This is a genomic window from Paenibacillus ottowii, assembly GCF_050516475.1.
Taxonomy (GTDB): domain Bacteria; phylum Bacillota; class Bacilli; order Paenibacillales; family Paenibacillaceae; genus Paenibacillus; species Paenibacillus ottowii.
In genome coordinates this window covers 8,701-124,043 of the sequence record NZ_CP191577.1, presented here as the reverse complement: position 1 = coordinate 124,043, position 115,343 = coordinate 8,701, and the positions used below count along the sequence as shown (strand labels likewise).

99 protein-coding genes and 2 riboswitches (1 of these 101 running past the window's edge) are annotated in these 115,343 nt (G+C 46.1%); of the genes, 86 read left to right on the top strand and 13 right to left on the bottom strand.

The window, feature by feature from the left end; all coding sequences use genetic code 11:
- From ACQQ6X_RS00535 to crcB (ACQQ6X_RS00460), 16 genes are all read left to right on the top strand, one after another.
- Positions 1–1,037: the 3' portion of an NCS2 family permease gene (locus tag ACQQ6X_RS00535; RefSeq protein ID WP_305167609.1), read on the top strand. The gene continues 262 nt to the left of window position 1, outside the view; 1,037 of the gene's 1,299 nt are visible here — the last part of the coding sequence; the start codon falls outside the window, past its left edge; it ends in the stop codon at positions 1,035–1,037.
- 98 nt (positions 1,038–1,135) lie between these two features.
- Positions 1,136–2,971, top strand: coding sequence for an ABC transporter ATP-binding protein (locus ACQQ6X_RS00530; protein ID WP_305167608.1), 1,836 nt, complete (start codon positions 1,136–1,138; stop codon positions 2,969–2,971).
- Positions 2,972–3,415: 444 nt separating this feature from the next.
- The gene (locus tag ACQQ6X_RS00525; RefSeq protein ID WP_305167607.1) at positions 3,416–4,114 is read left to right on the top strand and encodes a response regulator transcription factor; all 699 of its coding nucleotides are present in this window, start codon (positions 3,416–3,418) and stop codon (positions 4,112–4,114) included.
- A gap of 373 nt (positions 4,115–4,487) precedes the next feature.
- Positions 4,488–5,837 carry a 2-hydroxycarboxylate transporter family protein gene (locus tag ACQQ6X_RS00520; protein WP_305167606.1) on the top strand — a complete coding sequence of 450 codons (1,350 nt, stop codon included), beginning with the start codon at positions 4,488–4,490 and terminating at the stop codon, positions 5,835–5,837.
- A gap of 189 nt (positions 5,838–6,026) precedes the next feature.
- Positions 6,027–8,270, top strand: coding sequence for a sensor histidine kinase (locus ACQQ6X_RS00515; protein WP_305167605.1), 2,244 nt, complete (start codon positions 6,027–6,029; stop codon positions 8,268–8,270).
- 45 nt (positions 8,271–8,315) lie between these two features.
- Entirely contained in the window at positions 8,316–8,609 is a 294-nt protein-coding gene (gene citD, locus ACQQ6X_RS00510) for a citrate lyase acyl carrier protein (protein WP_013311548.1), read from the top strand.
- A complete protein-coding gene (gene citE / locus ACQQ6X_RS00505; protein ID WP_305167604.1) occupies positions 8,610–9,491 on the top strand; it encodes a citrate (pro-3S)-lyase subunit beta in 882 nt (293 codons plus the stop codon).
- Positions 9,492–9,501: 10 nt separating this feature from the next.
- On the top strand, positions 9,502–11,061 hold the full coding sequence (citF, locus tag ACQQ6X_RS00500) for a citrate lyase subunit alpha (RefSeq protein WP_305167603.1): 1,560 nt from the start codon (positions 9,502–9,504) through the stop codon (positions 11,059–11,061).
- A gap of 54 nt (positions 11,062–11,115) precedes the next feature.
- On the top strand, positions 11,116–12,288 hold the full coding sequence (locus ACQQ6X_RS00495; RefSeq protein ID WP_305167602.1) for an NAD(P)-dependent malic enzyme: 1,173 nt from the start codon (positions 11,116–11,118) through the stop codon (positions 12,286–12,288).
- A gap of 24 nt (positions 12,289–12,312) precedes the next feature.
- Positions 12,313–13,359, top strand: a complete 1,047-nt coding sequence (gene citC, locus ACQQ6X_RS00490; protein ID WP_305167601.1) for a [citrate (pro-3S)-lyase] ligase — start codon at positions 12,313–12,315, stop codon at positions 13,357–13,359.
- 1 nt (position 13,360) lies between these two features.
- Positions 13,361–13,903 carry a citrate lyase holo-[acyl-carrier protein] synthase gene (gene citX, locus ACQQ6X_RS00485; protein ID WP_305167600.1) on the top strand — a complete coding sequence of 181 codons (543 nt, stop codon included), beginning with the start codon at positions 13,361–13,363 and terminating at the stop codon, positions 13,901–13,903.
- 16 nt (positions 13,904–13,919) lie between these two features.
- A complete protein-coding gene (gene citG / locus ACQQ6X_RS00480; RefSeq protein WP_305167599.1) occupies positions 13,920–14,807 on the top strand; it encodes a triphosphoribosyl-dephospho-CoA synthase CitG in 888 nt (295 codons plus the stop codon).
- A 242-nt stretch (positions 14,808–15,049) separates the two neighbouring features.
- Positions 15,050–17,191, top strand: a complete 2,142-nt coding sequence (locus ACQQ6X_RS00475) for a HelD family protein (RefSeq protein WP_305167598.1) — start codon at positions 15,050–15,052, stop codon at positions 17,189–17,191.
- A 204-nt stretch (positions 17,192–17,395) separates the two neighbouring features.
- A complete protein-coding gene (locus ACQQ6X_RS00470) occupies positions 17,396–18,706 on the top strand; it encodes a replication-associated recombination protein A (protein ID WP_305167597.1) in 1,311 nt (436 codons plus the stop codon).
- A gap of 85 nt (positions 18,707–18,791) precedes the next feature.
- The gene (gene crcB, locus ACQQ6X_RS00465) at positions 18,792–19,193 is read left to right on the top strand and encodes a fluoride efflux transporter CrcB (RefSeq protein ID WP_305167596.1); all 402 of its coding nucleotides are present in this window, start codon (positions 18,792–18,794) and stop codon (positions 19,191–19,193) included.
- Positions 19,190–19,555 (top strand): fluoride efflux transporter CrcB, encoded by a 366-nt coding sequence (crcB, locus tag ACQQ6X_RS00460; protein ID WP_305167595.1) that lies wholly within the window; start codon positions 19,190–19,192, stop codon positions 19,553–19,555. Before crcB (ACQQ6X_RS00465) ends, crcB (ACQQ6X_RS00460) begins: the two co-directional genes overlap by 4 nt.
- A gap of 106 nt (positions 19,556–19,661) precedes the next feature.
- Here crcB (ACQQ6X_RS00460) and ACQQ6X_RS00455 read toward each other — a convergent pair whose 3' ends face one another.
- Positions 19,662–20,492 (bottom strand): PPK2 family polyphosphate kinase, encoded by an 831-nt coding sequence (locus ACQQ6X_RS00455; protein WP_305167594.1) that lies wholly within the window; start codon positions 20,490–20,492, stop codon positions 19,662–19,664.
- A 206-nt stretch (positions 20,493–20,698) separates the two neighbouring features.
- On the opposite strand from ACQQ6X_RS00455, the gene ACQQ6X_RS00450 reads away from it, so the two are divergent.
- The 4 genes from ACQQ6X_RS00450 (at position 20,699) to ACQQ6X_RS00435 (ending at position 23,635) form a co-directional block, all read left to right on the top strand.
- Positions 20,699–20,977, top strand: coding sequence for a hypothetical protein (locus ACQQ6X_RS00450; protein ID WP_305167593.1), 279 nt, complete (start codon positions 20,699–20,701; stop codon positions 20,975–20,977).
- Positions 20,978–21,470: 493 nt separating this feature from the next.
- Positions 21,471–22,889, top strand: coding sequence for a helix-turn-helix domain-containing protein (locus ACQQ6X_RS00445; protein ID WP_305167592.1), 1,419 nt, complete (start codon positions 21,471–21,473; stop codon positions 22,887–22,889).
- Positions 22,890–23,077: 188 nt separating this feature from the next.
- On the top strand, positions 23,078–23,305 hold the full coding sequence (locus ACQQ6X_RS00440) for a hypothetical protein (protein ID WP_305167591.1): 228 nt from the start codon (positions 23,078–23,080) through the stop codon (positions 23,303–23,305).
- Positions 23,306–23,635: a hypothetical protein gene (locus ACQQ6X_RS00435; protein ID WP_063212735.1), complete on the top strand. Its 330-nt coding sequence runs from the start codon at positions 23,306–23,308 to the stop codon at positions 23,633–23,635.
- 158 nt (positions 23,636–23,793) lie between these two features.
- On the opposite strand, the gene ACQQ6X_RS00430 is transcribed toward ACQQ6X_RS00435, so the two are convergent.
- On the bottom strand, positions 23,794–24,675 hold the full coding sequence (locus tag ACQQ6X_RS00430; RefSeq protein ID WP_063212736.1) for a hypothetical protein: 882 nt from the start codon (positions 24,673–24,675) through the stop codon (positions 23,794–23,796).
- A gap of 660 nt (positions 24,676–25,335) precedes the next feature.
- On the opposite strand from ACQQ6X_RS00430, the gene ACQQ6X_RS00425 reads away from it, so the two are divergent.
- Positions 25,336–25,800, top strand: coding sequence for a DinB family protein (locus ACQQ6X_RS00425; RefSeq protein WP_305167590.1), 465 nt, complete (start codon positions 25,336–25,338; stop codon positions 25,798–25,800).
- 85 nt (positions 25,801–25,885) lie between these two features.
- Here the strand turns inward: ACQQ6X_RS00425 and mnmA are convergent, their stop codons facing one another.
- The gene (mnmA, locus tag ACQQ6X_RS00420) at positions 25,886–27,007 is read right to left on the bottom strand and encodes a tRNA 2-thiouridine(34) synthase MnmA (protein ID WP_187360665.1); all 1,122 of its coding nucleotides are present in this window, start codon (positions 27,005–27,007) and stop codon (positions 25,886–25,888) included.
- Between the two features lie 305 nt (positions 27,008–27,312).
- Here mnmA and cymR point away from each other — a divergent pair, with 305 nt between their 5' ends.
- The 4 genes from cymR to ACQQ6X_RS00400 all read left to right on the top strand — a co-directional run bounded on the left by cymR (position 27,313) and on the right by ACQQ6X_RS00400 (position 29,774).
- Positions 27,313–27,732 carry a cysteine metabolism transcriptional regulator CymR gene (cymR, locus tag ACQQ6X_RS00415; RefSeq protein WP_013372613.1) on the top strand — a complete coding sequence of 140 codons (420 nt, stop codon included), beginning with the start codon at positions 27,313–27,315 and terminating at the stop codon, positions 27,730–27,732.
- Between the two features lie 10 nt (positions 27,733–27,742).
- Positions 27,743–28,894 carry a cysteine desulfurase family protein gene (locus ACQQ6X_RS00410; protein ID WP_305167589.1) on the top strand — a complete coding sequence of 384 codons (1,152 nt, stop codon included), beginning with the start codon at positions 27,743–27,745 and terminating at the stop codon, positions 28,892–28,894.
- A 135-nt stretch (positions 28,895–29,029) separates the two neighbouring features.
- A complete protein-coding gene (locus tag ACQQ6X_RS00405) occupies positions 29,030–29,551 on the top strand; it encodes a PRC-barrel domain-containing protein (RefSeq protein WP_305167588.1) in 522 nt (173 codons plus the stop codon).
- Between the two features lie 10 nt (positions 29,552–29,561).
- Positions 29,562–29,774, top strand: coding sequence for a hypothetical protein (locus ACQQ6X_RS00400; protein WP_013311529.1), 213 nt, complete (start codon positions 29,562–29,564; stop codon positions 29,772–29,774).
- 177 nt (positions 29,775–29,951) lie between these two features.
- On the opposite strand, the gene ACQQ6X_RS00395 is transcribed toward ACQQ6X_RS00400, so the two are convergent.
- The gene (locus ACQQ6X_RS00395) at positions 29,952–31,925 is read right to left on the bottom strand and encodes a methyl-accepting chemotaxis protein (protein ID WP_305167586.1); all 1,974 of its coding nucleotides are present in this window, start codon (positions 31,923–31,925) and stop codon (positions 29,952–29,954) included.
- A 211-nt stretch (positions 31,926–32,136) separates the two neighbouring features.
- Between ACQQ6X_RS00395 and ACQQ6X_RS00390 the strand changes: the two genes are divergently transcribed.
- The 11 genes from ACQQ6X_RS00390 to ACQQ6X_RS00340 all read left to right on the top strand — a co-directional run bounded on the left by ACQQ6X_RS00390 (position 32,137) and on the right by ACQQ6X_RS00340 (position 45,400).
- Positions 32,137–33,204, top strand: coding sequence for an AI-2E family transporter (locus tag ACQQ6X_RS00390; protein ID WP_149033991.1), 1,068 nt, complete (start codon positions 32,137–32,139; stop codon positions 33,202–33,204).
- Between the two features lie 350 nt (positions 33,205–33,554).
- The gene (gene alaS / locus ACQQ6X_RS00385; protein WP_305167585.1) at positions 33,555–36,188 is read left to right on the top strand and encodes an alanine--tRNA ligase; all 2,634 of its coding nucleotides are present in this window, start codon (positions 33,555–33,557) and stop codon (positions 36,186–36,188) included.
- A 136-nt stretch (positions 36,189–36,324) separates the two neighbouring features.
- Positions 36,325–36,585, top strand: a complete 261-nt coding sequence (locus tag ACQQ6X_RS00380) for an IreB family regulatory phosphoprotein (RefSeq protein WP_007431624.1) — start codon at positions 36,325–36,327, stop codon at positions 36,583–36,585.
- 9 nt (positions 36,586–36,594) lie between these two features.
- Positions 36,595–37,011 (top strand): Holliday junction resolvase RuvX, encoded by a 417-nt coding sequence (gene ruvX, locus ACQQ6X_RS00375; protein WP_063212034.1) that lies wholly within the window; start codon positions 36,595–36,597, stop codon positions 37,009–37,011.
- A 13-nt stretch (positions 37,012–37,024) separates the two neighbouring features.
- Positions 37,025–37,327 (top strand): DUF1292 domain-containing protein, encoded by a 303-nt coding sequence (locus tag ACQQ6X_RS00370; RefSeq protein ID WP_013311523.1) that lies wholly within the window; start codon positions 37,025–37,027, stop codon positions 37,325–37,327.
- Positions 37,324–37,629, top strand: a complete 306-nt coding sequence (locus ACQQ6X_RS00365) for a DUF1292 domain-containing protein (RefSeq protein ID WP_149033989.1) — start codon at positions 37,324–37,326, stop codon at positions 37,627–37,629. Before ACQQ6X_RS00370 ends, ACQQ6X_RS00365 begins: the two co-directional genes overlap by 4 nt.
- Before the next feature lie 96 nt (positions 37,630–37,725).
- On the top strand, positions 37,726–38,754 hold the full coding sequence (mltG, locus tag ACQQ6X_RS00360; RefSeq protein WP_305167635.1) for an endolytic transglycosylase MltG: 1,029 nt from the start codon (positions 37,726–37,728) through the stop codon (positions 38,752–38,754).
- An 11-nt stretch (positions 38,755–38,765) separates the two neighbouring features.
- On the top strand, positions 38,766–39,695 hold the full coding sequence (locus ACQQ6X_RS00355; RefSeq protein WP_305167584.1) for a peptidase U32 family protein: 930 nt from the start codon (positions 38,766–38,768) through the stop codon (positions 39,693–39,695).
- 33 nt (positions 39,696–39,728) lie between these two features.
- On the top strand, positions 39,729–41,060 hold the full coding sequence (locus tag ACQQ6X_RS00350; protein ID WP_013372602.1) for a peptidase U32 family protein: 1,332 nt from the start codon (positions 39,729–39,731) through the stop codon (positions 41,058–41,060).
- A gap of 223 nt (positions 41,061–41,283) precedes the next feature.
- Positions 41,284–43,533: a methyl-accepting chemotaxis protein gene (locus tag ACQQ6X_RS00345; RefSeq protein ID WP_326399892.1), complete on the top strand. Its 2,250-nt coding sequence runs from the start codon at positions 41,284–41,286 to the stop codon at positions 43,531–43,533.
- Positions 43,534–43,624: 91 nt separating this feature from the next.
- Positions 43,625–45,400, top strand: coding sequence for a peptidoglycan D,D-transpeptidase FtsI family protein (locus ACQQ6X_RS00340; RefSeq protein ID WP_305167583.1), 1,776 nt, complete (start codon positions 43,625–43,627; stop codon positions 45,398–45,400).
- Here the strand turns inward: ACQQ6X_RS00340 and ACQQ6X_RS00335 are convergent.
- Positions 45,388–46,542 (bottom strand): AI-2E family transporter, encoded by a 1,155-nt coding sequence (locus ACQQ6X_RS00335; protein WP_142613275.1) that lies wholly within the window; start codon positions 46,540–46,542, stop codon positions 45,388–45,390. The genes ACQQ6X_RS00340 and ACQQ6X_RS00335 overlap by 13 nt on opposite strands.
- Positions 46,543–46,721: 179 nt before the next feature.
- Here ACQQ6X_RS00335 and ACQQ6X_RS00330 point away from each other — a divergent pair, with 179 nt between their 5' ends.
- The gene (locus ACQQ6X_RS00330) at positions 46,722–48,167 is read left to right on the top strand and encodes a polysaccharide deacetylase family protein (RefSeq protein WP_305167582.1); all 1,446 of its coding nucleotides are present in this window, start codon (positions 46,722–46,724) and stop codon (positions 48,165–48,167) included.
- A gap of 86 nt (positions 48,168–48,253) precedes the next feature.
- Here the strand turns inward: ACQQ6X_RS00330 and ilvD are convergent, their stop codons facing one another.
- From ilvD to ACQQ6X_RS00315, 3 genes are all read right to left on the bottom strand, one after another.
- Positions 48,254–49,942 (bottom strand): dihydroxy-acid dehydratase, encoded by a 1,689-nt coding sequence (gene ilvD, locus ACQQ6X_RS00325; protein ID WP_063212043.1) that lies wholly within the window; start codon positions 49,940–49,942, stop codon positions 48,254–48,256.
- A gap of 344 nt (positions 49,943–50,286) precedes the next feature.
- The gene (locus tag ACQQ6X_RS00320; protein ID WP_063212044.1) at positions 50,287–50,535 is read right to left on the bottom strand and encodes a KGG domain-containing protein; all 249 of its coding nucleotides are present in this window, start codon (positions 50,533–50,535) and stop codon (positions 50,287–50,289) included.
- Between the two features lie 176 nt (positions 50,536–50,711).
- Complete coding sequence (locus ACQQ6X_RS00315) at positions 50,712–51,746, bottom strand: acyltransferase family protein (RefSeq protein ID WP_305167581.1); 1,035 nt, start codon at positions 51,744–51,746, stop codon at positions 50,712–50,714.
- A gap of 314 nt (positions 51,747–52,060) precedes the next feature.
- On the opposite strand from ACQQ6X_RS00315, the gene ACQQ6X_RS00310 reads away from it, so the two are divergent.
- The 4 genes from ACQQ6X_RS00310 to mgrA all read left to right on the top strand — a co-directional run bounded on the left by ACQQ6X_RS00310 (position 52,061) and on the right by mgrA (position 55,493).
- Positions 52,061–52,867 (top strand): alpha/beta fold hydrolase, encoded by an 807-nt coding sequence (locus ACQQ6X_RS00310; RefSeq protein WP_305167580.1) that lies wholly within the window; start codon positions 52,061–52,063, stop codon positions 52,865–52,867.
- 14 nt (positions 52,868–52,881) lie between these two features.
- Positions 52,882–53,652, top strand: coding sequence for an HAD family hydrolase (locus ACQQ6X_RS00305; protein ID WP_305167579.1), 771 nt, complete (start codon positions 52,882–52,884; stop codon positions 53,650–53,652).
- The gene (locus ACQQ6X_RS00300; RefSeq protein WP_305167578.1) at positions 53,649–54,389 is read left to right on the top strand and encodes an NAD-dependent protein deacylase; all 741 of its coding nucleotides are present in this window, start codon (positions 53,649–53,651) and stop codon (positions 54,387–54,389) included. The genes ACQQ6X_RS00305 and ACQQ6X_RS00300 overlap by 4 nt, the downstream gene beginning before the upstream one ends.
- A gap of 84 nt (positions 54,390–54,473) precedes the next feature.
- On the top strand, positions 54,474–55,493 hold the full coding sequence (gene mgrA / locus ACQQ6X_RS00295) for an L-glyceraldehyde 3-phosphate reductase (RefSeq protein ID WP_305167577.1): 1,020 nt from the start codon (positions 54,474–54,476) through the stop codon (positions 55,491–55,493).
- Positions 55,494–55,633: 140 nt separating this feature from the next.
- Here the strand turns inward: mgrA and ACQQ6X_RS00290 are convergent, their stop codons facing one another.
- Complete coding sequence (locus ACQQ6X_RS00290) at positions 55,634–56,500, bottom strand: AraC family transcriptional regulator (RefSeq protein ID WP_149033977.1); 867 nt, start codon at positions 56,498–56,500, stop codon at positions 55,634–55,636.
- A gap of 220 nt (positions 56,501–56,720) precedes the next feature.
- On the opposite strand from ACQQ6X_RS00290, the gene ACQQ6X_RS00285 reads away from it, so the two are divergent.
- The 10 genes from ACQQ6X_RS00285 (at position 56,721) to ptsP (ending at position 69,617) form a co-directional block, all read left to right on the top strand.
- On the top strand, positions 56,721–57,899 hold the full coding sequence (locus tag ACQQ6X_RS00285) for a galactokinase (protein WP_305167633.1): 1,179 nt from the start codon (positions 56,721–56,723) through the stop codon (positions 57,897–57,899).
- Position 57,900: 1 nt separating this feature from the next.
- Entirely contained in the window at positions 57,901–58,890 is a 990-nt protein-coding gene (gene galE / locus ACQQ6X_RS00280; protein WP_305167576.1) for a UDP-glucose 4-epimerase GalE, read from the top strand.
- Between the two features lie 17 nt (positions 58,891–58,907).
- Positions 58,908–60,551 (top strand): UDP-glucose--hexose-1-phosphate uridylyltransferase, encoded by a 1,644-nt coding sequence (locus ACQQ6X_RS00275; protein WP_305167575.1) that lies wholly within the window; start codon positions 58,908–58,910, stop codon positions 60,549–60,551.
- A 183-nt stretch (positions 60,552–60,734) separates the two neighbouring features.
- Positions 60,735–61,898, top strand: coding sequence for an iron-containing alcohol dehydrogenase (locus tag ACQQ6X_RS00270; protein ID WP_305167574.1), 1,164 nt, complete (start codon positions 60,735–60,737; stop codon positions 61,896–61,898).
- A gap of 173 nt (positions 61,899–62,071) precedes the next feature.
- A complete protein-coding gene (locus tag ACQQ6X_RS00265; RefSeq protein WP_305167573.1) occupies positions 62,072–62,590 on the top strand; it encodes a protease in 519 nt (172 codons plus the stop codon).
- Between the two features lie 48 nt (positions 62,591–62,638).
- Complete coding sequence (locus tag ACQQ6X_RS00260; protein ID WP_305167632.1) at positions 62,639–64,174, top strand: flotillin family protein; 1,536 nt, start codon at positions 62,639–62,641, stop codon at positions 64,172–64,174.
- A 193-nt stretch (positions 64,175–64,367) separates the two neighbouring features.
- Positions 64,368–65,231 carry a glucose PTS transporter transcription antiterminator GlcT gene (gene glcT, locus ACQQ6X_RS00255; RefSeq protein WP_305167571.1) on the top strand — a complete coding sequence of 288 codons (864 nt, stop codon included), beginning with the start codon at positions 64,368–64,370 and terminating at the stop codon, positions 65,229–65,231.
- Positions 65,232–65,480: 249 nt separating this feature from the next.
- Positions 65,481–67,526, top strand: a complete 2,046-nt coding sequence (gene ptsG, locus ACQQ6X_RS00250) for a glucose-specific PTS transporter subunit IIBC (protein WP_305167570.1) — start codon at positions 65,481–65,483, stop codon at positions 67,524–67,526.
- A gap of 110 nt (positions 67,527–67,636) precedes the next feature.
- Positions 67,637–67,912 carry an HPr family phosphocarrier protein gene (locus tag ACQQ6X_RS00245; protein WP_013372579.1) on the top strand — a complete coding sequence of 92 codons (276 nt, stop codon included), beginning with the start codon at positions 67,637–67,639 and terminating at the stop codon, positions 67,910–67,912.
- On the top strand, positions 67,905–69,617 hold the full coding sequence (ptsP, locus tag ACQQ6X_RS00240; protein WP_063212056.1) for a phosphoenolpyruvate--protein phosphotransferase: 1,713 nt from the start codon (positions 67,905–67,907) through the stop codon (positions 69,615–69,617). Before ACQQ6X_RS00245 ends, ptsP begins: the two co-directional genes overlap by 8 nt.
- A gap of 128 nt (positions 69,618–69,745) precedes the next feature.
- Here the strand turns inward: ptsP and gcvPB are convergent, their stop codons facing one another.
- The 3 genes from gcvPB to gcvT all read right to left on the bottom strand — a co-directional run bounded on the left by gcvPB (position 69,746) and on the right by gcvT (position 73,820).
- Entirely contained in the window at positions 69,746–71,242 is a 1,497-nt protein-coding gene (gcvPB, locus tag ACQQ6X_RS00235; RefSeq protein WP_305167569.1) for an aminomethyl-transferring glycine dehydrogenase subunit GcvPB, read from the bottom strand.
- Positions 71,239–72,594 carry an aminomethyl-transferring glycine dehydrogenase subunit GcvPA gene (gcvPA, locus tag ACQQ6X_RS00230; RefSeq protein WP_305167568.1) on the bottom strand — a complete coding sequence of 452 codons (1,356 nt, stop codon included), beginning with the start codon at positions 72,592–72,594 and terminating at the stop codon, positions 71,239–71,241. Before gcvPA ends, gcvPB begins: the two co-directional genes overlap by 4 nt.
- Before the next feature lie 125 nt (positions 72,595–72,719).
- Positions 72,720–73,820 carry a glycine cleavage system aminomethyltransferase GcvT gene (gcvT, locus tag ACQQ6X_RS00225; RefSeq protein ID WP_305167567.1) on the bottom strand — a complete coding sequence of 367 codons (1,101 nt, stop codon included), beginning with the start codon at positions 73,818–73,820 and terminating at the stop codon, positions 72,720–72,722.
- Positions 73,821–73,900: 80 nt separating this feature from the next.
- Positions 73,901–73,997, bottom strand: a riboswitch (glycine riboswitch).
- 3 nt (positions 73,998–74,000) lie between these two features.
- A riboswitch (glycine riboswitch) is annotated at positions 74,001–74,098 on the bottom strand.
- Positions 74,099–74,489: 391 nt separating this feature from the next.
- On the opposite strand from gcvT, the gene gcvH reads away from it, so the two are divergent.
- From gcvH to ACQQ6X_RS00155, 14 genes are all read left to right on the top strand, one after another.
- Positions 74,490–74,888, top strand: coding sequence for a glycine cleavage system protein GcvH (gcvH, locus tag ACQQ6X_RS00220; RefSeq protein ID WP_305167566.1), 399 nt, complete (start codon positions 74,490–74,492; stop codon positions 74,886–74,888).
- 423 nt (positions 74,889–75,311) lie between these two features.
- Positions 75,312–76,790, top strand: coding sequence for a PTS mannitol transporter subunit IICB (locus tag ACQQ6X_RS00215; RefSeq protein ID WP_305167565.1), 1,479 nt, complete (start codon positions 75,312–75,314; stop codon positions 76,788–76,790).
- 82 nt (positions 76,791–76,872) lie between these two features.
- Complete coding sequence (locus tag ACQQ6X_RS00210; RefSeq protein WP_305167563.1) at positions 76,873–78,957, top strand: BglG family transcription antiterminator; 2,085 nt, start codon at positions 76,873–76,875, stop codon at positions 78,955–78,957.
- On the top strand, positions 78,954–79,388 hold the full coding sequence (locus tag ACQQ6X_RS00205) for a PTS sugar transporter subunit IIA (protein ID WP_025365592.1): 435 nt from the start codon (positions 78,954–78,956) through the stop codon (positions 79,386–79,388). Before ACQQ6X_RS00210 ends, ACQQ6X_RS00205 begins: the two co-directional genes overlap by 4 nt.
- Entirely contained in the window at positions 79,385–80,530 is a 1,146-nt protein-coding gene (locus tag ACQQ6X_RS00200) for a mannitol-1-phosphate 5-dehydrogenase (RefSeq protein ID WP_305167562.1), read from the top strand. Before ACQQ6X_RS00205 ends, ACQQ6X_RS00200 begins: the two co-directional genes overlap by 4 nt.
- A 101-nt stretch (positions 80,531–80,631) precedes the next feature.
- Entirely contained in the window at positions 80,632–80,775 is a 144-nt protein-coding gene (locus ACQQ6X_RS00195; RefSeq protein ID WP_305167561.1) for a hypothetical protein, read from the top strand.
- A gap of 439 nt (positions 80,776–81,214) precedes the next feature.
- Positions 81,215–83,743: a type I pullulanase gene (gene pulA, locus ACQQ6X_RS00190; protein WP_305167560.1), complete on the top strand. Its 2,529-nt coding sequence runs from the start codon at positions 81,215–81,217 to the stop codon at positions 83,741–83,743.
- A gap of 233 nt (positions 83,744–83,976) precedes the next feature.
- Positions 83,977–84,618 (top strand): 50S ribosomal protein L25, encoded by a 642-nt coding sequence (locus tag ACQQ6X_RS00185; RefSeq protein WP_305167559.1) that lies wholly within the window; start codon positions 83,977–83,979, stop codon positions 84,616–84,618.
- Positions 84,619–84,825: 207 nt separating this feature from the next.
- Positions 84,826–86,322 carry a methyl-accepting chemotaxis protein gene (locus ACQQ6X_RS00180; protein ID WP_305167558.1) on the top strand — a complete coding sequence of 499 codons (1,497 nt, stop codon included), beginning with the start codon at positions 84,826–84,828 and terminating at the stop codon, positions 86,320–86,322.
- Between the two features lie 179 nt (positions 86,323–86,501).
- Positions 86,502–86,666: a hypothetical protein gene (locus ACQQ6X_RS00175; protein WP_305167557.1), complete on the top strand. Its 165-nt coding sequence runs from the start codon at positions 86,502–86,504 to the stop codon at positions 86,664–86,666.
- Positions 86,663–88,324 carry a sensor histidine kinase gene (locus ACQQ6X_RS00170; protein WP_305167555.1) on the top strand — a complete coding sequence of 554 codons (1,662 nt, stop codon included), beginning with the start codon at positions 86,663–86,665 and terminating at the stop codon, positions 88,322–88,324. The genes ACQQ6X_RS00175 and ACQQ6X_RS00170 overlap by 4 nt, the downstream gene beginning before the upstream one ends.
- Positions 88,321–89,085 carry a LytR/AlgR family response regulator transcription factor gene (locus ACQQ6X_RS00165; RefSeq protein WP_305167554.1) on the top strand — a complete coding sequence of 255 codons (765 nt, stop codon included), beginning with the start codon at positions 88,321–88,323 and terminating at the stop codon, positions 89,083–89,085. Before ACQQ6X_RS00170 ends, ACQQ6X_RS00165 begins: the two co-directional genes overlap by 4 nt.
- Positions 89,086–89,220: 135 nt before the next feature.
- Positions 89,221–90,474 (top strand): L-lactate MFS transporter, encoded by a 1,254-nt coding sequence (locus tag ACQQ6X_RS00160; protein ID WP_305167552.1) that lies wholly within the window; start codon positions 89,221–89,223, stop codon positions 90,472–90,474.
- A gap of 189 nt (positions 90,475–90,663) precedes the next feature.
- Positions 90,664–91,575: a serine/threonine protein kinase gene (locus tag ACQQ6X_RS00155; RefSeq protein ID WP_305167550.1), complete on the top strand. Its 912-nt coding sequence runs from the start codon at positions 90,664–90,666 to the stop codon at positions 91,573–91,575.
- A 37-nt stretch (positions 91,576–91,612) separates the two neighbouring features.
- Here the strand turns inward: ACQQ6X_RS00155 and ACQQ6X_RS00150 are convergent, their stop codons facing one another.
- Positions 91,613–93,703 carry a vWA domain-containing protein gene (locus ACQQ6X_RS00150; RefSeq protein ID WP_305167549.1) on the bottom strand — a complete coding sequence of 697 codons (2,091 nt, stop codon included), beginning with the start codon at positions 93,701–93,703 and terminating at the stop codon, positions 91,613–91,615.
- 639 nt (positions 93,704–94,342) lie between these two features.
- Here ACQQ6X_RS00150 and ACQQ6X_RS00145 point away from each other — a divergent pair.
- From ACQQ6X_RS00145 to ACQQ6X_RS00045, 21 genes are all read left to right on the top strand, one after another.
- On the top strand, positions 94,343–96,511 hold the full coding sequence (locus ACQQ6X_RS00145) for a hypothetical protein (RefSeq protein WP_063212089.1): 2,169 nt from the start codon (positions 94,343–94,345) through the stop codon (positions 96,509–96,511).
- 119 nt (positions 96,512–96,630) lie between these two features.
- The gene (locus tag ACQQ6X_RS00140; RefSeq protein ID WP_007431573.1) at positions 96,631–97,056 is read left to right on the top strand and encodes a hypothetical protein; all 426 of its coding nucleotides are present in this window, start codon (positions 96,631–96,633) and stop codon (positions 97,054–97,056) included.
- A 132-nt stretch (positions 97,057–97,188) separates the two neighbouring features.
- Positions 97,189–97,638 (top strand): J domain-containing protein, encoded by a 450-nt coding sequence (locus ACQQ6X_RS00135; protein WP_063212072.1) that lies wholly within the window; start codon positions 97,189–97,191, stop codon positions 97,636–97,638.
- A 32-nt stretch (positions 97,639–97,670) separates the two neighbouring features.
- Positions 97,671–98,219 carry an FHA domain-containing protein gene (locus tag ACQQ6X_RS00130; protein WP_063212073.1) on the top strand — a complete coding sequence of 183 codons (549 nt, stop codon included), beginning with the start codon at positions 97,671–97,673 and terminating at the stop codon, positions 98,217–98,219.
- 67 nt (positions 98,220–98,286) lie between these two features.
- Entirely contained in the window at positions 98,287–98,814 is a 528-nt protein-coding gene (locus tag ACQQ6X_RS00125; RefSeq protein ID WP_040103097.1) for an FHA domain-containing protein, read from the top strand.
- 35 nt (positions 98,815–98,849) lie between these two features.
- Positions 98,850–99,680: a PP2C family protein-serine/threonine phosphatase gene (locus ACQQ6X_RS00120; protein WP_305167547.1), complete on the top strand. Its 831-nt coding sequence runs from the start codon at positions 98,850–98,852 to the stop codon at positions 99,678–99,680.
- Between the two features lie 22 nt (positions 99,681–99,702).
- The gene (locus ACQQ6X_RS00115; protein WP_305167546.1) at positions 99,703–101,559 is read left to right on the top strand and encodes a PP2C family protein-serine/threonine phosphatase; all 1,857 of its coding nucleotides are present in this window, start codon (positions 99,703–99,705) and stop codon (positions 101,557–101,559) included.
- Between the two features lie 48 nt (positions 101,560–101,607).
- Positions 101,608–102,927, top strand: a complete 1,320-nt coding sequence (locus ACQQ6X_RS00110) for a normocyte-binding protein (protein WP_305167545.1) — start codon at positions 101,608–101,610, stop codon at positions 102,925–102,927.
- A complete protein-coding gene (locus tag ACQQ6X_RS00105; RefSeq protein ID WP_149033953.1) occupies positions 102,924–103,613 on the top strand; it encodes an iron-dependent peroxidase in 690 nt (229 codons plus the stop codon). The genes ACQQ6X_RS00110 and ACQQ6X_RS00105 overlap by 4 nt, the downstream gene beginning before the upstream one ends.
- 31 nt (positions 103,614–103,644) lie before the next feature.
- Positions 103,645–106,296, top strand: a complete 2,652-nt coding sequence (locus tag ACQQ6X_RS00100) for a molecular chaperone (protein WP_305167544.1) — start codon at positions 103,645–103,647, stop codon at positions 106,294–106,296.
- Between the two features lie 61 nt (positions 106,297–106,357).
- Entirely contained in the window at positions 106,358–106,870 is a 513-nt protein-coding gene (locus ACQQ6X_RS00095) for an RDD family protein (protein WP_305167543.1), read from the top strand.
- A gap of 58 nt (positions 106,871–106,928) precedes the next feature.
- Positions 106,929–107,081: a hypothetical protein gene (locus tag ACQQ6X_RS00090; RefSeq protein WP_305167542.1), complete on the top strand. Its 153-nt coding sequence runs from the start codon at positions 106,929–106,931 to the stop codon at positions 107,079–107,081.
- Between the two features lie 21 nt (positions 107,082–107,102).
- Positions 107,103–107,879, top strand: a complete 777-nt coding sequence (locus ACQQ6X_RS00085) for a DNA and RNA helicase (protein WP_305167541.1) — start codon at positions 107,103–107,105, stop codon at positions 107,877–107,879.
- 25 nt (positions 107,880–107,904) lie between these two features.
- A complete protein-coding gene (locus ACQQ6X_RS00080; protein WP_305167540.1) occupies positions 107,905–108,504 on the top strand; it encodes a hypothetical protein in 600 nt (199 codons plus the stop codon).
- Positions 108,501–109,913, top strand: a complete 1,413-nt coding sequence (locus ACQQ6X_RS00075) for a contractile injection system protein, VgrG/Pvc8 family (RefSeq protein ID WP_305167539.1) — start codon at positions 108,501–108,503, stop codon at positions 109,911–109,913. The genes ACQQ6X_RS00080 and ACQQ6X_RS00075 overlap by 4 nt, the downstream gene beginning before the upstream one ends.
- Complete coding sequence (locus ACQQ6X_RS00070) at positions 109,910–110,557, top strand: hypothetical protein (protein ID WP_305167537.1); 648 nt, start codon at positions 109,910–109,912, stop codon at positions 110,555–110,557. Before ACQQ6X_RS00075 ends, ACQQ6X_RS00070 begins: the two co-directional genes overlap by 4 nt.
- Positions 110,539–111,063 (top strand): hypothetical protein, encoded by a 525-nt coding sequence (locus tag ACQQ6X_RS00065; RefSeq protein ID WP_305167536.1) that lies wholly within the window; start codon positions 110,539–110,541, stop codon positions 111,061–111,063. The genes ACQQ6X_RS00070 and ACQQ6X_RS00065 overlap by 19 nt, the downstream gene beginning before the upstream one ends.
- 14 nt (positions 111,064–111,077) lie before the next feature.
- Positions 111,078–111,470, top strand: a complete 393-nt coding sequence (locus ACQQ6X_RS00060; protein ID WP_305167535.1) for a DUF4280 domain-containing protein — start codon at positions 111,078–111,080, stop codon at positions 111,468–111,470.
- Between the two features lie 21 nt (positions 111,471–111,491).
- Entirely contained in the window at positions 111,492–114,275 is a 2,784-nt protein-coding gene (locus tag ACQQ6X_RS00055; protein ID WP_305167534.1) for a hypothetical protein, read from the top strand.
- A gap of 28 nt (positions 114,276–114,303) precedes the next feature.
- On the top strand, positions 114,304–114,750 hold the full coding sequence (locus ACQQ6X_RS00050; RefSeq protein WP_305167533.1) for an SUKH-3 domain-containing protein: 447 nt from the start codon (positions 114,304–114,306) through the stop codon (positions 114,748–114,750).
- A gap of 123 nt (positions 114,751–114,873) precedes the next feature.
- Positions 114,874–115,317, top strand: coding sequence for an SUKH-3 domain-containing protein (locus ACQQ6X_RS00045; protein ID WP_305167532.1), 444 nt, complete (start codon positions 114,874–114,876; stop codon positions 115,315–115,317).
- The last annotated feature ends 26 nt before the right edge of the window (positions 115,318–115,343 follow it).

Below are 115,343 nucleotides of genomic sequence, written 5' to 3'. Positions count from 1 at the left end.
TTACGTACACGCTCGTACATTCCATGAAGCTGAGCTGGCAGGAAGCGTTGATGGTGGTTGCTGTCACAGGGATGATATTCGCCATTGTGGCATTTACATCATTGTACAAGCTAATTAGTCAGGCGATTCCCCACAATCTGCAGCATGGAATTACGGTAGGCATTGGTCTGTTTTTAACCTTTATCGGCTTGCAAAAAAGCGGGATTGTGATTGCACATCAAACCACTTTTGTGGCTATTGGTCATTTTAATGATCCCAAGGTGATTACGGCCTGTGTAACATTGTTGCTCGCTATTGTATTATTTGTGCGCAACGTTCAGGGAGGTTTGCTTATCAGCATCCTGGTAGGAACCGGGCTTGCTTACATATTGGGAGCTGTAGAGCCCGTAAGCGCGGTGCGAACCTCTGAAACAGTAAGACAATACGGGCAATTGTTTGGGGAGCTATCCTTTTCAGGCATCGTTTCGGTAGCCTTCTGGATCGCTGTTTTTTTGCTGTTATTAATTGTGCTGTTCGAGAATGTTGGAATGATTACTGCACAAACCAACATGATTGGAAGACCGGATACTTTTAAGAACAGTTTGCGTGTATTGGCTGTGACCAATATCTTTGCTGGTATTCTAGGGAGCAGTCCCGCAGTAGCCGCTGCGGAATCGACGGCTGGTATTGCCGCAGGGGGACGCTCAGGAATGACACCGCTGGTAACTGCAATTTTATTCGGTGCGACATTTTTCTTTATCCCACTGTTGGCTTATATTCCTGACAGTGCCATTGCGCCTGTATTAATCATTATCGGGGGCTTAATGGTACAAAATGTGCGAGAGATGGATTTCAGTGATTTTACCGAATCGTTTCCTGCGTTTTTGATCATGGTGATGATGCCCTTTACTTACAGTATTGTAGATGGGATGGCATTTGGTTTTATTGCATACCCCGTAGCCAAGCTGGCAGCAGGACGGGGCAGGGAAGTGCCAGTCGCATTATATATCATTTCTGTGCTGTTTGTGGCTAACTTTGTGCTTCATTCCCTGGTGTAGTAAACTCGAAGATAGGTTGTACTGTTCATACCCGCGCTTGAGCGCGGGTGTTGTTATTTGAACAAGAATGGTCAGACAGGAAGCGAGGTTGACGGTTTATGGAAAAAGAACAGCATGTGCAGCAAGATGAGCAGAAGGACCAAATGAAGGGAAAGTCGGGTAAAAGACCGGATAAAGCTGGTATGGGTCGGTTTATCAAATTGATTGCGAGTGCGCATCCGCCCAAGGCCATTCTGATCATCGCCCTGATTCTGACCCTGATTCAGACGATCGCTGGTTTAATCGTACCGATGATGACCAAAGGGTTGATCGATGGTTTGACCTTTTCTTCTCTAAATCGTATGGTCATTATTGGTTTGATTGGCGCTTTTGTGCTTCAAGCGGTGGCTTCGGCAGTCTCCATCTATATGTTGAACTACGCCGGGCATAAAATAGTGGCTAACATGCGCAAACGCTTATGGCATAAAATTTTATCTCTACCCATTCCATACTTTGACCGGAATCGATCAGGAGATACGATGAGCCGCGTCACGAATGATACAAGCCTGATTATGAACTTAATTACCGAATATCTTGTCAATCTGATCTCTAATGTGATTGCGATTATTGGTGGGATTGCGTTGTTATTTTATCTGGATTGGGTGATGACGCTCATTATTATGACCATTGTTCCGCTAACAGCACTAATTTTATTTCCGGTAGGCAGAAAAATGTATCGTATCTCCAAAAAACAGCAGGATGAGATGGCAGATCTGACCTCAGTATTGAGTCAGGTTATCGGCGAAATCAGACTGGTTAAGGCCTACGGAACAGAAAGCAGAGAGGCACAGGCTGGAGAGGATCGCATTTACCGTATGTTCCGCTTCGGGTTGCAAGAGTCACGTATTTTGGCTCTGGTAGGTCCGATTTCTACCTTTTTGCTGACTGCAGTGCTGGTTATTATATTGGGTGTTGGCGGTGTTCGCGTCGCATCGGGTGTACTGACCGCGGGAGACTTGGTGGCTTTTATTTTACTCCTATTTCAGGTGATTACACCGATGGCCCAATTCACTACCTTGTATTCACGTCTGCAAAAGGTGGTTGGAGCCACGGAACGGATTCAGACTATTTTAGACCATGAAGAGGAACCGCTAGAGTTGAAGCAGGAAGCGGCAAAAGAGAGCAGGGATATTGTGTTTCAAGATGTTGCTTTTTCCTATACTGAAGGTGAAGAGGTTCTTCATCATGCAAACCTGGTCATCCCAGCTAATCAAACGACAGCATTCGTGGGACCGAGTGGGAGTGGGAAATCTACCTTATTTTCATTGTTGGAGCGCTTTTATGTGCCAGATACAGGTGAAATTCGTTATGGAGACGAATCGATATCATCATATACACTTTCCTCCTGGCGCTCCAAAATTGGTTATGTATCACAGGAAAGCTCAATGATGACCGGAACGGTTAGAGATAATATTACGTATGGCTTAGGACGCGAAGCCGATCTGGACGAAGTGAGACGAGCCGCCATGATGGCGTATGCGGATACATTTATTATGGATTTACCTCAAGGCTACGATACAGAGGTAGGGGAGCGGGGAATGAAGCTGTCCGGCGGCCAGCGTCAACGGATCGCCATTGCGCGTGCGCTTCTCCGCAGCCCTGACATCCTCATGCTGGATGAGGCTACCTCTAGCCTGGATAGCTCATCCGAGCATGAGGTGCAGAAGGCCCTGGCGAACTTGATGGAAGGACGTACGACGATTGTCATTGCACACCGATTGTCTACAGTGGTCCATTCTGATCAAATTATTGTGTTGGACAAGGGCAATGTGACTGGTGCAGGAACGCATACCGAGTTATTAGAGACCCATCAGGTGTACCGCGAGCTGGCTCAAAAGCAGTTTGTGGAGATGGGAGAAAAAGTGGGAGCTTTAGAGACTGCTACGCGCGAGTGATATGATCCTCCGATCGCTGTTGCCTCTGAATTCCTCTGATTGTAATGAGAACAAGGGGGATTTAGAGGTAAAGGCGAACGCTCCGCTTCGCTTCTTCGGATTCAAGCTTCCCGCTTCGTTGCTGTCTCCAAGGTTCATACTTGGGTAGAGAGCAGATGTTTCACTCACAACAATAAGTGAGATAAATTTTTTCCAAAATATTAATGAAAAGGGTTTACAAAGATACTTGACAAGAATTTAGTTTTTTTAACTTGTATGACATACAACATATAGGATTAGTTAAAATGATGCTAGACTAAAAGGTGGACATGAGAAGCGAGAATAAACTCATTTATATAGCAAATATCTGAAAAATGTTGGTTATAAATAGTAAAGCTATGTTTTTTGTGTTGATATAAAGGGTTTTCGTAGGAGGACTTTTTAGAAAGGAATGGGTCAAGAAGAATGAGCAAACCGAGAGTATTGGTCGTTGATGACGAAAGGGCTGTTAGAAAATTGATTAAAACAGTTCTTGAAGCCGATGGGATGGTTGTGCTTCAGGCTGAAAATGGCACGGAAGCGATGCGGATGATTAGCGAGGAACCATTCGATCTCGTCCTCTTGGACATTATGATGGAAGATATTGATGGCTATGATGTGCTGGGTCAATCACGTAATATGGGCATCCATACGCCAATCATTTTTCTGAGCGGGAAAAAAGAAGACACAGATCAGATTATTGGACTTGGACTTGGGGCAGATGCCTATATTACCAAGCCGTTTAGTCCTCCTGTGCTTTGTGCTCAGGTAAAGAACCAGATTAAAAGATATCGCCAGCTTCAGGAATCAAAACAACAAGCTTCGCGCATTGCGTTGGGACCATTTTTATTCAATCATCATACCTTTACGTTTCAAAAAAATAATCAGGAAATTGCGTTGTCATCAAAAGAATTACAACTCATGAAATTTTTTATGGAGCACCCCAATCAGGTTTTCTCGAAAGAACAGCTATATCAAAACATCTGGAAAGATACGGTTGTCGATAATAATACGATTATGGTTTATATCAGGCATCTGCGCACCAAAATTGAGGAAAATCCTACGAATCCGAAATATATCAAAACCGTTTGGGGAATCGGATATCGTTTTTCCGTTGAAAGATAGATTAATTACATACTTCTATCTAATTGTATACGCTCTCTTGAAGGCACGCCGATGGTTCGGGGGGCTTTTTTTTTATAGGTAATGAATTTTAACACCATCCCTATTTTAGGTTTAAAAGGGGATACATAACTTCCGGGCGTGGAATCACCATCACACAAATCATAACTTTTTATTTTGAAAGCGCTGACATATTTTTGTCACAGGGTTCTTAAAAACATTTAAGGATTACTCAGAATACTTTAAGATTTGCTTTTTACAATTTAGTTATCTCGAATCATCCAATGAGCGAAAGCGTTACTGAAAATCTTGTGAAAACCCGGGCGAGCGATTGATTCGAGGATAAAAGCAGATTGATTATCTAGGAGGCGATGAAGTGGTCACTAATAATCTACAAGAAGCCGCAGAACTTAAGCTACAGCCACGAACAGAGTCCAAATGGCAAAAGGTGTTGAATTACAAGATTGGAGGGGTCATTCCTGTAGGCCTTTACATCCCGTTTATGGCTGTTGTCTACATGCTGATGAACACCGGAAAGCTCGCTAGTGATATGCCTGGGGCTGTATCTGTCATGGTCTTATATGGCTTTATTCTGGCGGAAATCGGAAAGCGCATCCCTATTCTAAAGGATATCGGCGGCGCTGCAATAATGGCAACGTTTGTTCCTTCTTACATGGTGTATGCTCATCTTCTTCCGCAGTCAGCCATTGATTCTGTTACTGTTTTTATGGATAATACCAATTTTCTGTATGTGTACATCGCAATTGTTATCGCTGGCAGTATCCTTGGCATGAACCGGGAACTCATGATCAAAGCGGTCGTTAGATTGGCAGTCCCTTTGGCGGTCGGATCTATTGTCGGAACAGGCGTCGGATTGCTTACAGGTGTGGCTTTAGGAATCCCAGCGTATGATACCTTGTTTTACATTCTTGTTCCTATCATGGCTGGAGGCGTTGGTGAAGGTGCAATTCCACTCTCTATCGGCTATAGCCAAATTTTGGGTTCGACTCAAGGCGAGCAATTTGCCATGGTTATTCCTGCGGTCATGCTGGGTAGCTTGTGTGCTATTATTTTGTCCGGCTTGTTGAAACAACTGGGAGATAAAAGACCGGAGCTTACTGGTAACGGCACGCTACTCAAAACAGGGGATAGCGATGTATTGGGACTTGCAGAGGATAAAAACAAAAAACCGCTTGATCTTTACCAAATGGCTGCTGGAGCAATTTTAGCTTTCGGGTTCTTCATGTTAGGTACCTTAGCCGCTGAGTTTGTTGGTCTACCTGGTCCGATCGTAATGCTTTTTGCGGCATTTTTGGCCAAATATTTTGGCTGGTTGCCAAAATTCCTTGAAGATGGAGCGCAACAAATGCAACGTTTCTTTGTTATCGCTGTAACGTATCCTCTTCTGCTTGCCGTAGGTGTTGCCAAAACACCATGGGAGGCACTGATTTCTGTAATTAGCCCTGCTTATTTCATAACCATTTTAGTAACTGTACTAGCTGTGGTTGTGGGTGGATATTTTGCTGGCAAGTGGATGAAAATGTACCCGGTTGAAGCCGCGATTATAACTTCTACTCGATGCAGCCAAGGTGGAACAGGGGATGTTGCGATTCTTTCTGCAGCCGATAGAATGGTACTCATGCCATTTGCCCAGGTATCCACCCGTCTCGGGGGAGCAGCAACGGTAACACTTGCTATTTTCCTGCTGCGATACCTTGCACACTAAAATGGTGAAATCTTAAAAAAAATTAATAACTTTACAGGGTACTTTAAGATCTTGTTATTACAATGAAGTTGTCTTGAGACACCATTTAGTAGGCGAACGTGAATAACTGATATACTCGGAAGCGAACTGGCCCTAGCGCTAGGGCTAGGGACTGATGGGCTACTAGCTCGATGGAGAAGGTAAAACAGGATGAGATTTTCACGAGAGATACTGTTTCATTATCGAAGCCATTTTTCATTTCTCACTATGCTAGTGCTTCCGATTTCTTTTCTAGTTCTGCTATGGATGGCCTATGGTTCGTACATGGATGGAGAACGTACCGTAATTGAACAACAGCAGCAGCAATTGCTGACGATTGCCAAGTTAAACAGCATGTCTATTGAGTCCTTTTTCGACGAACAAATGCACTCCCTGCAAATATTAGCAGGAAACCAGCAGATGTCGCTCGCCATATCCAATAAAAATGAAACTGTGATTGACGAAAACCTATCTGCTTATTATACCGCCAAAAAAGATAGCATTTATCAGATTAGCCAGGTGAACCTGGAAGGAAGAGTAGTACACACTTTTCCGAAGCGCAATCGTACAGATGCGATTAAAGCCTATGAATTTATCAAGGATGATATTCAAAGGATGCTGCGAGAAAAAAAACCGTTCATCGCAAGGGCCAAGCTGGAGAGGCAAGGCAATTATATTGTGCATCTGTTTCAGCCTGTTTATCTTGATGGGAAATTTCAAGGTGCGCTGATCAGTGTGGTAAATCTAAACGCTGTGTATGAGAAGCTGTTGAAGCCGATTCGTGTTGGGAGCAAGGGTTATATCCATGTCAAGGATCAGCAAGGCCGCTATCTCATGCACCCAAGCGAAGAAAATATCGGGTTATCGCTATCAGCGATGAAGGCCAAACACCCGGGGCTTGATTACGGTGATCTGGAAAAACTGTTCAAAATGCAGCTTACCCAGGAACAAGGCTCAGCCTTCTACCATTCGTATTGGTGGGGGGACGAATGCTATACCAAGACGAAAAAGATTGAGGCCTTTTCCCGTGTGCATCTCGGTGACTCGTTTTGGGTGGTGGCCGCGGCCATGAACTACGAAGATGTGAGAGAACCGATTGCGCAAAACCGAACTAAAACCATTGAGATTTTTTCAATGATTGTCCTGACGTTGGCTTGTGCCGTTTATATCATCATGAAGACGAAGAAAAATAAAGAGGCTTTGGAATATGAGACAAGATATTTGCGGGAACTGAATAACAAAAACGAGCTGCTCCGAAAAAAGGATCTTCAATTGCAGCACTCGCAAAAGCTACAGTTGATCGGCACGCTATCAGGGGAAATTGCTCATGATTTCAATAATTTTTTGACTCCTATCAAAGGTTATGCAGAAATTATGCTCAGCAGTATAGAACCTACTGAAGAAATTTATGATTACGTCAGTGAGATTTATGATGCTTCCGAGAAAGCAAGATTAATAATCGAGGAAATCCTGCTATTGAGCAGGCTGGAGAGTGGGAAGGTCAAGAAAAACGCTCCGGTCAAAGTAGAAGAGCAGGTCGAAGAAGCACTGGGACTCATAAAATCCTTTCTCTCGCCAAGCGTGAAAGCTGTGTTCAAAAAACAGGTAGAGTCAGCCGTTATCTTTGCAAATAAAGTACAGATTCATCAAATCATTATGAACCTGTGCAACAATGCCTATCAAGCTATGAAAACAACCGGGGGCGAACTAAAAATCATATTGGATACCATGCCCCTGAAAGAAGTGAAAAAAATCCGGGAGAGCGTTCTGGAAGTCAGCGATTACGTTACTTTATCTGTTTCCGATACGGGCAGAGGGATGAGTGACGAAACCTTGCAGAAAATCTTTGATCCTTTTTTCACAACCAAACCGGCAGGAGAGGGTACGGGGCTTGGATTGTATATCGTTCAAAGCATTCTCGAAAAACATCAAGGATTTATTGCCGTGGATTCAGAGCTGGGCAAGGGTAGTACCTTTACGGTATATCTGCCGAAAACGGAGTTTGTAGCCAAAGATACAGAGATCGATAGGAGCCCTGTGTTTACTGAACAAAAGCGCATCCTTCTGGTCGATGATAAACAGCGTGTGTTGAAAGCGATGAGAAAAGGACTGGAATTGTATGGTTTCCAGGTTGAGACAGAAGCAGACAGCATGGCAGCATTACAGCGGTTTGAAAAGTCTCCAAACCATTACGATCTGGTCATTACGGATCAGGCTATGCCTTATCTGACGGGTACGGAATTGGCTGAACGTATCAAGGTAATCAATCCAAGTATGAAGATCATTCTGATTACCGGTTATGTCGAGGATCATGTGGTGGCATACAAGGAGAGATTGATCATTGATGAATATATGTGTAAGCCTGCAGCAGGTTCAGATATGGCACAAATGATTTATAAGGTTCTGCAATCCTGAAGATGGAGAGTATCTACCATCCCATTGGAAAAAGAGGTGTAGACATTGATTATTCAGCAAGTAGGCATGGCCGGCACACTGGAATCAAGCGATATTATGATTTCCATCGAGCCGAACGGCACGAAGGGGATTGAAATCGAATTGAAAAGTACGGTAGAGAACCAGTTTGGGAACCAGATTCGCAAAGTGATTCTCGAAACATTACAAGAAATGGGCATTGAACATGCATATGTCCAAGCGAATGATAAAGGGGCACTGGATTGTGCCATTAAAGCTAGAGTCATGACAGCCGTAAACAGAGTGGTCGAGGGTGGCTGCCGACCATGGGAGGCGGAATAGATGCAGAAACTGAGAAGGACCATGTTGTATGTACCAGGGAATAACCCGGGGATGATCCGGGACGCCCATATCTATGGGGCAGATTCGATTATGATCGACCTTGAGGATTCCGTTTCCCTATACGAAAAAGATGCAGCACGTTTGCTGGTTTACCAGGCTTTGAAAACCTTTGATTTCGGAGGCATCGAGGTGCTGGTCAGGGTCAACCCGCTCAATACGCCATACGGCAGAGACGATTTTGAAGCGATTGTACGAGCGAAGCCAACTGCTATTCGATTACCGAAAACAGAGACCGCCGATGACGTGTTGGAGGCGGATGAATTAATTACCGAAATTGAACAAAAGATCGGCATGGAGCTTGGGACGATCAAGCTTTTTGCAGCGGTTGAGAGTGGTAAGGGCGCATTGAATGCAGCGCAAATTGCGGTTGCCAGCAAGCGGCTGATTGGCATCGCCATTGGAGCGGAGGATTTTGTCACAGACTTGAAGACAACGCGCTCGCCAGAAGGCATTGAGCTATTGACAGCACGAAGCCTTATATTATTTGCGGCAAGAGCTGCTGGCATTGCTGCTGTCGATACAGTCTACTCAGATATAAATAATGAAGAGGGCTTTGCTAACGAGGTGAAGCTGATCAAACAGCTGGGCTTTGATGGCAAATCCATTATTAACCCACGTCAGATCGAGATTGTAAACCGCATCTATACGCCGACAAAAACAGAGATCCAAAAATCAAAGCGGATCATTGAGGCCAGCCTCGAAGCGGAGGCAAATGGCTCAGGTGTGATCAGTCTCGACGGTAAAATGATTGACCGTCCGATTGTAGAACGTGCACGCAGAGTACTTGATCTGGCGGAAGCGGCAAAAATAAACGTAGAGTAAGGTGAATGTTATGCTAAACGGTGCTGGGAGAGAAATTCCTTTAGCTATTGAAGGACTTGATGCGGTAACTCCCTTTGATCTCAAATCGACTTACGGGCAATTTAAAAATACAGAGCGGTTAAAAGACCGCCAGCAAAATCCTGCCAAAAACAAAATCATTGATTCGATAGAGAAGGCCATTGAAGCTACTGGCTTGCGCAGTGGGATGACGATCTCCTTCCACCACCATTTTCGCAATGGGGATTTTATCGTAAATATGGTCATGGATAAAATCGCCAAAATGGGGATTCGTGATCTTGTTCTGGCAGCCAGCTCCTTGACAGATATCCATGCCCCATTGATAGAGCACGTGCGAAACGGTGTCATCCGCAGAATCGAGACCAGTGGCCTTAGAGGCGAGCTGGCTCAGGCATACTCCTACGGATGGTTTGATATTCCGGTGACGATTAACTCTCACGGTGGTCGCGCAAGAGCGATTGCATCAGGAGAATGCCCGATTGACGTCGCCTTTTTGGGCGCTCCTTCTTGCGATGCATACGGTAATGCAAACGGAACTTGCAGCATAAACGAAGCTCCATCGGCATGCGGCTCCTTGGGATATGCCATGGTAGATGCACAGTATGCGCGTAATGTTGTGATGATTACTGACCATTTGGTCCCCTATCCGAACACTCCATTCGCCATTCCTGAAACTCTGGTGGATTATGTGGTCGTCGTGGATCACATCGGTGATCAGAAGGGGATTGTCTCAGGGGCTACCCGTTACACCAAGAATCCGAAGGAACTGTTAATTGCTAAAAACGCGGCAGATGTGATTGAAGCATCCGGATATTTCACGGATGGATTCTCATTGCAAACCGGGTCTGGGGGGGCTTCGCTTGCAACAACCAGATTTCTGCGGGAAAAAATGCTTGCCGCCAATATCAAAGCAGGCTTTGCCCTGGGTGGTATTACCCAACAAATCGTTGACCTGCATGAAGAAGGATTGATTGAAAAGCTTTTGGACGTGCAGAGCTTTGACCTGCGTGCTGTGGAATCGCTGAGAAAAAATAAATTCCATCAACAAATTTGTGCGGAATATTATGCAAGCCCTGAAAATATAGGCTGTGCTGCTCACCAACTGGATGTTGTTGTGCTGAGTGCGCTGGAGATTGATTTGAATTTTAATGTGAACGTAATTACCGGGTCTGATGGGGTCATCCGGGGAGCTTCCGGCGGACACTGTGACACTGCCGCAGGTGCTGCAGTATCGATCATCGTCGCTCCGCTGATTCGCGGAAGAATGCCTGCTATTCTTGATCGTGTCAATACCATTATCACACCAGGACATACGGTTGACGTACTTGTTACCGATCAGGGCATCGCTGTGAACCCTATTCGCCAAGATCTCCTGGCTAACTTTAAAGCAGCTAAGCTCCCTGTCTTCACGATCGAAGAGATGCAAGAGAAGGCAACACGGATTGTCGGCAAACCGGAGCCGATACAATGGGAAGATAAAATAGTAGGTGTTGTTAAATATCGTGATGGCTCTGTAATTGATGTCATTCGTCAAGTGAAACAAGGACGCTAAAATTATAAACCAAGGGGAGGAAGTATTGAGCAGCTGCTCAGTACGAAAAAACTTATGAGTATAAAAGAAGCCGCCTTACAGGCACACCGCGTCAGAAACGGTAAGCTGGAGATTACAGGGACAGTACCGGTTGTAAGTAAACAGGACTTAGCGATAGCCTATACACCTGGTGTTGCCGAACCATGCAAGGAAATCGCCAAAAATAAGAGCAAAGCCTATGAATACACGATTAAAGGGAGCAGCGTAGCGATTCTGACGAATGGGACAGCAGTGCTGGGCCTGGGGGATATTGGCCCTGAGGCAGGGCTGCCTGTCATAGAGGGCAAGGCCTTGTTGCTCAAAGAATTTGGTGGGGTGAATGCGTTCCCTATTTGTATCGACACCACTGATCCAGATGAGTTTGTGCGCACGGTTGAAGTAATTTCCCCAGGTTTTGGAGGCATTCATCTTGAAGATATCAAGGCCCCGGAATGCTTTTATATTGAAGACAAATTAAAAGAAAAACTGAACATTCCGGTTTATCATGATGATCAACATGGAACGGCAGTTGCTGTGCTTGCAGGGTTATTGAACGCCTTGAAACTTGTGGGCAAAAAAGTGGAGGATGTGCGAATTCTCATCAATGGAGCAGGGGCTTCGGGGATTGCCACCGCCAAGCTATTGCTTGCTGCAGGAGCAAAGCATATGGTTCTCTGCGATATAAATGGTGCCCTGGTCGAAGGAGACACCTCTCTCAATGAGCCTCAGCGGCAAATTGCCAAGCTGACGAATCGTGATAAAGAAACAGGCAGCCTTGCAGAAGTCATCAAGGACAAGGACATCTTTATAGGTTTATCGGTTGCAGATGTGATGACCAAAGAAATGGTGCAAACCATGAGCAATGAAAGCATCATTTTTGCCCTTGCCAATCCGATTCCAGAAATTTTGCCGGAGGAAGCATACAAAGGCGGAGCACGAATTGTTGCGACTGGCAGATCGGATTTTCACAACCAAATCAATAACCTGCTGGCATTCCCCGGTATTTTCAGAGGCGCGTTTGATGCCAAAGCTACGGACATCACGCTGGAAATGAAATTAGCGGCAGCCAGCAGCATCGCAGCTCTGGTAACAGATGAGGAACTTAACGATACCTATATCGTTCCAGATGCGATTGACAAAAGAGTAAGTGCTGCAGTTAGTAAAGCAGTAAAAATCGTCGCAGAACAAAGCGGTGTCGTAAGAAAATAAAACCATCGAGAAAAAACGGTGATCATGATGGCTATGTGGATGGAACATTTGCGTGAAGAGATTATAAATCCAGCCTCTGAAGACGCTCAAAGAAAGCTTCGCGATTTCCTTAAGCGCCAAGGTCTTAGAATAGACCATCCAATTGAATATACGATGGAAATTGTAGATGGCGGCGACATTGCCGCTACGGGTTCCTTTTCAGGCAGTGTACTGAAGTGTATTGCTGTGGATGAAGCTTATAAAAATCAGGGGCTATCTGCACAAATTGTTAGCCATTTAGTAAATGAAGAATATAGACGGGGAAGGGATCACCTGTTTATTTATACAAAGCCACTAAATAAACAAATTTTCAAGGATCTTGGCTTTTATCCAATCGTGGAGGAATCCTTCAAGGCTGTCCTGTTGGAAAACCGTTGGGATGGTGTCAGTCAGTATCAGCAAGAGCTTTTGCAGGAATCGGGCGATCTCGTGCCTTCGGCTGCGATTGTCATGAACTGTAATCCATTCACACTGGGACATTTGCACTTAGTCGAGTATGCAGCAGCGGTTTGGGAAAAGGTCCATCTGTTTGTAGTCTGGGAGGATCGATCCATTTTTCCATCAGCTGTTAGATACAGACTAGTTGAAGAAGGCGTGAGGCATTTGGACAATGTGGTCCTGCACAAAGGCAAAGACTATATCATCTCGGGCGCAACGTTTCCTTCTTACTTCTTTAAAAATGATGAAGAGGCGGCAAGCACGCATATATCACTTGATCTAAAAATTTTTATCCAGTATATAGCTCCATTGCTAAATATTCAAAAACGGTATATTGGTCAGGAGCCAAACTGTGTCTTGACCCGAAGGTACAACACGATCATGAAAAAATTACTTGCTTCCGCTGGAATCGACGTAGAGGAAATACCGCGACTGCTATGGGAAGGGGAGGCCATTAGCGCCTCTGCAGTTCGTAAATATATTCGTCTGGGTCACATGGAAAAAGTGAAGCAGCTTGTACCGGACACAACCTATCGGTTTTTATTGTCAGGGGAAGCTGGAGAAATCATCAGGCGTATTAGAAGGATGTCATAACATGTATTCGTATGAGGTTACCCTTGAGGAAATGCTACAGGCACGCGAAAACCGGGCGAACAGACAAAGACAGCTGATCAGTAGGTACGCGGTACCTTTGCTTAGCATGACGATCAATATCCCAGGACCACAGAAGTCCTCTCCAACTAGTAAATACGTTTTTCATGAAGGCTATCGTATCTTGATGTGGCAACTGGCAGTGAACCAAATGACACCGCTGCACCGTGAAGCGTATCATCTGCCGACAGGTCCAGAAGCATATATTGCCGTTCAGGCAGACACACAAATATTAAAAAAGTGGGCCATTGCGATTGAAGATGAACATCCATTAGGAAGATTACTGGATCTGGATGTGATTGGACCCCATGGAAGGGCAATCTCTAGAGATGAGCTTGGCCTGGACAAACGAAAATGCCTCATGTGCGGGCAAGCTGCGCATATATGTGGACGGAGTAGAGCACACGCCCTTCCCGAATTACTGGAAGCTATCAAAGCACTGGTGGACAGTTATATGCGAAACCGTCAAGTGGTCAAACGAGTATGAACGGCGAGGAGCAACTATGATGCCAACAAGCCTATTAAGTGAAAGCCTTGCTCAACAGGCTGTCCTTGCGCTGCTAACAGAAGTCTCCGCCAGCCCAAAACCGGGACTGGTAGACCGATTGGATCGTGGTGCCCACAAGGATATGGACTTCTTTACGTTTATGTCTAGTGCGGCCTCACTTTCCGGCTATTTTGAAAGATGTGCAAAGGCGGGAGGTTCCTTTCATGGACAGGATCTCCGTATACTATTTGAGAACCTGCGCCCCTTGGGACAGGAAGCGGAACGGGCTATGTTTGCCGCAACTGGTGGGATAAACACACATAAAGGTCTTATTTTTTCGCTAGGTATTATTTGTGCCGCCGCCGCGTATTGTTGTACGACACGAGCAACTGCTAGTAGGCTGGATGAACAAGTCATTTGTAAGACCATTGCTCAGATGACCCAAGGTTTATGTGCGAGAGAGCTTACATCCCTAAAAAAGTCAACAGGCTTAACGGTCGGCGAACGGTTGTATAAAGAGTGGGGGATGACGGGCATACGTGGCGAGGTGGAAGCAGGCTTTCCTACCGTGCGAGCGTATGCTCTGCCCGTCTATCGTGAGTTGAGGTCAACACAACGATACCATGTGAATGATATCTGTGTTCAAACACTCTTACAACTGATGGTTGTCAACGAAGATACGAATATTGTTGGCAGACACGACCGGGAGATGCTAACCTATGTCCAGCAATATGCTAAGCAGGTGCTGGAGGCGGGCGGCATCTTGTCTGAAAGAGGTGTCGCCATGATTCATCAGATGAACGATGATTTTGTGCAGCAGAATGTTAGTCCTGGTGGCTCCGCTGATTTACTGGCAGTCACAATCATGTTGGAGAGTTTAAAAGGGCTGTTTTCCCCAAAGTGATAGGTTCCCTTTACACCAGACAGGTTCATTTATAAAACCTGCTGCTGTAAGGGGGATTTTTTTATGTAAACTATTCGTTTGTGTTTTAGTTAGAGGTCTTTCATATAAGAAAACAGGCGTATGAAGAAAATAAGGTTGGATTTTTATGGCTAAATGTGTTACGCTTACTTTCCTTTTTTTGTGTCGGAGCAAGTGAATGAGATGCAGAAATCGAGACTTGATATTCTTAGGAGGTAACTGAAATGGAGAATGAGTTTCAAAGTGCCTATCAAGAAGAACAGCACAGGCTGTCGCTTGCTATGGAGGAAATTGATCGGAGATTGGAACGGCTTCGCAATACGCCAGTGTACACTGGGCATGATTTTACGGAGCAAGTACTGGAATCCGCACGGGAGGAAAAACGCCTGGCTTTGGCCAAAAGCTCGCAGGAGCCTTATTTTGGGCGTATGGATTTTGACGAACGCGGTAGAGGGCAGCGCAAACAGCTTTATATCGGTAAGGTCGGGGTAGAGCGGGAAGAGACATCAGCGTACCCACTTGTGATTGATTGGCGTGCACCGATTGCCAGCTTGTTCTACTCCTTTACTGGCGGTGAAGAAACCGCTTCGTATGAAGCCCCTGAGGGAACGATTGAGGGCTTGGTGTACCTGAAGCGCAACGTGGTTATTCGTAAAAGAATTCTGGAACGGGTTGCGGATACATACAACCGTGAAAGCGACGAGCCAGCCGTTTCCGATGAGTTCCTCGTTTATCGTTTGGGAGAGAACAAGGACAACCGTTTACGGGATATCGTATCTACCATTCAGGCGGAGCAGGATCAGATCATCCGCGCGGCTAAAAATACTGCCCTTGTTATTCAGGGGGTAGCGGGGAGTGGCAAGACGACGGTAGCGCTGCATCGGCTCGCATTTTTGCTGTATCAATACAAGGAGCAGGTTTCAGCAGACAAAATGGTTATTTTTGCACCCAACCATATGTTTCTCGATTATATCTCAGATGTGCTTCCAGAGCTGGGGGTCGGAAATATTCAGCAAAGTACATTTGCAGACTGGGCGCTGGGCTTGTTGGGGCTGGATTTAACGCTGGCAGCCCCTGCCGAAACGTTAGCTTATTGGTTTGAGAGTGGCGACTTGAGAACGGAATCCATGGATGAGGCACCGGGTCGATTTAAGGGTTCGATTCACTTTATGAAGCTGCTGCAAGCTTTCATAGAACGGCTAGAGCCTATCTCGGTGCCTGAAGGCGACTTTTCACCCTGGGATGGGGCGGTGCTGCCACGAGCTGAGATTTTGAATTGGTTCAATGAGGAATATAAGCCCTATCCGCTCGCAAAACGGAAGGAGCGTGTGCTGGCAAGAGTCCATCGCTGGATCGAAATGGAATTGAAAAAGTCACCTTCGGCGGCTGCGCTCAAGGATCGGAAGAAAAAAGCAGGAACTCGTGAAAAGGCGTATGCTAAAAAATGGCCTCAATACGACGCGTTGACGCTTTACAAGCAACTTTTTCAGGCAGCTAAAGGGTTACCTGCGGATACTGCTGCGGAGATGAAAGCTTCGCTGCCGGGGACTATTTTTAAGGCTACACAATCGGACTTACGAAATCAGATCATCCGTGAAGAGGATCTGACTGCATTGGTATATCTTCATGTGCTGGTTCATGAGGTAGATTCATCACAGCGTTTTGACCATGTGGTCATTGATGAAGCGCAAGATTTCTCACCATTTCATATCGCCTTGCTGGATTTGTTTGTAAAAGGACATTCCTTTACGATACTGGGTGATCTATCGCAGGGAATTCATGAATATCGTGGTGTACGTGCGTGGGAGGAAATGAGTTCTCTTTTTGCGCCAGAACAAACGGGGTATTTTGCACTTACACGGAGTTATAGATCTACCTTGGAAATTATAGAATTTGCAAATACGATTTTGGAGCAGGGAGTACGTGGCGGTATTACAGCAGTTCCGGTATTTCGCAGTGGTGATCCGGTGCGTACTGTGTCTTACGACTCGTCCGTACGTGAGCAGAGCTTGCTTACCGCTCTAAAAGAGCTTTCCTCCAAGGAGTATCGTACGGTTTCTGTGCTGACACGTACCTTAAAAGAAGCTGCGGAGCTGCATGAGATTTTCACAAGTGCAGGGTTGGATGTCCATTTGATTGACGGTGGTAAAAAGCAATATGAAGGCGGCTTGTCTGTACTGCCTGTATACTTGTCCAAAGGTCTGGAGTTCGATGCAGTTATTGTAGCCGATGCCGACCAGGATCATTATGGAGAACGGACATGGGATGCCAAGCTGTTGTATGTAGGATGTACACGTGCGTTGCATGAGCTGTGGCTCTTGCATGATGGTCCACTTCCAAGCTACGTACAGGCGCAAACGGAGTAAATAAAACGCTGATGTCATGCCAACCAAAGAACAGCCACGAAATTCACTTTTCGTCCCAGGCTGTTCTTTCTTTTTCGGGATGAATCACATGTAGGGTAACAGTTATACCGTGACCAGGCTATCTGCAACCTGTTAACCGATATGGTAGAATAAGAAGCGGTTTATGATCATTTTAATGGTTTAAATGATAAGGAAGTGAATGGAATGGACTTATTTTCATATTCCCAGGAGTCAACGCCCAACAATCGATTGCTTGCAGATCGTCTGCGTCCGACTTCGCTGGATGAATATATTGGACAAGAGCATGTTGTAGGTCCAGGCAAGCTGCTGCGAAGAGCTATAGAGGCAGATCAGGTCTCTTCTATATTGCTATACGGACCACCCGGGTGCGGCAAAACGACACTGGCACATATCATTTCTCAACACACACAAGGCGATTTCGTCCGCCTAAATGCAGTAGAAGCCTCTGTAAAGGATGTAAGGGAAGTGATTGACCTTGCACAGACGAATAAATCGATGTATGGCAAAAAGACCATTCTGTTTCTTGACGAGGTACATCGTTTCAACAGTTCGCGCCAGGATGCATTGCTGCCTGCGGTGGAAAAGGGAACAATCGTGTTTATTGGCGCCACGACGGAAAACCCCTTTCACTACGTCAACGGCGCTTTAATGAGTCGTTCTACGTTATTTCAGCTTGAAGCGCTAACCCAGGAGCATTCGCTGGCTGCTATGCGCCGTGCCCTGAGCGATGCGGACAAAGGTCTCGGTTATATGCAGCTTCAGGTAGACGAAGCTGCGCTGGATCACATCGCGTCGATGGCGAACGGCGATATCCGCCGTGCCTTGAACGCGCTGGAACTGGCGGCGCTCACGACACCTCCACTGGCAGACGGCACAGTTCATGTGACGCTGGAAGTGGCAGAGGAATCCATTCGCCGCCCGATCGTCAAGGCAGACGAGTCCACACAGTATGACGTACTGTCCGCCTTTCACAAAAGCATTCGCGGTTCCAGTGACGCAGCGTTGTTCTGGTTCTTGTATGCCGTCGAAAAGCTCGGCATGGACCCGATGACCTTTATTCGCCGCCTCATCGCAGCCAGCAGCGAGGACATTGGCCTGGCGAACCCGCAGGCGATGGTCCAAGCAGTGAGCGCGCTTGAAGCCTACCGTAATAACGGCTGGCCCGAGGCCAAACTGAACATTGCACAAGCCATTTTGTTCGCTGTGGAAAGTCCCAAGTCGAATGCCGTATACACGGCGATTTCACGGGCCATGTCGGCCATGAACGATATAAAATCGGCTGAGGTGCCGCTGCATCTGCGCGATGCACACTACAAAGGCTCGGAAAAACTCGGCCATGTTGGCTATCAATATCCGCATAATTTTCCGAATCACTATGTAAGGCAGCAATATTTGCCCGATTTGATAGCAGATCAGACCTTTTACCAGGCCACTGAGCAGGGAAATGAGTCTAAAATCAGGCAAAACCAGCGTTGGCGGGATTCACAGTCTTAATATCTGTGACTTTAATATAGCGAAGTGTGTACGAATTTTGTTATGTTACACTATGATCCTGTAAGAGCGAAGAAGGGATAAAAAAATGAAGGACGTATTATTCGTCGCCGCAGGTGGAGCGATCGGAACCTCTGCTCGCTACAGCCTGCAAGTACTATTGCCTGCGGCTGGGGCAGATTTTCCGCTTGGTGTGTTGCTAATCAATTGGCTCGGCTGCCTGTTTCTCGGCTGGTTCTTTACGGTAACCTTGCGATCATGGCGGATCAACCCACGCTGGCGGCTTGCCATCGGAACAGGCTTTACAGGGGGATTTACCACCTTTTCCACCTTTGCGGTGGATGCTGTACGCCTCACGGTTCATGATCGTATGTTGACGGCAGTGTTGTACCTGCTGCTGAGCGTAGGCGTAGGTTTGTTTTTCACGTGGGCAGGTATCCGTTTAGGCATACAGATGACGCAGACTGCCCCCAAGGAGGAACGCTTATGATCTGGTGGGCGGCAGCGGGCGGAATGGTAGGTACAATAGCGAGATACGGGCTTGGTATGTGGGCTGGAAGAAGGTTGGGTACCGTATTCCCCTGGGGGACCTGGATCATTAATATCAGCGGTTCATTGTTGCTCGGCTGGCTATATGGTGAGTTTATGCAACATCATCTGTCTTCTGCACTCTGGATGCTGCTAGGTACAGGTTTTTGTGGAGGCTACACCACCTTTTCCACATTCGGCTATGAATCTATTCAACTAATGGAACATAAAAAATATCGACGTATGGCTATTTATGTACTTTCTTCTGTAATAGTAGGAGTTATAGCTGCGGCCATCGGGTACAGCGTAAGTTATACCATATAAAATTTTGAATTGGCATGTGAGCACACAATAAAAGCTTCCAAAACCTCATTCAACGCGTTGTCAGCCGTGAATAGGAAGTTTGGAAGCATAGTGCTCTCCTATTGAACTATTTTTTATCTCGTTCTTTGTATAGTTCAGGTAAAAGGGCTTTGAGTTCAGGTCTTGGATCAGGGTCAGACAGCTTCATTTCTTCTAGCGTTTGAACGGCAATTCGCAGTACAGTATAATCTCTGTACCAACGATTGTCTGAAGGAACAACATACCAAGGAGCTTGCTTGGTTGCGCTCAGCTCTAGCACATCCTCATAGTATTGGGTATATTGCTTCCAAAATTTCCGTTCCTGCAAATCACTCGGGTCAAGCTTCCAGTTTTTGTGAGGTTTCTCAATCCGGTCAATCAGCTTTTCCAGCTGGAATTGCTTTGAAATATGTAAAAAGATTTTAACCACCTTTACACCACTATCCAGCAGTAACTGTTCAAAATGTTTGATGTGCTTTATATTCCGCTTGGCCTGCTTATCGGATACCTGGCCGTGAACACGTGTGATCAGCACATCCTCGTAGTAAGAACGGTTGAATGCTGCGATATATCCTCGTCCTGGAGTTTGGCTATGCGCGCGCCATAAAAAATCATGGCTTAATTCCTCAGTTGTAGGTGATTTAAAGCTGTGTACAGTCACCCCTGCAGGGTTAAGGTTGGAAAACACCTGCTTGATCACGCCATCTTTTCCGCTGCAATCCATACCCTGGAATACAAACAAAACAGCTTGTTTTTTCTCTGTAAATAATTTGCTTTGTAATTCCGCGAAGCGTTCCTTCAATTGATCTGTTTCCTGTCGGATTTCTTCTTTGTTTTTGATATTCTTCGTATCCTTGGGGTCCCATTCTTTCAAAGAAACTTTCTTACCTGGTGTCAGCATTCCTAATGAATCAGACATAAAGGCACGCTCCTTTTCAATTGAAGTAATGATCTTGTCTACATCATATACCCAAATGGGGGCGTTATCAAAAATTCTCCTGCTGATAGAATAAGGGAAATAAGAGAATATGACTTATTGACAGGCAAAGAATTCCTCTAGCATTTAAATCTAACAAGGAAATGATTCGTTTTTTTCTGACTAAATAACTTTAAGGAGTGATTATTATGATTTATTGGTTATTTCCAAAACTTAATCCTCTCCTCCCTACTTTTTTACTTTGCCCCATTCTGGCAATCTTGATCGGAGTATGTTTCGCCTATTTCAAAGGAAACATCTACTTAGGATTAATACTAGCCTTGCTACTGCCTTTTATATTTATTGCCACCAATTTAGAAACCATTGCAGTTAATATAGATGCTTGGATTCTATATGGTTTTATCTACGCATTTATTACGTTTGTGGCTTATAGGATGGCGTTTTCACAGTTAGGAAAATCGAGTTAATTTTTTCACACTATTATCAATAGTCACCACAATAAACTTTTCGCACATTAACTTAGGTATAACAGGCAACGATGCATCTCTTGTTTTCAATCCAGTTTATTTGCTAATTGGGAAGCATTCCGGAAATGATGGGTCTGGTTACCCGATTAAAATTTCTGGGAATGGTTATACAAATTAATTAATGAAGGGTGAGAGAAGAAAGTGAAGGCTAAATTAAAATTTTTAGGGTTGGCTGCCCTTACTGTTATTCATCCTAGTAACTTTAGTACAAAGAGTTAACTTGGTTTGAGGCGTGTGATAAATAATGATACTTATAATGAAAAAAAGAGTCTGCCAAAAGGAATATTGAACGAAAATATGAAAAGTCTATGATCAAGTTCCAAAAGATGGTACAATTAGGATCATTGGAGCATTTTACCTACTTGTTTCACAACTACATAATAATTTAACTATGCATCGTATTGTTAGTCTACGTTGAAAGGGTGGTTTATCGATGAACATTACACCCACGATTAGAGCAGAATTGGAACAATTTTTACAGCAAGAAGGCTTAACATTATCGCAATTTGGACAAATCGCAGGGATGAATAGGGGAATAATAAGTAGCATTGTAACAGGTAATAAATCTATGTCTATTAATCAGCTTGATCGAATTACTGAAGCTATGGGCTTACCAGAGGGTCACTTTTACGATTTATTTATAGAAAACTACATTATTGATATTCCAACAAATATGAGGCGAATCGAGCCGTTTTTGTATCGTTGTGCGGAGTTAGATAAGCTAGATGCAATCCGTCGAGTAGTGGGAGCCATCATGGACAATCTACTGTATTCGCCTAAGCTATTTGAAATTGCAGAAGGATTGTTGGCGCAGGGACGACTAGAGGCGGCATTGATACTCTATGAGGGAGTAGCTGAAGCGGAGAAATACCAACACTCTGAACGCCTAGCCATCTGTCAATATCGTATATTCAAAATTCAAATTGGAGAAGACCAAAGTCGCAATCTCAGAGCAGCTACGATATTTGAAGTTTTTGTGGAACGTCTGGACGAAATAGAGCAGCTTGACGCATTGAAGGATTTAGCAAACGTATACAGGTCTTTACGCAAATGGGACAAGGTTGATGAAATAGCTAAAAAAATGAGGGCTAAAGCGGAAATCCAATATTCGATGAAATACCAGCTAAACAGCCGAATGTATGAAGAGTCTTCCAAAGAACTAAGTCGCCCATTATTTGTTTACATTACTTATGCCGATTTGCTGTGTGCCAATGTATGTGAAGAGCTGGGTGATTATGAGGGGGCATTACACTATACATATGCCTACTCCAATTTAGATTGGGTTAGAGAGAACGACGAGGATACCCAGCACTGGATTGGTTTGTTTAAACATTGGTCACAAGCTAATATACTTGCATATAGGCTTTTATCTGGTGATGTGAGTGTGCTTCATGAATATCTAAACTATATTGATGAATCATCAGATACGATTCAAGAAGATAGGGTTACTCAACTACTTAACATAATGATAGCGGCTAACCGTTATGAGCTTGATTTAAACGATATACTTAAACGATTTGAAACAGAGATTGCGTCTTTATCTCAGCGGCCATCATCAGATGATATGTATACACAGCAAGTGATACCGGAATACTCTGCACTGTGTGGATATGAATTGGCTTATTATTATTTAAATCATGGGATGCATTATGATGGCTTTAATCATTTGTTTTGTGCAATGGTAAAAGCACATATACTAAATAATGAGACATATTTTATAAATTGTATGGGGTTGTTTGTGCGTTTCAAAGCCCATGCGGTATCTGAAACCAAAACAGAGTTTTACAATCTCATTGAAAAGGTGTGGTTAAACAATGTTGAAAAAAGTGGTAATGCTGATCGTTGCGAGTAGTTTTTTGTTTACCTTAGCTGTGCCTATTTATCTGAACAGCCATAATGAGGGATTTCAAATCTTCGCAACACATGGAGGAGCTTAAACGCAAATCAGGTTAAAAATACGTTCAAAGAATGCATTCCCAAAACAGTTATTGGAGGGAACCAGCAAGTTCAACCAATAAAAATAGGGGGTGCATTTTATATTTGAGTAATCAATATACATATGAAATTGATGAGCAAAATAATTTTAGTCACCAAAAAACACAAACCAATATTGCTGATGATTTAAACATTACGACTCAGCAACTTAGAAATTATAAATTAGATGGTGATACACCTGAATTGAGAAAAGCTGCCGAGAACAGCCTAAATCAGCTTAAAAAAGAGTTTCCAGATTATAAATTTAGTGTTCAGTTTGGAGGAGGAAAATAAATGTCAGTTAGCGTTATAATACTTGAACCACAAAATGAGTTTGAAAAAAGTTTTTTTCTTCCCGTTGCGTCAGAATCATTTTTTAATGAATGTTGGCAACCAGCTATCGAATCTTTAGGATTACAATGGATCGATTTGTTTTCAACAGGAGTTGATGTTGAGGAGGAAGACTTACCAAATATTTTATCTGAGCTTCGACAACTTCAGAATTGGGCAGAAAGAAATTTAGAGGAGGATCACAAAAATAAACTCGTTGAACGAGTAATAACACTCATAGAAAAATTGCCTAGCGCGTTTCAGCGTAAGGAAGCAGTTGTTTTTATAGGGTAGTGATAATTTGGGTTAAAGGGTGTACACAAATTGGCTACACCCTTTCTTCGGTGCAATTTTAAAATGTACCAATCTAGCTATTCATTCCATGATTGTCAAGTTGGAAGCTATTCATTCCATGATTGTTCGGGGCGATTAACGCTCCCATGTTGCTCACGCTACCGAGCAGAAACAAAGCTACTGCCATCATACATAATGCCTTTTTCATCTTTGAGCACCCTCTCCAAGATTTTATTGTTCAATACTTTGTATTCTTCCAGTTGATCTTTAGTTGCATGAACACTAAAAGATACAAATAATGCATTGAGTTTTTTATACCCTGTATCATCTTTAAGTTTATCAGACATTCCCAAAGCCTTGAGGGATATATTTAGTGCATTAGAATAATTTGCATTTTTGAGGTTATATAGAGCCATTAGATAGAGATGGTCTATATAATAACGTATATTGGCATCTGTTTCGTAGTTTCCGTCTAAGGAATCCAGAGTAGGTTGAAACTCTTTTAATGCCCAATCAACGTTATAGTCGTATTTTATAGCTGCCTCCAAAATCGTTATGATTCCCGGCAACAACTCTTCTTCTTCACTTTGATGTATAAATTGAACATATTCAGGGAGCGTATCCATCTTTCCTTCCAACAAGTCAAGGACGTATGTATTTGCTCGTGCAAGCATCCTGAAATGAGCCACATCAGCTTGTCCCTCCTTGTCCAATCCGTATATCCAGCCCAATTCAGTGTATTTTTCGATGCAATCTCTGGCTGCTGTGTAATCACCCATCTTCTGTAATGCAATACCTTTCGCTACCATTGCATGTCCAAAATAGAAGGCGACACTTCGTTTAAGTTTTTTAGTATCCATTTTTGGTTGACCTTTTGCTTGCCTAAGTTGGTTTTCATCATACAAAGTTCTAATCGACGAATAGAGCTTGTCCGCAATATGTACCATAGCATCCCAATCTTCTAGTGAAAATTCTGCTCGCAACATGTCAGTCAAAAGGTTTATATCGCTTACTGATTCCAAAACTGCCGAGTTGAACATGTATCTTCCTCCATATTACATTTTTAACCAATAATATAGGATTATTGGACAATGGTCAATTACGTGGTTAAGTGGACTCGGTGACAAGTTCACGTTCACAATAAAAACACCTATAGTGGGCGGCTTTCTGTTGCATAATAAACAGTAAAAGGACTGCTCGACCCTGATAAGTTTGGCAATTATTTTACTGTAGACAAGGGTCATTATCATATTGGCTGTATTGGAAGATCGTTGACTCTCAATCTTGTATTGAAATGAAAGGTTTAAATTTGACTGAGTTATTTTATGAAAAACATATGAGAAGATTAATTACTTCGTATGTTTCTGATCTTCCTCCACGTTGTAGTTCGGAGCTGACAATGCATAAGCTTTACCAAGGATAAAATTAGCAAGGTAGATTAAAAATACAGCAAGTAAACAAGATGGACATTAGATTCTTAGGAAGGCTTAGAACGAGAATATGGGATTTAATATAGGTATGCCTATAGTATTGCTGTGCTTCGAGTATTGAACACTTTTGAATCTATAAAACAGTATGAGCTGTTAATGTCTGAACTCGACGATTTTGATAAAGGAATAGTAGAAAGAATTACAGAGGGAATAAGTTAGTGTTCATTTTTAGAAGTTCATAGTTGGGCTTTTTTTGTATGAGGAATTCACTTGGCGACGATCGCTGAGATTTCTGAAGATTTAGAAGGATGGATTGCATTTCTTGCTGCTTTATCTCCGTATTCGGATGAGTTACTTTGTGAACCTATAGCAGGTAAATGGTCGATTCAAGATGTGGTCAGTCATGTTATGGGCTGGGATAAAAACTTCACTAAGGAGCTTATACAGATTATCGATAAGGGACAAGTCATGCTCAAGGAACATCCTGATGTACAGGCATTCAATGATTCATCTGTAGCGTTTGGTAGAACTATAAAACCACATGATTTACTAAATGAAGCCATTGCTCAGTGTAAGCAAATGATTGCCAAACTCCAAATGGTATCAGAATCGGATTTTATGCGTCCAGTTCCTAATAGCATGTACACTTTGGAAACCTTTTTACAAGAAATGTTTGTCCAGCATGACAGACATCATAAAGAGCAGATCGTCAATTCTCTTCAAAGCATGGACTAATAACGTCTACAGAAAAAGTCGCCTCTCCCAAAACTGGAGAGACGACTTTATTAATTATGGCTATTCAATGTTAATAGTCATTCATTTAAACCGTTTCTGGTTGAAGTTTTTCAACCTTATCAATGGTTCCGCCACCCAGGCACCGTTCCCCGTCATAAAATACAACTGCTTGTCCAGGGGTAATGGCCTTTTGATGTACATCGAACACGACATGCACGGTTCCATCCGCAAGCCATTGTAAAGTGACTTGCTGGTCAGGCTGGCGGTAACGGAACTTGGCTGTGCAGCGGAATTCGCCGGTTGGGCGTGCTTCTGCACCTTCGATCCAGTTCACATCCGTTGCAATCAGGCTGGTAGAATACAGACTGTGATGACGATCACCTTGTACCACATACAGGATATTCTTCTCCAGATCCTTATCTGCTACGAACCACGGTTCGCCTGAACCTGAACCGCCAATGCCCAAGCCTTGTCGTTGACCCAGTGTATAGTACATCAGACCATCGTGGCGTCCTTTGACTTCACCTGTAGCGATATCCACCATATCTCCACCTTTTGCAGGCAGATACCCGCTCAGAAACTCCTTAAAATTGCGCTCGCCGATAAAACATACACCCGTGCTGTCTTTTTTCTTGGCTGTATAAAGTCCCGCAGCTTCTGCAATCTTACGTACTTCTGGTTTCGGCAGATGACCGATTGGGAACATGGCTCGCGACAACTGTGTTTGGCTTAATGCATTCAGGAAATAAGTCTGATCCTTATTGCTGTCCACACCTCGCAGCAAAGTAAAGCGGCCGTCTTCTTCCACAACCCGTGCATAATGTCCAGTAGCGACATAATCTGCTCCCAAATCCAGCGCTTTGTTCAGAAACTCGCCAAATTTAATTTCCCGGTTGCACATGACATCCGGATTGGGTGTGCGTCCAGCTTTATATTCATCAAGAAAATAGGAGAATACTTTATCGAAGTATTCTTTTTCAAAATTGACTGTATAGTAAGGAATGTCGATCTGTTCACAGACGCGGCGCACATCCTCCGCATCCTCTTCAGCCGTGCAACGGCCAAATTCATCCGTGTCATCCCAATTTTTCATGAAGATGCCGATTACGTCATAGCCCTGCTCCTTTAGCAGCAGCGCGGTAACGGATGAGTCGACGCCACCGGACATCCCGACGACGACACGGGTTTCATGATTGGCTTTAGCCATGGTCATCACCCAATTCTTTCAATATTGTTGTAGAACCCACCTATTGTAACATAAACGATAATAAGTTACGATGTTTGGACGAACAAACGACACGGCGAACGATGAAAGAAAGCTACATAAAACGGGCTAAAACTGTTCTTAATCGCTCGAAAGCAACTTTTTTTAAGAATGTTACCGTAATGTTTCCCTTTACCTGCCCTAATATGTTAACATAAGCTGAGGGTTAGGATCGGAATAGAGAGGTTTACAACTCCAATTATTCCGCGTGTTTTAACGGAATTGTTAATATAAGAGAGGTGCCACAATTGAAAATATCAACAAAAGGCCGTTACGGTCTGACCATTATGATGGAGCTTGCAGCCAGGTTTGGCGAAGGTCCAACTTCTTTGAAAAGTATTGCTGAAAAAAATCAGCTATCAGAGCATTATCTGGAACAGCTCATTGCGCCTTTGCGTAATGCAGGTTTGGTAAAAAGTATCCGTGGTGCTTACGGTGGTTATATTTTGGCGAATGAACCGTCTGGGGTAACAGCAGGAGACATCATTCGTGTACTGGAAGGTCCGATTTCTCCGGTCGATTTTACGGAAGAAGACGATCCGGCTAAACGCCAGCTCTGGCTACGAATTCGTGACAGCATCGCTGAAGTGCTGGATTCTACTACACTTAAGGACTTGATCACATACCAAGAACATGATGAATTGGATAACTACATGTTCTATATTTGAGGTGGATAACATGAACAGAATTTATCTGGATCATGCCGCATCGACTCCTATGCATCCTGAGGTTGCGCAGACTATGATGGACATCATGACCGGCCAATTTGGCAACGCTTCAAGCGTCCATGCCTTTGGCCGTGATGCCAAGCGCACCGTCAGCGCTGCGCGGGATGCCGTTGCGGCCTCTTTGGGCTGCAAGCCTGAAGAAATTATATTTACGAGCGGAGGGACAGAAAGTGATAATCTGGCCCTGTTTGGGACGGCTACGGCAGATGGTCGTACTTCCGGTCATATCATTACAACCGCGATTGAACATCACGCTGTGCTTCATGCTTGCGATGAGTTGGAAAAAGCGGGATACGAGGTGACCTACGTCTCGGTCAATGGTTTTGGGCGCGTAAACCCTACGGATATTGAGGCAGCTATTCGTCCAGATACCTTTTTGATCAGCATGATGTATGCCAACAATGAGGTTGGCGTCATTCAGCCGGTCCAAGAAGTAGGACAGATTGCGAAAGAACATGGGATCATATTTCATGTTGATGCAGTTCAAGCCTTCGGGCATATATCCATCGACTGCGAGAACCTCCCGATTGACTTACTTAGCGTTTCTGGCCATAAGATCAACGGGCCGCAAGGGGTGGGTGCATTGTATATCCGTCAGGGTACACGCATTCAGCCGCTAATGCATGGAGGCCTTCAAGAGAAGAAACGTCGTGCCGGAACGGAAAATATCGCTGGCATTGCTGGGCTGGCTAAAGCTGCAACTCTTGCCAATGCATCCATTGAGGAGCGTGGGGCGCACGATACCGCTCTTCGTCAAACGCTGCTCAAAGCGTTAGAAGGCTCTCTAGGCAGGGATGAGTTTATAATCAATGGCGATCCTGAATATTTTGTGCCTAATGTGCTAAATATTAGTTTTCCAGGCATGGGTACAGAGACCATGCTGATGAATCTCGATATGGAAGGAATCGCAGCAGCCAGCGGCTCCGCATGCACTTCGGGATCTCTAGAACTATCGCATGTATTACAGGCGATGGATCTTCCTGAAGATGTTTTGAATTCGGCGATTCGATTTAGCTTCGGTTTGGGTAATACTACGGAAGAAATGGAATACACGGCCAAGAAAATTGAAACCATATGGAAGCGGCTGCGTACTAGGTACTAGGGATTTCTCCGCATTTTAGTAAGAAGGGAGGAGCGGTTTCCATTTCATTGCATGAACGGAAGCAAGGTATTGGCAGGCATGTAGGAAAAGCACCGCACCTTCGTTCGGACTGCAGAGTAAGGAGGGACCCTATATATGAAGCTTCAAGATATGATCGGACTTGCTGTTTTCGATGTTGAGGACGGAAAGCAGATTGGTAAAATACATGACTTTATGCTGACAGCTGATTGGCGAATTACAGGAATCGAGCTAGAAGGTAAAGGGCTTTTTTCATCTCATGTCAAAATGGTGGCTTGGGATGACATCGTTGCTTATGGCGAGGATGCGATCATGATTCGCAATCAGCAGGCTGTTCGTAAAACAGAGGCTCATGATATACAACATACGTACTTGCTTGGACCCGGTAAACTGAAGGATTTATCCGTGCTAACGGAGGAAGGGCTTATGCTCGGGCACATCTCGGATGTTTATTTTGACCAGGAAATGGGCAATAACATAATAGGCTTGGAAATCAGCGATGGTTTTGTATCGGATATTATAGAAGGGCGGAAATGGCTGCCCTGCATCGAAGATATGTCCATCGGGGAAAATGCTGTTATGGTTCCCCCGTTAAGCGAGCAGCGTCTGGAAAAAGCCATATATTCTGTTAATGGATAGGGTGAGTTTATTGAGATGTCCGAATTGTAATTCCAAAGATATTGGCAAAATTGGTTCCCATCAATTTTATTGCTGGGGATGCTTTATCGAACTTCAGGTGAATGGTGAAAAAATGTCTGTCTACCAGGTGGAAGAAGATGGAACGCTTAGTTCGCTGGACGACTTATTCTTTGGAGATGAGATGGCACAACAGGACTTGCCGCAAATTCACGCTTCTTCCTAAGCTTGACACAAGAAGTGGACAGGCTGCTTATGAAGAGGTGTGATCTACCATCTAATGCTTAAAAATAGAGCTTAATAGATTGGATCATGCTTAATAAAGAATGAAGAGGGTGTCTCGACGGCCTATTGGCCTAGGGACACCCTCTTTTGTATATCCTTTTTTGTGAAGAAGGCTAGTCTACAATTTAAAACGTTTGACCTCTTCTAATAGAAGGTCTGCATGAGAATCAAGTTTGGCAGAAAGGTCGGCAATTTTGTTCATGGCATGACCTTGTTCCTGCACGGAGGAAGCTACTTCCTCGGTAGAAGCTGCACTTTGCTCAGAAACAGCGACAACGCTGGAGATGACATCGGAAATATGTCCGGCATTCACACGGAGATGATCTGCAGCGGCAGAAACGTCCTCAATTTGGGCAAGCATATGCTGAGATGCCCCACGTATGGATTCAAACGCCTGTCTTGTTGCGATAGCAGCATGTTCCTGTTCTACAGTTACAGCAAGAGCCTTCTTCATTTCCTCTGCGCTTTGTACTCCCGCAATTTTAATTTCTTCCAGCTTACTCATGATATTGTCACTGGAATTGCCCGCTTGTTCGGCTAGCTTTCTCACTTCTCCCGCGACGACGGCAAAACCTCGTCCGTGTTCCCCGGCCCGTGCCGCTTCGATGGATGCATTGAGGGCCAGCAGGTTTGTTTGGGCGGCGATATCGTGGATGGCTCCGGCCAGCCGCTCAATATCCTGAGTTTTCAGCGTGAGTGAATCTACCGCTTCTCCTGCCGCAGTGGTGGTTTGTCTGGACTCGGCTGCCAATTTCGCTTGGCGTTCTGCCGTTTCATATCCGGCCAGCACAGCAGAATCTGTTTCAAATACGGCAGTTTGGGTACGTTTGACACTTTCGCCAATCTGGTTGATGGAGCCTGTCATGTGTGTCAGCTTCTCAGAACCGGAATATACGGCCTCAGCCTGGTCGCTTGCTCCATGAGCCAGCTCCTGAACTGCACTGGAAATTTGTGAGGCAATGGTTCCTGTATCTTTGGCGTGTTGATGCATATCATGGGAAGCGGAACTGACATCGCTAGCTGTATCTGATACCTTACGCAACAGGTGAGTGAGATTGTCTGACATGAGGTTGAAATCTGTCCCCAGGCTGGCAATCTCATCTTTACCTTTAATATCTACACGGGCAGTCATATCGCCTTCAGCTATCCGTTTGACATTTGCTTGGAGTCTGCGAATCGGCTTGATAAAGTTGTTGGCCGCCCAGATCGCCAGCAGCATAGCAACGACTAAAATGATAACAACTGTAATAATCAACTGATTACGAGTGGAGTAATACTCCTGAAAAGCTATATCTTTGGAAATAGACAGGCCTACAATCCAGCCTGTGCTAGGCATCTTTTTAAAATAAAGCTGACGGTCACTGCCGTTGTAGCTATAGTCTGTTTTTCCCGAGGCTGTGCTTAACAGGGTCGCGGTGGATGATCCTAACTCCGGGGTCTCCTTGAGGTTTTGGCCGGCCAGCTTGCTGTCTGGATGCGCGATTACGACTCCCTTTTGGTCAATCAGAAATGCGTAGCCCAATCCGTTTAGATCTATGCTTTTGATCATTTTGGTCATGTCGTTGAGCATAATATCCTCGCTGACTACGCCGGTGACTGAGCCGTTGGAATCTTTAAGGGGTTTGGCAATGGAAATGGTGAAGTCGTTGCTGCCTGCATCAGCGTAGGGCGAGGAATAATACATTTCTCCCTTGGTTTTGGCGTCCTTGTACCACGGACGAGTACGAGGATCATAACCCTTTTCAAACCAGCCAGATCCATCCCAGTAAGCACCATCTTCAAAGCCTGCATAAACGTTGGAAATATTTTGATCCTTATAGTTGCGGAAAGCTGCTTTCAGAGATGCTGATTTGGCATCTGATGAAATATCACTGGATTGCAGACTCGCAGCTAAGGTTTCAATAATTGCAGCTTTGCCGCCTGTCCATCCATCAAGCTGATTGACAGTTTCGGAAGCCTTGCTGCTCATAAGCTCTTGGATATCATGGTTGGCCTGATTTTTAACACTTGTCATGCTAATGACGGATAAAGGTCCTGCTGCAACGATTACAATGCAAGTGAAAAGAAGAATAAGCTTCATTTTTAAGTTCATGTAACGACCCCCGATGTTTCAGAAATGTGAAAGCTTAGGATAGTGCTTTGTACTTATATCGTCAGATCGTATGACTTTGTTTATTGTTTTCATCCATTTTCATCAATTTTTCACAATGGTTATTTATGGGACATCTCGGACTGGCGGGAAGGATTAAAGTGAAGGTACAGGCATATACTTAAAGGAGGCTAGTCCAGTAAGGGGGCACAAAATGGACCAATTAACGAAAAGTAGACTGTTCCGGTACGGCATATGGACGCTGCTGGGGCTTGTCATTCTATATTTTATCTGGCTGCTGAGACCTTTGTTTTTGCATTTGTATGATTTTCTGAAAACAATCATTGCTCCATTTGCAGTAGCGATGATCATCTCCTATGTACTTAATCCAGTAGTCAGTATGTTGGGCGGGCGAAAGGTGCCTCGTAGTGTAGCTGTCCTGCTCATTTACGCTGTGTTTTTGACCAGTCTTATTGTAATCCTGATGAATCTGATTCCAATGTTCATTGAACAACTGGATGAGCTGAATGAGCATCTACCTGAATTGACTATGCATGCACAGGGAATAATGACCAATATGGACAACGGTATTTTACCTCAAGGAGTGCGGACGGGGATGAATCAATGGTTTTTCCAACTGGAGAACCGGATGGCTACTGGGATTTCTAATTTTATGGACAACATCGGTGGGATGATCAATATACTGTTCAATGTGTTCATTGTTCCTTTTCTTATTTTTTATATTTTAAAGGATTTTGACGTATTTGAACGGACGATTGTATCTTATCTCCCGCGGTCTCGTCGTAAAGCGATTGTATCGGTGCTTAAGGAAATTGATCAGGCGCTTGGCAACTATGTGAGGGGCCAATTGCTGGTATGTGTCATTATTGGCGTGATGGCTTATATCGGATATATGCTGATTGGCATGCCTTATGCATTGCTGCTGGCTGGAGTGGTAGCTCTTTTTAATATTGTCCCCTATTTGGGCCCTTTTTTGGGCGCTGCACCGGCAGTCATTATGGCTTCTACGGTTTCCTTAAAAATGGTGTTATTAGTCGTAGTCGTTAATGCGTGTATTCAAGTGTTGGAAAGTAATGTGATATCTCCCCAAGTGGTGGGACGCACGCTGCATCTGCATCCGTTATCTATTATTTTCGCGCTGCTAGTGGGTGGGGAAATTGCGGGAGTCACTGGCTTGATCTTGGCAGTTCCTGTGATGGCGGTTTTGAAGGTAGGGCTGCAGCATTTTTTTGCCTATTATGTGAAGCGAAAAACGATCTAGTTTCGTATATAGCCTGTATGCATGCTGTCTGAAATCGCGTTGACACGGCTAAATGACACGGATATACTGAATTGAGTATGTTTAAATGTGTTTATCCAGTAGGGAAAGCTCATTTCGGAGTGCGGGCTGAACCCGCCGGGATGCTCCCGTTACCAGTGAAAACAAGGCGATCGATCGTCCGTTAAGCAGATGTTGGTGTGCGCTTGCACATGTGGCATTTCGTACAGAAGGGACGGCGATAACCAGGGTGGTACCGCGATACAATCGTCCCTGATCCGTTCAGGGGCGTTTTTCTATTTTTTATGGCCTGTGCCAGAAACCAGTGACACCATAATTAGGAGGCTACTTATATGAAAGCTAGTGAAATCCGCTCCAAATGGCTGGAGTTTTTTGAAAGCAAAGGGCATGTGATTGAACCAAGCGCACCGCTTGTTCCACATAAAGATCCTTCCCTGCTGTGGATTAATGCGGGTATGGCGCCGCTTAAGCCTTATTTTGACGGACGTGTAAAACCAGAAAATCCACGTATCGCCAATTCGCAAAAATGTATTCGGACGAACGACATCGAGAATGTCGGTAAAACGCGCCGTCACCATACGTTTTTCGAAATGCTCGGGAACTTTTCCATTGGCGACTATTTTAAGGAAGAAGTCATCACATGGGCATGGGAGTTTCTGACAGACCCGAAATGGATCGGCTTTGATCCGGAACGTCTGGCTGTAACGGTATATCCTGAGGATGAAGAAGCGTACAAGCTGTGGAACGAAAAAGTTGGACTTCCGGCCGAACGTATCGTCAAGCTGGAGGATAACTTCTGGGATATCGGGGAAGGCCCTTGCGGACCTTGTACGGAAATTTTTTACGATCGTGGCGAAGCCTATGGCAGCGACATGACAGACCCTGAAATGTATCCAGGGGGAGAAAATGAGCGTTATCTGGAAGTGTGGAACCTCGTATTCTCACAATTCAACCATAACAAAGATGGCAGCTACACGCCGCTTCCCAATAAAAATATAGATACAGGGGCTGGTTTGGAACGGTTTGCATCCATTTTGCAAAATGTCGATTCCAACTTTGATACGGATATTTTCCAGCCACTGATCCAGAAAACAGCTGCGATGGCAGGCGTTAAATATAACGACAATGTGGACAGTGATGTGGCTCTCAAGGTCATTGCCGATCATGTTCGTACGGTTACTTTTGCGATTGGTGACGGTGTTCTTCCTTCCAATGAAGGACGGGGTTACGTTATTCGCCGTTTGCTGCGCCGGGCTGTTCGTTATGGAAAAATGTTGGGCATGAACCGTCCATTTATGTTTGAACTGGTGGAAACCGTGGGGGATATCATGGGTGTATACTACCCTGAGGTGGTGGACAAGCGTGATTTTATCATCAAGGTGATTAAAACAGAAGAAGAGCGTTTCCATGAAACACTGACAGACGGATTAGCCATTTTGGCCGATATCAGTGCTCAGGCAAAGGCCGAAGGCCGCAATGTCATTAGCGGAGCCGATGCTTTCAAACTGTATGATACGTATGGGTTCCCATTCGACCTCACAGAGGATTATGCGGACGAGCAGGGCTTGAAAGTAGATCGTGAAGGCTTTGATGAAGCGATGCAGGAACAGCGTCAACGTGCGCGTGATGCTCACCAAGACAATGCCAGCATGAAGATTCAGGGCGGAGCTTTGGCGGATCTGGCGGTTAAAAGTGATTTTGTTGGATATAATGACCTCGTAACTGAGTCAAAAATTGTGGCGATTGTATATGATGATATGCTGGTGAACAGTGTTAGTGAAGGGCAGTCCTGTCAGGTCGTGCTGGATGTGACTCCTTTCTATGCTGAAAGCGGCGGGCAAGTTAGTGACCATGGCTTACTGCGTGGCGGAACGGTAACCGCGAAGGTTGAAGGACTGTTCAAGGCGCCGCAAGGTCAGCATGTGCATCAGGTGGTCGTAGAAGCCGGTGAGCTGAACGTAGGTGATACGGTAAAAGCTGAAGTAGATCAGGCTTCACGTGGAGAAATTGAGAAAAACCATACGGCTACGCATTTGCTTCACAAAGCACTTAAAGAAGTGCTGGGTGACCATGTCAATCAGGCGGGTTCCTTGGTAGAACCTGGACGTCTGCGTTTTGACTTCTCTCATTTTGGAAGCATTACTCCAGAAGAGCTGGCTGATATTGAACTGCGAGTTAACCGTGCCATCTGGAACCAGCTGGATGTGACGATTGAACTGAAGCCAATTGATGAAGCCAAGGCTCTTGGAGCGATGGCACTGTTTGGTGAGAAATATGGTGATATCGTACGGGTCGTTAAAGTTGGCGATTACAGCATCGAACTGTGCGGAGGATGTCATGTCAGCAATACTTCGCAAATTGGCTTGTTCAAGCTTGTCAGCGAGAGCGGTATTGGATCAGGTGTGCGTCGTATTGAAGCAGTGACCGGCCGTTTTGGATTTGAGTATATGGAAGGTCAATTGGAGCTGTTGAAGGTGTCGGCTGGGCTTGTTAAATCCAAGCTATCCGAGGTGCCAAAACGCATCGAATCTTTGCAGCAACAAATTAAAGACCTCAGTCGTGAAAATGAATCACTGCAAAGCAAGCTGAGTGCTATTGAGGCGGGTCAGCTGACCGATCAGGTCGTGCAGGCTGGTGGAGTACAGTTGTTGGCTGCACGCGTGCAGGCTTCCAGCATGGATGCGCTACGTGCTATTGCTGATGAGCTGAAAAGTAAGCTTCCTACAGCTGTGCTGGTGTTAGGCGCTGCAATGGACGACAAAGTTAATTTTGTCGTTGCTGTCCCGGCTGAACTTACCAAGGCGGGACTTCATGCAGGCAAGCTTGTAAAAGAAATTGCGGCTGTATGCGGCGGCGGTGGCGGCGGACGGCCTGACATGGCGCAAGCCGGAGGCAAGGATGCAAGCAAGCTGGACCAAGCACTTCAACGTGCACATGAACTAGTGTCAGCAGCCTCACAAGGATAAAGTTCGATAAATTTTGCGGGTTTTTGGAAAAAAACGGACTTAGACATTTCCTTGAAGGGCTTTGCTTATGGTATGATATAAAAGAATAAGCTGGCATAAACATGTACACATGTTTTGTAAAAGCGAGGTGTCAACAATGGATTCCATGGACAAAACGGTCAAATTTAATGTCAAGGCGGATGAGAAGGAAGCTTCTGCTCAGGAGATTTTGTTGACCGTATATGATGCGTTGGTAGAAAAGGAATACAATCCAATCAATCAAATCGTCGGGTATTTGCTATCCGGTGATCCGGCTTATGTGCCAAGGCATAATAATGCCAGAAGCCTGGTGCGTAAAAAAGAACGCGATGAATTGATTGAAGAGCTGGTTCGTTTCTATCTCGCCAAGCACCGTTAGGAGACAGGCATGAAAGTAATGGGATTGGATTACGGGGATCGCCGAATTGGGATCGCCGTAAGTGATGCCTTCGGCTGGACCGCCCAAGGATTGGAAGTCATAGAACGACGTGGTGACGACAGCGAGTTCGGTAAAATTGCAAATTTGGTTCGTGAACATGAAATTGGTGAGGTTGTTGTAGGCTTGCCGAAAAATATGAACGGAACCGTGGGTCCACGCGGTGAGATTTGCATTGAGTTTGCGAACCGGCTCAAGGAGTTACTGGGTTTACCCGTTCACCTTTGGGATGAACGGCTGACGACGCGTTCGGCAGAGCGTGCGCTTCTGGAGGCCGACGTCAGCCGCAAAAAACGCAAGCAGGTGGTAGATAAGCTGGCCGCAAGCCTGATCTTGCAAAATTATTTGGACGCACACAGTACAAGGTGAGGGGGATTTCGTAATGGCTGAAAATCAAGTGGGTATGGAAGAAGAGCCGGAAATTATTTATATTGCCGATGACGAGGGCAACGAGGAAGAGTTCGAGGTCATTATGAAGTTTGAGGTAGATGGTTCCGAAGCAAAGTACATGATGGTTGCGCCAGTGGACCCTGAAGCTGATGAGTCCGATGTGTACGCCTTCCGCTACGAAGAAGAAGGCGATGATATTAAATTGTTTGTGATCCAAGACGATGCCGAATGGGAAATCGTCGAAGAGACCTTTAATACATTTGTAGAGGAAGAAGAAGAGGAAGACGGGAAATGACGAGCTATTCACGTAAAGACCTGAGTTGGACCTCTGATTTGAAGGAAGCGTTTGACGGCGATGTAGAGTTGCAGGATGAACAGGGGCATGCGATACGCATGGAGTTGGAAGCAGAGTTCAAGGTAGGCGAGCAACGGTACGCCGTATTGCGTAGACCTGGTGCTGCTGCTGGCGAACATGAATTATATCATGTAAGCTCATCCACAGACGGCGAAATCTCCATCACCACCATTGAAGATGACGATGAATGGGAAGATATTTCCGAGCTGTACGACGAATGTACGTTGCCGGAGGAGCTGTAAGTCTGGATAACGAGGAGATCAAACCTGAAAGGGCGGAGACCAGTCCGCCCTTTTTGGCTGTGAAGGAGTTGGGTGGATGTGAAGCGAAGGACAAGGATGCTTACGTTGCTTCTACTGCTTGTTTGTATAGCAGGAGGTGCAATCCTCTATATATGGAATGCCATGCAGCCTGTTCAGCCGAAAAAACAACCCGTTGCTTTTACGGTGGTAAGGGGTACGGGAACATCGGCTATTGCAGATACGCTGGAGCAAAAGGGACTTATACGTAACGCGCTTGTGTTTAAGGCTTATGTAAAATTCAAACAGCAAGGCAATGCATTTCAGGCTGGAAAATATGAGGCGAAGCCTGGCGTAACCTTTGATCAGCTGATTGCCAAGCTATCGGCTGGGGACGTAGTCAAAGAGGAAATGATCCGTTTTACAATCCCGGAGGGTTTTACGATTAGACAGATGGCTGAGAAGCTGCAAAAGGAAGGACTGGCAGACCGGCAGCAATTTTTGCAGCTAGCCAACGATCCGTCCGCTTTTGACGTCGCGCTAGTGCGGGACATACCCAAGCAGGCGGGGCTTCGCTATGCGCTGGAAGGCTATCTTTTCCCGGAAACCTATGAACTGAAAAAAGGAAGCACAACCAAGGATATCATTCAGACGATGTTAGAGCAGACGCAAAAACGTCTGGATACTATTTCTGACTTGGATGCTCACCTGCAGCAACGAGGTGAAACACTGCATCAGTTGCTGACGGTTGCTTCTCTGGTAGAGCGCGAGGTGGTTGTAGATGATGAGCGGCCTATCGTAGCTGGCGTTATTTATAACCGTCTTCAACAGGATAAAAAGCTGGAAATTGATGCTACAGTTCAATATATGCTGGACAAGCAAAAGGAACGACTGTATTACAAGGATTTGGCTGTAGAAAGTCCGTATAATACGTATATGCATCAGGGACTTCCACCAGGACCGATTGCAAGTCCCAGTCTGAAATCAGTGGTGGCGGCTCTAGAGCCGAAAGCTACAGATTATTTATTTTATGTGACTAAAAAAGATGGAACACATGGACATTTGTTTGCCAAAACGTATAAAGAACATTTGCATAACATTCAGGTAAGTAACCGTAAGACAAATTAGGAGGTGAGCCTATGGCTTACAAACCCGAACTGCTGGCAACTGCCAGCTCTCCGGAGGATGCCCGCCATATGCTGGAGGCTGGAGCTACTGCATTGCTGATAGGAGATGACCGCTTTGGAATGCGGTTGCCAGGAAATTTTACACCGGACCAAATCCGTGAGGTTGTGGAAGAAGCACGGAAGCATGCGGCACAGGTATATGTATCTATGACGAATTTGATGACGAACGAGCTATTGCCACTTCTTCCGGAGTATGTGCAGACCATAGCTGAATGCGGCGTAGACGCTATTGAGTTTAACGATCCAGCAGTGCTCATGGCGGTGAAGGAGCATGCCCCTCATCTGAAACTTTTCTGGAACGGAGAGATGATTTCTACCAACTTCGCAACCGCCAACTATTGGGGCGAAAAAGGGGCATCACGTGTCATCTTGGCTCGTGAGCTCAGTATGGATGAAATTACGGAAATGATTCCAAAGTTGAATATAGAAGCACAGGTTCAGGTACATGGAATGACTAATATTTATCACTCCAAGCGTAAGCTTGTTCAAAGCTATATGCTGCACCAGGGGCGCACGGTAGAAGGTGATCTCGGCAGAGGACGTGGTTTGTTTCTGATTGAAGCAGAGCGGCAGGAAGAGAAGTTCCCGATTTATGAAGATATCAACGGGACACATATTATGAGTTCGGATGATTTTTGTATTATGGAGGACCTGCATATTTTGATGGAGGCGGGCGTGCATAGCTTTAAAATCGAGGGCTTGTTGAAACCTACCGCTTACAATGAGGCAGTTGTCCGTGCTTATCGTAAAGCAATAGATAGTTATACAGCCGACCCGGATGCTTATGTTTATGATGAAAGCTGGCTGGATGAAGTGCGCCGCCTGCAAGACCCTGAACGGGAACTTTCCTTCGGATTTTTCTACAAAGAGCAGGTTTATTAATTACAAAAATGATTTTACAGAGGGGGGAACGTCATGGGAACGATCACCAAAACGAGAAAATATACAGGTAAACGAAATCGCTTGGATAAGCCGGAGCTGTTGGCTCCTGCCGGAAATCTAGAAAAGCTGAAGTTTGCCGTTCACTATGGCGCGGATGCTGTATATATTGGTGGGCAAAAATACGGTCTGCGTTCTAACGCCGATAATTTCAGCTTTGAAGAAATGCGTGAAGGTGTAGAATTCGCCAACAAGTACGGTGCGAAAGTGCTTGTGGCGACTAATATCTATGCTCACAATGAAGATATTGCCGGAATCGAGGAATACCTGCGTAATCTGTACGAAGTGGGAATTCATGCGGTTATCGTCGCTGACCCAGCCATTGTATCCGTGGCATTGCGGGCAGTTCCCGGATTGGAAGTGCATTTGAGCACACAGCAGTCCACGCTGAATTGGCAAGCGGTAAAGTTCTGGAAAGACGAGGGACTGCCGCGTGTGGTACTTGGACGTGAAACCAGCTTGGAAGAAATTGAAGAAATTAAAAAGCATGTGGATATCGAAATTGAAGCTTTTGTCCATGGTGCGATGTGCTCCTCATTCTCCGGCCGCTGTGTGTTGTCCAATCACTTTACAGACCGGGATTCAAATCGCGGTGGATGTTGTCAGTCTTGCCGCTGGAAATATGATTTGTTTGAAGATGCCCGCCCAGGTGAGGTTTGGATATCTGAGGAAGAGGCACAGGACAACAATGTACTAAAACAGTTCCAGCTCGGCGTTAACCAGCTTCCATTGTTTGAAGAGAGTGATAATGCCTTTTCTATGGGGTCTAAGGATTTGTGTATGATTGAGAATATCCCTGATCTGATTGATGTGGGTGTAGACAGCTTTAAAGTAGAGGGACGTATGAAGTCCATCCACTATGTGGCTACGGTCGTGAATGTCTACCGTCAAGCGATTGATTCCTATATGGCTGATCCGGAAAATTATGTACTCAAACCAGAATGGATTGAAGAAATTAATAAGGCTGCCAATCGTCCATTGAATACAGGATTTTTCTATGATACCCCGGATCATGAGGACCATATTTATGAACCGGAAGAAAAAGCAGTCCCTTATGATTTTGCCGGACTGGTGATGGATTATGATGCCGCAAGTGGCATCGCAACGATTCAACAACGCAACCATTTTAAACCAGGGCATGAGATTGAATTTTTCGGTCCGAACGGAACGTTTTTCAAACAGACAGTCGGAACGATCTGGGACGAGGAAGGCAACGAATTAGATGCTGCACGTCACCCGCTTCAAAGAATTAAAATGAAGGTAGATCAGCCTGTATCGTATTTTGATATGATGCGTAAAAAGAAGTAAATAAGCCTTAAGTCACAGGTAAAAGATTCAAAAGCCTCTCCTATCGGTTGGAGAGGCTTTTTTTTGAATAGTTTTCTAGGAAAAAAGTTTCATAAAATTTAGTGGGTACTCAAAGGAAAGCTACATTCCTTGTCGAATAGTTCCGATAGAGACTATATAGATAATAGATACATAAAGGATGACGTGGAACCAGAAACTAATTATATGGTGGTAGGTGAGAGGAATGGGTTTTTGGAAAAAAGAGAGGAATACAGCAAACAGGCAATCTAAGAAAACGGATCCAATGAAAAGCTTGAAAGGAAGTAAAGTAACAACGGATAAAGGGGAGGAGACGGTTGTGATGTCTTCGAAGGATACTCCCTGGGTAGCTAAGGCCTTACGTAAATGCACATACAATTTAAAGCGTTTACTTAAGCCTGAAAGATACAGTAAGGATTTTATGCATTTGGTCAAAAACTATAATCCGATCCGTTCGGTTGGAATGAAGCTGTTTCTGATCTTTTTTGCAGCCATTATGTTATTCGTGGTCAGCCTGGGGATGCTCTCGTACTACAAAGCTAAAAGTACGATTGAACAAAATGCAGCTACCGCGTATCAGCAAACCGTTCAGCAAACTTCGGAAAAGCTTGATATTATTTTAGAGCGCTTTCAAGACACATCGACACAGGTATTTTTCGATACTGAATTAAGTGATCAGCTACAAAAGGCTGTAAAGCAAGATAAAAATCCCTTTGCATCTTTTGTTGCTATGGGCGAAGTAAACAAAAAATTAACAAATATTGCTTTTACAAATAAAGCGATTGATTCATTGTACTTGTACCCGGAAGAAACCAGTTTAGCTGCAATGGGTACCGGAACACAAAAGGATGTACGGCAGGAAGAGTGGTTTAAGGATATTTTAAAAAACAAGGGAATGGTTTGGCTACCTACGCAGGTGAATGATAACGGCAGCAAGACCTTTCGTCTGGCACGCTCCATGAACAGTATGTCCGGGTTGGGAGGGACTTATGTTCTGGTTATGGATTTAAAGGCCAGTGCGGTGGAGGACGAGTTGAAAGGGATCAATTTGGGCTCAGGTAGTATGATTAGCCTTGTGACAGACAAGGGTGAGTTTGTAGGTTCTAACAATGAGAGCTTGGCAGGGGGAAAGACAAAGCTGGATTACGTTTCCAAGCTTGAAGGGATCGAAGGAAATCAAATTATGGAGCAGGAAGCAGATGGCAAAAAGCAAAGTGTGCTTACGGTTCATAATACACTGGGAACTTCCAAGTGGATTCTCGTGGGTGTAATACCTGTATCTGAACTGGTGAGAGACGCAAGGGGAATTCTTACCACAACCTGGATATTTGCTGCAGTAGCGGCACTGATTGCATTGTTCATTGGTCTGTGGATGGTACGTCTTGTGGCTCGCCCATTGACACACCTAAAGGATTTAATGATTGAAGGCGCTAAAGGCAACTTGCAAATCCGAACGAAGTATAAGGCACAGGATGAGATTGGACAGTTGTCTGAAAGTTTTGATACGATGATGGAGCAAATTACACTGCTGGTAGAACAGACGAATGCGTCAGCACAGGAGGTACTGAATACAGCAACGGAACTGAGTGATGCCTCGAAGAAGACAGCCCTTTCAGCTAAAGAAATTGCTGCTGCAACAGAAGAGATTGCTCATGGTGCCGCCAGTTTGGCAACAGAGGCCGAACGTGGTAGCGAGCTTACTGGGAATATATCGCAGCAAATGGATACGGTGATGACTTCCAATTATGAAATGAGTCTGGTTGCACAAGAAGTTGAACAATCCAGTGAAAAAGGGACAATTCAGCTGAAAAATCTATTAAGCAAGACTAAGGTTACGGAAGAAACTACGCATGCTCTGGTGCGCAAAGTAGATGAACTGAAGCAGACAACTTCCGATGTCTTTAAGGTGCTGGACGTATTACAGGATATTGCTAAACAAACGAACATTCTATCACTGAATGCGACCATTGAAGCAGCACGAGCGGGAACAGCCGGGCGTGGTTTTATGGTGGTAGCCAATGAGGTGCGGCAGTTAGCTGAACAATCACGTCAAGCCATTCGTACGGCTACAGGTATTACGAATAACATCGTTAATGAGATGAATGAAACGGTGCAAGCGTTATCTCAAGTGTACCCACTGTTCCGGGAGCAGATGGGAGCCGTACAAGATACGACGGACATTTTCCAATCAGTGCAGCAGCAAATGGGAGAGTTCGCGCTTCGGTTGGGCACGGTCACCGCCTCCATTCATCATCTGAGTGAATCGCAGACTACTTTGTCCGAGGCCATGACCAATGTAAGCGCGGTAGCTGAGCAATCCTCTGCTACTTCGCAGGAAGTCGCTTCTCTCAGTACTGAGCAAGCCAATATCGGTAATCAGCTGGTAGGCTTGTCAGATAAGCTGGAAGGGGTATCGGTGAATTTGAAAGAACAGCTTTCAAGATTTACAGTGTAGGTGTTGCAAAACAACCCATTCGACATTACATGTTGAGTGGGTTTTCTTTTTCCATCACCGGACATACTACTGGAAAAATGATGAAAGGAAGATGAATGTGTCCAGGCGTCATAGCAGTTTCGTACGTCAACGTCGAATTGCATACATAGCCTTGGGGATCATGGTATTGCTGCTGATCTTATGTTTCCGATTGGCTTGGATTCAGGCGACAGCGGGCATTCATTTGTCATTTTACGGGGGGCATTCGCTTAAAGAAATGTCAGCACGTCAGCGACAGGAAGGAATCGCCATTGATTCTGGGCGTGGACAGTTTACGGACCGACATGGACAACCCTTAACTGGTGGGATCGTATGGACGCCAGTGCTTTTTCCCGATGTAGACGGTAAAGCAGCCGTGCATGGTCAAGAACTGGCCAAGCTGCTGCATACGAGCAAGGAGCAATTGCTGACGCGTTGGAAGGGACTGCAATCCCCGCTTATATGGCGCGATGGGCGCGGAGAATCTGTGCAAATCCATCCGAATGAAGCGGACAGACTGCTGAAGTTGGCTCCTTCGCTCATAGAGCTTGTACCGTATGCGCAACGTTATACGGACTTGCCCAATGGCAGACAATGGCTTGGTTTTCTGTATGAACGTGGCGGACGGGTAGGTGAACTGCCGGTTGGAGCAGCTGGTCTGGAAAAAACGCTGGAGCCTTTGCTGAGCGGTGTTGGCGAGACATTCGTCTCTCGGTCTGTAGATGCGCAACGTCGTCCATTAACTCATATGCCGCTTCGCGTCACTGCTCCATCCAATGGCCACTATCCATTACAGGTGCAGACTACGATTGATCTCCCGTTACAGGAACGGATTGAGAAGCTGACAGAATCGAATCATTTAGCAGAAGGGGCAGTGGTTGTGCTTGATGCAGGTAATGCGGATGTGCTGGCAATGGTGTCTCGCCCCTTTTATAATCCCGCGCATGTGGATCCGCAGCAACAAACAGACTGGTCTAATCGTGCTCTCAAAGCGGTAACGCCTGGTTCCATTTTCAAGCTGGTTACAGCTGCGGCTGCACTTGAATCAGGCGTGGTCCAACCGCAGGAGCAATTTCATTGTCATGGAGCCTACGGCAAGTATGGATTGTCATGCTGGAAAAAAGAAGGACACGGAACCCTGAACCTGGAGGAAGGGCTTGCCGTATCCTGTAATAGTGTGTTCGCTCATCTCGGCGAACGGCTTAACGCGGAGCAAATTCAGGCCGCAGCCTCTGCACTGGGATTGAGTCAAACTGTGGGATGGCAGGACCGGAACCTGGCAGGGCTACCTCAATTCAGACCGCTGGATCACGAAGAAAAGGGAGCCATATTTGGCTCCCATACGAATACGTCTGATCCGGGCGTACGTGTACAGACAGCTATCGGTCAGCGTGATGTGCTGGTGACGCCTCTTCAAGCAGCCAACCTCATGGTTACCTTGCTGCATGATGGTCAAGTACGTGCACCGCGCATCGTAAAACGCATCAATTACGCAGATGGAAGCACCTTGCTGGAGCTACCTGCTCACGCTGCATCTTTACCCAAAGGCGGCCGCTCGATTCACACATCCACGGCTCGCACACTTCGTGAAGCAATGGAACAGGTTGTGGCACAGGGGACTGGTGCCTCCTTGCGCAATAAATCATGGAGGCTGGCTGGTAAATCAGGTACGGCTCAAGCTTTAAAAAACGGTCGCCCCATAAATCACCAGTGGTTTATTGGTTACGGTCCAATAGAGCGGCCCCGTTATGCGGTTGCCGTTCTTGTGCAAAATGCTTCTACGCATGCTGCGAATCGAGCCACAGCACTTTTCGGTCAAGTCATGGATCTGCTAGCTCAATCCTCTTGAGTTCCGCGAGTAGCTGCACGCTCTTCCTCCTGAATTTTGACGATAAACGGAGGCTCGTCAAATTCTTCAATCGGAAACCGAATCCATTGCTGCAGGTAACCTTGTTGCCACAATTCCTTGAGCAAGATGATCAGAATGGGGGACAGAATTAATCCGGCCAGTCCGAAGATGGATAACGATATTATGGCAAAGGAAAGCATTAGATAGGCAGACGAAACGCCGATGGAATTACCAGTAATTTTAGGTTCTGCCAGCTGGCGCACAATCACAGTGACAGCCATGACAATAAGCAATCCTACCGCCAAGCCAGTGTTGCCTGTGATGAACAAATACACGGCCCATGGAATAAAAATAACAGGCACACCCAGCAACGGCAGAATATCAAATAAAGCTGCTACGAGCGCCAACGATAGGGCATTATCCACTTGCAAAATGAGTAAACCTATAAATACGAGGATAAAGGTAATTCCTACCAGTAAAGCTTGAGCCTTGAGAAAGGCGGAAATGGCTTTAAGTACGTGATTTTTCAGAAAAAGGTACGCCGTTTTTAGTGTCTTTGGAGTTTTACTGCGGGCAATCCCCTTCCAGAGATTAATTTCCATACTCAAAAAGAACGCTAAAATGATTGCAACCGCGAAGTTGCCCATAAAAACAGTGAAAGAGCTGAGGAATTGTATGAAAAAAGATAACCCTAGCTGTGCCCACTTTGTAGCAATGGTGGTAGCAGTCGCAAAATACTCATTTACACGTTCAGTCACACCCGGAGGTAATGCAGCGATTTTATCTTGAGAAAGATGAAGAAACCGCGTGAATTCTGTTTGGATAATCTGGGTATAATGTGGGAGGTTTTGCGCAACTTTTGTAAATTGGGTCACCAGGATCAGGCCCAATCCGAAAAAAATAGCCAGTAATAAGATGATAAACAGCAATACGGAGAGTGCGGAGGCAAAGGGCTTTTTCATGCCTTTGCGGTGAAAATAACGAGCAGCAGGTTCAATGCACCAAAACACGACGAATGAAAGGAAAACAGGTGCGGCTAGCTGATAAAGTTTGCTGGAGACGAACATAATTAAATACACGGTTAAGACGATCAGACCGATATCAAAAACAGTACGCCAATATTTTTTGTACAATGGAAGCATATGTATACAACGACTCCTTTAAGATTTTTATTTATTGTACACTAAATTGGATCTTAGTGCCTGATCCTATGCAACAGCAAAATCTCGGCATGCTTACGTCATTGTGATAACATATAAGTAAGTGAGTTTTCCTCAGGAAGCCTGCTTGGAAGTTCAGAATAGAAAAGTGGGGATAAAACGTGCAGACTTTGCTGTTATGGATGTTTTACATTTCAACTTTTTATGCTTTTATTCCGGCGCTGGTAAGTCGTATATTTGGTTTCCGGGTGTTCCGGCGCGGCAAAAGTGAACGGGAATATGCACTCACTTTTGATGATGGTCCTGATCCAGTCTATACATCGCAGTTGCTTGATTTACTCAAGCGTTTTGATGCCAAGGCCACTTTTTTTGTTGTAGGGATAAATGCCGAAAAACATCCTGAGCTTCTGAAACGCATACATGATGAAGGTCATCTGATCGGTATTCACAATTATGTGCACAAATCGAATTGGCTTATGCGGCCTGTTACGGTTAGAAAACAAATTGCCCAGACGGAGTCAGTCATTCGTCGAGTAACTGGCGAAGGGACGACCTTTTATCGTCCACCTTGGGGGATTGTGAATTTTTTTGATATTTCCAAAAACAATGGTCGTCGAATCGTATTATGGTCCTCCATGTTTGGTGACTGGAAGGCCAGCGTTGGAGCGAAACAACTAGCGGAAAGGATGCTCAAAAAGCTGAGGGGTGGCGAGGTCATGTTACTCCATGACTGTGGTACGACGTTGGGGGCAGATGCAGAAGCGCCACGGAATATGCTAATTGCGCTAGAGAAGCTATTGATGGTCGCCCAGGAACGGCAATTACGCAGTGTACGCGTGGATACATTACTTCGCCGCCAGTCTGGCAATCAATCGACTGTCTCCAGCTTGTCCAGTACGGATTGGATGAAAAAAACGATGGTATTCGGATGGCTGCAATACGAGCGGCTATTTCACGCCTTGTTCCGTCTTCGTCCTGTCAGCAAGGATAATACAATCTTTTATTATCGTCGCCGTATCTATCATGGCCCCAATATAAATATGGAGAACGGTAGGTGGCTGGAAAAAGGGGACCCCATCATTGAGCTTCATTTTGACAATAAAATGTTGTTTCGGTTGGGATCGACGGCAAAGTCCATGGTACATCTAGCTATTCAATTGATTCGGATTGTGAAAATACAACTACCTGATCTTACCCAACGGGTTGTGCATGATTCTGGAATGAAGGGTGTCAAGGCGATCTATGCAGTAAGTATGATTCATCGAGGGCCTGAAAAATTAGGCTTTCAAATTCGAGAGATTCCTCAAGGAATGTTTAAGCATATGTCTACTGTATATTTAAAGCTGTTATATCGTATCATCCATCCTTCGGGTTCGGAGCAATTGATTGAAAAAAAAGAGGTTATGGTACCAAAGCTGATCATAATGCCCATTGACACCTTATTTGATCGTTTCCAACAAGGAGATTCACATCAGGCAGATCATGCTTTTGATCCAACAGATCAAAGGGATGTAGTTCGTACACTCAACAATGAAATGACCGAAGAAGACGCTGTTCATACTTCAATCCGGGCTTCACAAACAGCCGATACAGGATCAGGCAATTGACCTCATAATAAAAGCCTCTCGAACCTTTGTCAGGAGTCGAGAGGCTTTTCAGTGTTTTATCAAAATATCCTAGCTTGGCAAAATATCTAGATTTTCATAATTCCGCCGTTACTTGCGTTCGTCACCAGCTTGGAATAACGCGCCAGATAGCCCGTCTTCACTTTTGGCTCGAAGCCTTTCCAGTTGGCGCGACGACGTTCAAATTCTTCGTCCGTAATGTGAAGCTCAATCTTGCGATTGTTCAGGTCTAGCTCAATGATATCGCCGTCCTCAACAAAAGCGATCGGTCCGCCTTCTGCTGCTTCGGGGGAAATATGACCGATGGAGATACCACGGGAAGCACCTGAGAAGCGTCCGTCTGTAATCAGACCTACCTTGGCACCAAGCCCCATGCCTACGATTTGTGAAGTTGGCGCCAGCATTTCAGGCATACCAGGTCCGCCCTTAGGACCTTCATAGCGAATAACAACAACATGCCCTTCGACGATTTTACCGTTAGCGATGCCAGCAAGTGCATCATCCTGTGAATCAAAGCAGATGGCAGGACCTTTGTGATAACCGCCAACAGAAGGATCAACCGCACCGACTTTAATAATGGAGCCTTCTGGTGCCAAGTTTCCGAATAATACAGCCAGACCACCGCGCTCGGAATAAGGGTTGTCCAATTTGTGGATGACGTTAGTGTCGAGAATTTCCTGCCCCTCTACGTTTTCACGAAGAGTTTTTCCGGTTACAGTAATACAGTCACCATGCAATGCGCCAGGTTTCTTCAATAGTTCATTCAGCACTGCGCTTACGCCGCCTGCATTATGGACATCCTCAATGTGATAGTCGGAAGCAGGTGCCAATTTGGACAAATGAGGTACACGGTTTGCAACTTCATTGATGCGTTCAATAGGGTAGTCAACTTCAGCTTCATGGGCAAGTGCCAATGTATGCAATACAGTGTTCGTAGAACCACCCATTGCCATATCCAATGCAAATGCATTATCAATCGCTTCTTTGGTCACGATATCACGTGGTTTAAGATCGAGCTTAATCAATTCCATCAATTGGCGTGCAGATTGTTTAACAAATTCTTTGCGTTCTTCTGCTACTGCGAGGATGGTGCCGTTACCCGGCATTGCCAGACCCAATGCTTCTGCAAGACAGTTCATGGAGTTCGCTGTAAACATTCCTGAACAGGAGCCGCAAGTTGGACAGCCGTATTGTTCCAACTCAAGCAAACTTTGATCATCGATTTTACCAGCCTGATAAGCGCCTACGCCTTCGAAGACTGAAGTCAGGGAAATAGAGCGTCCGTTCTTGTCTTTCCCAGCTTTCATAGGACCGCCGCTGACGAAAATAGTTGGAATGTTAACACGCAATGCCCCCATCATCATACCAGGGGTAATTTTATCGCAGTTAGGAATACAAACCATGCCGTCAAACCAGTGAGCGGAAACGACAGTTTCCAGAGAGTCTGCAATAATTTCGCGACTTGGCAGAGAATAACGCATACCGATGTGTCCCATGGCAATGCCGTCATCTACACCAATAGTGTTAAATTCGAAAGGTACACCGCCTGCGTCACGAATGGCCTGCTTGACAATTTTGCCAAATTCCTGCAAATGGACGTGGCCCGGTACGATGTCAATATACGAGTTGCATACCGCAATAAACGGCTTGTCGAAATCTTCTTCCTTGACACCCGCTGCGCGCAGCAAGCTGCGGTGAGGAGCGCGGTCAAAGCCTTTTTTAATCATATCGGAACGCATTTTCGTCTTAGCTGTCATGATGCTGGTTTCCCCCCAAAGTATAAAAATGGTATGGCGTTCAATGAACACCGTAGTAGCGCAGATGTTTTCTAAAGAGTCTATCATAGTTGTGCGCATTTTTCTACATATATAAGGATTTTTGAAAGAGGATAGAATTGTTCTGTAAGCAACAATATATAGATATGAACAGTTTTATTTATCTATATATTGCATCTGTGAGAATTTGAATCTAATTCTTCCAGACTCTCTTTTTCTGATCTGTTGGCGGTTCGGAAAAATAGAAAAAGCCCATTCCGTAATAAAACGGATGGGCTTCAGCCTTGTTTTTATATGAAAAGAGGGCGGAATATTGAGGTTACCTTTTAATTTCTGCCACCTTTACGTCCGATGTCTCTGTAGAAATCTTTGTCATGCGACTCAGCTGTGGCATCGCCGCCCTTTTTACCGATTTCCTGATAAAATTCTTTATCATGTGAGTTGGCGGTTGCTTGTCCGCCCTTCTTGCCAATCTCTTGGTAAAACTCCTTATTGTGCTTCTTGGAAGTAGCTTCTCCACCCATACGGCCTGCTTCTTCGCGACTCATTTTACCCTGATTTTGATTACGTGCCATTACAAATCACTCCTTATTCAAAAGTTGTTTTTTGTTGCGCGTATCTTTTATTTACCACATTTTGTCTGTATGAAACAGGCACTATGCGCGAAGTAAAGAAGGGTATACCTACCTCCATTTTCGTCCGTAAGCGGGTTGTCGTGTGTTGATCGGGAAATAAAGATGTAATAAAAAAATTATGCAGACCGTCTAAAAAGATAAGGAGCTGGCTTCAACATCCATTCTACCTGTGGCTCAATCAGAGGCCGTGTTGCAGTTCGAACCCAAGGCATGGTCAACAAACAGCACAGACCCGCGGCGCACACTAGAATCAACATGACCTCCACTGGGGTATCTATATACTCGTAAACTCCTTTTGCCACAACGGTACGGACGATTAAGCCATGGAGCAAAAAGACATATAATGTACGCCGTCCCATCTCGGTTATACGTCCTGTGACGGCTGGAACAAAGCTTAAAAACGCCAGAGATGCTATCCATTGAACTCCATAAATGCCGATACGGTAAATCCCTGCGTACCATTCGGTATGGCCTAGTTCACCATAAGTCATGTTGCCATACAGCCAGCCTGCCGGGATGCCAAAATACGACGTTCCTGCCAGTACCATTAACAGAAGAGATACAATGCCGGCGATTATACGTACAGGTGTTGTGAAGAATCGGCGAACGTCCACATATTTCAAATGATAGCCTGCTACAAAGTAAGGAAGATAAACAAAGGTTCTGCATACGCTTAGCCATATACCGTCCACGGGAAGATATCCGACAAGGATCCCCAGTAGCACGGATATACCCAACTGGACGACAGGTGGAATCTTCTGAAAAGACAGCATCAGCAGTCTCCAACAGATGTGGCTGGCGAGGAACCAGAGTAACAGATAAGGCGCAAAAAAAGAATGATGGATATGGGGAACGCGGAAGATTACGATATCCAAAATGGAATAAAGGGATTGAAAAATCAAATATTGCATACCGATCTGAAGCAGAACTTTTCGTCCTGCGAGACCTGTCAAAGAAGTTTTGGCAAAGTAGCCTGTAACGAGTACAAACAACGGCATATGATACATGAATATCCAGCTAAACCACTGTTGGGCAAGCTGAAGTGAACTGACTAATGGCTCCAAAGCGTTTCCTGCAAATACGCATATAATCAACAGAAATCGCAAATTGAGAAAGAAGCTTTCCCCTTGTACATCATGGCTTATCGTCATGTGTCTCCCTCCGAACGGCTTCTGCCGACTAAACTATTTAAAAAATAATCTTTACAAGGAACAAGGTACGATACTCAGGACTTTAACATTGTGATTTTATTCACATCAGTAAGCGTTATCATGTCCTTTTTATGTGGCGAAAGCTTGAACAGCCGATAAAGATGGACTTACGCCTGGAAACATGTGCTCATTTGACCCTGTATGTGCAACGATGTTACCCTAACAAGGTTATAGTTATGCTAAACGAATACAGCGAAAACTTTTACATTCAAGCTAGGAATCACGAGATACGAAAGGCGAAAGGAACTTTTATAATGAGAAGAAGAACAAGAAGATCATACAATGCTTATGGGACACGCGGTTCTCGGAAAATATGGAAAATTCTTTTAGGTATCCTAATTGTCATTGTGCTATTTGCAGGTTGGGGAGCATGGAAGGTATTTACGCCCTACCAGCCTGATGAGACGGCGGCTGCTGCATTAGCCGACGTAGCGGATACTGTAAAAGTAAATGAGCAAGAGCACTGGATAAGTTTTGAGCCTGCCAAGAGAAGCGGAGCAGGCGTCATTTTGTACCCAGGGGCGTTGGTTAAGCCCGAAAGTTATGCGCCCTTGGCACGCCGTCTCGCAGAAAAGGGTCATCATGTGATTATTGGAAAAATGCCACTGAACCTAGCCTTGATCTCTCCGGATTTGGCGAATGAAGTGCTAAAGGCGTATCCCCAAGAAGCATTTGTTATTGGCGGCCATTCGTTAGGTGGTGTGATGGCAGCCAGATACGCAGCTGCACATCCTGATCAGGTCAAAGGTGTATTTTTCCTTGCTTCCTATCCGGATAACAAGGGTAATTTAAAGGATAAAAATCTGCCAGTGATTTCTTTACTAGGAAGTGATGATGGGGTCATTCAGATGGAAAATGTCCAGAGTGGGAGAACTTATTTACCCGCTAACACGCTGTATTTTACAGTCGAAGGGGGGAACCATGCCCAATTTGGCAGTTACGGTGCCCAAAAAGGGGATAATCCCGCGCAAATTAGTGCCGTTGAGCAATGGAACCAAACGGTAGCTGCTTTACAGGACTGGATGAAAGAAAGTGTGGATTCAGCTTCTAAGAACCCGTAAAGGAGGTGTGATGCATGTCTGAGCTGATCGTGCAGGGAATGCAGTATCCATGCCGTGGCATCTTATTTGATAAAGATGGCACGTTGCTGGATTTTATTCAGTTGTGGGGCCCTTGGGCTCGTTCTATACTGGATATGATGGAGCAGCATCTGGCTGTAGCGGGAGCCGGTTTCACGATGGAAAAAGGCAACGTTCTAGGCACTGTTCACGATCAGGAAGGACGTGTAATTGGTTACGATCCTTCTGGCCCGCTGGCGATGGGGACGGTGGACGAAAGCACGGGTGTACTGGCTTGGCAGCTTTATACTGCGGGTATACCGTGGAATGAAGCTGTGCAGCTTGTTCGAGAATTTAATAAAACAGCGATGGCTGACGTCCGCCGACAGCGGGCAGCAAAGGTGTTCTCGGGGCTACGGACCTTATTGGAACAAAGTCGCCGCGCCGGAATGAAGCTGGCGGTTGTGACCTCTGACAGTACAGAAGCTGCACAAGAGCATTTGGAGTGGATGGGACTGACATCCTATTTTGATGTGATTATCGGACATGATAGGGTTACATACGGCAAACCTGACCCGGAAATGGCTGAAAAAGCTTGTGAGTTACTAGGGCTATCGCCGATGGACGTGGTAGTGATCGGAGACAGTAATGGGGATATGCAGATGGGCAAGCGTGCTGGAGTACGGCTTGCCATTGGATTTGCGCCTGAACCGGAACGTTCCAGACATTTGCTGGATGCGGATAAGGTTGTTCGTGGATATGAAGAGCTGGAGGTGCGTAGAGCATGAAAGAAAATACGTTAGCGGAATGGATACAGGAATCGCAGAATATTGTTTTTTTTGGCGGAGCAGGGACATCAACGGAAAGCGGTATACCAGATTTTCGCTCGGCAGCAGGCTTGTATCAGAGTGAGGAAAAATTGCCTTATTCCCCTGAGGTTATGCTTAGCCGCTCTTTTTTTGTGAAGCATCCTGAAGTCTTTTTCGACTTCTATCGCGGCAAAATGCTGCATCCCGAGGCGAAGCCGAACGGCTGTCATCATTTCCTTGCGTCTTTGGAAAAGCAAGGCCGTCTTAAAGCGGTTGTGACGCAAAATATTGACGGATTACATCAGGCAGCAGGCAGCGTAAATGTACTGGAGCTTCATGGCTCGGTACATCGCAATTACTGTATGGAATGTGGACGCTTTTACAGTCTGGATGAAGTGATGAGCAGTTCCGAGGTTGTACCTAAATGTCCGGTAGATGGAGGAATTATCAAACCGGATGTTGTTTTATATGAAGAGGAATTGAAACACGACACCATTATTCAATCCATTCAAGCCATTTCTCAAGCAGATTTGCTGTTAATTGGAGGGACGTCACTGACAGTCCATCCTGCGGCAGGCTTGATTACTTATTTTCGCGGTAAACATACGGTGCTGCTGAATACAGATCCCACCTCATATGATCACAAGGCGGATCTTTTGCTCACTGAACCGATCGGTAGGGTTATGGAAAACCTCGCTCATCAATTGGGCTTGTAATCGTTTTCTTGTCAATGCCCGCATAAAAGCGCTATGATGATGTTGTGATGGACATAACAATGTTTCGAGAGAGGCTGTGATAGCATGGTTTATTTAGCTGGCGAAGATCGTTATGAAAGTATGAAATATAACCGTACCGGCAGATCGGGTCTTAAGCTGCCCGCTATTTCGTTGGGCTTGTGGCACAATTTCGGCGGAATTAACAACGCAGAGAATGGTCGCAGCATGATTACTCGCTCCTTTGATCTGGGTATCACGCATTTTGATTTAGCTAACAACTATGGACCTCCTGCGGGCTCAGCCGAGGAATTTTTCGGACAAGTGTTAGCCAGTGATATGAAACCGTACCGGGATGAGTTGGTCATCTCTACCAAAGCAGGCTACCATATGTGGGCAGGTCCTTATGGCGACTGGGGATCTCGCAAGTATATGATATCCAGCCTGGATCAGAGTTTGAAGCGAATGGGGCTGGACTATGTCGATATATTCTACTCGCATCGATTCGATCCGAATACGCCGCTGGAAGAAACGATGGGAGCACTGGATCATATCGTACGTTCGGGTAAAGCGCTGTATGTGGGCGTGTCTAATTATAGCGCAAAGCAAACAGCCGAAGCAGCTCGTATTTTGAGGGAGCTCGGAACACCCATGTTGATCCATCAGCCGAGATACTCTTTGCTTGATCGCTGGATTGAAAATGGATTACAAGATGTACTGGATGAAAATGGAATAGGTAGCATTGCCTTTTGCCCACTGGCTCAGGGACTGCTGACCAACAAATATTTAAACGGAATTCCCGAAGATTCACGCGCAGCAAGCACATCGGTTTTCCTGAATGAGAACCATGTGACACCAGAAACGCTGCGCAAGGTGCGCGCTTTGAATCAGATGGCTGCTGCACGTGGACAAAGTTTGGCTCAATTCTCATTGGCATGGGCCCTACGCGGTGAACGTCTGACCTCTGTCCTGATTGGGGCTAGCCGTGTAAGCCAAATCGAAGAGAATGTTAAAGCCCTGTCCAATCTGGAGTTTTCACAGGAGGAGCTGGACCGGATTGATTCGATTCTGAATGCCGGGAACGGACAAGACGGCGGTACAGCCTGATAACAAAAGATAACCTGGAGTCATCAACCTAATTTCACATACTCTTACATGATATATTACTTAACAGCCCGGATCCGTTTGAAGGATGCGGGCTGTTTGTGTTTATGGCCGGGAGCTAGGGAAACCTGTTAAAGCTTACTTTACGACAGTGGATACTGCTTAACCTTGCTCCGGTACTCGGTTGGAGACTGGCCGCAGAAGCGTTTGAATTGACGTGAGAAGTATAAAGCATCTGTTAATCCGACAGAAGCAGCCACTTGCTCAACCGACAGTTCAGGACGCTCGCGCAGCAGTTGACGTGATTTGTCGATCCGTAGCTTAAGCAGATAGGTGACGGGGGAGACGCCCGTTTCCTTTTTGAATATTCGTGATAGGTAGGCACGATTATAGCCAAGTCCTTCAGACATTTGCTCAATGGAAACAGGGTGTGCATACTGGGTGGACATATATTGGACCATTTGTTTGACTGTGCGTCGAATTTGCGAATCGGCTCCGGACGGATCAGCCCAGTCACTCAGGTAATTGCTTGCTTCTCCCATAATCAGGTACAAATAGCCTAATGCTGAAAGGTGAGAGCTAGATTTTCTGCTGTAAAAGGCCAATTGCATTTGCTCCAGATAACCGGGAATGGGACTTTGATCGGCAGCATGGAAAACAGGTTGATGTACACGCAGTCCTGCCTCCTGCACGACTTGCTCGGTATGGTGTCCAGTAAAGGCAGACCAACGATAACGCCACGGCTCCTCTTCATCAGAGGTATAGCTCACCAGTTGACCTGGATGAATAAGGAAAAAATCGTTTTTTTTAAGTTGATATGTGTGCTGTTCTGTTCGAAAGATGCCTTTGCCTGACTCCACAAAGTGAAGCAGATAATAATCATAGATTTTCGGTCCCACAGCATGACCAGATTTGGTTTGGCTCTCTCCTGCAAAAAGCACATGTAGCGGGCTATTTTCATAAAAAACCGGATTAGATGCGACAGCATAACTATATGAATACGCTTGCAAAATAGGGTCATCCTTCCTGCATTTGTGAATAGTTTAGTAGATGCGTTATACTTACATTGTACATATCCAAGTCACATTTATCCATAGCTTAAACACATGGATGCATTACATTGTGTGACGCTTTCATTTATACTGAACTCATAAGAGATGTCAACCTGATTAAGATATTACAGGGAATTCAGGGAGGCTTTTACTAACGGTGAATGAGGTGGATGCGGATATGAACTCTACTGAATTAAAGAAACATTTTATTGAAAAATATGGTGAAAGCAGCAATGAACTGCTGATATTTCATGCACCTGGGCGTGTTAACCTCATTGGAGAGCATATCGACTATAATGGTGGTTATGTACTCCCGGCTGCGCTGGAATTTGGTACGACGCTGATCCTTCGTGCACGCAATGATGATCAAATTCATTTTGCTTCCACAAATCTGTCGTATGAAGTGTCGATTCCCCGCACAGAGATAGGTAAAAGCAAAACGGATGAGTGGGTGGACTATCCGGTGGGTGTGCTGGTGGAGTTGGCTGAAAAGGGAGTTTATCCGTCTAGCGGGTACGACCTGCTCTATCATGGAGAAATCCCGAACGGAGCCGGATTATCTTCCTCAGCCTCGATTGAGGTCGTGACAGGCTACGCGTTTCTGACTACCGAAAAGCAAAAAACCGACACAGTCGAAATTGCTTTGTTATCCCAGCGGGCTGAAAACAATTACGTGGGTGTCAATTGCGGCATCATGGACCAGTTCGCTGTAGCGAACGGAGCGGCTGATCATGCAATCCTGCTGATGTGCGATACGCTGGAGTACCGTAGAGTGCCATTCCGCACTGGGGCTTACAAGCTCGTGATCGGTAATACAAACAAACGCCGCGGATTGGTGGATTCAGCCTATAACGAGCGTCGCAGTCAATGTGCCGAAGCACTGTCCATTTTGCAGCAGCAGGAGCCGTCACTAGAGTATCTCGCACAACTGGATGAAGCTCGGTTTGGAGAGCTTCAACATCATATTGCAGATGAAACCGTGCGCCGCCGGGCACAGCATGTGGTGGAGGAAAACGCTCGTGTGCTGGCCTCAGTCGATGCTCTCGCAGCGAATGAACTTGCAGATTTCGGTCAGTTGATGAACGCCTCGCATGATTCATTACGCGACTTGTATGAAGTCAGCTGTACTGAGCTTGATGTCATGGTCGAAGAAGCACGACGCATTCCCGGCACGCTGGGCGCTCGTATGACAGGGGCTGGGTTTGGAGGCTGTACGGTTTCATTGGTTCATGAGGACGATGTGGAACGTTTTGTGAAGGAAGTTGGAGAAGCTTATCAGACCCGTACAGGGCTGGAAGCCAGCTTTTATGTATGCAAGGCAGGGGACGGAGTTAAAGAACTAAAGGAGGATGAATAACATGGCCATTTTAGTCACAGGCGGAGCTGGATATATCGGTTCACATACCGTAGCAGAATTGTTGGATCTTGGAGAAGAAGTTGTTGTATTGGACAATTTGCAAACCGGACACAAAGGAGCATTGCTTGGAGGCAAGTTGTATGAAGGGGATTTGAGGGATAAAGAACTGCTGTCCAAACTGTTCTCTGAAAACAATATTGACGCCGTTATTCATTTTGCAGCCAACTCGCTGGTTGGGGAAAGTATGCAAAATCCAGGTAAATATTATGACAACAACGTATTTGGCACGTTGAGCTTGCTGGAGGCGATGAAAGATGCCGGCGTAAGCAAAATTGTATTTTCCTCTACTGCGGCTACTTACGGCGAACCGGAAAAGGTGCCAATTGAAGAAGGCGATCGTACAGAGCCAACCAACGTGTATGGTGAAACAAAGCTGATGATGGAGCGCATGATGTCCTGGTTTGATAAAGTATTAGGCATCAAATATGTGTCTTTACGGTATTTTAATGCCGCTGGTGCACATGAGAGCGGCAAAATCGGTGAAGATCACCGACCAGAAAGCCATCTGATCCCATTGGTGCTCCAGACAGCATTGAAACAGCGTTCGCATATCGCTGTGTTTGGTGAGGATTATGCCACACCGGACGGAACGTGTGTCCGTGATTACATTCATGTAAGTGATCTGGCGGATGCTCATGTGCGTGCAGTAAATTACTTGCGTGAGGGCAATGAGAGCAACGTGTTCAACCTGGGCAACGGACAGGGCTTCTCGGTGAAGGAAGTGATTGAAACGGCACGCAAGGTCACTGGGCTCGACATTCCAGTTATTGTTGAACCTCGCCGGACAGGCGATCCAGCGATATTGGTAGCATCTTCTGACAAGGCCCGTTCGGTGCTGGGCTGGAGCCCAAAACGTACTCAACTGGAGGATATTATTAGCGGAGCATGGGGATGGCATCAGTCGCACCCTCAAGGCTACGGCGACGAATAGACGGGAGACGATGACATATGAGCGAGCGCCAATCCGTAGATAAAGACCAAAACCAGGAACTTTCCCGGCATCTGGTCTATGACATCGACGAAGCTGTACAGCAATCGGCTCTATATGCGGTGGAACAACTGGTTGCATTCGCACAAAAGAGGGGCTTGATCGGTTCGCAAGATACAGATTATAGTCGTAATCTGCTATTAGAGCAGTTCGGGTTTTCGGAACCTTACTCTGGTGGGGAAGCAGGGGGCATGATTGCCCCCGAAGCTCTCCAGCCTGTGCTTAATGTATTGATCGATTATGGTTTTACTATTGGGCTTATCCCTGAAAACACGGATACGTATCGTGATTTGCTGGATTCCAAAATCATGGGATTGCTTATGGCGAGACCGTCTGAAGTTATCCGTAACTTTCATCAAACGGAGGCAGAACATGGCATAGAGGCGGCTACAGATGCTTTTTATCAATTATCCATCAATTCGAACTACATTCGTATGGATCGGGTAGCCAGCAATGTGTATTGGAATCAAGCAACACCTTATGGGGATATGGAAATTACGATTAATTTGTCCAAGCCAGAAAAAAGTCCCAAGGAAATTGCCATGGCGAAGCTTTTGCCGCCGCCTGTTTACCCCAAATGTCAATTGTGCCGTGAAAACGTTGGATATGCCGGAAGGGTAAATCATCCATCCCGTCAAAATTTGCGTATCATACCGGTCGAATTGAATGGGGAACCGTGGTTCTTTCAATATTCACCCTATGTGTATTACAACGAGCATTGCATTGTATTCCATCATGATCATGTACCGATGAAGCTTACAAAGGATACGCTGCGGCGGTTGTTGGCCTTTACGAAAGCGTTTCCGCACTATTTCATTGGCTCTAACGCGGATCTGCCCATTGTCGGTGGGTCGATCCTGACTCACGATCATTTTCAGGGTGGTCGTCATACATTCCCAATTGAAAAAGCGGGTGTGAACGGCGTATACCATAATAAAGCATTTCCGCAGGTTACGGCGGGGATTGTGAATTGGCCGATGTCGGTCATTCGTTTCACGTCAACAGATGCCGAGGCACTATTGGAGGCGGGAAATGCTGCTTTTGAAGCTTGGAAGGCGTATAGTGATCCAGAGGTAGACGTTCTCTCTCATACCGAATCGGAGGGGGAAACGATTCCGCATAATACAGTAACGCCGATTGTACGCCGGGATTCCGAAGGAAGATATCAGATGGATCTCGTACTGCGCAACAACCGAACGAGTGAAGAGTACCCGGAAGGTATTTTTCATCCCCATCGCGAGATGCATCATATCAAGAAGGAAAATATCGGTCTGATCGAAGTGATGGGACTTGCCATCCTACCAGGACGACTCAAAGATGAGCTGGATGAAATTGCTGATATTTTGTGTGGGAACGATGAATTGGCCGTGGCCATGCAGCAAGAAGGTCATCCACTGTTTAAGCATGCAGACTGGATTTACCAGTTGAATACCCGGTTCGGTCGTCTGTCTGACAAGGAGACGGCTGTTCGTACCGTACAAAATGAGGTTGGACTGAAATTCAGTGAAATTTTGGAGCATGCAGGAGTGTATAAACGGAATCCATCCGGTCAGCAGGCGTTTGGCCGCTTTATGAAGCACTTGGGATATAGCTTGGGAGAATAATGTAGCCTAGACTGCACATAATACAATACGAGAACCCTCCCAAGATGTGAATGTAACCATACTCCTTAAGGAGTATGGTTTTTTTTCTGAAATGAATGCAATTTGTTTCCTGTAACCGTAAAGGTTATAATAGAGTAGTTTCTTAACATTAAACTTTAAAAATATTGGAGGCGAGCGTTTGCGATGAAAGCATTCGAATTTTATAATCCTACACAATTGATCTTCGGTAAAGGACAATTGGAGGCTCTCAAGCGTGAAGTTCCTAAATACGGAAAACGTGTTTTGCTTGTATATGGCGGCGGCAGTATTAAGCGCAGCGGTTTGTATGATAATGTAATAAAATTGCTTAGTGAAATCGGTGCAGAGGTAACCGAACTGGCTGGTGTAGAACCAAATCCTCGCTTGTCTACAGTACATAAAGGCGTTGAATTGTGCAAAACCAATCAAATCGACCTTGTACTGGCTGTAGGCGGTGGCAGTGTACTGGATTGCTCCAAAGCTATTGCTGTTGGTGCAAAATATGATGGCGATATGTGGGATTTTGCGGAGCGTAAAGCAACTCCACAAGCAGCCTTGCCATTAGGTACGGTTTTGACTATGGCAGCAACCGGTTCTGAAATGAATGCAGGTTCTGTTATTACAAACGAAAAAACACAGGAAAAATTGGGATGGGGTAGCGTACATGCGTTTCCTGCCTTCTCCATTCTTGATCCGGTGAACACATACTCTCTGCCCAAGAATCAAACTGTTTACGGAATTGTGGATATGATGTCACATACGCTGGAGCATTATTTCCATTTGGAATCCAATACTCCGGTTCAACTGGGCTGGTGTGAAACGATTTTGCGTACGGTGATAGATGCGGCTCCAGGACTGGTCAACGATCTGGAAAACTATGAGCTGCGTGAAACGATTATGTATTGTGGTACGATGGCACTGAACGGTTTCTTGAACATGGGGCTGACAGGTGACTGGGCTACTCATAATATTGAGCATGCTGTGTCTGCTGTTTATGATATCCCACACGGTGGGGGACTGGCTATTTTGTTCCCGAACTGGATGAAACACAATCTGCATGTGAAGCCTGAACGCTTCAAGCAACTGGCAGTGAATGTGTTCCATGTAAACCCAGAAGGCAAGAGTGATGAAGAAGTAGCGTTGGAAGGTATTCAGGCGTTGCGTGATTTCTGGAACTCGATTGGTGCGCCAAGCCGTCTGGCTGATTACGATATTGATGCGTCCAAAATTGACGTAATGGCTGATAAAGCTGTGAAATTTGGAGCTTTTGGTGGCTTTAACAAGCTCAATCGCGATGATGTAGTTGATATTTACAAAGCATCCCTGTAAACGATCTTCGAGGCTTTGTGGGCACGTTTGTACGTCATTAGACGTACGAACGTGCTTTTTTGGGTTTAAGTTGAGATATGAGAGGAAAATTTTGAAACTTTTTAAGGTTGAATACGTAAACATAGTTATAGACTGGAAACCAGGCTGAAAAGGTACATGGAAGGAGGAGTCGTATGGAAACCTTATTTTGGTGGTTGTTGGCAGGGGGCGCAATCTTTACTGTGGTCAGTGTGTTGATCGGGGATGTACTCGGTAGCTGGCTGGATGGGGCATTAGAGCTGCCGGGCCTTGATTGGTTCAGACCTGTCGTTCTGCTTGGGGCTTTGACTGCTTTTGGCGGGGCTGGGGTACTACTTACAAAGTATACCGGGCTGACTATGGGCTGGGTCGTTGTGCTAGCTTTAGGGATTGCATTTGTGATTGGAGTGCTAGTATTTTTTGCATTTATCAAGCCCATGGCCAATTCAGAGGTATCCAGCGGCTTCTCGATGCGTGAACTGACTGGCAGAATCGGTGAGGTCACCATTCCTGTACCTGAGGTTGGTTACGGGGAAGTTATGATCCGCTTGGGTGCAGGCAACACCATACATACAGCATCGAGCTTTGATCACAAACCGCTAGCTGCGGGAACCCGTATCGTCGTGGTTGAGGTCGCAGAGGGCGTCGTCCGCGTAGCGTACCTGGACACATAGACGGCGCATTCGCTTAACTTGAAGGGAGCGTGATCGGGAGTGTCAAATTTGCAAGATATTGTGTTGGTCCCTGGAATTGTTGTCATTGTTATCGTCATATTAGGGATCGCTTTTTGGGCCCGTTACAAAACGGTAGGACCGGATGAAGGAATGATTGTGACCGGTTCTTTTCTGGGGAATAAAAACATTTCAGAGGATGAATCAGGTCGCAAGATTAAAATTGTACGTGGTGGGGGGGCCTTCATCTGGCCCATTTTCCAGCAGTCCGAATTTATTTCTCTGTTATCTCACAAATTGGACGTAACCACCCCGGAAGTATATACAGAGCAGGGAGTGCCCGTGATTGCGGATGGTGTGGCGATTATCAAGGTCGGCAGTTCCATCGAGGATGTAGCCACAGCAGCTGAACAGTTCATCGGAAAGCCACTGGAAGCTCTTAGAGGAGAGGCTCAGGAAGTGCTGGAGGGACATTTGCGGGCAATCCTCGGTTCCATGACAGTGGAGGAAGTATACCGTAATCGGGATCGGTTTGCGCAGGAAGTGCAAGGCGTGGCTGCTCGCGATCTGAAAAAGATGGGCTTGCAGATCGTCTCCTTCACCATCAAAGATGTACGTGATAAACATGGATATCTGGATGCGCTCGGTAAGCCGAGAATTGCTGCTGTGAAACGGGATGCAGAGATTGCAGAAGCCGAGGCTGTGCGGGATGCCCGAATTCAGAAGGCGCAGGCAGAACAGGAAGGTCAGAAGGCCGAACTGTTGCGGGATACGAATATTGCCGAGGCAGCCAAGGAGAAGGAACTGAAAGTGGCTTCGTTTAAGAAAGAACAGGATACAGCCAGGGCGGAAGCCGATCAGGCCTATCACATTCAGGAGGCCCGTGCCAAGCAGACGGCTGTCGAGGAACAGATGAAGGTCGAGTTGGTACGTAAAGAACGGGAAATTGATATTCAAGCCAAGGAAATACAGGTACGTGAAAAGCAATATGATGCGGAAGTGAAAAAGAAGGCGGAAGCGGATCGATATGCGGTAGAACAAGCGGCGGAAGCCGACAAAGCGCGTAAAATGCGTGAGGCGGAATCGCTGCAATACTCAATTGAAACACAGGCTAAAGCATCAGCAGAACAAAAACGTCTGAACGGGCAAGCAGAAGCGGATGCAGAACGGGCCAAAGGTACGGCAGATGCGGACGTCATCCGTTTGCGTGGTCTCGCGGAAGCCGAGGCCAAGGAAAAACTGGCAGAGGCTTTCCAGAAGTTTGGAGAGGCCGCTGTGCTCGATATTATCGTGAAAATGCTGCCGGATTTGGCTGGACGCATTGCCGAACCGATAGCATCCATTGATAAACTGACTGTTGTGGATACAGGTAAAGGGGAAGGAGCAACGCGTGTCAGCAATTATGTCACAGAGCTGATGGCGACGGCTCCCGAGATGCTTAAAAGTGTATCGGGCATCGATGTAGAGCAGTTGATCAAGGGACTATCCACTGGAAAAAAAGGCATTCATTCCGTCCCCTCCTCCGATGATGCAAACAAGCTGCATCATCCAGCCCTGGTTGAGGTAGCACTAACGGATAAAGAGTAACGATAAGCCTTTGGGGAGTAAAATTTTCAGAACCCAAAAGACCGCTTTTCATCACAGCATTTCCTGGAAATTGTGATGAAAAGCGTTTTCTTTTTATTGACCTTTAGCGGAATATTTGGTACTTTAACGTGGATTCCTCTGAGCTTCATGCTATAATTCTTAGGATCAAGGTTCTGATAAAAGAGGTGCGGATGTGAGCAGCCTAAAAGTGGCCAAAGCGCTGAATAACAATGTGATTATAGGGATGCATCCCGAGCATGATGAGGTTGTCGTGATTGGAAAAGGAATCGGTTTCAATCGCAAACCCGGCGATCTAATGCCGTTGGATTCAGTTGAAAAATTATTTATATTAAAAAGCCATGAAGAGCAGGAGCAATACAAACGATTGCTTCCTGAGCTGGATGAAAAGCTCATTGAGGTCATCGGTGAGGTGCTTCATCTTGTTCAGCTTCAAGCCAAAAAGCCTCTTAATGAGCACATATTGATTGCTTTAACCGACCATATTGCGTTTTCCATTAATCGTCATAAACAGGGGATTACGATTCATAATCCATTCTTGTATGAAACTAGGGAAATATATCCTCAGGAATACAAGATGGCTGAGCAGGCTGTTGATTTAATCAAGGAGAAGATGGGCGTGGATCTGGGAGAAGATGAAATCGGATTCGTAGCTCTGCATATTTATAGCGCGATGACAAACCAGCATATCTCCGAGGTTAGGAAAGATTCTCGTCTAATTGCTGACATGGTTCAGGTTGTCGAGACGACCCTGGATTACCGGATTCCTCTTCAATCCCTTGATTATTCTCGTCTGCTGACTCATCTGAGGTTTGCGATTGAACGTGTACGACGAGGAGAGATTGTGCAGGAGATTTACCGATTGGACAAGCTTTTGAACGAAGAATACCCAGAAATGTATATGCTAGCTTGGAAACTTACGAAGATTATGGAGAAGAGGCTGCGTAAACCGGTGTATCCAGCTGAAGTTAGCTATTTGACGATGCATCTACAGCGTTTGTCTCAACGCAAGGAGCAGGGAGAGCAACAAACAAGATAAAACCCGAATAAAAAAGTATTGCCTCGCATTTAGCGTGGTGCTATAATCAATTCTGCAATGAGGAAGACAACAACTAAACATTTAACGTGTTACTGATTCGATCAGGCATGAGTTGCTTTAAGTTATGATTGTTTACAGCCTACTGGGGTAAGCTATATCCCAAGGTTGTGTTCAAACATACTTAAATCGGCTCATGCCTTTTTTGTTGTTTTACCTCTGTTCTAAATTTCAGAGAAGGATGTGGAAGGTATGTTTAAAAAGCTTTTCGGCGTTTTACAGCGTGTCGGTAAAGCATTAATGCTTCCAGTAGCCATTTTGCCAGCTGCGGGGCTTTTATTGGGTATCGGCAACATGCTGGTCAATCCTGATTTTCTCCAGTACATTCCGGCATTAAATGCGGGCTGGGTTCAATCGGTAGCGACGATCATGATGAATGCCGGACAAATTGTTTTTGATAATCTGGCGCTGTTGTTTGCAGTCGGCGTAGCCGTTGGTCTGGCGGGCGGCGAAGGTGTAGCAGGTTTGGCTGCGATCATCGGTTACCTCGTTATGAACATTACGCTGGGTACAGCCGTGGGTGTCACACCTGGTCTGATTGCTCAAAAGATACCGGGTTATGCGAATGTGTTGGGTATTCCTACACTTCAAACCGGGGTGTTCGGCGGGATCATCATAGGTATCCTGGCCGCTGCTATGTACAACAAATTTTTCAAAATCGAGCTTCCCTCGTACCTGGGCTTTTTCGCGGGTAAGCGCTTTGTTCCAATTGCAACGGCAGTATCTTCACTGATTGTCGGCTTGGCACTGGTTCTGATCTGGCCTCCAGTTCAGCAAGGACTCAATGCAGTATCTCACTTTATGGTCTATTCCAACCCGACCTTGTCGGCGTTCCTGTTCGGTGTTATCGAACGTGCACTGATTCCGTTTGGTCTACACCACATCTGGTACTCACCATTCTGGTTTGAGTTTGGTGAATATGTTAACAAAGCAGGTCAAACCGTTCACGGTGACCAGCAGATCTTCTTTAGTCAGCTTCGCGACGGCGTAGCACTGACAGCAAGTACGTTCCAAGTAGGTAAGTTCCCATTCATGATGTTCGGATTACCAGCAGCAGCACTTGCGATGTATCATGAAGCAAGACCGGAACACAAAAAATATGTAGCAGGTATCATGGGTTCAGCTGCATTGACTTCGTTCCTGACAGGTATTACGGAGCCACTGGAGTTTTCCTTCCTGTTCGTAGCTCCATTGCTGTTCGCAGTACACTGTGTATTTGCAGGTTTGTCATTTATGACGATGCAAATTTTGAATGTTAAAATCGGTATGACGTTCTCTGGTGGATTTATTGACTTCCTGATTTTCGGGATTATTCCAACCCGTACGCCATGGTGGTATGTAATTATCGTCGGTCTGATTTTGGCGGTTATTTACTACTTCGGTTTCCGATTCATCATACGGAAGTTCAACTTGAAAACACCAGGACGTGAAGAAGCTACAGAAAATGTGGATGGTGCAGCAAGCGGTAGCAGTGATGAGCTTCCACATAACATTTTGGCTGCCTTCGGTGGATCATCCAATATCAAGCATCTGGATGCATGTATTACACGTCTTCGGATCGAAGTTAATGAGAAGTCAAACGTGGATAAAGCTCGTCTGAAACAACTGGGCGCATCGGGTGTCCTTGAAGTGGGTAACAATGTACAGGCGATCTTCGGTACTCGTTCCGATACAATTAAAACTCAAATGGCTGATATCATGGCAGGACGTACACCTGCACCTGCTCCTTCAGAGCCAGCTCCACAGGAGGAAAAGGAAGCCGGAGAACAAAAGCAAACGATTGTTGTAGAAGATATCGTAATGCCAGTTAACGGTGAATTGGTTGATATCTCGACCGTTCCCGATCCGGTCTTTGCAGAACGCATGACAGGTGATGGCTTTGCGGTAGTGCCAAATGATGGAACCATTGTTTCCCCTGTCTATGGTAAAGTATTCAATGTATTCCCAAGCAAGCATGCGGTGGGTATTCAATCCGATGGTGGTAAAGAAGTGCTTGTTCATATCGGGGTAAATACAGTGAAGCTTAAAGGCCAAGGATTTGACGTTTTGGTGAACGAAGGCGATCTTGTGTCAGCAGGTCAGCCTATCATGAAAGTAGACCTGGAATATGTAAAGGCCAACGCTAAATCCATCATTTCACCTGTCATTTTCACCAACCTTCCAGAAGGTTCTTCGGTAACTTTAAACAAAACTGGAGTATTGAAGGCTGGCGAAGATGGTATAATTACGATAAAATAAACTCTATGTGTTTCGGTTTAGTTGATTAGGCGGCTTAGGCCGCCTGGTCTTCTGTCCGGTATACTGCGTGTAAACAAATATTATCTTTAGGAAAGTGGGAGGAACAAATTATGCAAACAACTTTTAGAATCACGGATGAAGACGGTATTCATGCACGTCCTGCAACTGCGCTGGTAAATACAGCTAACAAATTCAGCGGTGCTGAATCTTTCGCCGAAGCTAACGGTAAAAAAGTAACTTTGAAATCCATTCTGGGTGTATTGTCTCTGGGTCTGGAACAAGGTGATACTATTAACATTATCTGTGAAGGCGCTGAAGCTGCTGAAGCATTGAAAGCTCTTGAAAATGTAATCGTTAACGAAGGGCTGGGCGAAGTTCATGCTTAAAATTTCCGGGATTGCCGCTTCGGCAGGCATAGCCATTGCCCGGGCGTTTATCTTGGAGCATCCGAATTACGCTGTAGAGAGACGCGCGGTTGGTGATGTTGAAGCTGAAATCGCAAGATTGGACGCGGCTTTGGCAGAATCTCAAACCGAATTGGAATCGATTAAGGAGAAAACACTTCGGGAGCTGGGTGAGAAGAAGGCAGAAATTTTTGCATCTCACCTGCTGATCCTGAACGATCCTGAATTGATCGATCCGGTTAAAGCTAAAATCAGAGACGAGCAGCTCAATGCTGACTATGCTTTGGATGAAGTAGCTACACAGTTTATTTCCATGTTTGAAAATATGAAAAGTGCGTATTTGCAAGAACGCGCATCGGACATGCGTGATGTAACCAAACGGGTGCTCAATCATCTGCTTGGTGTTCATTTTGTCAGCCCTGCAGAAATTGCCGAAGAAACGATTGTACTTGCAGAAGATTTGACACCTTCCGACACAGCTCAGCTGAACCGTGAATTTGTTAAAGGCTTTGCAACAAACATCGGCGGACGCACTTCGCACTCGGCTATTATGGCTCGTTCATTAGAAATTCCTGCTGTTGTAGGAACAAAAAATATATTGTCTCAAGCGAAAAGCGGGGATTTGATTATCGTCGATGGTCTGGATGGTCATGTATTCGTGAATCCTACCGAAGAAATTGTTGCGGAATACCGTGCTAAACAGGTGGCTTATGACAAGCAACGCGAAGAGTGGCGCAAGCTGCGTGGCGAAGCTACGGTTTCCGTCGATGGTGTTCATGTCGAACTGGCAGCCAATATCGGTACGCCTAACGATGTAGCTGGTGTTCTGGACAACGGTGGAGAAGGCGTCGGCTTGTACCGTACGGAGTTCTTGTACATGGGACGCGACAAGCTCCCATCCGAAGAAGTACAGTACACTGCTTACAAAACCGTTCTGGAAAAAATGGAAGGTAAGCCAGTTGTAGTCCGTACTTTGGACATCGGTGGCGACAAAGAACTTCCTTATCTGGATCTGCCAAAAGAAATGAATCCATTCCTCGGATTCCGTGCGATTCGTCTGTGTCTGGATCGCCAGGATATTTTCCGCACTCAATTGCGTGCTTTATTGCGTGCAAGCGTGCATGGTAACCTGCGCATTATGTTCCCAATGATTGCTACGCTGAACGAATTCCGTGAAGCGAAAGCTGTTTTGTTGGAAGAAAAAGAAAAGTTGGTAGCCGAGGGTGTAGCCGTATCTGAAGAAATTCAGTTGGGCATCATGGTTGAAATTCCTTCTACTGCAGTATTGGCTGACCAATTCGCAAAAGAAGTGGATTTCTTCAGTATCGGTACTAACGATCTGATTCAATACACGATGGCAGCGGATCGTATGAACGAACGGGTATCTTACCTGTATCAACCATACAATCCATCCATTCTGCGTCTGGTGAAAATGGTTATTGATGCCGCTCACCGTGAAGGACGTTGGGTTGGCATGTGCGGTGAAATGGCAGGAGACGCAACAGCAATTCCGTTGCTGCTGGGTCTGGGACTTGATGAGTTCAGCATGAGCGCTACTTCCATTCTGCCAGCACGTAGCCAAATTTCAAAATTGTCCCGTGCGGACATGGAGAAATTGGCTGCAAAAGCTCTGGATATGCAAACAGCTGAGCAAGTTGTTGAATTGGTTCAAAGCATCGAAGCATAAGGAAGGGTATCACATTTTCAAAGGTTATATCTTTTTCCAACAAAAATTGCTGTATACATACAGCAGCCGGTATCTAAACAGATACCGGCTTTTTTGTATGCTTTGGGCTACTAGGTTGAAATTGATTTTTAACTACATGCGCAATTCAACACAGGTTTACGTGCCGCAGTGGTTTCATCCAGGCGCGTGACGGGAGTGGTATAGGGTGCATTGAGCACCAGCTCAGGATCCTCCTCGGCTTCGCGCGCAATTTGAATCATAGTGTCGACAAAAGCATCCAGCGTCTCTTTGCTTTCTGTTTCCGTCGGCTCGATCATGATGCATTCCTCTACATTTAGCGGAAAATAAATGGTAGGTGGATGATAACCGAAATCAAGCAATCGTTTGGCTACATCCAGCGTGCGCACTCCAAATTTCTTCAAGCCTCGCCCTGACATGACAAATTCGTGTTTGCAATGCCCAGGGTAAGGCAGGTCAAAATGCGGAGCCAACCGATGCATCATGTAGTTGGCATTGAGTACAGCGCATTCGGATACTCGCTTCAAGCCATCAGGACCGTAGCTGCGAATATAGGCATAGGCGCGGACGAGAATGCCAAAGTTGCCGTAAAAGGCTTTAACCCGTCCAATAGAATCTCCGTGCTCCCGATCCCAGCGGTACATACCCTGCGAATCACGTACGACAAGCGGCTTGGGCAAATAGGGAATCAGTCGCTGCTTTACGCCGACAGGTCCCGCGCCAGGGCCGCCTCCGCCGTGAGGGGTGCTCATCGTTTTGTGCAGATTGAGATGCACCACATCGAAGCCCATATCCCCGGGGCGGGTAATCCCCATGATGGCGTTGGAATTTGCCCCGTCATAGTAAAGCAGACCACCTGCGTCATGCACGATCGCGGCAATGTCAGTAATATGCTTCTCGAACAGACCCAGCGTGTTTGGATTGGTCAGCATGAGCGCAGCGGTGTCGTTGCCTACGGCTTGACGCAGCGCATCCAGATCCACCAGCCCCTCTGGGGTGGAGGGTAGGGTGACTGTTTCGAAGCCCGCGACACTTGCACTGGCGGGGTTCGTTCCATGCGAGGAATCCGGCACGAGCACCTTGGTACGTCGCTCACCACGTGCTTCGTGGTACGAGCGGATCATCATCAGCCCGGTCCATTCGCCATGGGCGCCAGCAGCGGGCTGAAGCGTGACGGCATCCATGCCGGTCAACGCAGCCAGATCGTTTTGGAGCGTATGCAGCAGCTCCATAGCACCCTGGACGCTACCCTCCGGCTGATAGGGATGGATTTTAGCAAAGCCTGCGTAACGGGCGACATCCTCGTTCACCTTCGGGTTGTATTTCATCGTACAGGAGCCGAGCGGATAAAATCCGTTGTCGACGCCAAAATTGCGCTGGGACAGAGCGGTATAGTGGCGAATAACATCTACTTCGTATACCTCCGGTAACGCCGCAGGCTCGCTGCGCAGCGCATAATCTGGCAAAAGCTCTGCTACCGGGCGACGAGGGACATCGCACTCAGGAAGGGAATAGGCGATGCGACCCGGACGGCTCAATTCAAAAATGAGCGCCTGATCATGTTCCTGCAACAGCTCTTGTTTCTGATCCTGTCCGGCGTGTGTCATAGCAATCCCTCCAAGGTGTGTACAAATTGGTCGATCTCTTCTTTGGTTCTTTGCTCGGTTACGGCAATCAGCATATGTCCAGCAAGCTCCGGATAGTCCCGGCCCAAATCATAGCCTGCAATAAATCCGGCAGCTAACAGATTGTCCTGAAGTTTACTTATATCCATACCTTCAGGCAGTTTAAGGGCAAACTCATTAAAAGTCGGTGCATGAAACGAGGCAGTTATGCCTTTCAAGCTCAGCAATTGCTCTAATGCATAGCGACTCTTATGCACATTCAGCTCGGCTACTTCCTGGATACCCTGTCTTCCCATGACGGACAAGTACACTGATGCCGTTAAAGCAAGCAACGCTTGATTGGAGCAAATGTTAGAGGTAGCCTTTTCGCGGCGGATATGCTGTTCTCTCGCTTGCAAGGTCAGTACGAAACCGCGTTTGCCGTTACGGTCTGTGGTTTGGCCTACAATCCGTCCAGGGATACGGCGCATATGCGCCTGTGAAACGGCAAAGTAACCGCAGGTCGGACCGCCGAGGGAGGACGAGATCCCAAGCGGCTGCGCGTCGCCTACCACAATATCTGCGCCTTGCTTGCCAGGCGCCTCCAATAAGCCAAGCGCCAGTGGGTTGGCACTGACAACCATAAGCCCTTGCTGCGCATGGATGAGGTCAGCCATCGGCTTCAAATTTTCGACGGCTCCGAAAAAGTTGGGACTCTGAACCAAAACAGCCGCCGTCTGTTCCGATACAGCTGCGGCTAACGCATCGACATCCGTTACGCCGTCTGAACAGCCAATCTCCACGATGTCCAAATCCAATCCGCGTGCATAGGTTGCCAATACCTGACGTGCCTCTGGATGGACAGACCTTGATACGATGAGCTGTTTACGGCGCGTGGCTGCGGTAGCCAATGAGCCTGCTTCCGCCAGAGCTGTCGCCCCATCGTACATACTGGCATTCGCTACAGCCATACCTGTCAATTCGCAAATATACGACTGGAACTCGAAGATGGCTTGCAGCTCGCCCTGGCTTACTTCCGGCTGATAAGGGGTATAGGCGGTGTAAAATTCGGATCGTGAGGTGATGTGTTGGATAACGGACGGAATATGATGATCATAAATGCCTGCACCAAGAAAGCTGGCATGTGTATCAGTATTGGCATTGTGTCCGGCCAGTCTGGCCATGTGGCGGGTTAAGGCTCTTTCGTCGAGCCGAGAGGAAAGAGGGAGTTCCCCTTGGTATCGAATAGCCTCTGGAATGTCACTAAATAGCTCGTCAATGGATGATACGCCCACCACATGCAGCATTTCGGTTTGGTCTTGTTCGGTCATGGGGAGATAGCGATGCTGCTTCATAGGTTCTGGCTCCTTTCAAAAAGCAAAATTTAGATAATAAATTAGCTAATATATAACCGGGATTGGAAAATCCAGAATTTCACACACGATATGATCGCTTTTTCAGGAATGAAGAGAGTTTAAGATCAGCGTGGTCGTTTATAAAAGGGGGCTGCGACCACCTCCGCACGCAGACGCTTACCACGAATTTCGACCTCCAGCGGTGTAGCTAGGGTGCTAAAACGACTGTCCACCAGGGCCAGCCCTAGATTGCGCTTCAAGGTGGGCGACTGGGTGCCCGTGGTGACCTCACCGATGTGTTGGCCTTCAGCAAATACCGGATAATGAGCGCGCGGGATGCCGCGGTCCATCATTTCCAGCCCAATCAACTTGCGAGGAATTCCTTGTTCTTTCTGGCGTTGTAGTGCTTCCCTGCCGATAAAATCTCCTTTACTCAGCTTGACGAAGAAACCTAAACCAGCCTCAAGCGGTGAAATGGTGGCAGATAACTCCTGTCCGTACAGCGGCAGCCGCGCCTCGAAGCGCAGCGTATCGCGAGCACCAAGTCCAGCAGGAATCAGCCCATACGACTCACCGCAACGAAGCAAACCATCCCAGACGGCAGGTGCTTCCTCAGCAGGTATATAAAATTCAAAGCCGTCTTCCCCGGTATATCCGGTTCGCGAGACAAGCGCTTTTGCTCCAAACAATTGCACGTTCTCCTGGAATCGGAAAGATGCCAGATTCGTTATATCTGTATCTGTTACGGCAGCGGCAATGCGTGCTGCTTCTGGTCCTTGCAATGCCAGCAATGCTATTGCGTCAGACACATTCTCCAGATGAACCGATGCAGGTACGTGACGAATGAGCCAATCCCAATCTTTGTCGATGTTGGAAGCATTCACAACGAGCATGTAGCGCTCTGGTCCTTTGCAATATACAAGTAAGTCATCCACTACGCCTCCGTCGGGGTAACACAGGAGTGAATATTGTGCCTGGCCCGGTTCCAACTGGCTGACATCATTTGTGGTTACTCGCTGCAAAAAAGCCTCGGCTTCTTTGCCCTCAACCAAAAACTCGCCCATATGCGAGACATCGAATAAACCCGCGCGTTGGCGGACGGCCTCATGTTCTTTTTGAATGCCGCTAAACTGAACGGGGAGCTCCCACCCGCCAAAGTCAATACAACGAACTCCGGGTTGCGTCCCGTAGGACGAATATAGTGGTGTTCTTCGCAAATTAGACATTTTTCCACTCCTATCCAGTGTAATCGGCCAAAACAAAAAAGACAGGCTGAAAGAAACGTATAGACGGCGGTCCATACTCTTTTTTCAGCTCTGTCCTTGATACCAGAAAGTTACCCCGGTATGTACCAGGTTTCCCCTTGGGTGATCCGCTCTAATCGCGAATGCTCTCCAGAGATGCGTCCGGCAAAGGTCCTTTTGCCTGAGAGATTCACCTGCAATGCAAGTTTACTCCTTCGGCGCTACCTTTTGGATCAATGGTATGCTACCCGGTTTTGCAGGTAACAACTTGATCCGATTCGCGTGCATAACTGTCTCACAAACGACAACAGCTATGAGAATCCTTTTGGCAGTCTCTCCCTCCGCGTTCATCCGCGTTTGCAGTTGTCGATGTATTTCCAAAAGCATTTGCTATAACCCATTAATACGCAAATTCATTCAAAATGTCAATAAAAATGTCATATGAAACAATATGAAAAACATTTAATGTATAAATAAGGATATGTAAGCGTTTGTTACAAGTTATTATTTTTGATAGACTATGCTATATAGGTTGGTATGAAGTATTTTTGTTAGTATTATTGACATGGATGTTCTTGTTGTCATAATCTTAACCTGTCTAATACAAGTGATCAAAAGCATTTTATTCATGTGGAAATGAGGCGAAGCAGGATGAGTGAAGTGAAACAGGAACTCTGGTATACAGACGAACATGAGTGGGTTCAGCGCACAGCGGATGGAACGTTGCGAATCGGCATTACAGACTTTGCACAGCATCAGCTGGGTGATATTGTTTTTGTGGAATTACCTGAGGTGGGAACAACGATTGAACAGGGGGCGGAGATCGGCACAATTGAATCGGTGAAGACAGTCTCCGATCTTTTTGCTCCGGTGGCGGGAACCGTTATGAAAGTGAATGAAGCTCTGGAAAGCACACCTGAGCTGGTGAATGAATCTCCCTATGAAAAGGGTTGGATGATCGAAGTAGAGATGAGCAATGATGTCGAGGAAGCTGTGGGCAAACTGCTGTCTGCGGAGCAGTACGAACAGTTGATTTCGGATCAGCAATAATAAGTAATACAGCATGAATTACTACCTTTTATTTTGATTTTTTGTATGGATCTTGAATTAAATAAGAGCATCGTGAGTCCGCTCGGTTTTTGTATAAAATAGTCGCTATGACCTGACATAGCGGCTATTTTTTTGTTGTTTTTAGAAGGCGTAATTACGTCATTTCCTCAGATTTAGAAGGGTGTCCCACTAAAAAATATGCAGATTTACAACGATGTTTCTTCGACTAATTTCTATTGTTATCGGCCATATTAAGAAGAATTATGCAGGTATAATGCCTTGGCGTTACTTTAAATTTAAATGTTGTCATCAACGTTCATGACGAAAGTACGTTTTCATTTCGTTGATGAAGATAGCGCTGTCATTTAGTATGAATTTTAAGAAAAGGTAGTGATGCTATTTACTCACAAGGAGGATATGAATATGAGCACAGTGGACACAAAGTCCAGTTCAAGCGGTGGCGCTCGTGTTGCCGTACAACGTTTTGGCCGTTTTCTCAGCGGTATGGTTATGCCCAATATGGGGGCCTTTATCGCGTGGGGATTAATTACAGCACTTTTTATTCCGACCGGGTGGTTCCCGAACGAGGGTTTTGCACAACTGGTTGATCCGATGAAAAATTATTTGCTGCCGCTGCTGATTGGTTATACAGGAGGCACAATGATTCACGGACAGCGTGGAGGTGTGATCGGTGCCATTATGACGATGGGTGTCATTGTGGGGGCCGATATCCCGATGTTCCTAGGCGCGATGGTAGCTGGTCCGCTGGCTGCATGGATATTGAAGAAGTTCGATAAGGCCATTGAAGGCAAAGTCAAATCAGGTTTTGAAATGCTGGTCAATAATTTCTCGGCTGGGATTATCGGTGCCATTCTAGCACTACTCGCTCATGTGGGCATCGGCCCAGTCGTACAAACCATCAGCCAAGTGCTGTCGGCAGGGGTACAGTTTCTCGTAAATGCAGGGCTTTTGCCGCTTGTCAACCTCATTATTGAGCCCGGAAAAGTATTATTTCTCAACAACGCATTGAATCACGGAGTATTGAGTCCAATTGCGCTGGAGGAAGCTTCAAGAACCGGAAAATCCGTTTTGTTCATGCTTGAATCCAATCCTGGGCCAGGCCTCGGTATTTTGTTGGCCTATTGCCTGTTCGGTAAAGGCTCTGCGAAGTCGTCTGCTCCTGGTGCAGTCATCATTCATTTTTTCGGCGGGATTCATGAAATTTATTTCCCTTACATTTTGATGAAGCCGATTCTGATTCTTGCTGCTATAGCTGGGGGCGTTGTGGGAACCTTCTGTTTTATGTTGACAGGTGCCGGACTGGTTGCTGCTCCTTCACCAGGTAGTATCATCGCTTATTTCCTGATGACACCAAAAGGTGGATATTTGCCGATGCTGAGCGGTGTGGTCGCTGCTGCGGTCGTATCCTTTGCTGTAGCCGCAGTATTGCTCAAGACAGGTAAGCAGAAGGAAGAGGGGCTGGAGGAAGCTGCATCCCGCCTGAAAGATATGAAAAATCAAAGCAAAGGTGCAAGTGCTAGCGCCACTGTAGCGGAAAGTAACCAAGCATCTGGTCGTACTGCCGAGGGTGCTACAGATCGGCTGCTCAAGGATAAATCCGAAGTGAACAAAATTGTCTTTTCCTGTGATGCAGGCATGGGTTCAAGTGCCATGGGAGCCTCCATTTTACGCAAGAAAATGAAACAGGCGGGCGTGGACGTTACGGTAACAAATACGGCAATCAGTGAAATTCCACAGGATGCGGATATTGTCATTACGCAAAAAACGTTGACAGACCGGGCTAAAACGATAGCCCCGAATGCTGAGCACATTTCCATTGACAATTTTCTGAAAAGCCCTGAATACGAAGCGCTGGTTGACCGTCTGAAATCCGGCTCCTAATCCCTATAAAGTCAGCCGTCTGTGTACAGTTTGTATTTCCTGCTGAAAGGGAATAGAGCTTGGGAAGGAACGGTATGCGCTTATGAATATTACGAAACGACAATCTGACATTGTGGAGTATCTTTTGGAGCAGCCCCAAGAGGTTACGGCTGGGGAAATTGCCGAGAAGATCAATGTCAGCACAAGGACGGTCCATCGGGAACTTGGCGCAGTCGAGTGTTGGTTGGCGGCTCATGAGGTAAAGCTGGAGAAAAAATCAGGGATCGGTATCTATGTGGATGCCGACCCAACTCAGCTTGCAAGTCTACGAGAGCAGTTGCTGCATACGAAGTCAGACGATTACTCGGCTGAGGAGAGAAAGATTGTAGTTCTGTGCATGCTGCTGGATACACAGGAGCCGATCAAGCTGCTGGCGCTGGCATCGGATTTGAAAGTCACAGTAACTACGGTCAGTCATGATCTGGACGAATTACAAAGCTGGATCGAAGATCGAGGGCTCGTGCTTGTGCGCAGACGGGGATACGGTGTCGAGATTACAGGACGGGAGATAGACAAAAGACGGGCGATTTCTGAGCTGGCTCTCGAATATTTGGATGAATCGGATCTGTTTTCCGGTCGTGAGGAGCTTCGTCCGGTGACACGTGTCACTGAAAAATTGCTGGAGATGATTGGCAGGGGGAACTTGCTAACCGTGGAGAACGCCCTCTGGCAGCCTCATGATCAATGGCTGAAAAACATGGTGGAAAGCAAATATATGGAATTGCTGATTCAAATTTGCGTGTCACTGGCACGTCTGCGACTCGGGTACGTTGTAGATCATCGTCCCTCCCTCCCGTATCCGAAGACAGATTCGGAGGAGAATATCATGCTGCGCACAGCTATGGTAGAACGCATATGCGCAGAGTTGTCGGCGGCGATGGATATTGATTTTCCAGACTCAGAACGAAGTTATCTCAGGTTGCTGTTCCGTGATGCTGAGGATCATTCCACACGGTTGCTGCCACTGGATGATCTTGTACTGCTGGAGTTGGTTCATGAGTTGATTCGTCGTGTGGAGGCAGAGACAGGCACACCACTGGCAGAGGACCGCGTTTTGCGTGAAGGGCTGATTGCCCATATGGCTCCGGTACTCAAACGTTTGAGGGAGGGGAAGTCCATCCGCAACCCTCTCCTTCAGCAAATCCGCAAGGATTACGGCAGCTTGTTCGACTCGGTCAAAAAGGCTGCGGCGGATATGACAGAAATGGAAGTACCGGATGAAGAGATCGGATTTCTGGTCATGCATTTTGGCGCTTCGTTGGAGCGGCTGCGACAATTGCAGCGGGAGGTTCGAGCCATCGTAGTCTGCACGAGCGGAATTGGCTCCTCCAGACTTCTGGCGACAAGACTGGCCAAGGAGTTGCCACAGATCAAAATCGTGGATAGAGCCTCATGGTACGAGGCGACGCGGATTCCGAAGGAGGATTATGATCTGATCATTTCGACAGTGGAGCTGCCGCTTGAACCGGATCGTTATCTCAAAATCAGTCCGCTGCTGACGCAAGAGGAGAGTGACCGTCTGCGTCATTTTATCCAGCATATTACACTCAATCAACTTAATGACCATCCTCAGGAACAGGCTGTTCAGCCCGGCCAGGGCATGGAGTGGCTTACCGGTCTACGGAAAAGCCTTGAGGAGATTGTACACATTGTACAGCAATTTCAAGTATACCAGCTGGAAAATAAAGGGATGGATATGTCGGCTACTATAGAGGCTATTTGCATGTTGGAGGCAGTGCGGGGAAATGTCACAGAGCCTTCTGTTGTTGCTGAACAACTTATAGAAAGAGAGCGTCAAGGGAGTCAGGTGATTTCTGATACCTCCGTTGCTTTGATTCATACGCGCAGTCCCTATGTTCGCCAGCCTTCGCTGACTTTGTATAGGCTGGCTGAGCCGCTGCTGGTGGATGTAGATGAGCAGGTAGAATGCGTTCTGCTGATGTTGGGACCTCGTGAGTTGCCGAAGGAAAGCTTGGAGGTATTGAGCGAGATTAGTGCATTACTGTTGCAGGAAGACATGATTACGCTACTGGAACATGGTAGCAGGGATCAGATTGCCAATTATATATCGAGTGAGCTGGCTGAATTTTTCCACAGTAAATTAGGGACAGGGAGGAATCTAACGTGAGTATTATGACGATAGACAAAATAAAAATGAACGCAACCGCCAAAGACAAATATGAGGCGATTCGTATGGCAGGGCAAATCCTGCTGGATGCAGGACATATTACAAGTGAGTACATTGACAAGATGCTTGAACGCGAGGAGATTGTATCCACCTATATCGGGAATGGGCTGGCGATTCCACATGGTACCAAGGAGTCCAAGACGCTTGTTCAGTCTACAGGCATCTCCATCGTTCAGTTCCCGCAAGGCGTAGATTTCGGGGAAGAAAAAGCTTACATGGTGATCGGCATTGCAGCCCAAGGTGGCGATCATATGGAGATTTTGACTAGTATCGCTGTAGTATGTGCGGAGGAAGAGAATATGGACAAACTTCGCAACGCGGTGACTGCGCAGGAAATTATTGATCTGTTTGAAAGTGAGCTGGAGCTATGAGAGCCGTCCACTTTGGAGCAGGAAATATCGGTCGTGGCTTTATTGGGCTGATTTTGTCGCGCGCAGGCTATGAGGTTGTCTTTTCAGATGTCAACGAAACTCTTGTATCTGAGTTACGCCGCCGCAAGCAATATACGGTAGAGTTGGCGAATGATTCGAAGGATACGGAGACGGTGACGAATGTAACTGCGATTGATGGCAGAGATGCATCCGCTGTAGCGGATGCGGTAAACCATGCCGATCTGGTAACGACCGCGGTAGGTGTCAGCATCCTCAGGCATATTGCCGCAGGTATTGCCGAGGGGATAGCAAGGCGGGTAGCGCGAGGGGCGGGCCCGCTGCATGTCATCGCCTGTGAAAATGCAATCGGAGGCAGCGCCCAACTGAAAGAGCATGTTTTTGCGCTACTGGATGAGGCGACTCGTGCCAAGGCAGAGGAATCGGTATATTTCCCCAATGCTGCGGTAGACCGGATTGTGCCAATCCAGCATCATGAGGATCCCTTGCATGTGCAGGTAGAGCCTTTTTACGAGTGGGTTGTGGATCGCTCGCAAATGGCTCCTGACCATGAGGAAATCGAAGGCATTCTTTACGTGCAGGATCTGGAGCCTTATATTGAACGCAAGCTGTTCACGGTGAATACGGGACATTGCGTAGCGGCCTATATTGGTTATATCGCAGGTTATGCCACGATCCAGGAAGCCATGAAGGATAAAAAGGTGGTGGATTCGATCCAAGGGGCGCTGGAGGAAACAGGGGCGGTGCTTGTGAGGCGTTTCGGTTTGAATCAAGGGGAGCATAAGAAGTACATCGCCAAGATTTTGGATCGCTTCCGCAATCCTAATCTGACAGACGAGGTTACCCGGGTCGGACGATCACCGCTTCGCAAGCTGTCTCCCAATGACCGTCTTGTACGTCCCGCGCTGCAAGCGCAGGAGTACGGCATTCCAACTGATCATCTGGCATTAGGAATGGCTGCTGCCTGTAAATTTGATATTACGGAAGACCCTGAAGCAGTTGAGCTTCAGCAGGTGATTCGCAGCCATGGGGTGAGTGTGGCGCTGACACGATATACATCCATACCTGCAGATGACCCGTTACATCGGCAGGTTTTAGAAAAATATGATATTATAAATTCATAAAACAACGTAATAACAAGCATTTATTTCGATCATCCTCTTGAAGACAAAACTTCTACATGCACACTAAAGTGTTCTGTAAAGTTGAGCTTCAGGAGGATTTTTTGGCCGTGCTGCGAGATAAGGTGCTTCTAGCTTTACGCAGATTGGCTCCAGCCAGCTCGAAGGCAAGGACAAAGGGAATCTTCGGTCAGCTGAGCAGTTATTTTTTGGACAGCTTACGCGGGATAAAGGAAATTGTGCAATAATGAAGCGATTATTTTAAAATCGTTAAAAGAACAGCAGCAAGATAAAACGATTATTCTTGTTTCGCATCGAAGCTCTACTATGCGAATAGCTGACCAAATTTTTCAAATGGATCACCGTCGACTCTCCTGAGAACTTTGCATGTTTTAGCATACTTTTTTCTGCCTATTTTTTAAGTGATAAAAGCAAGGAAATAAATGTGATGTTTTAAAGGCGAAAGCTGTAGCCTGTTCATCGTTTTGTCATAAAATGGAGTGTGCGCACTGAAATGAAAGCGTCATCCTTATTTAAATCATCCAGCTTTTCAAGCTTGTCTTATTTTGATAGCCTATGAGGTGAGGGATTTTGCAAATCCTGAGGTATAATGACAAGTCATAAACATCATAAATGATGGATGAACAGAGGCTATAGCCGATGTATAAAAATGGGTGGTGAACAGGAATGTCTGATTTCAATCAGCTCAAGGGGCTTGAGCACACAGCATATCCCATATATGAAGGCAATGATTTGGGTCTTACTTATACGCCTGCAGGCAGCAAATTTAAGGTATGGGCACCGACTGCACAGCAGGTTCATATAGCTTTGTATAACGACGCGGGGGTCTACGATCAGGAAGGAATCGTTCAGGAGCACGGCGGGGGTCAGGAATTTCCCATGAGTCGTGATGGTCAAGGTGTCTGGTCTATAGAACTGGAAGGCGACTGGAACAGATATTATTACATGTACAGGCTGGAGTGGGCAGACCACACTGTTCATTATGCGGCCGACCCATATGCCACAGCGGTATCAGCCAACGGGCAGCGTACGGCTATCATTGGTTTGGATCAAACCAACCCGGATGGATGGGAAAGGGATAAGGGACCTGTACTTGAGCGTGCGACAGACGCCATTATCTATGAGCTTCATGTGCGTGATTTTTCGATGGACCCTCATTTTAATACGGGTATAAAAGGTTTATCTGCTACTCAAGGGCGGTTTGCAGCCTTTACGTATACGGGCTTAACGGATTCCGAGGGTAACCGTATCGGACTGAACCACTTGCTGGAGCTGGGCATTACACATGTTCATTTGCTTCCAGTGGCTGATTTTCATACGGTGAATGACTTTGTGGAATTAGGAACGGAATATAACTGGGGCTATGATCCACAGCATTATAATGTGCCGGAGGGGTCTTACTCTTCCAATCCAGCTGACCCGGAGACGCGTATACGCGAGCTGAAACAGCTGGTACAGTCTCTGCATACGGCCGGTATCGGTGTCATTATGGACGTCGTGTACAATCATACGTATTCGGTGGAAAAGGGCCCATTTGAGCCTGTCGTACCTGGATATTACTACCGTACGGATGAGCAAGGGAAGCTCACCAATGGATCAGGTGTAGGTAATGAACTAGCGACCGAACGTCCGATGGTGCGCAAGTATATTAAGGATTCACTACGCTATTGGGCAGAAGAATATCACATAGACGGCTTTCGGTTTGATTTGATGGCGCTGATTGATACACCGACTGTAGAGCAGCTTACCCGAGAGCTTCGCTCTGAAATACGTCCCGATCTGCTGATCTATGGTGAGCCTTGGACGGGAGGAGAGTCCCCGCAGCCTTTGCTTACGTTAAAAGGAACGCAGCGGGACAAAGGCTTTGCCGTTTTTAACGACAATTACCGCTCTGCCATTAAGGGAGATAGCGACGGTACAGGAAGCGGATTTGCCACAGGGGCAGAAAATCAGGAGGAACGGGTACTTCAAGGTGCTTTTGGAGCTATTTATGATTTCACCGCTCAGCCATCAGAGACCGTCAATTATGTAACGGCCCACGACAATCTCAATCTGTGGGATAAAATTTTGACGGTGAGACATTTGCGGGAGAGTTGTCGTTTTCCGCAATGGGAGCAGGGGAAACCCAAAGATGGAAGGACAGCTAAGCAAGCTGTAGCCGAAGCAGATCCCTATCAGGAACTGGATGAAAGTAATCTGCTTGAAAACGAAACTGTACGCAAGTCCCTGTTGGCTAACGGCATGGTCCTGACCTCGCAAGGCATTCCTTTTATCCATGCAGGAGATGAACTGCTGCGTTCCAAATATGGAGACCATAACAGCTATCGAAGCTCTGATGCGGTGAACGCTATCCGTTGGGATAACAAGGCAAGGTTTCGCCCCGTGTTTGATTACTACCAGGGCTTAATTGCTCTACGGCGAAATCACCCGGCATTTCGTATGGATCGTCGTGAACTGGTGGAGCAGCACATGGAAGTCCTGCAAAGTAGTGGGCATGTAGTGGCTTTTGCATTGAGGCATCATGCTAACGGCGATGCCTGGAATCATATTGTGGTGATTTATAACGGCTCGGATACAGAGCAGACCATATTATTGCCTGCGGAATCGGATCGTTGGCATGTAGTCGTGGATGCACACGGGGCCGGGAATGAGACACGGTATGAAGTAGTAGGCCATCGTGTGACGGTATCCCGTTGGTCGATGATGGTGTTGTACGATCAGGAAGAGCCTGCGCGAGTCCTCTCTGTAACTGAAGAAAATCAAGCTAATCAGCAGACGGATAATGAAGCAAAAGGTTTGGATAAGCGGATAGATCTGGAAATTGCAGGTACTGCGAGGGTAGAGGCTCTCCTTGAAAAGGATGGAGGAGCTGCCCCATTTCGCACAATTGAATTGATCTACGAGCGTGCAGACAAGCAATACTCCGGCTGGAACGTGTGGGTATGGGGCACTGGGTACCGTGACGGGCATGTTGAATTTCAAGATTTAGATGATGGTCGGGCAGTAGCCCGTATTCAGGTGGCTCCTGATGTCCAGCGAATGGGCTACATTGTCCGTCTGAATCACTGGGATGCCAAGGATGTGGAAGCAGATCGATATATTGATGTAGACCTGACCCGGTCGGTGATGCAGGTGTTGATTCATAGTGGCAGAGAGGAATATTTATTACTGGTTAACGATAACCGGGCGGGATAGATTTATAGGTCTGGCTGCCATATATATACGAGAAAATAGCATTTTTCGATCAATTCGAGAGATGCTATTTTTTTTTGCAAACATGCTTCACTTTCAGAAAAAAGGGGTAAAATAGATTTATGGACTTGTTTAGTTTTGCCAGCTTGCTGGCTTATATTCTGTAGTACAACTGGTAAACAAGCAAGATTCTTGGAGAAAGACATTTGTAAGGTAACCTAAAGGAGGTTGTAATCATGAGTTCTAATGGAGGAAGTATTCAACTGACCGCCCAGCCGAGAACAGAGAAGAAGGGTTCGGCCATTCGTGGATTAAGGTTAAAAGGACGGATTCCAGCTGTGGTTTACGGCTCTGAGATTGAGGGAACTCCTGTACATGTGGATGCCAAGGAATTTAACAAAGTAGTCAAAACCGGACGTTCAGAGGTATTTAACCTCGCAGTGGAAGGCGGAGACACGATTCCGGTTATTATTAAAGATTATCAACAGCGTGACAACCAATGGTTGCATGCTGACTTTTTAAAGATTTCCAAGAACAAACCACTTCGCGTGCGTGTTTCTATTGATTATCAGGGTACACCTGTAGGTACAAAAACAGGCGGTATTCTGCAAATTCAAGAAACAGAGGTCGAAGTTGAAGGGTTGCCTTCTGACTTGCCGTCCACCATTGAAGTGGATGTATCCGCATTGGATATTGGGGACAAGCTGAGCGCAAGCGACTTGAAGCTTCCTAAAGGTGTGACGCTGCATGTCTCTGAAGAGGAGCTGCTGGCATCCGTGATCGTTCCACGTGCAGTCGAGGTAGAGAATGCTGCTGTGGAAGGTGATGCAGCGGCAACTGAAGGTGCTGGAGAGGCTTCCGAAAACAAGGAATCCTAATGTAGTCAGCAGGGGCGTGGACGTCTGCCCATTTAAGAAGTTGATCCAACCCTAAGTCAAACCGCTCCCTGTTAGGGGGTGGTTTTTTCTTGAAAGCACGACCATTCATTCAATACGCGTAATGATATGACGATATATATAGCATGGTATTTACATTTTTATTTTATAAATACCTAATATATCTCTCTAAGGAGCGCGTACACAATCATGGACAGAATGAATGAATTGTTGTGGCAAAGAAACAAATTGGTGATCATTATTTTTTGGATTATGACTTTGAGCAGCATCGTCCCGGCTGTATCTAATCCCTCGATGTGGATATCTAGCGGTGTAGGATTTGTAGTCGCGGCAGTTTTGACGATTTTGAATATACAAAAGATAGGAATCCGGCTTATTCCTTGGATTATTACATTTTATAGTGCGTTAATATGTATATTGGTGAACTTATCTAGCGTGGAGGTAGTGACTACGATCTTTATTTGTTCATTGTTGCTGCTCTACCCATCTTACCGATATTTTTTGGCAGCTATGATTATAAATCTATGTAATATATTTGTACAAATTACGATCGGTACGCCTGCAACTCTGCCAGCTACCGGTTCTTTGCGTTATGTGCATGAGTTTATTATTGTATTGCTGATTGGGTTGCTATTGCTAGTGGTATCGGTGTTAAATCAAAAGCAGTTTAAGATAACGGAAGAACAACATAAAAATATGGATGCCACAAGGCAACGTATTGAATTTCTGTTTGAACAGGTAAGACAAGCGGTAACGAGATTACATAGCTTTACAGAGCGGTTCAGGAATCAAGTAGATGCGACGGGCAATGTGACGAATGAAGTCGCTATTGGGTTTCAAGAGGTTGCCAAAGGGGTAGAAATGCAAGCTACGAATATCACTGAGGTAACCGATAACTTGGCTCAGTCTGACCGGCACGTGCGCGAGGTTGCCGATCATTCCCGAGAGCTGAAGCAGCTCTCCGAGGATACGAAGAGTGCCGGGAGCAGAGGGAGCAGTCAACTGCTTGCATTAACGTCTCAAATTAAGGATTTGGGTCAGGTGATGAGTCGTACCAAAGAAGAATTGGATGAGTTCAAAGTGCAGAGTGACAATATGTCTGCCATGCTTAAAGATATTACTCAAATCTCAAAGCAAACCAATTTGCTGTCCTTGAATGCATCCATTGAGGCCGCCAGAGCGGGAGAGCATGGAAAAGGATTTGCGATCGTGGCTGGAGAAGTGCGTAATTTGGCTGAAATGGTTGGGAACACCTCGGTAGCAATGGAAGGTATTCTGGACCAGCTGAGAATGCAGATGGATTCTGTCGTAAGCCAATTCGACATGGGACAGGAAAGACTACAGCAAAGTATGGAGTCTGCACATTCGACCGAAATTGTACTGGAGGATATCCTACAAAATGCAAGTAAAGTATTGACGCAGGCTGTGGAGGTAGAATCCAGTACGAATAGTATGCAGCAATTCTCATCTCAGGTCGTTCAAGAGATGATGGAATTTTCCAGTGTGACAGAACAAGCGAGTGCAGCGTCAGAACAAATATTGGCCGGAGTTGAGGAGCAGCGAAATATAACCTCCAATATGATGGCTGGCTTTAGTGAACTGGAGGGATTGATTATTCAGTTGAAAGAACTGGTTCATCATCAGAATGAGGACAGCAGCTCTAGCCAAATCAGTCAAAGTAAATAATCGAACCGTTTTATCATCGGGAATAGAGCTCCGGGGCTTATCGCTAACATGCGATATCCCCGGTTTTTTAATGGGCTTGAAAACGGAAATGAAGGGGGACTTCTATAAGCTATAATTAGATGGAAGTTGATGGTATAATTTGTTGCAGTTTAAACGCTTTGTAACAGGGGGGAATGACCATGATCATGGGGAAGCAAGCACCTAAATTAAAAGCTGGGGACGAGATACGTATTCTTTCACCGTCCAGAAGCTTGTCTATCGTTTCTGAGGAAAATCGTCTGATTGCACGACATAAGCTGGAGGCGCTAGGCATATCTGTTTTGATTTGGGAGGAACGCATGTGAACGCCTTGTTGGAAATGCTGATGCAGCTATTTGAGCGCGCAGCATTGTTGCTGATTTGTTTGTTTTTTATTACACGTATCCCCCGATTTAAGGAAACCTTGCAGAAGAACAGTCATTCTCCGGCGGAGCTGACGATTCTAACATTGATTTTTTGCCTGTTTGCATTGTTTGGCACCTATACCGGGATTGAAGTCGAAGGTTCGCTGGTTAACGTTCGCATCATTGCAATTATGGCGGGAGGTATTTTGTTTGGACCCTGGGTTGGGATCATTACAGGTATTGTATCGGGGATTCACCGTTATCTGATTGATATCGGGGGAATCACCTCGATTCCGTGTCTGATTACAAGTATTCTGGCGGGCGTGGTGTCAGGGTATATCGGTCGCCGGGTCAATCGTTCCAAGAGATGGCTGGTCGGTATCGCTGCAGGTATGGTCTGCGAAGCGTTGACGATGCTGCTTATTCTGATGATGGCACAACCCCATAGCCTTGGAGTGGACATCGTTTCCAAGATCGGTCTACCGATGATCATCGGAGAAGTCAGTATTGGCTTAATTGTTCTGCTGATCCAGAGTGTGGAGGGAGAAAAGGAGAATATCGCAGCCAGACAGGCCAAGCTGGCATTGGATATTGCCAACAAGACGCTGCCTTATTTTCGTTCGATTAATGCGGAATCCTTGCATACGATTTGCTCGATTATAAAAGAAGACATCAAGGCTGACGCGGTGGCGATTACGGATACCCGAGATGTGCTGGCTTATGTCGGTTTTGGCGAAGAACGCTATCATATCGGGGATGAAATCATTAGCGATGTGACTAAAGCGACGATCCGCAGCGGTAAAATCACGATCCGCAACCATATTGCTGACGATAAAACGCCTCAGATCCAGTCTCTGCTCATTATCCCGTTAGAGGAGCGGGGAGAAGTAACCGGAACGCTGAAGATTTACTACCGAAAAGCTTATAAAATCACGTATCCGCTGCAGACAATGGCGATTGGCTTGTCTCAAATCATATCCACGTTAATGGAAGTGTCACGTGTGGAGCAAATTAAGGAAGCGGCGAATAAGGCCGAGCTAAAGGCACTCCAGACTAAGATCAACCCTCATTTTCTATTCAACGCGTTAAATGCCATTGCCTCGACGACACGCACTAAGCCAGATAAAGCGCGCGAACTGATCATTAATTTGTCAGGCTATCTGCGTTATAATTTGGAGTTGAATGATGACTTGATCGAAATCCACAAGGAGCTTCAGCAGGTATCCGATTATGTAGAAATAGAAAAAGCCCGCTTCGGTAATCGGCTTCAGGTGGAGTATGTAATGGATGAGGTTTCCGTGCGTATTCCAAGCCTAATCATCCAGCCCTTGGTTGAAAATGCGATTAATCATGGAATCCTCAAAAAAAAGGGGCCAGGTACGGTAACGATTTCTGTAAAGGACCGTGGTGAAAAAGTGCGTATTTCTGTATCTGATACCGGGGTGGGTATACGGGACGAGGTGGTGGATAACCTATATCATGATCAGGTTCCGGCTAAACAGATCGGCTTGTATAATGTGCACAGAAGACTCAAGCTGATGTACGGTGAAGGAGTCATTATTCTTAAACATGATCCGGGCACCGAAGTTTATTTTGACATACCAAAGGAGAAGTCATGAAGGCCATAATTGTAGAAGACGAGCTTCCGGCGCGTGAAGAGCTGGAGTATCTGATTCAGACGCATAGCAGCATTGAGGTGACCGACAGTTTCGAGGATGGACTGGATGTGTTCCGGTTTCTGCAAGATCAGGAGACGGACGCGATCTTTCTGGACATCAACATTCCTTCGTTGGACGGGATGCTGTTGGCGCAGAACATTAGCAAATTTGTTAAAAAGCCTTATATTATTTTTACGACTGCCTATAAAGAACATGCGGCGCAGGCCTTTGAATTGGAGGCGTTTGACTACATTCTCAAACCCTATGATGAAAAACGGATCGCATCCATGTTGCGCAAGCTGGAAAATGCTTATGAACAGCGAAACACTCAAACACAGGAGTCTGTCCCGGCTGGGCAAACCCGTGTGGCTGAAACCAATACCGTTGCTGCTCCGGGACGTATTAATCTGCTGAAAAATGACAAAATTATCGTAACGGATGCGAACGATATTTACTATGCGTGTGCGCAGGAAAAGGTAACTCGTGTCTTTACAAGGCACGAAGAATATACGATGCCGATGAGCATTTCGGAATTTCATGCCCGGCTGCCGCAGCAGGATTTTTTTCGCTGTCACCGATCTTACACGGTGAATCTGTCGCAGATCCGTGAAATTGTACCTTGGTTCAATCATACGTACCTCCTGCGCTTGCGTGGACTAGAAGCTGAAATTCCGGTAAGCCGCAGTAAGGCCAAAGAATTTCGGCAAATTATGCGACTTTAAAGGCATTTCATTCCGCAATAGGTGCATTTCATTCCTCAAATGATTTCTGGCTGACATGCAGGGTTATAATAACCCGTGTAGAGAGAATCCATCATAATTGATGCTGTAGAGCCGGAATGAAAAGAGGAGATTATAATGAAATCAAACAGCGGAAATCGCCTGCTGGTCGTGCTTGGAACAATTATTGTTCAGATGGGGTTAGGTACCATTTATACATGGAGTTTATTTAATCAACCGTTAGTGGACCGCTTTGGCTGGAACCTCAGTTCGGTCGCTATTACATTTTCAATTACCAGCTTTGCCCTAGCGTTTGCTACGTTATTCGCAGGCAAGCTACAGGATAAATGGGGACTTCGCCGTCTGATTTTGTGTGCAGGGGTGGTGCTAGGGGCAGGGCTCATGCTCAGTTCACAGGTAACCTCGTTATCCCTGCTTTACATTTTGGCAGGTATTGTCGTAGGTTTTGCGGATGGAACGGCATATATTACATCACTGTCGAATTTGATTAAATGGTTTCCTGAGAAAAAAGGACTTATTTCCGGTATTTCAGTTGGAGCCTACGGGACAGGCAGTCTGGTATTCAAATATGTTAACGGTTCGCTGATTCAGTCCGTTGGCGTATCGCAAGCGTTTTTGTATTGGGGAATCATCGTGCTGATCATGATTGTCGGTGGTTCTTTCCTGGTGAAAGAAGCAGTAGTTCTGAATAAACCCTCGGTACAAGATGGGGCTGTACAGCGCGACTATACCGTTAAAGAAATGCTGCGCACCAAGCAGGCATACCTGCTGTTCGTCATGTTCTTTACCGCTTGTATGAGTGGCCTCTACTTGATTGGAGTGGTCAAAGATATCGGCGTACGGATGGCCGGCTTAGATGTAGCCACAGCTGCTAATGCGGTCGCCATGGTCGCTATTTTCAATACGGCGGGTCGGATTATTTTGGGTGCGCTATCTGATAAGGTAGGGCGTCTGAAAGTGGTAGCAGGTGCACTTTTAACAACGGCAATCGCAGTTACAGTACTGAGTCTGGTACCGCTGAATTTTGGCTTGTTCTTTGCCTGTGTAGCAGGAATTGCTTTTTGCTTTGGCGGCAACATTACAGTCTTTCCTGCTATTGTAGCTGACTTCTTTGGTTTGAAGAACCAAAGCAAAAACTATGGGATTGTGTATCAGGGCTTTGGTCTGGGTGCGCTGGCGGGATCATGTATCGCGGCCTTGCTCGGCGGATTCATCCCGACCTTTACCACGATTGCTGTGCTGTGTGTCGTATCGTTCCTGATTGCCCTCACCATTCGCACTCCCGAACAAGGTAAAGGCAAACTGCGCAGCGAACGGAAGAAAAATACCAACAGTGTGCGCAGCATGAAGCCAGGTACAAAATTAGGTTAAAAATAGGTAAAAATGATTTGAGAAAATAGGACTAAATGAATGCCAAAAGACCTGCCATCATTTCTCTAAGGGAGATTATGGCAGGTTATTTGTTTTTCCGATAACTTAATTTACGGTATAATAAAAAGACGTGTAATAAGCCGATATATACAAAAGACATAAGCTAAGAACCTGACAGGAGGACGAGTCATGATCGTGGATACAAGCGGGAATCTGCTTGCCCGCAATACAAAGCTGCGAAATACATATCAAATTCGAAGCGCCTTGTCCCGCAGTGAGCTGGCCATCGTGTATACGGCAAGGCTGTTGGATAATCGAGAAAAGGTCATTGTAAAGGAATTTTTTCCGAATGCGCTGGCTTTGCGGGGGCTGGACCGGAAAACGGTCACTTGCAGCGCTTCGATGCAATCCAAATATGTGGAGTTTATGCATTATTTTTTGCGCGAAGGACAAATGTTGAAGGAATTAAATCACCCGGGGGTTGTCGGTTACATAGATCATTTTGAGGAAAATGGAACCGCTTATCTGGTCATGGAATACTGTGCAGGCAAGACGCTGGACCGAATGATGAAAGAAGAGGCGGTGCCCACGTCTGATCCTGTTTTTTTATACCAAACGCTGCTGCCTTTAATTGATGCCCTGGAGTATATTCACAGCAAAGGAATTATTCATCGGGACATTAAGCCAGGCAATATTATGATTGGGGAAAATGGCAACATCAAGCTGATTGATTTTGGCTCTGCTGTGCATTTTGAAGGCAAGGAGCATCCAATCTTCACCACGGCAGGCTATTCTCCGCTGGAATTTTACTCTAACCGTTCACGGCAGGGACCGGTGTCAGATATTTATAGCTTGGCCGCCACGCTGTATTATTGCCAAAAAGGATCACCTCCACCGGATGTGCCTGGCAGATTATTTGCAGACCGGACCGAACGGATTCGGATCGAAAATGCAGGGATTTCATTACTGCCGTATGTCATTCGGCGTGGTCTGGAAGTACAGGCTGCCAAGCGTTGCCGCTCACTTCGGTGGTTTAAGGCCGCACTACGTGCGGAATATTGGATAAAAAAAGGGAAGCGCCCACCTCTTACGGTTCGTTAATCGTAAGAGACGGTGCTTCTCTTTTTTTGGATGGACGTTATCCTGTCGGCGCTTGAATATGGTCAGTGTAGACTGAAGTATTCGGCTTAATCGCTTTGTAGCGCAGCTCAATTTCAGTGACACCGTCCTCAAACGTGATGTACAGCTTATCACCATACTCCATGACCGCTTTTTTGTTGCGGGTCAATCTGACTTTTCCATGCTGCAGGGCGCAGCGTGTATCATGCTTCACGATCAGAGTCCCTTTTTTACCTGCGGAGAATAGGATACGTTCCGCTTCTGGCAACGGTTCGTGAACGTCAAGGGTACGGAACAACTCCTGCAAGCTGACCTTACGGCCCGGAAAGGAGGTGAGCGGCCAGGATTTTACCGGAATCTCCTGTCCACTTGCTGTAGCGAGAAAATATCCTTCGATTCTTCCGGCAAACTGCGGCTTCGGACGCAAGTACCAATACAGAAGGGCGGCGATCACAATGCTGATAGCTATCGTCCATTTAATAGCTGTATACCGCGATTGGACAGATACGGTCAGTGTAGCGCTGCTGGACGCTCCTTCCGGGTCTGTAGCGGTGATCTTTAGCTTCGTGTCACCTGTGTGAAGCTCGGATAGCAGCAGGTCATTACCGTTAATCTCAGCATGAATCGCATCCCCGGAGGCTTCTGAATCGAGTTTATAGCTCAGCTTGTCATGATTGGGATCAACAATAAAATCCGATAAGCTTCGACGGGAATCACCGTCTTCTTTTACCAGGCGAATTGACAGGTCTTTTAAGGCCTGTGGTGCTGCATTGGCTGCGTGAACCTTATGTACAGTTCCCTTACGGTACCACTGCGGACTATCCAGGGATAGCTGCCATGTATAATCACCGGTTTGTGGGAACGCATATTCGGTATGAAAGGCTCCTGACTTATAGGTCATAGGCACCTTTTTAGCTGTACCATCCTTTACAGGTGTAACTATAATATGGGCTTGGAGAGATGTATATACGGCTTCATCTGTAAGCTTTTGGCCATCTGGTAACAAGAGCTGAGCTTGAAATGGTGTCGCTTGCCCTTTCAGCAATGGTATAGGCTTGTCGCCATGAGTTGCTGTTACTTGCGTTCCCCCCATAGTAGCTTCAGCTTCCAGACGATAGCTGCCAAGTAAATTGATTTTAACTAAATCCCCGCGAATGCCCCGTAATTTCAGCTTCACCTTACCTGCTTGTGGATGCTCAATTTTCAAAATCGCATATCGGCTCGACTTGTACCTGCGGACATTTTCTGAATTGGAGTACAGCTGGGTTTCCAAAAGGGGATGCTCCGACAAAAGCACTAGGTTAGCTTCCTCCATACTAGAATCCGGTAGAGTCACCGTTAGCTCTTGCATCTCGCCAGTGGTCGTAATAGCAGCAACGGGAACGAGCTTGGAGCGAATTTGACTGGCAAAAATACGGTTCAGAATTTCCGGCAGATCCTCGGCGCTGCTCGTAATAAAAGAAGCTCCTCCTGTCTGAGAAGCGATCCGTTCGAGTTCTTGCCGGTTCACCGTGCCGTCATGGTTCAGACCAATCGTATACACCGGGTATCCCTTGGTCTGTGCAGATTTGATGACAGAGGATACATCGTTATTGGAGTCGCCTTTGGAACGAGCACCAGAAGAGGCACCAAAATCAGTTTCTCCATCTGATAATAAGATCATAAAAGGCTGACGCCCCTGGGATGCTCCTGCGGCTAGCAGTTCCGAGCCTTTACGCAATCCAAGTCCCAAATCTGTATAGCCGGAACGGTTAAGGGTTCTGATTTCCTGCTGGATCTGGGATTTTTGCGCCGCCACGCCAATCGAGGTCAGTGGCTTGGAGGCGACAACGTGGTGATTGTAAGCAACGAATCCCACGCGTGTACGGTCTGCATCACTCAAGTCCATAAACATACTGATGACTTCGGCGGCAATCCCCTCAGGATCGGTATCCCGCATGGAATAACTGGTGTCCAATACAAACACCGCATCATAACCCTCGACCGGGACTGCTCCTGAAGATGCTGCACCAGCCTGATTCGCAGTGCAAATGCCCCCATTTAAGCCAATTTGAAAAAATAGTACAAAAGTCATGAAAATGATAATTCCAAGTTTCCTTATTCTGAACATAAGCTCCTCCTTCAGCGAGGCCGATACGGGTGTGCCAACTCTCCTAATCCTTGGGATATAAGGGATAAAGGACCGAAATAGCTGAAAAACCTCACATTAGCCATGAATTTGATACTTTTACGCTTCTCAGAAATATCCAATGAACTTCTATCGGTCATTGGATTCCATTTGTGAATATTTCCCTGAAGAAACAGGTCTAACATATCATAAAAATTACGTATATACGCATAAAATGAGTCAAAATGCCCTGTTTCAATCTGAGACTACAGAAATTGACAAAACTGAAGGGTGCTTTGTATGATAGCTTTCGTATCAACGGCAAAAATTGGGATTGAAGTTAGGAATACGAAATCGTAAATTCGAAATTTCTGTGTTATCTGACTTTTGATTTTGAAATTATATCTCGTTTGTATACCTTGCCGTTAAAAGCCGAATGACACTTCGGAACGATTTTCGAGGTTACATGCCTGTACCGTAAATGTGGTATAAGCTCAATCCTTTGACGAATTTAAATGTTAAGTAGGGGGGAGGAGGCAAAAGAACTAAAAATGGGTATTCGTCTATTTCAAATTGGACATCCCATGTCCATATATGAAGCAATGGACCTATAACTCATACTTTATTCATTTGCCGACAGCGATGGAAATCATTTATCAAACCAACCGGACTATGCTTTTTGAAGAGATTAACCCGGAAAAGCTGGACCTGATCACCATTGTAGGTGATGTGAAGGGTATCGACAGCTTGAGTGATGAGAAGATCAAGGAAATTAATCAGCACCTTCTGGTGCGCAGCTTTGATGAATTTTTGGATAAGTTTTCACCGACCGTGTATTCGTTTTTTAACGCGGCCAATCAAAAAGTCGTCTACACCCTTAAAAAGCCTGAGGGGATTGATGAGGATAGCATTTCAGAGATTCGTATAAACCAAAGTAATGATTTTCTGAAAATGTTGTTTACGCTCATCGATACCAAACGCAGCCAGGGAATTACCAATGTAGATTTCAAATTTGAAAATCTGCTGGACATGATCTCACCGAAAAAGGTTATGGACGATATTCGTCAAGTCCGCAAAGAAATTCACTATATGTACGGTGAATACGACAAGCTGGATGATGGCGATCCAAAGAAACTCGACATGGGGGACAAGCTGAATGCCATGTTCGAGGAAGCCAGCCAGAACTATAACAACGTCATGGCTATGCTGCCACTGGCCATTGAGGACATCAAAACCCGACTTCTGCTCGGGGGCGCTCAAGAGGAAAATGCGGGTGAGTTGATCCAGGTGGGTATGCTCTCCATTGGGGAAAGCGGCGAACTGAAAATTATTGAAGCGCCGAAGAGCGAAAGTACTGAGCTGATGCTGTTGGATGAGAACAGCACTGGCGATCTCTCCCAAGTATTCGAAGAAGATTACAACTCCATCACAGATACGCCTTCTGATTATGTGAAGGACTTGGTGGTTCGCACGTTTGTGCCACTTCCAGCTGTTCAGACCAAGGTTGACACAGCGGTTGAAGTTCAGAACTACAACACGTATCTGGAGTTCTATAAAAATGCCAAGGATGATTTCGTGAAGGCGGTCAAGCCGCTGGTAGAAAAAATCCTCGGTGTCAAAATGTTCTTCGACCAATATGCGACGAAGAGCAAAGGAATGCTGCCAACAATGCTGGTGGCGAATAACAAGCTGGACATGCTGGTGAAAAGCAGCAATATCCCGCGCTTGGAAACCTACCTGAACACGGTAAATGCCAAAAATGAATTCAGCGACACCATCTGGTTCGGGATCGTCCCATCGATTGAGCTGGAAGCAGCTGGTAAGGTGAAGGTGTCTCGTGAACGCTTTAAGGGCAACGAGAAGGTCGTGAAGCAAGGCGGAAATTCAATGGAATCGCTCTCGATGCTGCTGCAGGTCGTGAAGGATTACAAAATTCAAATGTTCTTTAACTTTGAATCCGGTGAAGAGACGACCTTCAACAGTATGGCGACAGCAGGCATCGACAAATATGTCGATAAATGTGCAAGCCTTGTACGCAGAGAATATAGCGAATTTGCGATTCCTTGTGTACCAAACTTTACGATTATTCCGAAGGATAAATCAGGTGTCATTATTGATAGCAAAATGCTACAGACTGAAGACGGTGTGCAGCTTTCCAAGGAGAAAGAAGATATTCTCAAGCTGTGGATCGAGGGCGTATATGTGGGCGCTGCCTACGTGGCCGCTGGTTTGGTCGCTGCCTATCAGTGTCCTGAATACCTGCGTGAAACGTTCAAGACGGTCAATAAAAACTTCCCTGGCGTACGCTTTGACATCGAAGCGGGAGACAACAGTCTGCGCACGGTAACGACGATGGCCAAGGAAATCACCGGCTTCACCAACACGATCAAGGATGCCATCAACCGTAAAAACTTTGGCTTTGTATTCTCATCCGAGAATGCGCAGATTCAGGATAAGGATATCCGCCGGATTACCGTCTACAAGGCGAGAAGCATGGCGATGTCTGAGGATGGCTTTGACTCCATCTACAAGACGCTGGTCAGCACGTACATTGAACGTATTTTGCGCTACCAAACAGGAGACTTCAAGCACGAGAATATCGTCCGCTTCTTCAGTAACAATCCGAGCAGCCAGAAGAGCAAGTGGCTGAGCAGCAGAGGATCTGTGAACTCGATCATTCAGGACGGAGACGATATGAGCTTCATTATTGACGAGAAAAGCAATATGTGTCATATCGATCTGGTCTTCAATGGCAATGTGAAGAACCTGGAAGTCATGATCACTAAGGGAACCAGTTCGGTCAAATCATGATCCGAGCACTACGAAAGATGTTAGAGGCGTTTCTATCCAGGACCGCCTTTATACATAAATCGCGAAGAAGCTCTGCTTCTTCCGCCATTATATTACCTAATTTCAAGGAGGCAACACACATGGGATTCAGATTGAAAGTAGAAGGACAAGAAACAATCGAGTTGGGCTTGGATAACATCCAAACGGTTATTTATGACACTGATACACCGGACGATTCCAATGCACGCTCCACTGACGTAGGCTCCACGCTGCGCATCAGCGGTAAAATCATCACAGCAGTAGACGGTGACAGCGCAGATGACACGCTGAAACTGGCTTTGTGGTCTCTGGTCCCTGCTGAAAAAGCAGACAGCTACCGTAAAGTAACACTGGAAGTTATCGCAGCGGATCAAGTGGTTCGTAAAATCTACTTCCCGAATGCGTTCGTTGTAGACTACAACGAGCACTTCGGCGACACAGAAGGTGTAGGTGCATTTACACTCTACATCAAACAAAAGAAAGACAAAACCGAGCTGGCTACCATCGACGGCGGTTATCCAGTTTAAGCTTAACATCTTAACGTTAAGCGCAGCTTAAACACACACACTCACCCGGCACACAAGTGAAGGGTGGATAAATATTAAGAGGCCTACGGGTCTCTTAATATTTATTTTTTTCGGAGAGGGGAACATCACACAATGACCAACTACTATGAGCTACTCGGTGTCGGCCGGGATGCTTCGGAGGCAGAGATTAAGAAGGCTTACCGTAAACTGGCCAAACAGTATCATCCAGATACGAACCAGGGAAGCGAGGAAGCAACGCGCAAGTTCAAGCTGATTCACGAGGCTTACAATACCTTGCGTGACGAAGCATTGCGGCAGGCATACGATGCTGAGCTCATCCGAAAAGCAACGGGAACTAGCGGAGAACAGCAGGAGAGAGCGAGAGGGGCAGCACCTTCTGGCGGTACGCGCAAGACGACTAAAGGATTCAATCCGGCTGACATTGGCACTGATTTTGAGCAATTTTTCGGCTTTCATCCGAAAACCAAGGAGGGCTCACCAGGGAAGAAAACGAAAAAATCCGGCGATCCGACGGATACCTCGGCGATGTTCAACCAATTTTTTGGTATTCGTAAGAAGTGATGATTTCAGGATAGAAACGGGGGAAGAAAGCAGTGAAAAAGGCACAGAGCAGATGGGTTTTCATCATAGATGTTGCCATGTTCGGGCTGATGCTGGCGATCGCCTTTTATGTATTTAATCGTACAGGCTACAGCGGTTTGAAGACCGTGGTCGCGATAGGTATTGGAATCAGCGTGCTTGTATACATACTGCGCAATCTGGTGTCCGTTGTACCTGTGCCCAAGCCAAAGACAGAGCGTAAACGGATTGCCAAGCTGGTGTTGATTGATGAAGAGGGCGAGTCCATTAAAGAATGGTATATCGAAGGCGAAACGTCACTGTTAATCGGCAAAACTACGTCGCGCTCTGAGGCGGATATTGATTTAGCAGGTACAGATTATGCCTCCTTGGTAAGTGTGGAACATGCGGTACTCAACCGGGTAAACAGCGACTGGTTTGTGGAGGATGTGGATTCTGGCAATGGGACCGGGTTACGGTCTGCAAACGAAAGTGTCACCAAGAAGCTGGAAAGTGGCGAGCCTTACCGAATTTACTCAGGTGATTTATTATATATTGCCAATACCAGACTGCTCGTTAAATAGATGAAGAAGTTGCGACATCCTTAGATCGCTGTGAAGACAATCATGACAATGGGGGAAGGAAACGACTATGAGTTTGACAAGATGCCCGAACGGACACATGTTCAGTACACGAAAGCACGGAAATACGTGTCCTTATTGCAATACAGTAGTAAATATAGCCGCACCCAAGAACGCCGAACCAGCAGCGAAAACAAATGTGGCAGGAGACGATGACAAAACCATGCCGTATTTAGGCGAAACGGTGGGGATTCATCCGGTAACCGGATGGCTGGTATGCATCGAAGGTGCACAGGTGGGTCAGGACTATCGTATTATGGCGGAAAAAAACTTTATCGGGCGCGCGGAGGAAATGCATGTTCGTATTATCGGAGATAACACAATTTCCCGCAGAAATCATGCGGTCATTGTGTATGATCCGAAGAAACGCAACTTTTACTTGCTGCCGGGCGATTCGTCAGGCTTGGCGTATCACAATAACGAAGCGGTATATTCACCAGTGGAGCTGGCTGCTTATGACGTGATTCAGCTCGGGCGCAGCAAATTTATCTTTATTCCGCTGTGTGGTGCTCATTTTGAGTGGGATAACGAAAACTAGAACGGAAGTAGGCAATGGTGCAGGGAGGTAACGATATGCAGCCTTATTTTGTTGTATGTGGAGCTGCGGTGCTATTCGCCGTTCTTCTCATCATCCGTATACGACTGACGCGAAGTTCCGGCAGCCGTACCATGAGTGGAATTGAAATCGGAAACGGTCAAACGATCGGGAGCCGGAGTGAGCAAGATGATTATTTTTCCAGTATGACGACGCCTGTCGGTACGCTGGCTGTTGTCGCAGATGGGATCAGCGGGCTGGCCAATGGACGCATGTCCAGTACCTTGGCTGTGACGACTTTTACGAAGGCGTTTGCCAAGTTGGACGATGCAACGAATTTGAACAGATATTTTGCTGAGGCCGCAACTCAAAGCAATCGCGGGATTTTGCAAAATTTAAATGGACAGGGCGGAGGAACGACGCTGGCAGCGGTCATTGTGTGCGGCTATCAGCTGTATTACGGAGCGGTGGGCGACAGCTTGATTACCATTTACCGCAATGGTCATTTTCAGACCGTCAATTCCAAACATACAGCAGAAACACTGCTGGAGGAGCGAGTGCTTGCTGGACAAATGACCTCGGAGGAGGCCAAAACGAGTCCTGTACGCAATCAACTGGTCAACTACTTGGGCTATGAAGGCTTTGAGAGCATGGAACTGGGGACTGCACCCATTCGTCTGTATTCCGGTGATCATGTGCTGCTGTGCAGTGACGGCATTCAGGAGGCGCTAACGGAGATTGAAATGGAAGAGATCATGCGCAAGGGTGGAACACCGCAGGAAGCGGCGGATGCCATGATCGACACTATTAATGATAAAGGCTATAAAAGTCAGGATAATGCGACAGTACTTATTTTGGCGATAGGATGAAACAAGAAAGACGGGGATAGCGATGCGCAAGGACAACAGCGATTTTAGTACCGCCTTTGTGTCGGAAGCGGGCTCTTACATAGACAACCGGGACTATTTTGCATTCATGGAGACGGACGACATGGCCTGTTATGTCCTCGCAGACGGTCTGGATTCGGATCAAGAGCTGCGCAGCGCAGAAATGGCTGTCAAAACGGTGCTGGAAAACTTCATGGAGAAGCCCTCCATGTCCAAACGGCGCTTGATGAGAGATCTGCGTGAAGCGCAGGAATGGCTACAATTTGAAAGTCGTCGCGTTCGGCTCAAGGCCAGTTTGCTGATGGTCGTGACCAACTACAACAAAATGGTGTACGTTTCGTGCGGTAATGTGCGGCTATATCATTTTCGCAATGGAAGACTTAACTTTCGCAGTAAGGATCACAGCCTGGCTCAGTCACTAGCAGACGATGGTCGTATTCCAGATGAAGCGACCAGTACACACGAGGAACGAGGCAATCTGCTGGAATACCTGGGAAATCCGAATGGGGTTCATGCGCATTACGCCAAAAAGACGCAGCTTGCAGATGGCGATGTCCTGCTGCTCGCAACATCCGGGATGTGGGAGGACGTTGAGTTGGCAGAAATGCTGGGTGCGCTGGAGGAAGCGAAGGACCCGGTTATGCTGACGGATACATTGGAAGAGGTTCTGCTGAGCAAGCAGCGCCGGACGGTGAATAATTACACGGCTGCCGCTATTTATGTCAATAAAGTGTTTCAGGAAAAGCCTAAAAATCGCCGCAAGCTGATCAAACGAATTCTGATTGCATTGCTTGTTTTTGTTGTGATGGGCACGGGAGCATGGATTACATTGGCGCGTATGGCTGCGAATAAGGCGGCTGCGCTGGAAGCGATGATCGAGTCAGCCCAGACTGCAGATGATTACGCAAGGACGGGGGATTATGCGAAAGCGCTCAAATCCTACAGTGAAGCAAAAAATGCGGCGATTAAGATTAACGATAAAATTCACAAGCGACTGTATACCGCTGAGCAGAAAGTATCTCAATTGATGGTTGATGGAGACGGCTATGTGGAAAAGGCGGATTTTACTAAGGCTGAAGCCAGCTACGAGAAAGCACGGAAAAGTGCCGGGCTATATCCACCGTTTAATGTGAAGGACATTGAGCATAAAATCGACCAACTGGACAGCTATGCCGAGACCGCGAGCTGGATGAAGGACGGAGATTTAAAATTCCAGGGTGGCGATTATACCAATGCGCTTAAGCTGTACAAAAAAGCAAACAAGGCAGCGATGGAATCTGGTTATACGTCCGCACAAAAAGAGCTGGAAAAGAAAATAACCGAGACCAACGATAAATTGACATCCATCCAGCAGCAGCTCAAGGAGATTCAAGCTGGCAAACTTCAGGCCAAAGGGGATCGGATGATGAAGGATCTCGATTATGAAGGAGCCATGGATGCCTATAGCGGGGCCCAGGAGATTTATCAGGAGATTGATAAGCTCGAAAGCGTTCTGGCAATGGAGCGGAGCATAGCCAAGGCGGAGGAAAAGCAGAGCGCAGAGCAGCAGAAAAATGGTCAGCTTCCTGCTGGGCTGGGATTTTCTGACGGAGCGATGAACGAAACGGACGCAGGGAGCGCAGCGAATGAAGCTCCATCTTCCGCTGCGGCAACCCCGGCCACAGCGAAAGCTTCAGCGGGTACTACGCCCGCTAAAAAGGAAGCTTCTTCGACTGCAAAGGGCAGTGGTACGGGAAATGGCAACGCCTCTTCGACCAAGGCGGATACCAGCAAAGAGCAAGGAACTACTGATTCCGCTGCTAAAGCAGCCGGGGAATCTGATTCACCAAGCCAGGATCGGCCTGCGGCTGACGGAAAATAAGCTTTTAATGTTCAATGAATGCTGGAGCCCGGAAAGGAGTGAGACGTCGTGAAAGAGCTGGTACAGGACCGTTTGAGCAAGATGGACGATCTAGAGCAGAGACGTTTGCTGAAAAACATGATGGCCGGGGTATTTATGAACCTCGTTGAATATCAGGAAGAAATGACCCGCCAGCTAGAACGGCGGGTATTTGAGGAAATTGAGAATACAGAAGAAAAGTTTGATGTGTATGTGTCATTGACTTCACGTGAGGACTATGACCCGATTCATGAATTTTTATATCCCGTGTTGCCCTCTGATGCAGAAGAAAAACAGGTAGACATCAGTCGTGTGGCAGAGGTGGTACGTGAGGGCGGGGAGATGCCGCTCTTTACGCTTTTTCTTGAGATGGAGACCGAACGAATCTCGGCACTGGTACGCAGCAAACGAATTTTCTCAGGCATGCTGATCACGGAAACCGGACACTATCCGATTCGTTTTCGTCTGGAGCATAACCGTTCTTATATTTTAGAGATTGAGCAGTTATATCATACGTTTATGCAAAACGGCATGCCGTGGAAAACGATTAATCACCCATACGCTTATAAATTTGTGGACTGTGTATTGATTGGTGGGGACGGCGAGCTGGCCGCCCATGAAGAAATTCATGAAATTACGATTTCGTTGGAGGAATTCGACATTTTTAAGAAAGCCGATGTTTTTCCGCTGTGGAACATTGAAAGGCTGGCTCTAAAGAACAGCGGTTTTCCTATACCCGCTATGGATCGTGTGAACTATGAGCATGTGCTGCCTTTGCGTAAAACAGGACCAGAGCATGGCTACCTGATTGACGGGACTGAAAGCGATATTCGCTATATTAAGCGGACAGAAGAAGAACTGACGATTGTTACGCCACGTGATAAATCTGGCGAATGGAATGTGTTGAAGGTTACAAAACCAATGACCACAAAACTTAGTCGTCAGACTTATCCGGTATTGTCCAATCGACGGCAGGACAGCTTTTTGGGCCGCTATGCAGGGAAGCAGGCCGTGATTGTCCGTGCCAAAGCAGAGATCACACGCATCGTCAATTCGTTTGAAGCGGCACAGGGGCTTGAACTGGAGTGTGTGAACATCTGGGGAGGCGTAGGAAGAAATGATATAAGCAACCTTGTAACCAAAACCCAGACCTACCCGCTTAATCCATTTGTCAGCGATAATGTACGCACAGAAGATGGCAAGCAGATCATGCGTTTGGGGTTTAGACGTGGCACGGAGGATGTTTTGCCCCTCACACCTGCTTACATGTTATCCGATTTAATGAGTTTTCTAGTATCGGAAGTGCAAATGTATTTTCCAGAGTACAAGTGTGAAGGAGAATGGGTGTGAATTACGTCTGGGATTTGCTCATGCGGGCGAGGGAACAGGGACTGGATGTAGATAAATTCCGCTTTGTACCCGCTGTCAGCTACTCCCCGTATATGGAGCTAAGTTTGGCAGAGTTGAATACGTCCCATTTGGAGCAGGTAGTAGAGATTAATCCATACTACCGCTTTTATTCTATTTTTCGGGATTTGTTTCCACCAGATGCAGCAGAGTGTCTGGAACTGAGAGAATCGCTATTTGATATCATGATTCATTTTTTGGCGGAAATCGATTTGTATCAAGGGATGAATCGACGAGAGTATCATATAAGGTTTGTTCAGCGTGATATTGCGGACGGTATCTTTGGTCCGAAGGTAAAGGAAGGCTTTGGACAATTAAATCGTGAGGATCGGGATGCGATTGCGGAAGGACTGCTGCGCCTCTATGAAACAGGGGAGGCCGTGCATCTGCTAAAACAAACGATGCGCCGCGTTTTCCATCGTTCGATCATTTACACCAACTGTGAGGAAAAAGATGAACTGCTCATATATATCGGTCAGGAGGAGACGGCGCTGTCACGAATTAAAGTCGATTTGATTCTGGATTTGTTTCTCCCGGCACGATTTACGACGGAATTGTATTGGACAAGCCATTTTGGCATTTTGGAGGAAGATCCTACGATGAAAATAGACGCTATCGCCCTCTATTAAGGCTGAATGGCTAAGAAAGGACATGTGAACGATGAACGGACCCTATACATACAGGTTGCTAGACCCGCTCACCGATCGAAAAATCGTCCGCAGTATGACGAAATACACGCGGGCGGAATTGGAGCAAATGACGACCTTTCAGTTGCGCGGGATATGTGATAAGGAGCGACTGGTCGAGGGCTTTGCAAATCGTCTGGCACGTGAAGAATTAATTCGCGTGATTTTACGATTTCGGAGCGCAGAGGAGCATCTACTCATCACAAGGCCAAATCCTGGCGGTTTTGAACGTATGGAATTGGCACTACAGCGCAACTGGAATGACCGCCGGCAGGAAAGCGGCGGTATCCGGGTTCCCGCCAAAATCACGTTGTATCAGGGAGTGCGCACAGGGCGCATGGACAACTACCGGATCGAGTCCGATTTGTCATGGCTGAGCTCTTCTAATGTGCTGCTGGTGAATGCGACGGGAGAACTGTGCGGTGTTTTGAATTTGGTGAAGGATGAGGGGCGAGCAGGCGTATATTATCTTTCTCGTCATCGCGATGCTGAACTGCGAGAGACATCCAATCATAATTATAGTCTGCTGTTTCTACGAAGACAGGAATCAGAATACTTTTATAACCTCTACTATGGAGACAAGCCGATGCTGCCGCTGAAGCTTCAAGGTCACCGCATTCCGGTGGCCGAACTGATTATTCGGGGCACGGAAACAACCGATGCGGTACTGGCAATTGATTTTGGCACCTCGAACACCACAGCAGGTGCTTATTTGGACAGTTCCTACGTTACGACCCCTGATACAGGCTTGAGCAGCACGGTAAGGTTGAACGCCATTAATTATGTATCATTTCCCGGACCGGAGGGTACAGAAGGCGAATGGATCGAAGTGTTGCCGACCGCCATTCGCGTCGCGGACTGCTCCCATCCTGAGCATATCGTTTATGTTTTTGGGGAAGAGGCACTACGTGGAAGCGATGTGGCAGGCAGCCGTGCCACGGTATTGCGCGGGATCAAGCGTTGGGTCAATGACTATAAGCGAATCGAAGAGTTAATGGATTCTGAGGGGAATACAGCAACCGCTTCCCGCAGCGATATTTTAGCGGCGTTTATCCGTTATGTGATTGCTACTGCCGAGCAGCAATTTAAGTGTCGATTTCGCAACCTTCACTTTTCTGCCCCCGTCAAGCTGCAGCCCCAATTTATTGAAATGTTTAGCGATATTTTGCCTGATTACCGGATTGAAGCGGAGGATGCGCTGGACGAAGGGCTGGCGGTGCTGTACAACACGCTGGCGGACCAGATGGAACGAGGAACTTTCGCGGACGGTGAGGAGTATCAGGCACTTGTCATTGATTGTGGTGGAGGGACCACAGATTTGTCTTCCTGTCGCTTCCGGATTGAAGATGGACGGATTGCCTACAAGCTGGATATTCACACAACGTATGAAAATGGGGATACCAATTTTGGCGGCAACAATCTGACGTATCGGATTATGCAGTTTATGAAAATTGTATTTGCAGGGTATTATGCTGCCGAGACGCGTTTGCCTGACACCGATATTGATGCCCTGATCGGCATTCCTTCGGGAGATTTGTACCGTCATGTGGATGAGTTTGGTGTAGATGCTGTCTATGCAGGGCTGGAGGAACGCTACCGTGAAGCAGAGGCGATTTTGCCTACCGCGTTCAAACGGTATGAGCATGCTACACGGGATGAATATCAGCGGGTGCTGAGCAATTTTCATCTGTTGTGGAGCGCAGCAGAAAATATGAAAAAGGAATTTTTCCTACGTACAGGGATCTTACGCAGCCGCTTCGAATCCGAGCAGGTATTATCCGCTGAAAGCGACCTGAACATTGCAGTAATGGATCGTTGGCTGGTTTCAGTCATCGAGAACGGACGGTTTCGTGATGAATATGGTTTGCCTGACGTGGTGTTTAACATTCGGGAAATACAGCAGCTTCTTAAGGCAGATATCTACAATATTGTGCGCAAGTTTCTGGATGATTTTTATTTGGAGGGACGCTTGCAGGATTATTCGATTATCAAACTGACCGGGCAGTCCTGCCGGATAGACGTGTTCCGCGAAGCACTCAAGGAATTTGTACCAGGGCGCAGTATTGAGTTCCGACAAAAGGCAGAAGACCTGAGCCGGGTACCAGAGTTGAAAATGGCCTGTCTGCGCGGGGCTATCCGCTATTTGAACGCTAAAAAAATGGGGACGATTGAGCCTGTCATTACCAATCATATTCCAGCTATTCCGTACACAGTCAGCGCATGGACACACACGGGACGGGAGAAGGAGCTGATTGCGAGTTTGGAAAGCAGCCGGGTACGCGGTTCGATTTCCCGGCCGTCTCAAGCTGCCGAAGTGGAGTTCTTCCTGACGGCCAACGGCGGCAAGCTGCGTCAGCGTCATGTGTACCGCAGTCGGCCAGATGCTTTTGAGCCCATGCCGTATGAGGAAATTGCTGGGCTGTACGGGCAGGATATTCCACAGGATGATACGGACTCCATTCGCAATGAGGAGACGAAATATTTTGTTTTTGTCGGGGATAGCCGTTGGGGTTTTTACGTAGTGCCGATTACCCGTCGTGATGAATTGCTGTATCTGGGTCCCAAGCGCTTCTTTGCCTTCGAAAATGATCTCTCCGAGCTGGATTTCTTTGATGGTACTAAGTAGGAAATTAAGATTTTGCAAAATGCCGAAATCAGAAATATACACAACGCTTGGAGGGGATAACGTGCTGTATGCAGGTTTTTGGAAACGAACTTTAGCTTATATCATTGATAGCATTCTTTTAGGATTTGTATTTTTCATCATTGGCTTGATCTGGATTGTGATTCGGGCCTTGGGAGATTGGATACCATCCCCCGCAGAAACCTCTTTGCTGTCAGACGGAGCGACTTCTATTTTGACAATGAAAACAGTCGGACGGACATTGCTGAACTGGGGAGTTATATGGCTGTATTATGCGCTCATGGAATCGTCCAAATGCAAAGCCACAGTGGGCAAACTGGCTCTCGGCATCGTTGTGGTCGATGAGTTTAACCACAAGCTTAGCTTTGCACGGGCAAGCGCCCGCTACTGGAGTAAGCTTTTATCGTTTCTCATTTTATTCGTCGGCTTTATCATGGCAGGCTTTACGGCGAGAAAACAGGCTCTTCACGATCTGATCGCCCGCACCTATGTCGTAGATAAACGCGAGCTGAATTATATACTTCGCGAGCAGGAGCAACGTGGAGCCGGGATGTAAGGATCTCAACAGATTCAAAGATTACGATGAACTGTAGTTTTCAATCAGGGGGAGCACGATGGATATACGCAAATTATTAGAAAAGAATCTTCGCCGATTTACTGCATTACTTGGAAGAAGTAAAGCTGAACCCACAGATGACGGAGTTATGGTTCCGCCTCCCGCGCCCGGTGTGAATCGGCTATCTGTTCCCCTGAATAAAGAAGATTAGAGAAAGAAAGGAGGGAGCACCATGTTAACGCATATCGTTCCGAAGTTTGAAAAAGGTCGTATTCTCAAAACCGAGATGCTGGAGAACCTGCGGGACTACCCCCGCAGTTTCCTGGATATCCGGTATCAGGATTATTCGGATGGCATCATTACAGGAATGAAGGTGACTGTCGGGGAGCACACGCTGACTGTAGGCAGAGGCATTGTGAAGCACAACGATAAACTATACCTGCTGGAGCAGGAGCACGAAGTGCCGTATGCAGCCACCGGACGGCTGTCGGTGTTGAAGCTGCTCTTTTTAGAGCCAACAGATCGTCCGGATTTCATCGCTCATCATGCAGATATTGTGCTGGAGGAAGAGGCAGAATTCGGTCTGGATGAGATGGAGCTCGGCCGATTCAAACTCAAAGACGGTGCCGTGCTTCGCTCGAAGTATCAGGATTTTGCCGACATGGCTACTGAATTCAATACATGGAGTGATATCCATGTCCCTTTTGCAGGACTAAAGCAGAGCACATTGCGACCGGAAACGATGCGCTATTTCGCGTCCGAGCTGCTTAAAAGTGGTGCAACAGATCCGATGGATTGTATGTTTGCGTTGATGTGCCTGAACTCGGAAGTTGTAGGCAGGGAATCCATTCAGCACTATATTGCAAACCGAAACGCTACGGAATACAGAGATTATTCTCATGCTCAGTTGCATAGACAGTTAGTTCTAATTTTAGAAGGCGCCGGACGTGGAAAACGAACAGCAGGTCGTTGGCAGAGCGGCGGAGCCGGACGGATGATTGTGGATTAGAAAATCAGGTAGAGGAGTGTGCGTTATGAAATATGAGGATGAGAAAATTTTGGAATTGCTCCACGAAATGGAGAAGCTAAAGAGGCCTAACGATATTTTAGCAGGTCCCCTAATCATTGACGGTCATTCCTATAGGTTTGAAGAGCGATCTTTCTTTAGCGACCGGCTAAAAATGCATGTCCCCTCTAACTTTACTCCTATGCCCAAGCATTTACAAAAGATTAAATATCCTCATGAGCAACGTCCAGAAATAATTTTGACAAATGATTTGGGAAGTGTGGATGTTACGCTCAATCGGGTGGATCAGACATTACAAGATGAATGGGTGAAACAACTCACTTCAGGAATGAAGGCAATGATGAAAAATATGAATCCAGCCCATGTGTTTTATGAAGAAAATGTGGAAGAGATTCATGGGAAGCAAATTGGCTACTTTGACTTTAAAAGTCCTGCACTGGACCAGCCCATATACCACAATATGTTCTACTTTGAGCTGGAAGGACAGACGGTCATGGGAACATTTTGTTGTCCGTATAAGCAGTATGCTGAATGGCGAGATGTTGCCCTGCAAATGATTCGTACCATTCAAACGGTTGACGAGGCAGAAAAGGAGGGAAATGAATGAGTAACCCCATTTACACCACAGCAGATGTTCAGGTGGCCCCTTATCAGTTTCAGCGTGTATTAAGTATTCATCTTATTAAACAGTTAAACGAACATGTAAGCTTCTGCATACGTGGCATTGTTTCGGAGGACAAGCTGGATCGATACGTAGAGAAAGCAGATGAAGATGAACACATCGAAATCTTCTTAAAAAGTGAAGGTAAGGAGATTCGGTTTTTCCAGGGAATCGTGACGAATATTGCTGTAAAAGCTGTAAACGGAGTCCGCGAGCTTACGATTGAGGCTAGCAGTGAAACCTTAATGATGGACATTCGCTCTAAACGTCGTTCGTTCCAAAAAACAGCGGAATCTTATAACAATCTATTTTCGTATGTTACAAGTTCATATACTAATGCAGAAGTGATAGATGAGGCTTCTCGTGGCGCAGCGATCGGTGAATTATTAGTTCAATACAATGAAACAGACTGGGCCTTTATCAAAAGAATTGCTTCTCGGCTGCATGCTGCTTTAATTCCAATTACGATGCAACAAGGATTAAAATATGTGATTGGTGTCCCTCATTCTAGTGCCCCTCAACCGCTGAACGAACATAATTATTCCATAAAAAAAGACTTGAAAGAGCATAAGCTCATGTCTCGTAACGGACTGCCGGAATATGGCGAGTCTAACAGTTTGAGCTATGAAGTGACCAGCAACAAAATTCTAGAGCTTGGCAGTTCCGTTATTTTTCATAAAAGAACGCTTTACATAGCTAGGGCGGAGACGGTCACCGAAGGAAATCTGATCGTGAATCGTTACATTTTACGGGATGCACATGGGCTAAAATGCCCAACCGTCTATGCTTATGATTTGTCAGGAGCCTCTCTGTTTGGCAAGGTGATTGATATTTCCAAAGAAAAAGTGAAAATCAAGCTGGAAATTGATCAAGGCTCAACTGCATCTGGGGCTATGTGGTTTCCCTATTCTACTGTCTATTCATCTCCTGATGGAAGCGGCTGGTATGTTATGCCGGAAGTAGGGGATCAAATTCGTCTGTACTTTCCGGATGAACGCGAACAGCATGCCTTTGCTGCTAGTTCTGTCGATCTTGCCTCCTCTGATCCTGTTAAAAGAAGTGATCCTGCGGTCAAAAGCATTAGCACCAAATACGGCAAACAAGTCGTTTTCAAACCAGGTGCAGTCGAAATTATCAACAGTGGGCAAATGCTCATGCGCCTGACGGATGAAGGCGGGATCGAGATTAACAGTAACAAAAAAATAACCCTGTCTGCTCAGGAAGATATCCAAATTACAGGTGGAACAAAAATTATTATGGAGGGAAAAGAGGGCGTAAGTTTCATTCAATCTGGAGCCAAACTCGACATCATGGACGATGTGAGATTAACCGGGGGTAAGGTGAACATTGAATGAAGCTTATGGATCGGGATGCTGCATTGCAAGATTTACTGGAAAAGCACGTATTCACGGAATGGCTACAGGATTTGGCCCTTATTGAAAATAACTTTCTGTCACGCCAGCAAGCCATTGCAGACGAGCTTATGGCAGCTTTAGAGTCGTTATGCCAGCTTGCTACCGTACAGCATGAACAAGGTCGAAAGGGGGATATTCGATATATTTATATCTCTTTGCTCAGAACCCGTGTTATGAAAAATAAAGCGATTTACCGCATTGATGCCTATGATGAGAATTGGTTTCTGGATGGGGCTGAATGCGCTGTCGAATGGTCGGCAGACTTTATTTTCGAGCCTTTGTTCAACCGCATGGCTAAGCTGGAACAACTTAAATCAAATTACGCCCGTAAGATCACTACGATGGACATTGAACAAATTCAACAAATTGAGGCGGTCAAATACCATCTGCTTACTGTTGAGTTTTTAAAAAGTCAGATGCCAGTCTTTGTTGCTTCCCCTTCGTTAGCAAGGATGCCGAAAGCTGAGGTATGCACGATATTTGCTGGAGAGTTTCGCGATGATAGCAAAATATTATGCCGGTTTACGAGTGATGGGGGAGCCGAGAAGCGAGAGGGGGGATCTTCATGGATTATTTCCTCTTAAAGCAGGATGTGCGGTATACCAATGTTCCTGCGCTACTTAAGGTGAGAGAAACGATTGATCCTTGGAAACTGTATGATTTACGGCCCGAGGATATTGTCAAACCATTGATGTTCCATGTGAAGGCGGATGCAGAAAGTATTTTTATTGATTATTTAGCAGGGCCTATTCCTCTCTTTTCAGATGCTTTAAAACGCCTTGTCCAAGCCTATATGCCGGAGTTGCCCTTGAAATTAACCATACTTACACAGATCGAACAGAAGATACAGAAGAATTATTATATTCCTTTTATAGCGCAGCTGAAAGCTGTACATCCAGAAAGCGAATGGAATGTGAATCAAAATGTGATTAGAAATCTGGTATTACACGCAGATGCTATTCGAGGGCACAAGATATTTAGAGTTCAGGAGAGTGCTGCCCCGTTGATCGTCGTCCGTCTAGACGTGGCGGAAAGCATATTGCGGCGTGATTTTACCGGGATCTCATTGGAACAAGTCCGGGTGAAATAGGGAGGGAAAAAAACATGCCAGACGATGAGTATTATGTGGTACGGGGGGCCTGTATGCGTTGTACATGCGGGACTCATCCTCGAAAGATCAATTTGCCGAACAGCCACGGGGCATATGTTAATGGTAAACCCATGATGAATGAAGGGGACTATTCTCCAGAAAATGTCCCTCATTTTGGAATTTGCAGCAGTCCGGAACAGCCAAGTACCGAGACTATATACCTGATCGCAGAAGATGGTTCTACGATCTCAGGAAAGCCATGTCTGCCGATGCTGACGGATACATGGAAAAATACCAAAGAACAGACCAAGGTGGAAGGGTTGTCAGCCTTGACGACCTCCTCTTTCCAGACTTGTTTATATCATGGATTTATCGAATTTCATACGAATGGCCAGCAGGAGGAGTAGCTGGAAGGGAGGTTTGAAAACATGATAGGATATGATCAGATTCGAATAGATTCGCCTTACCCTATTCAGGTCTTACAGGATGTTCGAATTGAGTGGAAGCCTGGTGAACATGGGCGAATTACACTCACAGGCATATGCAAGGAGTCTAGCCATGTCACGGCTGCGCTGGATGCGACCTCAGAGGACCGGCTACATGTGTATGCCCAGGATGGACAAGAGGAAATCAGCTTGTTTAAGGGTATCGTCCATACGGTGGAAGTTGAGAACTGTAATGGAGTATATACACTTACATTGGAAGGAATCAGCGCTTCGTTTGAATTAGATATTGTCAAAAGAAAGCGGTCTTTCCCTGAAGAAAAACAAACATATAAACAGTTAATAAATAAACTTGCTCAAGGTTATGAGCAAGGTGATGTTCTATACCAGACCGGAGAGCAGTCGGTAGGCGAAGCCATTTTACAATATGATGAAACCGATTGGAAGCTTATGAAACGGATGGCAAGCCGTTTACATACAGTGGTGGTCAGCGACATATGGGAGTCCGCATCGCCGAAGCTGTATTTCGGAATGCCTGCTGGCACACAGCGAACGATTCGGCAGGATACGCCTTATACGGCAAGTAAAGATTTAAGGGGCTATCAGCGGGCAGGTGGGGCGTCAGCCGGGCTACACGATACCGATTTTTTCAAATACGAGATCGAAAGCGGAGAGCGGTATGCTCTTGGAGATGAAGTGCAATTTCGTCAAAAAACGATGATTGTAACTGAATTGTGGAGCCGAATGGAAAAGGGGCATTTGCTATTCAGTTATGTGTTGGCTCGCGTGGAGGGTATACGCAGTGATTTCATCCCTAATCGCAAAATGATTGGGGTTTCACTGGAAGGAGAGGTTCTCGCGGTTCGGGGAGAGGAAGTAAAGCTGCGGCTGGCGATTGATAAGGACGATGGGGTATCCGAGCCACATTGGTACCCGTTTGCTCCCCCAACAGGAAGCGCGATGTATAGCATGCCGAAGGTGGGGACACAGGCGAGCCTGTATTTTCCGGATGCATCTGGTTCCAGAGCAATGATTTTGGGTGCGGTTCGTACAAATGGCGACAGTTGTGCCAAGACGAGTAATCCCAATGATCGATATTTTGGTACAGAGCATGGTAGTGAGCTGAAATTGGCACCGGATCGCATCCATATCATGGGTGACTCGGGTGGGACATTGCAGATGAGTCTGGATGATGCTGTTGGCATTGAAATTACTAGTCCCAAAAAGCTGACGTTAGAAGCAGAGCAGGAAATTATTCTGAATACGCCTAAGAAAATCATTATTAATGGAACGAGTCAGGTCATGGCGTACCAGACGGGGGGAAACACGGGGATTTCGGTAGAGAACGAATACCACGTGTTAGGAGGAAACGTCTGGGCTGACGGAAGCGACCGAACCGCGTATCCTCCATTTGATGATGAACCAAAAGAAGGAGAGCCCCCTCCACCGCCGCCTCCCCCTGAACCGTTTAACTGGGGAAAGCTGGGGATGAATATATTGGGCGGTTTGGCGGTCGTGGCAGCTGTGGCTGTAGTAGCGGCTGTTACAGTAGCTACGCTTGGAGCGGGTACGGTAGTCATTGCGGCGGTAGCCGGAGGAGCGATGCTGGCGGGAGGTTTGGGTGTAGCCAGTTTGGCGGCATCGGATATTGCCCGAGGGGAAGTGAGTGACTTTAGTGACTATGCCCTGACCGGCTTAAGAGAAGCGGGGATCGGGGCAGTGTCTGGAGCGATTTTTGGTCCACTCGGTGTAGGAGGAGCACTGCTAAGAAAAGCAGCGATCGGCGGTGTGACAAATGCGGCAGAAAATCTGGCGAGTCAGGTGCTAAGTGGTGAAAAGATTAATTGGGGCTCAGTAGCGAAAGATGCGGGCTTGGGTTTTGTCACCGTAGGCGTACTGGACTCCAAAGTAGGCAAGGCGATCGGCGGATTCGCGGAAAAGGTAGGCAGTAAGGTTACACCGCAATGGATTAGCAAGGGTGTAGATGCAGTCGGGGCAGGCTTTGGCAAAGCTGTAAACAAGCTGGAGCAGGCTGGCAGTAAACTGGGTCAGAAATTTAATGAGCAACTGAGTAAAATGGCAGACGGCCTCAGCCATGGGAAGTTAGTAACAGCCAACGGAGCGCCAGTTCCGCACGTTAATAAGATAGACAGCGGACCACTTCCGCAGACGGATGTCCAGAAGAATTACAATAAGGTCATGAAGGAAATGGAAGAAAACGCGGCGAAAAAGGTTGAAGGAACTGGTAATGCTGCTAGCAGGCAAAAGCTAATAGAGGAATCTAAAGATTTTGCTAGAGAGCAGTTAGACAAGCATGTTCAGTTCATTAAGGACGGTGGAATAAAAAAACCTCTTGATGAAAATGGATTTGGTGGCGGAAAATATAAACCGGATGTAATAAGTGCCGCAGTAGACATAACAACGGTAGGTAGTAAAAAAACTAAAATAACATTTGGCTATAACGGTGCTAGAGAAGGACAATTCAATCCAAGTGTAACGGAACTGCATCCTGATTTAGCTGACATAGCAAAAGAAACAAGGAAGAAAGCTAAAAACGACCCTAATAATCCGTACAAAGACGACGAAAGTTTCGAGCTATGGCATGTTGAGAATTGTGCTGAAATTCAGGCGGTCAATCAGCTTTTATGGTCAGGTTCAAAAATAGAAGATATACTAATAAGTACTGTTAACGGTAAAGGAAAATATAAACCACCATGTAAAAACTGTCAGAAGACATTTTTCGATTTCATTAATGATTTTCATGAATAATATTTTTGAATAAATAGGAGGTTGCTTTATGCGAAACTTATCAGATGAAACGAGAGAAATACTGCTACAAGCAGGATGGAATCCAAATAATAAGCTTGATTTAACCGAGACAGTTAGATTTTTAGAGGCAATGGGGTATCAAGTATTCAATCCAGTTATTGAAGCATTAAGTCTATTTGGTGGAGTTGAATATAAATTTAAGCATCCGGATGGAAGTATAGAGACTTTTCATTTTATCCCTGAAGAAGCTGTTGGGGATTACTATGAAAAAGAAGACTTTGAGGAATTTGAGGCGCGAGTGAAAGAGCCGCTTGTTATAGTTGGAGAGGCATACCGTGGGAATTTAATAATGTTTATCTCGAAATCAGGGAAGGTGTTTGGGAAAAATGGGTATTCATTATTTAAGTTCGGAGATAACATTTTGGAGGCACTAGACACTCTTTGTTTATTTAGGAAACCGGAAGAAATAGAATAATAAAGTTCAGTCATTTATCAAAGACTTTGGCAACATGAGAAAGGTTATGCGGTGCTCAATGAACTACTTAACCTTGTATAAAGGATATAATCAATTAGTTACGAATTGAGTTGTACGCACAGAATGATTTTTTCCACAAGAACTATTAATATTTTAAAGGATGCTGGTTGGTATCCCGAAAGAAAAATAGAGATCGGCTCAACAATAAACTTCTTAGAAAAAAGAGGATTTGAAGTATTTTATCCTGCTAAAGAGGCATTTGAACATTTCGGAGGGCTAAAGTACTCAGTGCCTAGTGATGAATCAGATGACTTTCAGATAGGCCCTGAATTTTTAAGGGAAGGAATCGAAAGGAAACACTATAGCAGATACGAAAAGATAATTGGAGAAGAGCTAGTTCTAATCGGATGGGCATATGACGGTAATGCAACTATGTTTATGTCTAAGATAGGAAAAGTATACGGTATCATAGACGACTATTATATTTGGAAATTTGGAAATAATGTATATGAAGCTATGAATAATTTATGTGAGAGTAAAGAGCTGACGGTAATTTGTAAGGAATGAATTATAGTGTTTTTACAATTCAAATT

Bases quoted from the DNA above. Each gene is read 5' to 3' on its own strand.
- gcvPB (WP_305167569.1), bottom strand. From the start codon at position 71,242: ATGACACACGCCGGACAGGATCAGAAACAAGAGCTGTTGCAGGAACAT.
- ACQQ6X_RS00450 (WP_305167593.1), top strand. From the start codon at position 20,699: ATGATTTATTGGTTATTTCCAAAACTTAATCCTCTCCTCCCTACTTTT.
- ruvX (WP_063212034.1), top strand. From the start codon at position 36,595: ATGAAAGTAATGGGATTGGATTACGGGGATCGCCGAATTGGGATCGCC.
- ACQQ6X_RS00335 (WP_142613275.1), bottom strand. From the start codon at position 46,542: ATGCTTCCATTGTACAAAAAATATTGGCGTACTGTTTTTGATATCGGT.
- ACQQ6X_RS00455 (WP_305167594.1), bottom strand. From the start codon at position 20,492: ATGTCTGATTCATTAGGAATGCTGACACCAGGTAAGAAAGTTTCTTTG.
- ACQQ6X_RS00355 (WP_305167584.1), top strand. From the start codon at position 38,766: ATGGCTTACAAACCCGAACTGCTGGCAACTGCCAGCTCTCCGGAGGAT.
- alaS (WP_305167585.1), top strand. From the start codon at position 33,555: ATGAAAGCTAGTGAAATCCGCTCCAAATGGCTGGAGTTTTTTGAAAGC.
- ACQQ6X_RS00365 (WP_149033989.1), top strand. From the start codon at position 37,324: ATGACGAGCTATTCACGTAAAGACCTGAGTTGGACCTCTGATTTGAAG.
- ACQQ6X_RS00475 (WP_305167598.1), top strand. From the start codon at position 15,050: ATGGAGAATGAGTTTCAAAGTGCCTATCAAGAAGAACAGCACAGGCTG.
- ACQQ6X_RS00075 (WP_305167539.1), top strand. From the start codon at position 108,501: ATGAGTAACCCCATTTACACCACAGCAGATGTTCAGGTGGCCCCTTAT.
- ACQQ6X_RS00315 (WP_305167581.1), bottom strand. From the start codon at position 51,746: ATGACGATAAGCCATGATGTACAAGGGGAAAGCTTCTTTCTCAATTTG.
- ACQQ6X_RS00470 (WP_305167597.1), top strand. From the start codon at position 17,396: ATGGACTTATTTTCATATTCCCAGGAGTCAACGCCCAACAATCGATTG.
- ACQQ6X_RS00345 (WP_326399892.1), top strand. From the start codon at position 41,284: ATGGGTTTTTGGAAAAAAGAGAGGAATACAGCAAACAGGCAATCTAAG.
- ACQQ6X_RS00100 (WP_305167544.1), top strand. From the start codon at position 103,645: ATGAACGGACCCTATACATACAGGTTGCTAGACCCGCTCACCGATCGA.
- citF (WP_305167603.1), top strand. From the start codon at position 9,502: ATGCTAAACGGTGCTGGGAGAGAAATTCCTTTAGCTATTGAAGGACTT.
- ACQQ6X_RS00495 (WP_305167602.1), top strand. From the start codon at position 11,116: ATGAGTATAAAAGAAGCCGCCTTACAGGCACACCGCGTCAGAAACGGT.
- ACQQ6X_RS00165 (WP_305167554.1), top strand. From the start codon at position 88,321: ATGAAGGCCATAATTGTAGAAGACGAGCTTCCGGCGCGTGAAGAGCTG.
- ACQQ6X_RS00410 (WP_305167589.1), top strand. From the start codon at position 27,743: ATGAACAGAATTTATCTGGATCATGCCGCATCGACTCCTATGCATCCT.
- ACQQ6X_RS00140 (WP_007431573.1), top strand. From the start codon at position 96,631: ATGGGATTCAGATTGAAAGTAGAAGGACAAGAAACAATCGAGTTGGGC.
- ACQQ6X_RS00120 (WP_305167547.1), top strand. From the start codon at position 98,850: ATGCAGCCTTATTTTGTTGTATGTGGAGCTGCGGTGCTATTCGCCGTT.
- gcvH (WP_305167566.1), top strand. From the start codon at position 74,490: ATGAGTGAAGTGAAACAGGAACTCTGGTATACAGACGAACATGAGTGG.
- ACQQ6X_RS00070 (WP_305167537.1), top strand. From the start codon at position 109,910: ATGAAGCTTATGGATCGGGATGCTGCATTGCAAGATTTACTGGAAAAG.
- ACQQ6X_RS00300 (WP_305167578.1), top strand. From the start codon at position 53,649: ATGAAAGAAAATACGTTAGCGGAATGGATACAGGAATCGCAGAATATT.
- ACQQ6X_RS00065 (WP_305167536.1), top strand. From the start codon at position 110,539: ATGGATTATTTCCTCTTAAAGCAGGATGTGCGGTATACCAATGTTCCT.
- ACQQ6X_RS00285 (WP_305167633.1), top strand. From the start codon at position 56,721: ATGAACTCTACTGAATTAAAGAAACATTTTATTGAAAAATATGGTGAA.
- ACQQ6X_RS00145 (WP_063212089.1), top strand. From the start codon at position 94,343: ATGGAAATCATTTATCAAACCAACCGGACTATGCTTTTTGAAGAGATT.
- ACQQ6X_RS00215 (WP_305167565.1), top strand. From the start codon at position 75,312: ATGAGCACAGTGGACACAAAGTCCAGTTCAAGCGGTGGCGCTCGTGTT.
- ACQQ6X_RS00210 (WP_305167563.1), top strand. From the start codon at position 76,873: ATGAATATTACGAAACGACAATCTGACATTGTGGAGTATCTTTTGGAG.
- ACQQ6X_RS00445 (WP_305167592.1), top strand. From the start codon at position 21,471: ATGAACATTACACCCACGATTAGAGCAGAATTGGAACAATTTTTACAG.
- ACQQ6X_RS00390 (WP_149033991.1), top strand. From the start codon at position 32,137: ATGGACCAATTAACGAAAAGTAGACTGTTCCGGTACGGCATATGGACG.
- ACQQ6X_RS00525 (WP_305167607.1), top strand. From the start codon at position 3,416: ATGAGCAAACCGAGAGTATTGGTCGTTGATGACGAAAGGGCTGTTAGA.
- ACQQ6X_RS00125 (WP_040103097.1), top strand. From the start codon at position 98,287: ATGAGTTTGACAAGATGCCCGAACGGACACATGTTCAGTACACGAAAG.
- ACQQ6X_RS00270 (WP_305167574.1), top strand. From the start codon at position 60,735: ATGAAAGCATTCGAATTTTATAATCCTACACAATTGATCTTCGGTAAA.
- ACQQ6X_RS00350 (WP_013372602.1), top strand. From the start codon at position 39,729: ATGGGAACGATCACCAAAACGAGAAAATATACAGGTAAACGAAATCGC.
- ACQQ6X_RS00050 (WP_305167533.1), top strand. From the start codon at position 114,304: ATGCGAAACTTATCAGATGAAACGAGAGAAATACTGCTACAAGCAGGA.
- gcvPA (WP_305167568.1), bottom strand. From the start codon at position 72,594: ATGAAGCAGCATCGCTATCTCCCCATGACCGAACAAGACCAAACCGAA.
- crcB (WP_305167596.1), top strand. From the start codon at position 18,792: ATGAAGGACGTATTATTCGTCGCCGCAGGTGGAGCGATCGGAACCTCT.
- ACQQ6X_RS00435 (WP_063212735.1), top strand. From the start codon at position 23,306: ATGTCAGTTAGCGTTATAATACTTGAACCACAAAATGAGTTTGAAAAA.
- ptsP (WP_063212056.1), top strand. From the start codon at position 67,905: ATGCTTAAAATTTCCGGGATTGCCGCTTCGGCAGGCATAGCCATTGCC.
- citX (WP_305167600.1), top strand. From the start codon at position 13,361: ATGTATTCGTATGAGGTTACCCTTGAGGAAATGCTACAGGCACGCGAA.
- ptsG (WP_305167570.1), top strand. From the start codon at position 65,481: ATGTTTAAAAAGCTTTTCGGCGTTTTACAGCGTGTCGGTAAAGCATTA.
- ACQQ6X_RS00395 (WP_305167586.1), bottom strand. From the start codon at position 31,925: ATGAACTTAAAAATGAAGCTTATTCTTCTTTTCACTTGCATTGTAATC.
- ACQQ6X_RS00200 (WP_305167562.1), top strand. From the start codon at position 79,385: ATGAGAGCCGTCCACTTTGGAGCAGGAAATATCGGTCGTGGCTTTATT.
- ACQQ6X_RS00135 (WP_063212072.1), top strand. From the start codon at position 97,189: ATGACCAACTACTATGAGCTACTCGGTGTCGGCCGGGATGCTTCGGAG.
- ACQQ6X_RS00055 (WP_305167534.1), top strand. From the start codon at position 111,492: ATGATAGGATATGATCAGATTCGAATAGATTCGCCTTACCCTATTCAG.
- ACQQ6X_RS00405 (WP_305167588.1), top strand. From the start codon at position 29,030: ATGAAGCTTCAAGATATGATCGGACTTGCTGTTTTCGATGTTGAGGAC.
- ACQQ6X_RS00430 (WP_063212736.1), bottom strand. From the start codon at position 24,675: ATGTTCAACTCGGCAGTTTTGGAATCAGTAAGCGATATAAACCTTTTG.
- ACQQ6X_RS00115 (WP_305167546.1), top strand. From the start codon at position 99,703: ATGCGCAAGGACAACAGCGATTTTAGTACCGCCTTTGTGTCGGAAGCG.
- ACQQ6X_RS00085 (WP_305167541.1), top strand. From the start codon at position 107,103: ATGTTAACGCATATCGTTCCGAAGTTTGAAAAAGGTCGTATTCTCAAA.
- ACQQ6X_RS00370 (WP_013311523.1), top strand. From the start codon at position 37,025: ATGGCTGAAAATCAAGTGGGTATGGAAGAAGAGCCGGAAATTATTTAT.
- ACQQ6X_RS00245 (WP_013372579.1), top strand. From the start codon at position 67,637: ATGCAAACAACTTTTAGAATCACGGATGAAGACGGTATTCATGCACGT.
- mltG (WP_305167635.1), top strand. From the start codon at position 37,726: ATGCTTACGTTGCTTCTACTGCTTGTTTGTATAGCAGGAGGTGCAATC.
- ACQQ6X_RS00180 (WP_305167558.1), top strand. From the start codon at position 84,826: ATGGACAGAATGAATGAATTGTTGTGGCAAAGAAACAAATTGGTGATC.
- ACQQ6X_RS00320 (WP_063212044.1), bottom strand. From the start codon at position 50,535: ATGGCACGTAATCAAAATCAGGGTAAAATGAGTCGCGAAGAAGCAGGC.
- ACQQ6X_RS00310 (WP_305167580.1), top strand. From the start codon at position 52,061: ATGAGAAGAAGAACAAGAAGATCATACAATGCTTATGGGACACGCGGT.
- ACQQ6X_RS00530 (WP_305167608.1), top strand. From the start codon at position 1,136: ATGGAAAAAGAACAGCATGTGCAGCAAGATGAGCAGAAGGACCAAATG.
- ACQQ6X_RS00515 (WP_305167605.1), top strand. From the start codon at position 6,027: ATGAGATTTTCACGAGAGATACTGTTTCATTATCGAAGCCATTTTTCA.
- ilvD (WP_063212043.1), bottom strand. From the start codon at position 49,942: ATGACAGCTAAGACGAAAATGCGTTCCGATATGATTAAAAAAGGCTTT.
- pulA (WP_305167560.1), top strand. From the start codon at position 81,215: ATGTCTGATTTCAATCAGCTCAAGGGGCTTGAGCACACAGCATATCCC.
- crcB (WP_305167595.1), top strand. From the start codon at position 19,190: ATGATCTGGTGGGCGGCAGCGGGCGGAATGGTAGGTACAATAGCGAGA.
- ACQQ6X_RS00265 (WP_305167573.1), top strand. From the start codon at position 62,072: ATGGAAACCTTATTTTGGTGGTTGTTGGCAGGGGGCGCAATCTTTACT.
- ACQQ6X_RS00305 (WP_305167579.1), top strand. From the start codon at position 52,882: ATGTCTGAGCTGATCGTGCAGGGAATGCAGTATCCATGCCGTGGCATC.
- ACQQ6X_RS00175 (WP_305167557.1), top strand. From the start codon at position 86,502: ATGATCATGGGGAAGCAAGCACCTAAATTAAAAGCTGGGGACGAGATA.
- ACQQ6X_RS00045 (WP_305167532.1), top strand. From the start codon at position 114,874: ATGATTTTTTCCACAAGAACTATTAATATTTTAAAGGATGCTGGTTGG.
- ACQQ6X_RS00340 (WP_305167583.1), top strand. From the start codon at position 43,625: ATGAATGTGTCCAGGCGTCATAGCAGTTTCGTACGTCAACGTCGAATT.
- ACQQ6X_RS00150 (WP_305167549.1), bottom strand. From the start codon at position 93,703: ATGTTCAGAATAAGGAAACTTGGAATTATCATTTTCATGACTTTTGTA.
- ACQQ6X_RS00275 (WP_305167575.1), top strand. From the start codon at position 58,908: ATGAGCGAGCGCCAATCCGTAGATAAAGACCAAAACCAGGAACTTTCC.
- ACQQ6X_RS00060 (WP_305167535.1), top strand. From the start codon at position 111,078: ATGCCAGACGATGAGTATTATGTGGTACGGGGGGCCTGTATGCGTTGT.
- gcvT (WP_305167567.1), bottom strand. From the start codon at position 73,820: ATGTCTAATTTGCGAAGAACACCACTATATTCGTCCTACGGGACGCAA.
- ACQQ6X_RS00380 (WP_007431624.1), top strand. From the start codon at position 36,325: ATGGATTCCATGGACAAAACGGTCAAATTTAATGTCAAGGCGGATGAG.
- ACQQ6X_RS00080 (WP_305167540.1), top strand. From the start codon at position 107,905: ATGAAATATGAGGATGAGAAAATTTTGGAATTGCTCCACGAAATGGAG.
- galE (WP_305167576.1), top strand. From the start codon at position 57,901: ATGGCCATTTTAGTCACAGGCGGAGCTGGATATATCGGTTCACATACC.
- mgrA (WP_305167577.1), top strand. From the start codon at position 54,474: ATGGTTTATTTAGCTGGCGAAGATCGTTATGAAAGTATGAAATATAAC.
- ACQQ6X_RS00185 (WP_305167559.1), top strand. From the start codon at position 83,977: ATGAGTTCTAATGGAGGAAGTATTCAACTGACCGCCCAGCCGAGAACA.
- citC (WP_305167601.1), top strand. From the start codon at position 12,313: ATGATGGCTATGTGGATGGAACATTTGCGTGAAGAGATTATAAATCCA.
- mnmA (WP_187360665.1), bottom strand. From the start codon at position 27,007: ATGGCTAAAGCCAATCATGAAACCCGTGTCGTCGTCGGGATGTCCGGT.
- ACQQ6X_RS00090 (WP_305167542.1), top strand. From the start codon at position 106,929: ATGGATATACGCAAATTATTAGAAAAGAATCTTCGCCGATTTACTGCA.
- ACQQ6X_RS00160 (WP_305167552.1), top strand. From the start codon at position 89,221: ATGAAATCAAACAGCGGAAATCGCCTGCTGGTCGTGCTTGGAACAATT.
- ACQQ6X_RS00155 (WP_305167550.1), top strand. From the start codon at position 90,664: ATGATCGTGGATACAAGCGGGAATCTGCTTGCCCGCAATACAAAGCTG.
- citG (WP_305167599.1), top strand. From the start codon at position 13,920: ATGATGCCAACAAGCCTATTAAGTGAAAGCCTTGCTCAACAGGCTGTC.
- citE (WP_305167604.1), top strand. From the start codon at position 8,610: ATGCAGAAACTGAGAAGGACCATGTTGTATGTACCAGGGAATAACCCG.